Source organism: Azoarcus sp. Soil_N_20 (genome assembly GCF_057656155.1).
Genome location: NZ_JBDGKX010000007.1, coordinates 1 through 115,343, shown reverse-complemented (window position 1 = coordinate 115,343; position 115,343 = coordinate 1). Strand labels below are relative to the sequence as shown.

Sequence of the window (115,343 nt, the reverse complement as noted above, 5' to 3'; positions counted from 1 at the left end):
GAGAATGCGGATGTCGAAACGATCGGCGCTGGCCATCACCGCGCCGGTGTGGACCGCGAAGGATCCGTCCGGCATGCCGGGCCAGTTGTGCATGCCGAACACCGCCTCCATCGGGAAGCGCTCGAACAAGCCATCTTCGATCATCACCCGGCCGCCGCCGTCGCCTTCCTCGGCGGGCTGGAAGATCAGATAGACGATGCCGTCGAAATCCCGCCGCTCGGCGAGCAGTTCGGCCGCACCGAGCAGCATGGTGGTGTGTCCGTCATGGCCGCAGGCGTGCATGCATCCGGCGCGGGTCGAACGGTGTTCGAAGGTATTGCGCTCGGTGATCGGCAAGGCATCCATATCGGCCCGCAAACCGATCGCGCGCAGGCCCCGGCCACCCCGGATCACGCCCACCACACCGGTACCGCCGATCCCGCGGTGAACCTCGACGCCGACCGCTTCGAGCCGGGTTGCCACCAGCTCGGCAGTTCGATATTCCTCGAAGGCCAGTTCCGGATGAGCATGGATGTCGCGCCGAAAGGCCTTCAAACGGTGATGCGCAGGACGGACGATATCGATGACACTCATGGTTCGCCTTGTCATTCTGGTTTCTGCAGGGGAAGCCGCAGTGTATTACAGGACTTCGGACAATGCCCCGCCACCGAAGATCCGTGAGAACGCGGAAGATCGAGCGATTACGGTGCGCCCCAAAACGGGGCGCGCCCCGTTGTAGTGCATTCGGATCGTCCGACCCGCCTCGGTTCAGGCATTTGCCATGGCGCGGGAATTGCTCATGGTGTTTCACTACGCCCGATAGAGGAAGCATTCATGTCGATCCATGTGGCGCTGTCTCACATCACCACCTACCACTACGACCGTCCGATCAATCTCGGCCCCCAGGTCGTCCGTCTGCGTCCGGCACCGCACAGCCGGACCCGGATTCTGTCCTACTCGCTGCGGGTGCTGCCCGAGCCACACTTCATAAACTGGCAGCAGGATCCGCAATCCAATTACCTGGCACGCCTCGTATTTCCGGAGAAGACCACCAGACTGCGGATCGAGGTCGACCTCGTCGCCGAGATGGCGGTGATCAATCCCTTCGACTTCTTTCTCGAACCCTATGCCGAGACCATTCCGTTCGATTACGAGGCGTGGCAGGGCCACGAACTCGCGCCCTACCTGCTGAAGCTGCCGCTGACCCCCAGGTTCAAAGCCTACCTGGACAGCGTGGACCGCAGCGAGAAGCGCGCGGTCGACTTCCTGGTGATGCTCAACAGCGAGCTGTACTCCCACATCAAGTACCTGATCCGGATGGAGCCGGGCGTGCAGACCCCGGAGGAGACGCTCGAGAACCAGTCCGGATCATGCCGCGACTCCGCCTGGCTTCTGGTTCAGTTGCTGCGCCACCTCGGACTTGCCGCCCGGTTCGTCTCCGGCTACCTGATCCAGCTCACCGCCGACGTCAAGTCGCTCGACGGCCCCAGCGGCCCGGAAGCCGATTTCACCGATCTTCACGCCTGGTGCGAAGTCTACCTGCCGGGCGCGGGCTGGATCGGCCTCGATCCTACCTCGGGCCTGTTCGCCGGCGAGGGTCACATCCCGCTGGCCTGCTCGCCCGATCCGATCTCCGCCGCACCGATCACCGGCGCCCTCGACGAATGCGAGGTGAGTTTCGACCACGAGATGAAGGTCAGTCGCGTCTGGGAAGCCCCGCGCGTCACCAAACCCTACAGCGAGGAACAGTGGAGCGAGATCGAGCAGCTCGGACATTCGATTGATGCCGAGCTGGCCGAGCACGACGTCCGCCTGACCCAGGGCGGCGAGCCGACCTTCGTCTCGGTGGACGATCCCGACGGCGAAGAGTGGAACACCGCGGCGATGGGGCCCGACAAGAAGCGCCTGTCCGCCGATCTCTATCACCGCCTGCGCGACAAGTACGGACCCGAGGGTCTGGTCCATTTCGGCCAGGGCAAATGGTATCCGGGCGAGCAGCTTCCCCGATGGTCGCTGAATTGCTACTGGCGCAAGGACGGCCAGCCGATGTGGACGCGGCGCGACCTGGTGGCGGACGACAGCAAGCCGGGCAGCGCAGACGACATCATTGCCGGTCGTTTTCTGCGCGGTGTGGCCGACCGTCTCGGCCTCCAGCCCGAGTTCGTGTTTCCGGGCTACGAGGACGTGTTCTACTACCTGTGGCGCGAACGCCGCCTGCCGTCCAACGTCGATCCGTTCGACGCGCGGCTCGACGATGCGCTCGAGCGCGAACGGCTGATGAAAGTGTTCACGCAGGGCCTGGGCAAGGTGAGCGGCTACGCCTTGCCGATCACCCGCGACGCAACCACTGGCGAGTGGCAATCCGGGAACTGGTTCCTGCGCAGCGAGCGCTGCTACCTGTTTCCGGGCGACTCGCCGATGGGCTATCGCCTGCCGCTGGATTCGCAACCCTGGGCCGCAGCGGTGGACCGTCCGGTCATTCACCAACCCGATCCCTTCGACTACTTCCCGCCGCTGCCTGCCCATGCGGCCCTGCGTCACCAGTTCGGGCCGAGCGCCGGGCGCAGGGCGGCCAGTCTGCCCCATCCCGCAGCCAGCGCCGGTGTCGGGGTCGCCGTCGCGGGAAGCCGAAGCGGCCTAGCGGGCGGCAGGGATGCAGCACCCAACGGCAGCGGACGCCGCCCGCACAACAAGGAATCCGCAGGCTGGATCAAGCGCACGGCGATGTGTGCCGAAGCCCGCAACGGCATCCTGTACATCTTCATGCCCCCGGTCGAAGCGCTGGAGGATTACCTCGAGATCGTCGCTGCGGTCGAGGCCACCGCCGAATGGTTGAACCAGCCGGTGCTGCTCGAAGGCTACGAGCCGCCGGGCGATCCGCGCCTGAAGCATTTCCGCATCACCCCCGACCCCGGCGTGGTAGAGGTCAACGTTCATCCGGCCACCAGCTGGGACGAGCTGGTCGACCAGACCACTCACTTGTACGAAGCGGCGCACCATGCCCGCCTGACCACCGAGAAGTTCATGGTCGACGGTCGCCACACCGGCACCGGCGGCGGCAACCACTTCGTGATGGGCGGTGCCACCCCGGCCGACTCGCCCTTCCTGCGCCGACCCGACCTGCTGCGCAGCGTGATCAGCTTCTGGCACAACCATCCGAGCCTGTCCTACCTGTTCTCGGGCATGTTCATCGGTCCCACCTCGCAGGCGCCGCGTATCGACGAAGCACGCAACGATTCGGTGGCCGAGATCGAGCTCGCGTTCAAGGAACTGACCCGGATCACCGAGTCCACGCCTGGCGGCTGCCCGCCGTGGATCGCGGACCGCCTGCTGCGCAACCTGCTGATCGACGTGTCGGGCAATACCCACCGCGCCGAGTTCTGCATCGACAAGCTCTATTCCCCCGATGGCCCGACCGGTCGCCTCGGTCTGCTCGAGATGCGCGCGTTCGAGATGCCCCCGCATGCGCGCATGAGCCTGACCCAGCAACTGCTGCTGCGGGCGCTCGTCGCGCGCTTCTGGAAGGATCCCTACACGCCGCCCAAACTGGTGCGCTGGGGTACCGAACTGCATGACCGCTTCCTGCTGCCGCATTTCATCTGGCAGGACTTCAGCGACGTGATCGAAGACCTGCAGGCCGACGGCTATCCGATCAAGCGCGAATGGTTCGCCCCCCACCTCGAGTTCCGCTGCCCGAAATACGGCGATTTTGTGGTCAAAGGCATGAAGCTGGAGCTGCGCGCCGCGCTCGAACCGTGGCACGTGATGGGCGAGGAAGGCGCGCCCGGTGGCACCGCGCGCTATGTCGACTCCTCGCTCGAACGCGTTCAGGTCAAGCTCAGCGGTGCGGCACCGGACCGCTACGTCGTGACCTGCAACGGCGTGCCGGTGCCGATGCAGGGAACCGGCACGGTCGGAGAGTTCGTCGCGGGCGTGCGTTATCGCGCCTGGCAACCACCGTCCGCGCTCCATCCGACGATCGGCATCGACAGCCCGCTGACCTTCGATCTGGTAGACACCTGGAATCAGCGGAGCGTGGGTGGGTGCCAGTATCACGTGGTGCATCCGGGCGGACGCAGTTACGACAACTTCCCGGTCAACGCCTTCGAGGCCGAGAGCAGACGTATGGCGCGCTTCTTCCGCATGGGGCACACCCCGGGAAAGATGGCGGTCGAGGAAGTCCGCACACATCCGGAGTTCCCTTTCACGCTAGACTTGCGTCACTTCTAACCTACGCGCCGCACCCGCCAGCCGGGTGCGGCGTGACTGCCCACGATGCCTGCAGGCCTCATACAAGACTATCCGTTCATCGGTAACCGCTACGACGAAATGCTGTCCGCGCGCGGCACGGCACGCCCGCACTGGCAGGCATTCGCCGACCGCATCGAGAACTTCCCCGATGAGGCGATGACGCAGCGCGAGAACTTCGTGCGCGGCGCGATCGAGGCCGACGGCGTCAGCTACAACGTCTATGCCGATCCCAAAGGTACCAAACGCCCGTGGGGTCTCGACATGTTGCCGCTGATCATCAGCACCGAAGAATGGCAGCAGCTGTCGGCAGCGATTGCGCAACGCGCGCGGCTGATGAATGCCATTCTTGCCGATCTTTACGGGCCGCAGACCCTGCTTGCCGAAGGCTATCTGCCACCGGCGCTCGTGTTCGGTCAGCATGGCTACAAATGGCCCGCGCGTGGCACCCAGCCGCCGGGCAACGTGTGGCTGTTCAGTTATGCGGTCGACCTTGCGCGCGCGCCGGACGGCCAGTGGTGGGTGATCGCCGACCGCACCCAGGGGCCCTCGGGGGCCGGATATGCGTTGCAGAACCGGATCATCGTGTCGCGCGCCTTTCCCGACGCCTTCCGCGAACTGCACGTCAACCCGCTTGCAAACTATTTTCGCTCGATGCAGGACAGCCTGACCAAGCTGGCCCCGGCCGATGGCGACGTACCGCTCACCGTCCTGCTGACGCCCGGTCCCTATAACGAAACCTACTTCGAGCATGCCTTCCTCGCCCGTTACCTCGGTTTCCCGCTGGTCGAGGGCAAGGATCTCACGGTCCGCGACAACACCGTCTTCCTCAAGACGCTGCGCGGTCTGCGCCGGGTTCACGCGATCCAGCGCCGGCTCGACGACGATTTCTGCGATCCGCTCGAGCTGCGCTCCGACTCCGCACTCGGTGTCCCTGGCCTGCTCGGAGCGATACGCGCCGGTCGGGTACTGATGGCCAACACGATCGGCAGCGGCGTGCTCGAATCGGGCGCGCTGTTCGGATTCCTGCCCTCGATCTGCGAGCACCTGCTCGGCGAGCCGATGACGATGCCATCGGTGGCGAGTTGGTGGTGCGGCGAACCCCCCGCGCTGAAGTATGTGCTCGCGCATCTCGATGAACTGGTCATCAAGCCGGCCTTTCCCAGCATGCGGATGGAGACCGTGTTCGGCCATGAGCTCAAGGGCGATTCGCGCCGGCGCATGATCGAGCGCATCCTCGCCCAGCCCCACGCCTATGTGGCGCAGGAGTGGGTGCGGCTGTCCCAGGCGCCGGTCTGGAACCGCCGTCTGCTGCCCCGTTCGGTGGGCATTCGGGTGTTCGCCAGCGCCACCGGCGATGGTTACACGGTCATGCCGGGCGCCCTGGGGCGGGTCGCACCACGGGCGGGGATGGAGGTGATCTCGATGCAACGCGGCGGTCTGTCGAAAGACACCTGGGTCCGCGCCGAGGCACCCGTGGTGCGTACCACCATGCTCAAACGCCGGCTCGGCGTCATCGACCTGGTGTGTGGTGGTGCCGACATTCCGTCCCGGGTGGGCGAAAACCTGTTCTGGATGGGGCGCTACGCCGAGCGGGTCGAGGCCAGTGCCCGTCTGCTGCGCGCCGCGCTGACCCGGGTCGCCAGTACCGATGCCGATACCGAGCAAAGTCTTGCCGGGCTGCTCGAAGCGGCCCGCAGGCTGGGTGTGCTGACCGGCACGGACGACGAGGACCGGCCCGCCAACTTTGAGGCCGGGCTCCTCGCCGCCCTCCTCGACCACAAACGCCCCGGTTCGGTCGCCGCCAATCTCCGTTCGCTCAGCTTCTCCGCGAGTCAGGTGCGCGAGCGTCTGTCCACCGACAACTGGCACGCGCTGAACCGGCTCGAACAACTGTTCTCGGAGCCGGTATCGAGTACCGACCAGGCCCTGTCGGCAATCGACCGGGTGATGCAGTCCTGTATCTCGCTGGCCGGTTTCGCGATGGACGACATGACCCGCGACGAAGGCTGGCGATTTCTCATTCTCGGTCGCCGCATCGAGCGCCTGGAAGGGCTTTCCGGGCTGATCTCGGTGCCGATGGCGGCTCGACCGGAGACGCGCGAGCGCATGTTCGAATGGCTGCTCGAAGCGACGAACTCGATCGTCACCTATCGTGCGCGCTATCGTCGCGTGCCCGAACTGTTGCCGGTCCTGCACCTCATCGTGTTCGATCGCACCAATCCGCACTCGGTTGGATTCCAGGTCGACGTGCTGCAGAAATACCTCAGTCGCAGTTCGCGCGAACTGGGCCACCCCTATCCGTCGCCGCTGATCGATCCGCTCGCCCGTCGTCTGGAAGACTTCGATCTGACCCGCTTCGAGGCCGACGACTGCGAACTCGCCCTCGGCACCCTGCGCACGCTGCTGACCGAGTCGATGGGAGTCGCGCTCAACTTGTCTGACGAGGTCCACCGCCGCCACTTCACGCATACCCTGCGGCCGATGCAGCTGCGGAGAGTGGCATGAATCCGGTGCGCTACCATATTCGACACGACACACGGTACCGCTATGACTCGGCGGTCGGCGAGTCACGCCAGATGCTTCGGCTGACGCCGCGCGAACTGCCGGGCCAGCACTGCGTGTCGCACCGCATCGAGGTCAGACCGGAACCCCTGCGCACGGAAGAATTCACCGACGGCTTCGGCAATCTGGTGCGATCGATGCATTTCGATCGCGATCACGACACCCTCTTCGTGCGCGCCGAGAGCTGGGTCGAACTCGAATCGAGGCCTCCCCCGGTGCTCACGGACTCACCACCCTGGAACGCGGTGCGCGAGCAGCTCATCTACCGGGCCGGCCGGACGCTGAGTCCGGCACTGCTCGAAGCCTCCGGCTTCCTGTTCGAATCCTCGCATGTGCGGGTCAAACTCGACTTTGCCGACTACGCGGCCCCCGACTTCGCCCCCGGCGTTCCGCTGCTGGTCGCGGTCGACAAGCTGATGCGACGCATTTTTCGCGAGTTCACCTTCGATCCCGAGGCCACCGACATATCCACCCCGGTGACCGAGGTGCTGGCGAATCGGCGCGGCGTGTGCCAGGACTTCGCCCATCTGATGCTGTCCTGCCTGCGCTCGACAGGGCTGGCCGCGCGTTATGTCAGTGGCTACATCCTCACTCGCCCGCCCGCCGGCAAAGCGCGATTGATCGGCGCCGATGCCACCCACGCCTGGGTGTCGGTCTATTGCCCGGCGCTGGGCTGGGTCGACTTCGACCCCACCAATGCAGTCGTGCCAGCACTCGAGCACGTCACCATCGGCTGGGGACGCGACTTTGCCGACGTATCTCCCGTGCGCGGGGTCATCCTCGGGGGCGGCGGCCACGAGCCCGAAATCGCGGTCACCATGGTCCCGGAAGACGAGTTCGAAACCCTCTATACCGACGCCGACGCGCCGGTGGCGAACCTGCTTCAGTCCATAGGCTGAAACCGCAGATGCCGTATTCGGGTTGATCACCCCACCACGATGCACGCAGGGAAACTCCGGCAGTGAAGCTCTATTACGCCGACCACTTTGTTCTGCCGCTGCCGGACGGACATCGCTTTCCCATGATCAAGTACGCCCGCCTGCGAGAGCTTCTGCTGGCCTCCGGCGTGTTTCGGGCCGATGACTTTCGCGTGCCGGACGCGGCGCCCGACGAGACGCTCCTCCGTGCCCACGACGTCGGCTATGTCGACAAGGTTGCCCGGGGCACGCTGGACAGCGCGGAGATTCGCCGTATCGGCTTCCCGTGGTCGGCGCAGATGGTGGAGCGTTCCCGGCGCTCCGCCGGTGCGACCCTCGCGGCCTGCCGCAGCGCCCTCGAGGAACGCTGCTCGGCCAATCTCGCCGGCGGCACGCATCATGCCCATCGCAATTTCGGCTCCGGGTTCTGCGTGTTCAACGATGCGGCCATCGCGGCGCTGGCGATGCGCGCCGAAGGACGTGCCGAAAGAATCGCAATCATCGACTGCGATGTCCATCAGGGGGACGGCACCGCCGCAATTCTTGCAGGGGAGCCCGACATCTTCACCTGCAGCCTGCACGGCGCCAGAAACTTCCCCTTTCGAAAACAGCTGAGCGATCTCGATATCGAGTTTGCCGACGGCACCGGTGACCAGCTCTATCTGGACGCGTTGGACGGGGCACTGTCCAGGGTATTCGGTGACTTCGTACCCGACCTGGTGATCTATCTCGCCGGCGCCGATCCTTACGCCGGTGACCGTCTCGGCCGTCTCGCCATCAGCATGACCGGGCTGTCGACCCGTGATAGTAAGGTGCTTTCGACCTGTCGCGACCATGGCGTGCCGGTGGCAATCGCGATGGCGGGCGGCTATGCTCACGAGATCGAGGATACGGTCACCATTCACCTGACTACGGTCCTGACCGCGGCGCGGTTGTTCGTGGATCACGATGCCCGCGATGGCTGAGCCGCGGCCGATGGTGCCGACCGTAGCGACGATTCTCTCCCGCTTCCCGGAGTGTCCCGATGTTGGAAACTGACCGCGTCGACTGGACCGAAGGCGTGCTTTTGTTGGGCGTGGACTTCACCTCGACGCCACGTCCCGGCAAGTCGATTGTCGTGGCCTCGGGACATCTGGGTGCTCACGGGGTCAAGCTCGAGGCGCTGGAACGCTGTCCCGATCTGGCTACCTTCGAGGCTGTGCTCTTGCGCAAGGGCCCCTGGCTGGGCGGATTCGATTTTCCGTTCGGACTACCACGCGAGGCGGTGCTCGAACTCGGCTGGCCACTGCGCTGGGATCAGCTGCTCGCCCACTGTAGCGCGCTGGGGCGTTTGCGTTTTCGCGCGGCGCTCGACGGCTACCGCCAGACCAGACCGGTCGGCCGACGCTATGCTCATCGGGCAACCGATTTGCCGGCACGCTCACACAGCCCGCTGAAACTGGTCAACCCGCCGGTCGGTCTGATGTTCCTCGAAGGCGCACCCCGCCTCCTCGCCGCCGGGATCACGATCCCCGGCGTGCACTGCGGCGATCCGGCCCGGATCGCGGTGGAAGCCTATCCCGGCCTGCTGGCGCGCAGCATCGCGGTCCAGTCGTACAAGAGCGACGAGCGCAGCAAGCAGACGCCGGCACGCCTCGCCGCCCGGATCCACATTCTTGCCGCATTGCGCACCGGCGATCATGCCTTGCGGCTCAAATTGCAGGCGAGCAAGGAGCTCCTGGACGAAATCAAGATGGACGGCAGCGGTGACCTGCTGGACGCGACCCTCGCGCTGATGCAGGCTGCCTGGTCACTGCAAGCCGGTCCGCCCCATTTCGGTCTACCGGCGGATTTCGATCCGATCGAAGGCTGGATCGTCGGCGCGCTAACCGACGCTTGAGTCGACGTTACCGTCGTCCCGCACCACCCGGATCGGGACCCTAAGCGCGGATCAACGCCGTTTCCGCTCGGCCCGGATCAGCTCGGCAATATCGGTGTTGCCGTTGGAAGTCGCCCATTCTTCGGCATTGAACCCGGCTTCGTTCCGGCGATCGAGCGGAACCCCGCGCGCGAGCAGGTAGCGTACCACTGCAGTATGACCATTGCGGGCGGCCAGCATCAGCGCATCGGACTGGTTCGGTGCCAGCGCATCGAGCTTGGCACCTGCCGCGATCAAGCGCTCCAGAATCTCAAGGCGGCCTTCGAACGCCGCGTAGTGCAGCGGCGTCCAGCCGTCGTGATTGACCGGTGCGCCCGCGCCGATCAACACGTCGACCACCTCGCCGTGACCGCGCAACACCGCCAGCATCAGGGCCGAGTCGCCCGCCAGGTTGCGGTAGGCAAGTCGGGGACGGTACTTGAGCAGCGCGTCGACGGTCTCGGCGTTGCCTTCCCTGGCCGCCAGGATCAGCAAGGTATTGCCGTTGGCGTCGACGGTATTCGGGTCCAGCCCGCGCGCCAGCAAGCCGACAAGTTGCTTGGTGTCGCCGAGTTGCGCGGAACTCAACGCATCGTCGTAACTGGCAGCGAACACAGGACCGGCAAGCAGGAAACTGCTTGCGGCGGCGAGCACGAACTTGCGAATGGCTTCAGACGTTGGCATGTTTGAACAAGCGGAAGAAGTTCTCGGTGGTCGCCCGTTCGACGGCGTCGAGCGGGATGTCGCGCAGCCGTGCAATCTCTTCCGCCACATGCACCACCCACGCGGGTTCGTTGGTTTTCCCGCGGTGCGGCATGGGCGCCAGGTAAGGCGCATCGGTTTCGATCAGCAAACGATCGAGCGGAACCCATGCTGCCACCTCCTTGAGCTCCTTCGCGTTACGAAAGGTGACGATTCCCGAGAACGAGATGTAGAACCCGTGTTCGAGCGCGGCTTCGGCAACGGCACGGGACTCGGTGAAGCAGTGCATGACCCCACCGCATGTCGCGGCACCCTCTTCCTGCATCAGACGTAGCGTATCCGCCGCCGCGCTGCGGGTATGGACAATCAGCGGCTTGTTGCATGCCCGCGCGGCGCGGATGTGGGTGCGGAAGCGCGTCCGCTGCCACTCGGGGGCATCCTTGTGCCAATGGTAGTCCAGCCCCGTTTCACCAATCGCGATCACCCGCGGGTGGTCGGCCAGTTCGAGCAGGCGGGTCACATCGGGCTCTTCGCAATCGGCATTGTCCGGATGCACGCCGACCGACGCCCACAGGTTGGGGTGGCGCTCGGCCAGACTGCGAACCCGGGGAAAATCCTCCAGCTTCACGCTGATGCACAGCGCCTGCCCCACGCGATTCGCCGCCATCGCGGCCAGGATATCGGCCTCGCGCTCGGCGAGATCTGGAAAATCGAGATGGCAGTGTGAGTCGACAAACATCCGCAAGGCTCAGAGTGTATGGGTGGGTCGATTGGAGCCGAGGTGGCCGGCAAGAATCTGCTCGATCCGGTGCCGCAGGGCGAGGCCGGATTCGTCGGCAGAAAAATGGACTCCAATCCCCGGCGTCTTGCCACCCTGCGCCCCCGACGGGGTCACCCAGACCACCGAACCGGCAACCGGGTGCTTGGTGGGGTCATCCATCAACTGCAACAGCATGAACACCTCGTCGCCGAGGCCGTAGGGCTTGGGTGTGGGGACGAAGATCCCCCCGTTGGCGAGAAACGGCATATAGGCCGCGTACAGCGCCGACTTAGAGTTGATGTTCAGCGACAGCACGCTCGGGCGCGCAACATGGGGGCGTGGAATTTCGCTCAAGTCCGGGTTCCTCTCACAGCACGGGCATAGCGCATCAGCATGTCCTCGAGAAAAAGGCGAAGATTGAGCGGGTGGGCGGCCACTCGTCTAATCTGGGCAAGCTCATTGTAACAGTTGCTCGCCGCCGCCACGCTCGAGCGGCTGGCCAGCGCGGACAACACGGCCTCCTGGGCCGGAAAGAAGCGAATCCTGCCGCCGAGTCGCAACGCTGCCAGATCGGCAACCCAGCGCTGCATCCAGTCCACCAGGGTGGTCAGCCCGAAGCCTGCCGCCAAGGCTTCCTTGGACTTCAACCAGGCCTCCCACTGCCCGGCCAGTTTCAACATGTCGGGATCGGCCGCGGTGAGGTCGCGCAGGAAACGGTCGAGCAGCGCCGCACCGCCCTGTTCGGCGAGCCGCGTCGCAGCAAGCGGAATGCCGCCGGACAGTGCGAGCAAGGCGTCGAGGGTGCGCCCTTCGGCGGCTTGCCAGCGGTCGAGGTTCGCGGCGTCGGGGTGCGGGATGCTCCACAGCTGGCAGCGGCTGCGGATGGTCGGCAACAGCTTGCGCGGCGCCGAAGAAACAAGCAGAAAGGTACAGCCGACCGGCGGCTCCTCCAGCAGCTTGAGCAGGGCGTTGGCAGTAAACGCATTCATCGCTTCGGCCGGCTCGAGGATCACCACGCGCTGCGCACCATGGTGCCCGGTGACCGCCAGCGCCGACTGCAACTCGCGGATCTGGTCGATGACGATCTGGCTGGATTTGGCCTTTCCCGTACCACTCTCGGCGGGCCCCTCGCTCCCCTCGCTGGTCTCGCCTTGATCGGCCACCGCGGCGGGAATGACCCGATACAAGTCAGGGTGATTGCCCGACAGCCGCCACTGACACGCGGCGCACTGGCCGCAGGCGTGCCCATCGTCGGCCGGCGCATCGCACAGCAGGCGGGCACCCAGGGCCTCCACCAGGTCACGTTTGCCGAGACCGGGTGCGCCGACGAACAACAGAGCATGCGGCAAACGCTCCTTCAAGCTGACCAGACGCGCCCAGGCGGGCTCGAGCCAGGGGTGAATCATGAGAACCAGCGCTCGTCGATGAGCGCCTCGATCTCGGCGCGGATTTGCTCGGGAGGGCGGTTGGCGTCGATGACGCGGATACGCTCCGGCGCCTGGCGCGCGCGGTCGAGGTAGGCCGCCCTGACCCGGACGAAAAATCCGCGCTGCTCGCGCTCGAAGCGGTCCGGATCGACGCCGGTCGACGCAATACGGCCCGCCGCGATCTCCGGCGGCAGATCGAAGATCAGCGTGAGGTCGGGCTGAAAGCCGGGGTGAACCCAGGCCTCGAGTGCGCTGAATTTTTCCGCCGCCAGCCCGCGACCGCCAACCTGATAGGCATAGGTGGCATCGGAAAACCGATCGCAGACCACCCAGGCGCCCGCCTCGAGGGCAGGGAGGACCCGCGCCGCCAGGTGCTCGCGACGGGCGGCGAACATCAGCATCGCCTCGGTCTCCAGATGCATCGGTTCGTGCAGCAACAGCTCCCGCAGACGCTCGCCAAGGGGCGTACCGCCCGGTTCGCGTGACTGATCGACCACGACTCCACGTGCGCGCAGCCGCTCGACCACCGCGCTGATCTGGCTGCTCTTGCCAGCACCGTCGATGCCTTCGAATGTGATGAAGCGTCCTTTGTCAGCCGTTGCAGTCAACTCCCCGCTCCTCCGCGCTGGTAGCGATCCACCGCGCGATTGTGTTCATTCAGGTCACGCGAGAAGTGGCTGCTGCCATCACCCCGCGAAACGAAGTAGAGAAAGTCCGACTTGTCCGGGTTGACCGCTGCACGCAGCGAGTCCAGGCCCGGCATCGCGATCGGGCTCGGCGGCAGGCCGGTGCGGGTGTAGGTGTTCCACGGGTGATCGGTGTCGAGGTGATGGCGCCGCAACCTGCCGTCGAACCGCGCATCCAGGCCGTAGATCACGGTGGGGTCGGTCTGCAGGCGCATTCCGATGCGCAGGCGATTGGCGAACACCGACGCCACCAGGCCGCGATCCTCCGGACGCCCGGTCTCCTTCTCGATGATCGACGCCAGAATGAGCGCTTCGTAGGGCGATCCGAGCGGCGAAGACGGATCGCGCGCAGCCCACGCCTCGTCGAGTCGTCCCTGCATCGCCTGATGTGCGCGGGCCAGCAGCGCAAGCGCACTCGAACGTTTGTCGAAGAGATAGGTATCCGGAAAGAACAAGCCCTCCGGGTGAGCGTAGGGGGTACCGATCCGCTTCAGGATCTCCTGCTCGCTCAGCCCGACGGTGTCTGCTTCGAGAAACGGATGGGCCTCGACCGCGGCACGGACCTGACGAAAATTCCAGCCCTCCACCAGCAGCAACTCGCCCTGCGAAACGTCGCCACTGGACAGCTTGAGCAGCAGCAGCCACGGGGTGATCCCCTCGTGCACTTCGTAGCTGCCGGCCTTGATCCGCTCCGCCTTGCCCGAGAGGCGGGCCAGCCAGTAGAGCAGCGTCGGCCGTACCCCGACCCCGGCGGCCGTTATGGTGGCGGCGGCCTGGCGCATGTTCGCGCCGCGCTGAACGGTGAAATCGACAACCGGCTGCCTGAGCGTGAGCGGCTGATGGGCAAACCACCACCCCCCGGCCACGACGGCGGCGGAGGTCAGGACGGCGAGGACAAGCAGGCGAAGGATGACTTTTTTCATCGGTGTTTCGAATCGTGCCGCTGGGCTGGCAGGCAAGCACGGAAAGGCGCTACGCTTGCGGTCAACTGCCGGACTGCGGCGGGGCCCTATAATACTTCATTGCCCCGGCCGACGGCCCTGGCACCCTGCCTTCCGACTACCTGACAGAACGACGACCATGACCGCCTGGACCGACTACCTTGCCCGCGAGGGCGCCACCCTCGACAATGACAGCGTCTCCTTTGCGGCATCGGAGGCCGACGCTGCGACACCGGACACCGGCACGGTAGCCGTGCCCTTGCTTCATCTCGGCCTGCTCCACAGCATCGGCCCCGACTCCGCGCCCTATCTGCACAACCTGTTCTCCAACGACGTGAACAAGCTCGCGCCGGAAGCCGTGCAGTGGAGCAGCTTCAACAGCCCGAAGGGACGCATGCTGGCCAGCTTCCTGTTGTGGCGGGAAGCGGAGGGGCACAGCCTTGCACTTTCGGCCGATATCCTGCCGATGATCCACAAGAAGCTGTCGATGTACATCCTGCGCAGCAAGGTCAAGCTGGTCGATGTCAGCGCGGAGCGCGCACTGATCGGCCTCGCCGGCGCCGATGCCGGTGGCTGCCTGCAACGTGCCGGACTGCCCGCGCCGACCGCCGACATGCAGCAGTGCACTGACGGCGATGTCCGGATCATTCGCCTCGACGCCCAGCTTTTCGTCGTCGTCACCGCGGCCGACGCGGCCGCGGACCTGTTCGCCGGCCTCACTGCCGCCGGTGCCACGAAGGCCGGAACCGACGCCTGGCAACTGGCCACGATCCGCGCCGGGCTGCCGCTGATCACCGCCGCGACACAAGAGGAATTCGTCGCCCAGATGCTCAACTACGAGGTCATCGGCGGGGTGAGCTTCCAGAAGGGATGCTATCCGGGACAGGAGATCGTCGCCCGCACCCAGTATCTGGGCAAACTCAAGAAGCGCATGTATCGCGTCGCCCTCCCGGCGGGAACGACACCGGCCGCCGGCAGCGATCTCTACGCCCCCGCGTTCGGTGAACAGTCGGCAGGAAAACTGGTCAATGTCGCACCACTGGCCGGAGGGGGCTTCGAGGCGCTGGCGGTGATGCAGAGCGGTTGCGCAGAGTCTGGCGATGTCCGTTACGGCGCCCCCGACGGCCCCCTGCTGAGCTTTCTCGACCTGCCCTACAATCTGCCCTGACCCGCTGACGACTGACGGGGGCCCGCCCTGAACGGACCCCGCACGACCAACATCACAACTCGTGGATACATCGGTGCTCAAAAACTACTTCATCTACTACCGGATCAGGGACGGACTGGATCTTGACGACGCCCATACCAGCGTCCGGAGCATGCAGGCCGCACTCGAGCGACGCACGGGGGTGCGCGGGCGTCTCTTCTCCCGATTCCACGAAGACGCGACCTGGATGGAGGTCTACGAGAACGTCGACACCCCCGAGGCGTTCGAACAGATCTTGCGCGAGGAGCTCGAGCACCATCGGGTAGGCGAGCTGGTACAGCCCGGGTCCGCCCGCCATCTCGAGTGCTTCGTTGAATGTGTCTGATCGTGCTGGCGTGGCAGGCGCACCCCGACTATCCGCTGGTCGTGGCCGCCAATCGCGACGAATTCCTCGATCGCCCCGCGTCGCCGGCGCACTGGTGGAACGACAGTCCCGACCTGCTCGCAGGGCGTGATCTCGAGGCCGGCGGCACGTGGTTGGGATTGACCCGGTCGGGGCGGTTTGCCGCACTGACCAATTATCGCGATCCGGAACAACGCCGTCCCGGCCTGCCATCGCGCGGCGCGCTCGTGCGCGCGGCGCTCGAGGCATCGACGGACGCACGGACAAGCCTCGACCATCTCGCGCTCGGCAGCGCCGCCTATGCCGGCTTCAACCTGCTGGTCGGTGACGGCGCCCGGCTCGGGATTCATGAAAGCACCACCGGTGCGGTGCGTCTCCTCGAGCCGGGCGTCTATGGGCTGTCGAACCACCTGCTCGATTCGCCATGGCCCAAACTCAGGCTGGCACGGGAAGCATTTTCCGCGGCGCTGCCCACGCTACCGGCCACGACCGCCTTCGTCGACCTGTTGCGAGACACCAGTGCAGTGCCTGATCACCACCTTCCGCAAACCGGCGTGAGTCTCGAATGGGAGCGCTGGCTGGCGCCAGCCTTCATCCGCGCCCCCGGCTACGGCACCCGTTGCTCCAGCCTGATCACACTCAGCCGGACGGGTGAAGCGCGCTTCACCGAATGGACGTGGGCGGAGAACGGCAGCCTGCGCAGTTCGGTCAGCCACCGCTATACGATCGACGCATGGTCTGGTGGGCAATCCCCGCTTCCATGAAGACATCGCCCTCGGCCGCAAAGCCGTGGCGACGGTAGAAATCGATTGCGCCGACCTGGGCATTCAACGCCAGGGACCCCATTCCGCGCCTGAACCCCTCGGCGACCAGCGCCTCGAGCATCTGGCCTCCTACCCCCCGGCAGCGCCACGCCGCATCGACCGCCATCCGGCCGATATGTCCGTCGGGCAGCAGGCGCCCGGTGCCGATCACGTCCCCGCTCGCGGAGGTGGCAAGGGCATGGCACGACACCGCATCGAACGCATCGAGTTCCATGTCCGCCGGCACCCCCTGCTCGATCACGAACACACGCTCGCGCAATGGCGTCGCCTGCAGGGCGGCGTCGTGCCAGTCCAGCAATTCCACGGTGATGGCATTCATTCGACAATCTCGACCACGGTTCCGACCGCGACCAGGTCGAACAACTCGATCACGTCGCGGTTGCGCATCCGGATGCAGCCGTGCGAACGCGGCACGCCCATCGGCTGATCGTCGCCGGTGCCGTGGATATAGATGTAGCGCCGCATGCTGTCCACCCGGCCGCCGCGATTGACACCCGGCTGTTCACCGCACAACCACAGAATGCGGGAAAGAATCCAGTCGCGTCCCGGGTGCGCCGCCGCGAATCCGGCCGACCAGATCTCGCCGGTCTGGCGGCGGCCACGAAAGACGGCCCCGTCGGGCGCACCGGCGCCGATCCGGGCGCGGATACGATGGCGTCCGCGTGGCGTGCACCCGCTGTCCTGCACCTCGCCGGCACCGTTGGTCGCGGTTGACACCGTATAGCGGCGAAGGCAACAGCCGGCCCGGTCGAAGAGTTCGAGACACTGCCGACCGATGTCGATCCGAATCTTCATGGCGCGCTCAGGCAAGCAAGGTCTTGTTGCGGCGCGCGGCGAAGAAGGCCGACAGCATGCCCCCGCACTCGTCTGCGAGTAGGCCACCGACGATGGTGGCGTGATGGTTCAGACGCGCCTCGGCAAACAGATCGATCACGCTCCCCGCCACGCCGGTCTTGGGGTCGCGCGCACCGAAAACCACCCGCTCTATGCGCGCGTGCATGATGGCGCCGGAGCACATCGCACAGGGCTCGAGCGTCACATAGAGCTGGCAGCCAGGCAGCCGGTAGTTACCCAGGCGCTGCGCCGCATCGCGCAGCGCCATCACCTCGGCATGCGCGGTCGGGTCGCGGCGACCGATCGGCTGATTGAAGCCGCGCCCGACGATCTCGCCGTCGAGCACCACCACCGCACCCACCGGCACCTCTCCGCAAGCACCCGCCTCCCTCGCCTGGTCGAGGGCTGCGCGCATGAAATCTTCGTCGTCCATCATTTTCCGGCCGGTTGTGGAATCGCCAGTTTACCCGACTCGTCCGCTTAGTCACGGCTCGCGAATCGTCAATACCCCGCGCTCCGACACCCACAGAACCGGCAGCAGGATTCACCCGTGCAGCGGCAGGCACCAGAGCGCTTCATGCCGGCCTCGACCGATCAGACTCCGCATCAGACAGAACTCGCGCGCGGACCAGGCGATCGGCTCGATCATTTTGTCGGCCACATAACGATCGTCATATAGCAGTGTCAGGTGCGGGGTGTAGTGGGCGCCCGCGCCACGCCCGATTCCGGCGTTTTCCATCGCGGTCGCGAGGGCGAGCTGGAAGCGCTTCAAGGCAAGCAGCGGGTCGCCTCCCAGCAGAACCAGGGGCATGTTGCGCGGCCGACGGGAAAAGCTCGCCACCCGGTCGAACCCGAGCACGAACGGCGCGATGGCGGTCAAGGCCTGGGCGGCGTCGCGGGCCGCTTCGATCACACCCTGCGGCAGCCCGGAAAAATCGCCGACGTAGTACAGCGTGACGTGGAAACGCTCGACCCCGAGCGGCTTGCCCTTCAGCCCGTGCTTGCCACGCAGACTCCGCGCAAGCCGGTCGATACGCATGGCGGCCTCCATGTCGGGGCGGATCGCGAAGAACAAGCGATCGCTGGACGGCCGGGGGGCCCCGAAGGCCGGGTGCGAAAGCTGCTCGGACATTTCGCCTCCACCACGCGCACATGATCATCTGCGGGGGCTTGCAACCGCATGAAAGGGCATCCTTTCATCACTCGTAACACCGCTCGCAGTCACTGCCGCGTGATGATGCGAGCGCCTATGCCGGCGCGCTACCGCAGCCGAAAAATGGCGCGATTGGTCACTCCCACTCAATTCTTTCCAGGATCTATAAACCCGCATAAAACCTAGCGTTCTGTCCTCGCATAACAACGTCTACCGTCACTTCCACCGTCAAACAATGAGCGCTCTTGCGCGGCGCCTGCACCAGCCCATCAATAGGCATCTATCGATGCGATCTGGACCGAAGGCGCGCAGGTCGGCTGAAGTCACAGAACACATCGAACATCTTGCTACGATTGATCATATAAGAGATTACCGCTTAAGGCGACGGTCGCGCGTTCTGTGTGTGATGTCAGAAACTCATATGATTCTCACAACGCGAGGTATCCATGAAGACGCTCCCCCGAAGCCATCCTGCTCCACGCCCGATCCCTGCCCGAGGGAGGACTGGTGTCGCCCAAGGCGTTCCTGCACATGGGCACACGGGCGCAGTCGATCAGGCGCTCTCAAGGCTGAGCAAGCCGGCCTTGTAGATCTTTTCCGTGGGTTTCAGCGCCTTCAACTTCATGTCGGTGAACATCTCATCGCCCCGAACTGACACCGTCAGCGATGACCAGATGCGTGGCGACGGGGGGTGTTCGGGTTTCCGAACGAAGCCGGCCTACTCCGCGCCCTTGCCCGCCAGCCATTCGGCCAACTGCTTGAAGCGGTAGTGGCGGATGAAGGGCCGGATGTAGCAGACAAAGCCGGCGTATCCGGCCTCGCTCTCCAGCTCTTTCAGCAGCGCTCTCACCCCGAGTACGTTGTGGCGTCTGGTCTGCTCGAGCAGGGCGTTGAGCGTCTCCGCCCGGGGCAGCACGAAAACCTCTTCGACAGGTTTGGCCTCCGCTGCGGGCGGCCTCGCCGCTGCGGGCTCGCTGCCCTTCAGCAGGGGCAGCTCCAGGTCGAACCAGAAGGCGCTGCCTTGGCCGGGCCGGCTTTCGACTTTGAGCTGTGAGCCCATCAGGCGCACCAAGCGTTGGCTGATGGTGAGCCCCAGGCCCGAGCCTTCGGCACGGGTGATGGGATTGTCGAGCTGGTGGAAGGGAATGAAGATCTTGGCGAGGTCGCCGCCGGCGATGCCGATGCCGGTGTCGCGCACGCTGAAGCGCAGGCGTGCGCGGGTGGCGGTGTTTCCCTGGTTCGCGACCGAAAGCCGCACCCCTCCCCGTTCGGTGAACTTGACCGCGTTGCCGAGCAGGTTGAGCAGCACTTGGCGAAGCCGCTTGTCGTCCACCACCACTGCCGCCGGCAGTTCGGCCGGAAAATCGTGCTCGAAGCGCAGACCCTTCACCCGCGCACTCACGTCGGCCATCTCCACCAGAGTGTTGAGAAACCCCGCCAGGCTCACCTCCCGAGGGTGGAGGCTGAGGTTGTCCTCGTCCACCCGCGAGAAGTCCAGGATGTCGTTGATCAGAAGCAACAGGTGCTCGGCGCTGCGGTCTATGGTTTCGATGCCCTGGCCGTTGGTCGCCATGAGGGCCGCGTCCTTCTTGTAGAGCTGGGTATAGCCGAGGATCGCGTTCAAGGGTGTGCGCAGCTCGTGGGTGACATTGGCCATGAAGCGGGTCTTGGCACGGTCGGAGGCCTCGATCGCCTCTTTGGCGGCGTGGAGGCGGTGGAACATCACCAGCATGGTGATCCAGACCGCTGCCAGAAGGCCCAAGGCCATGCTCGATTCGGCGTAGAGCTTGGATTTCATCTCCCGGCTGAGGGCGCGGAAATATCCGTCGCTGATGCCAAATTCGGCGATGCCCAGCAGTTCGCCCTTCTGGTCGATCAGGGGAATGGAAGTGCGGAAGCAGCCGGCGCAAGCGGTGTTGCCTTCCAGCAGGTCCAGGCTGCCGCGTTCGGCGGCCACCGCGTCGTAGTCGATCTGCAGGGCCACGCCCAGCACGATGCGTCCGCCGATGGCCGGATCCTCCACGATCAGCATCTCCTGCACCCGGTCGTAAAGCTCCTGTGCGAGGTGTCTGGGAGTGCTGTGCTCCAGCGTTTGCGCCAGGGCCTCTGCCTGGGACTGGGCCAGGATCTTGGCCTGTGTCTCGGCGGCCAGGTAAAGACGCGGCGCCAGGGTACCCTCCCAGTAGCGCCCCAAGGAGAAGAGGAAGGACGCAAACAGAAGCAGGAAGACCGCGCAGACAACCAGATGGGTGCGCAACGTGCCGGTCGCGTGGAAGAAGCCGGCGAAGCGGCGGGCGAGCGGGGACGGGGGCCTACTTGGATTCATACCGTTTCGCGACCTTGAGGTAGAAGTCCTTTATTGCCACTTGGCTGGCGTTCAAGGTCTGCATGTTGATGAGCGGCCGCACCGTCGCCTCCACCGACAAGCCGGCGAGCACGCCCTTTTCCACGTCGCCCTCAAAGGGGGAGAAGAGGATGATCTGGCGGGCGATGCTGTGGCGGATCAGGCGGTCCAGCTCGGCGTCGTCCAGTTGTTGGGCGATGAACACGGCGGCCGGCCTCGGTGGCCTATCCCGCAGTACGTCGGCGAGCGGCAGCACTCGGACGCTCGCGGGGATGTCGCGCACGGTCGGCAGGCTGGCTTGCAGGTTCTGCTCGTACTCAAGCGCCGCACTGTCGCTGTTCGCATAGACCAGATAGATGGGCAGCGTGCCGTCGCCGGCGACTTTCTTCCTGATCTCCAGGTCGGCCGCCACCAGGGTACGGAACAGCTTCAGCCCAACGTAGGCACGGCGCTCGCTGAAAGCATCGGCCACCAGGGAGGCGCAGGGCAGGGAGAACAGGAGCACCGCCAGGGCGATCTGGAGGGCGACAAGGCGCCGCGTCGGCGTTCGCCGTGTCCCGGCGGCTTGTCCATCGCGACGGTGTTCGACAAACGTCATCGGTACGCGTACTCGAGGCGCAGCCACACGGTGCGCTCGCCGTGGGTCAGTCCCTCGGGATACTGGGCCGGCGTGGGGACGCTCTCGTAGGACCGGTCCGTCAGATTCTTGATTCCGGCGTCGAGCCTCAGGCCGTCCACCGCCAGGACGTCGCGCCAGGAGAAGGTGTAATCGAGGGTGGTGTAGGCGTCGAACCGCGGGGTGTGGGGCGTGCGGGTCCGCAGTTCCCAGCCTTCCTGCTCGTCGACGTAGCGCAGAAGCAGGGAGTGGTTGGTGCCGCCGTCGCGGCGCCAGGTGACCCCCAGGTTGCCCAGCCAGTCCACCGCCCCCAGCAGACGGCCGTCGCTGTCCAGACGGTCCTCGGCGTCCACGTAGGAGACGTTGGCGAACCAGCTCCAGCGCCGGCTGATCTCCTGCTCCCATTCCAGTTCAACGCCGCGCGTCTCGATGTCACCCCGGTTGCGCCAGATCGGCGGATCGCCCGGGTTGATGAAGAACTCGATGAGGTCGTCGATGCGGGTGTGGAACAGAGTCGTGCGCAGCTTGCGGCCGGCCTTGCGATAGATGTAGGCGGCTTCCGTGGAGCGGATGCGCTCTTCCTTCAGATCGCTGGTCGTCGTGCCGCCGGGGAAGGCGTCGGGGCCCGGGTAGCGCTCCTCCAGCGTGGGCGGACGGAAGGCCTCGGCGTACTGGGCCTTGAAGATGTGGTGCTCACCTGCGCGCCACACGGCGGCGAGGCGCGGCGACGTATGGCTGCCCCAGTCATCGTAATTGTCGTGGCGCACGCCCAGGGTCAGCTCCAGCGCGTCGGTCAGCTGCCACTGGTCCTGCACCGTGAAACTCCTCAGCCGGCGTTCCGAGCCGGCCAGCACGCGGTTTTCGGAAGGCGTGCCCCGCCGCACAGGCCGACCCGTCTCGAAGCGCTCCATGAACGCCCCCTCGACCCGGCTGTGGGCGTAGCCAGCGCCCATATAGAGCGTATGGCCGTCCAGGGCCGACCAGCGCAGATTGATCTCGGCGCGGCGGGTGCTGTCGCTGTTGCCGTCGCGGCGAAAATCATCGGCCCTCCGGACCGGCGCCGGACCCGGAGGATTGATTCCGGCGGGAATGGGCAGGTAGGTGGCGTTCGCCAGATCGGTGTCAAGGCTCGACAGCAGCGCGCCCAGGCTGAAATGATCGGTGATTTCCCAGGTCTTGCTCAGGGTGACGTTGGTGACTTTCTCCACCCGCGGGTCGAGATCCCTTGGCATGGCGGCGGTGCGGCCGTACCAGCCGCCGTGCTCGACCACCGCGTGCTGCAACTGCAGGCGGTAGCCCTGGTAGCCGAATTCGGAAAGCAGCAGGCGGCCCCGTTCGTTGTCATAGACCCGGCCAGGGGAGTGGCCATGGCCACTGTTGGCGAAGTTGTCCCGGTTGGTGCGCAGGCCGCTGTCGTCATGGCGCCAGGCGCTGAGGTTGAGCCGCAGGCTGGCGCCGTTGTCGAAGCTGCGCTCCAGCCAGCCGTTCGCCTGACGGGCATTGTGACTGCCGACCTGAACGCCGGCGCCGTTGCCCTTGCGCGAGATGACGTTGACCACGCCGGCGAAGGCGAACTCTCCGTACAGGGCCGAGCCCGGGCCTCGGATCACCTCGATGCGATCCACCTGGCTGATGGGCAGGCGCAGCGCCCAGTCCGCGGATGCGTCCGTCGCTCGATTGACCGCTACGCCGTCAATCAGGATCTTCAGATTGCTGGCATTGAGGGTGGCGCCGGCGCCGCGCACGATGACGCGGGTATCGCCGGCGTTGTTCACGGTAGTGTAGAAGCCGGCCACCAGCCCGAGGGCATCGGCCACCGTGGACAGCCCCCGGGTCCGCAGATCGTCGCCCTGGAGCACGCTGACCATGCCGGGGACGTAGTCGGCATTCATGCGCGTCTGCGTGGCCAGCGTGGTCTCTTCCTCCAGCAGGGTCATCAGGGCAAGCAGTTCGGGGTCGTCCCCGCCCAGGGCATCGGAACTGACAATCAGCACCAGGGCTGGGCAGGCTACCAGTGCGAGCAGCGCGTCGCGGAGCACTCTGGGCATCGCGTTTCTTCCTGTGTGGATGGCGGAGGGAAATCTTCCTGTCATTTCAGCTTTGCTCGTCGGCCGCCGGGGTGTCGACCGAGACGCGGTCACGCCCTGCCCGCTTGGCGACATAGAGCTGAGCGTCGGCGCGGCGCAACAGCTCCTGCGGCGTCATCGACTGCCGTGCAGGGACACAGGCGACGCCAAGGCTGATCGTCACCCGATCCACGACGGCGCTTGCAGCGTGGGGAATCGCCAAGTCGGCCACCGCCCGGCGCAGGCGTTCGGCGATCGCGGCGGCGCTTTCCAGGCAGGTTTCCGGCAGCAAGGTCACGAACTCCTCGCCGCCGTAGCGTGCCACCAAATCGGCCGGCCGCTTGAGAGCGCCACACAGGGCGCGCGCCACCTGCTTCAGGCAGTTGTCGCCCTCGCCGTGGCCATAGCGATCGTTGTAGTCCTTGAAGTGATCCACGTCGATCAGGATCAGCGAAAAGGGCTGGTCGGCGCGCCGGGCCCGGGTGAGCTCGCTCGTATAAATCGTATCGAAATGGCGGCGGTTGGCGACGCCCGTCAGGCCGTCGGTGCAGGCCAGCGCCGCCAGCAGGTCGCTCTTGCGCTTGAGGGCCAGGTGGTTGCGCATGCGCGCCTTGAGGATGGGGATCGAGAAAGGTTTGTGGATGTAGTCCACCGCGCCCAGGGCGAAGCCCCGCTCCACCTCCACTTCCTCGCCCAGGGCGGTGAGGAACACCACCGGGATGTCCCTCAGCGCCGGCTCCTCCTTCAGGCGGCGGCATACCTCGTAGCCGTCCATGCCCGGCATCATCACGTCCAGCAGGATCAGGTCTGGGCGGGCCACCCTGGCGAGATTGAGCCCTTCCTCGCCGGACAAGGCCACCATCAGCTCGATGTGCTCCTGCTGGAGGTGCTCCACCAGTACGTCGAGATTGGCCGGCATATCATCCACGACGAGCACAGTGGGGGTGTGGTCGGTGCTGGCTTCGGGAATCTGCATCGTTTCGTTTGGCTGCGGCATGCCGCGCCGGGATTTGTCCACGGAATGTATCCAGCAACCAGAGCATGAAGCGGGCCAGAAAATAAGCTTCTAAATTTCATATCGTTAGCATTGAGCTTCGCATAGATCGACCTGCTTCCGCTTATAGATCAGCCGAAATCCCTCATATTCGCTTACACTCGCCCCCAATTAACGGAAGAGCGATGGATGGCCGCGAGTCCCCTCGTATTGATCGTCGACGACCAACCCGACAACCTGGACGTCCTGGTGGACTACCTGGCTGACAGCGGCCTGGAACTGGCGGTCGCCACCGGCGGGCAGGAAGCGCTGGAAATCGCCGCCGTGCGCCCCCCCGATCTGGTGTTGCTGGACGTGATGATGCCCGGCATGGACGGATTCACCATGTGCCGGCATCTGAAGGCCCGCCGCAACACCTGCGACGTACCGGTGATCTTCATGAGTGCGCTCACCGACACGGAGAGCAAGATCGACGGATTCGCCGCCGGAGGCATCGATTTCGTCACCAAGCCGTTTCATGGCGGTGAGGTACTGGCCCGTATCAACACCCACCTCACCATCGCCCGCCAGCGGCGCGAACTGCAGAACAAGAACCGCCAGCTCGAAAGCCTCAACCGGGAACTGCAGGAACAGATAGACCGCCGCAAGGAGGTCGAGGAGGCCCTCCACCTGGCTGACGAAAGACTCTCCACACTCACTCGCCAGGAGGCGGAGCATTGGGGCATCGACGCCTTCATCGGCCAGAGCGTCGCCACCGCCCGCCTGCTCGACGAGGTGCGCGGGCTGCAGGAGGCATCCCGCACCAACGTTGTGGTGCTGGGGGAGAGCGGCACCGGCAAGGAATTGATCTCCCGTGCCATCCACTATGGCAGCGCCCGGCGCGGCCAGCCCTTCGTCGCCGTCAACTGTTCGGCCATCCCTGCAGAGCTGGCTGACGCGGAGTTTTTCGGCCACGTGAAGGGGGCCTACACCGGCGCCAGCGGAGACCGCTACGGCTACTTCGTGAAGGCCGACGGCGGCACGCTCTTCCTTGACGAGATCGGCGACATGCCCCTCGCCCTCCAGGCAAAGCTGCTGCGCGTGCTGGAAGACGGGATGGTGACGCCTATCGGAGGCAGCGAAAGCCGGCGCGTGGACGTGCGCGTGGTGGCCGCCACCAATGCGGACATCCGTGCAAAGGTGCATGACAGGCAGTTGCGCCAGGATCTGTACTACCGTCTGGGGGGCTACCTGATCACGCTGCCGCCCCTGCGCGAGCGGGCGGGGGACATCCCCCTGCTGGCCGAGCACTACCTCCACGTGCTGGGTGCGCAGATGGGACGCGAGCGGCCGAGCATCACCCGCGAGGCAATGGCGGCGCTGTGTCGCTACGACTACCCGGGCAACGTGCGCGAGCTCAGGAACCTGATCGAATTTGCGCTCATCGCGAGCCGCGGCGGGCCCATCGGCGTCGGTCATCTGCATTTCCTCAGCGGGTCACCCGTAGCGATCCCCGAGGCCACGCCGACGCCGCATACCACCGACGAGGATGCCCTGGTGGACTACGCCCGTGACCATGGCCGCATCGACAACGCCGCCGCCCAGGCCCTGCTCCGGATTGATCATGGCAGGGCGTCCTATTTGTTGAAGAAGCTGCACAACGACCGACGGCTGACCAAGCAGGGCGAGCGCCGGTGGACCTACTACACGGCTTCTTAGGTCCGACGGAACGAAGAACGGGCCATGTCGCGGCCTCAGGGTGCCGCGGTCCTCACCAGCGCGATCGCGTAGCGCGTTCAGCCTGCTCGAAGCTGAAAAACGCTGGATCTTGGTGCTGCAATGAACCGGAATGAGCGGTCGGCCGAGGCAGATCAGCCAGAGCCTCCAGTTCACCGCATGCGGAAGGCCTGGTTTCTCGCGCCGGGCCGAGCCCGGCCTGCAGACTGAAGCCGGCCATCTTGCCGACCGTGTCGCCGAATGGATCCCCCGGTTCGCAAGCGGGAAGGGTTTGCTCGGGACGATGGCGCCGGTAACGACCACCATCCCCCTCCGCGCGGCTGTCCTGGCCGCACCCGTGCGAGGGATGATCCGCGTTCCTTGCGATACTGAAGTTTTGCAGCCTATCGCTCAACCGCGGGATCTTGAAGCCTCAGCTGTGATGCCGGTCGGTATAGCCCCGGACATTACCAACCAGTCCCGGTCACTCCCACTCGATCGTCGCCGGCGGCTTGCCCGAGATGTCGTACACCACACGGTTGATCCCCCGCACCTCGTTGATGATGCGGTTGCTGACCTTGCCGAGCAGGCTGTGTGGCAGTTCGGCCCAGTGCGCGGTCATGAAGTCCTGGGTCTGCACCGCTCGCAGCGCGACCACGTACTCGTAGGTCCGGCCGTCGCCCATCACCCCGACGCTCTTGACCGGCAGGAACACGGCGAACGCCTGGCTGGTCTTGTCGTACCAGTCGGCGGCACGCAGTTCGTCGATGAAGATGGCGTCGGCTCGGCGCAGCAGATCGGCGAACTCGGTCTTGACCTCACCGAGGATGCGCACGCCCAGGCCCGGCCCCGGGAAGGGATGGCGATACACCATGTCGTGCGGCAGGCCCAGCGCGACACCGAGTTCGCGTACTTCGTCCTTGAACAGCTCGCGCAACGGCTCGAGCAGCATCAGGCCCAGGGTTTCGGGCAGGCCGCCGACGTTGTGGTGACTCTTGATGGTATGCGCCTTCTTGTTCTTGGCGCCTCCGGATTCGATCACGTCGGGATAGATCGTGCCCTGCGCGAGCCATTTGGCATTGGGGAGCTTCCCGGCTTCAGCCTGGAACACCTCGACGAACTCGCGGCCGATGATCTTGCGTTTCTGCTCGGGGTCGGTGACGCCAGCGAGATGGCCCATGAACTGCGCCGTCGCGTCGACATGGATCACGCGGGCATGAAGGCGACCGGCGAACATCTCCATCACCATCTTGCCTTCGTTCAGGCGCAGCAGACCGTGATCGACGAACACGCAGGTGAGCTGGTCGCCGATGGCGCGGTGGATCAGCGCCGCAGCCACCGAAGAGTCGACGCCGCCGGAAAGACCGAGAATGACCTCGTCGTCACCGACCTGGGCGCGGATCCGCTCCACCGCCTCGGCGATGTAGTCGGGCATGTTCCAGTCGTGGCCGCAACCGCAGATGTCGTGCACGAAGCGGCCGATGATCTCCTTGCCCTTGATCGTGTGGGTGACTTCGGGGTGGAACTGTACGCCATAGAAACCACGGTCCTCATCGGCGATCGCCGCGATCGGGGTGGAGTCGTTGCTGCCGATCACCTTGAAGCCCGGTGGGACGCCGGTGACCTTGTCACCGTGACTCATCCATACGTCGAGCAGGCCGTGCCCTTCGTCATTGACGCGGTCCTGGATGTCGCGGAACAGTTTCGAGTGACCGCGTGCGCGCATCTCGGCGTAGCCGAACTCGCGCGTGGCCGAACTCTCGACCTTGCCGCCGAGCTGCGAGGCCATGGTCTGCATGCCGTAGCAGATCCCGAGCACCGGCACCCCAAGTTCGAATACGGCCTGCGGAGCCCGCCAGTCTTCCGCCTCGTAGACCGAGTTCGGCCCGCCCGAAAGAATGATGCCCTGCGGCGCGAAGTCGCGGATGAACGCGTCGCTGACGTCGTAGGGATGCAGTTCGCAGTAGACCTGCTGCTCGCGCACCCGGCGGGCAATCAATTGGGAAACCTGCGAGCCGAAGTCGAGGATGAGGATTTTCTGGTGGGACATGTCCGCCTCAGGATGAAAAAAAGCGGCTTGATGGTCTTCTGGTTGCGAAGCAGACCACCAGCCGCCTGTTACGGTTCGGAAAACGCCTAGTTGACGTGGTAGTTCGGCGCTTCCTGGGTGATCTGGACATCGTGCACATGGGATTCACGCACGCCGGCCGAGGTGATCTCGACGAACTGGGCACGATCGTGCAAGGCCGGAATGCTCTCGCAGCCCAGGTAGCCCATCGACGCACGAAGACCACCGACCAGCTGATGGATCACGGCGCCGACCGAACCCTTGTACGGCACACGCCCTTCGATCCCCTCGGGCACCAGCTTGTCGATGTTCGACGAACTGTCCTGGAAGTAGCGATCCGCCGCCCCCTTTTCCATGGCACCGAGCGAGCCCATGCCGCGATACGACTTGTAGGAGCGGCCCTGGAACAGCACCGTTTCACCCGGCGCCTCCTCGGTGCCGGCAAACAGACCGCCGAGCATGACCACGTTGGCACCGGCCGCGATCGCCTTGGCGATATCGCCGGAGTAGCGGATGCCACCGTCGGCGATCATCGGCACCCCGGAACCGGCCAGCGCGCGGGAGACATTGTCGATCGCGGTGATCTGCGGCACTCCGACACCCGCCACGATACGGGTGGTGCAGATCGAGCCCGGCCCGATTCCGACCTTGACGCCGTCGGCGCCGCAATCGACCAGGGCCATTGCCGCATCGCCGGTGGCGATATTGCCGCCGACCACTTCGACCTGCGGGAAGTTCTTCTTGACCCAGCGCACGCGGTCGAGCACGCCCTGCGCATGGCCGTGGGCGGTATCGACCACGATCATGTCCACCCCGGCCTCGGCCAGCAACTCGGCACGTTCCTCGGTACCGGCACCGACGCCGATCGCCGCGGCGACGCGCAGTCGCCCCAGCTCGTCCTTGGCCGCCAGCGGGTGCTCGGTGGACTTCATCATGTCCTTGACCGTGATCAGGCCGCGCAGCTCGCCCGCATCGTTGAGCACCAGCACGCGTTCGAGCCGGTGTTTGCGCAGCAGCACACGGGCCTCTTCCAGACTGGCGCCTTCCTTGACCGTTACCAGCCGCTCCTGCGGCGTCATGATGGCGGAGACGGGTAGTTCGAGATTGGTCTCGAAGCGCAGGTCGCGATTGGTGACGATGCCGACCACCTTGTTGCCGTCGACCACCGGCAACCCGGAGAACTTGTGCAACCGGGTCAGCGCGAGCACCTCGCCCACCCGCATGGTCGGCGGCACCGTGATCGGATCCTTGAGCACGCCCGATTCGTAGCGCTTGACCTTGTGCACCTCTGCCGCCTGCTGCTTCGGGGTGAGGTTCTTGTGCACCACACCAATGCCGCCATCCTGCGCCAGCGCAATCGCAAGGCGGGACTCGGTAACGGTATCCATCGCGGCCGATACCAGAGGAATATTCAGGCGGATCTTGCGGGTAACCTGACTCTGCAAGCCGACATCGCGCGGAAGAACCGTCGAGTGGGCGGGAACGAGAAGGACGTCATCGAACGTCAGCGCCTTCTGGATCACTCGCATGGCTTTTATCCTTTCAACCAAATCCGTATTATACAGACGCGTCCCGAGTCATGTAAGCGGCGCAACAACCCGGAGATCCAATCTGATGCTGCGTCCTGCCCTTCTGCTCCTCGCCCTCCTGACAGCGCTCCCGGCTGCCGCCGAGATCTACAGCTGGAAGGACAAGGACGGCAAGATGCATTACGCCGACGTCCCGCCCGCCACGGGGGAGGTCAAAACCCTGCGCGGCGGCGCCCCGCGGCCCGCTCCGCCCGCTGCGCCGGTAACCGGTGACGGTGGTGCCGATGCGGCGAAGCCTGCCCCTGCCGACGGCAAGGCGGCGGAAGCCAACGCCAAGCCCAAGACGCTGGCCGAACGGGAACTCGAATTCCGCCAGCGGCGTGCAGCCGAAGCGGAAGCCGAGGCCAAGGCCGAAAAAGAGCGCGCCGATAGCGCCGAGCGTCAGCGCGCCTGCGAGCAGGCCCGCAATCAACTGACCGCACTGACCTCGGGGCAACGGGTGTCGCGCTTTGATGCCGCCGGCGGACGGGAGGTGCTCGACGATGCCGGAAGGGCCGAAGAGATCGCCCGTACGCAAAAACAGGTCGATCAGCTGTGCAACTGATCAGGCCTCTTCCGCCGTACCCCCGCCTTTCTTCATGACCTTGCCTTCGTCGGCGCGCTTCTTGCGCACGGCCTTGGGATCCGCGATCAGGGGCCGGTAGATCTCGACCCGGTCGCGATCGCGCAACACCGTATCCGCCTTGGCGAGCTTGGCGTAGATGCCGAGCTTGTTGCGACCGTCGATTTCGATATCGGGGTATTTCCGCAGCAGGCCCGAGGCTTCCACCGCATCGCGTACCGTGGCCCCTTCCGGCAGCCGAAGAGGAACGAGCTCCTGACGCTGGGGCATCGCGTAGGTGACTTCGACATTGATGAGTTCCGCCATGCTCAGTGCTTCCCGTAGACCTGTGCTGCACGTTTGACGAAAGAATCGACGAAAGTGTTGGCAATGTGATTGAACACCGGGCCGAGCGCCTTTTCCAGCAGCTTGCTGGAAAACTGGTAGTGCAGGCTGAACTCGACCTTGCACGCGGTCTCGCCAAGCGCGGTGAAGCGCCAGTTGCCGTCGAGATGATTGAAGGGGCCGTCGGTCAGCCGGATCAACATCTCGGTCGGCGCGTGCTTCTCGTTCTCTGTGCTGAAGTGCGCCTTGATGCCGTGGTAGTTGATATGAATCGTCGCCGAGGTGATGTGCTCGGTGCGTTCATGGACCTCCGTCCCGCCACACCAGGGCAGGAATTGCGGGTAATCCTCGCATCGATCCACCAGATCGAACATCTGCGCAGGGGTGAATTCGATCAGAACCAGTTTCTTGACGTCGGCCATCGGGTATCGGGCGAGTATGTCGCCGAACTGCTAAAATACGCGATTCTACCGTAAAGCCTCGGTCCGACAGTCCGGACGAACATACCCATCCATGAGCATCATCGACAATCGCAAGGCCTTTCACGACTACTTCATCGAAGAGAAGTACGAGGCCGGGCTCGTCCTCGAAGGCTGGGAGGTGAAGGCGATCCGTGCCGGACGTTCGAACATCAAGGAAGCCTACATCATCATCCGCGGCGAGGAACTCTTCATCCTCGGCATGCACATCACCCCGCTGGTCAGCGCATCGACCCACATCAAGACCGAGCCGACCCGCACCCGCAAGCTGCTGTTGCACAGCAAGGAAATTGCACGCCTGATCGGCAAGGTGGAGCGCGCCGGGTTCACGCTGGTGCCCCTCGACCTGCATTACGTCAAGGGTCGGGTCAAGGCCGAAATCGGCCTGGCCAAGGGCAAGAAGCTGCACGACAAGCGCGAGGACGAGAAGAAGAAGGACTGGGACCGCGAGAAACAACGCCTGATGCGGGTCAAGGTCTGAACCAGCAGGTTCGCCCCCGCCGCCTCACCCCTTTCATCCCGCTGCCCCGCTGATCGCCGTTGCTCGACACCGACCGCGATGCGCGTCCCGCTCAGGAGCTGCACGACAGCATCGAGCACCCCGCCCGTTGGCGCGCCCAGTCGGGCCGCTTTGCCGCATACGCCTCGTGTCCCGGCTGATCGTCGCAGGGGCGGCGCATGACATCGAGCAAGGTCGACAGCGGCGCCATGTCACCCGCCTCGGCCGCGTCGATTGCCTAGTGCCCGTTCTGTCGACAGCACGGGCGAATGACGGGTGCCATACGTCTGACATGGCGCAGTCCGCTCTCGGGATCTGCCGGCAACTCGCGCCCCAAGCGGTCATCGAAGGCCGGTGATTCCATCGGTCGAGATCCGGATCCAGTGGTTGTCGTTGTCGGGTTCGTCACAGCCGGGAATCGCCGGATCGCCCATGATCGGGCATGAGCGCTGCGAACTGAGCAAAGAGCACGCCAGGCGCTTGGCCCGTCCATGATCTCAGCCGCGGCGCGGGTCGAAGGCGTCGCGTACCACGTCGGCAAAAAGGTTCGCCGCCAGCACCAGCACGAACATGAAGGCGAAGGCCGCGCTCAGTGACCACCAGACCATCGGTTCGCGCGCGAGTTCGGCACGTGCCATGTTGATCATGGTGCCGAAGCTGATCGTGGTCGGATCCACGCCGATACCCACGTAGGACAACACCGCTTCGGCCAGTACCAGCCCGGAGAAATCCATCACCAGCGCGATCAGCACGATGTGCATCACGTTGGGCAGGATATGGCGGCGCAGGATGGTCGGCGTGCTCGCACCGAAAGCGCGCGCCGCCTGTACGTACTCCAGTTCGCGCAGCTTCAGCGTCTCCCCGCGCAGCAGGCGGCACAGCCCGGTCCAGCTGGTGATGCCGAGGATGAAGCAGAGCGCCAGCAGGCGGGCATCCGAGCGCTCGGCCGCGGTTTCGAACCAGTGCGGATTGGTGTCGATCACCACCTGCATCATCAGCACCGCGGCCGCGATCAGCAGCACGCCGGGAATCGCGTTGAGCACCGTGTACAGATACTGGATAGCGTCATCGACCCAGCCACCGAGGTAGCCGGCCGCGATCCCGAGCGCGACTGCAAACGGCAGCATCACCATCGTGGTGATGGTGCCGATGACGAGCGCGGTGCGAACGCTCTTCAGCGACAGGTAAAGTACATCCTGACCCACCTTGTCGGTACCCAGCACGTGATAGAGCGGGGCCAGCGCGATCCCCGCCGAGACCAGCAACGCGACCAGCGCCGCACTCAGGAGGGCGGAGCGCCAGGCCAGCGTGGCCCGGCCACCAAGGATAACCGCGGCGGCATGGCGCAGCCCTTTGCCCTGCGCCCGCGCCACCCCGACGCTCGTCGCCGCAAACAGCAGCACCAGCACCAGGCCTGAGTAGCCGGCTGCCGCGGACAGCTGCCCGAAGACATCCACTGCCACCGGCTCGCCGGGCTCCAGGTGAATGCCGCCGTACTGGAGCGCCGGATAGATGCGCGCCTGGCCGCCTTCAGGCAATTCCACCGTTTCACGCTGGTACAGCGTGCTGGCAAAGGGCGCGGAATAGGTCTTCTCGGTGCGCAGACGCAAGGGCGCAAGCACCGCATCGAGCGCACTGAGCACTTCGGACGAATACACCGGAGCGTCGTCGACCCGCCCCTCGACCGCCGGCAGCAGCGGTCGGTAGTGCACGCTGTCGAGCACACCGACCACGACAAAGGCCAGCAATACGGTCGCCGCGGCCATGCCGACCGGACGCTGTCCGACCTTGCGCCAGGCCGCGCGTAGTGGCTCGTGGCGGCGGACATGCAGCACCATCAGCAGCGCGCACGCAACGAGCACGAAGAGCAGCAGATCGGTCCACAGCAGCACGGGTTGAAAATCCATCGGCTTACTCCAGCCTCACGCGCGGGTCGACCAGGGTATAGGACAGGTCGGTCAGGATCAGGCCGACGATGTACAGCACCGAACCGATGAACACCATGGCCCGCACCACCGCGAAGTCCTGCGCGTTGATCGCATCGATGGTGTAGCTGCCGAGCCCCGGAACGGCGAAGAACGACTCCACCAGCAGACTGCCCATGAACAGCAGCGGAATCACCACGACCACCCCGGTCAGGACCGGGATCAGCGCATTGCGCAGCACGTGGCGGAACAGGACCGAGAGCTCCGACAAGCCCTTGGCGCGGGCGGTGCGGACGTAGTCCTTCGAGATTTCCTCGAGAAAGATGGTCCGATACCAGCGTGCGCTCGACCCCAACCCGGCGACCACACTGATCAGCACCGGCAGGACCAGGAAGCGGAAGGCATCCAGCCCGCTGGCATAGCCCGAGATCGGTACCAGCGCCCACAGCTTGGAGACCAGCCACTGGCCACCGATGATGTAGAACAGGCTTGATACCGACATCATCGCCACGCACAGCACGACCCCCCAGAAATCGAGATAGGTGGCACGGAAGAACACCAGCAGCAAGGCAAAAGAGATCGACAGAAAGAGGCTCAGGATGAAGGTCGGCAGCGCGATCGCCAGCGACGGCCCCATGCGGTCGAGGATCTCGCGGGCAATGTCGCGGCCGTCGTCGGCGCGACCGAAGTCGAGCGCGAACATGCGCAGCGACTTGTCGAAGAACAGCGTCTCGGTCAGGCGGGCGGTTCCGGTCTGCGCATTGTTGACGAACATCGGCTTGTCGTAGCCCCGGTCGACCTTCCAGCGCTCGATCGCCTCCGGCGTCGCACGTTTGACCCCGATCTGCATCCGCGCCATGTCGTCGGGCGAATTGACCACGAAGAACAGCAGAAAGGTGATCAGGTTCACCCCGATCAGGATCGGCACCGCATAGAGCAGGCGGCGCAGGACGTAGCCCAGCATCAGCGCGCCCTCCCCTGATCCGACGGCGCCACGGCGGTTGCCTGCTCGTGCCGGCGCCAGTGCAGCAGCGCCGGCACGATGATCAGCGCCAGCAACAGCCCGGCCAGCAACAGCGGCCACAACACCGGACGATTCCACTCGGCGCGCGCGGCATCGCGTCGTTCCAGATCGAGACGCTGATACTTGATGGTGTTGCGCACCATGTTGCCGGGCTTGCGGTTGTACACCCAGCCGTGCTGCAGGGAGTAGGACTTGGGATGGAAGCCGAACAGCCAGGGTGCATCGTGCTGCAGGATGGCAACCATGCGGTCGATCACGGCCTGGCGGGCCGCACCATCGGGCATCGTCTTCATACGCTCGAACAGGCGGTCGAATTCGGGGTTGACGTAGTTCGACGCATTCTGCCCGCTGTGCTTGACCTTGCCTTGCGGGCCGTGAAGCAGGAACAGCAGATTTTCCGGGTCCGGATAGTCGGCATTCCAGCCAAAGAAGAAGAGCTGGGCGTTGCCCTGTCGGACCTTGTCCTGGAAACGGTTGAAATCGGTGGGACGCACCACGAACTGCACCCCGAGCTCGCGAAACTGCTTGGCCAGCCAGTCCGAGCGCGCCTTGTCGCCCAGGCCGCCGGGCGTCGTGTCGAGGTGGATGATCAGGGGCTCGCCGGTTTTGGCGTTGCGCCCGTCGGGCCAGCCCGCTTCCGCCAGCAGGCGGCGTGCTTCATCCCGGCTGCGACGTACCGGCTTGCCGTCACGCCAGACGTAGACCACTGGATTGATCCCGGCCTCACCGTCGCGCGCGCCAAAAATGCCGGGCGGGATTGGGTGCATCGCCGGCACGCCTCGACCGTTGAGGAAGATCGACACGAACTCCTCCATGTCGAGGGCGATCGAGATCGCCTGACGCAGCTTGCGTGTCCGCTCGCGCTCGGCCGCGCTCGCCTCCGCACCACCGCCGACCAGCGGATCGAGCAGATTGAAGCCGAGATAGAAGATCGACGGCGACACCGAGGTCAGCAAGCGGATGCCTTGCCGCTCCATGTCCTCGGACAGCGACACCTCGCCCTGACTGGTCAAGGTCACCGCCTGGTCGAAATTGTCCGACGACACCCCGGACGCGTCGTAATAGCCCTGCAGGAACTTGTTCCAATACGGGATGCCTTCGCGCTCGCGCGAGAACACCACTTTGTCGATGAGCGGCAGCGGTTTTCCGCAATCGGCCAGCAGGCCGGCCTCGGCGTCGCCCGGGGCACCGTCGCAGGGATAGGTGTCATGGCGGTAATTGGGATTGCGGGCGAGCACCATGCGCGCGTTCGGATTGTTCTCGACCAGCATGTAGGGGCCGGTACCCACCGGCCACCAGTCGAGCGTGAGATTGCGCTCGGCCATGCCGGGCTGGCCGAAGAAACGGTCGACCTCCGGCGGTACCGGTCCGAAAAAGGGCATCGACAGCCAGTACAGGAACTGCGGATAGAGCCCCTTGAGCGTGATCCGGTAGGTATGGCGGTCGACGACCTCCACCCCCGGCAGATCGAAGCGACCGAGATCGATCCATCCCGGGTTCCGCGACGCCTCCTCGGCAAGAGCGGCCTGCAGGGTCTTGAGTCCGGGCAGGTACTCGGCCATCAGTTCGAAGATCGGGGAATGCAGTCTCGGGTGAGCCAGCCGTTTGATCTGGTGCACGAAATCACCGGCTTCGAGTTCGCGGCTGCCGGCCTCGGGGAAGTCGACCGGGCTGCGGAGGTCCTGCAGGTCCTGCGCGTCGAGCGCAAGGTAGCGCGGCGCGCCGTGGTCGTCACGGGCGAAGGCCGGATGAGGCTGATAGCGTACGCCCGGACGGATCCGAACCTCGATCACGCTCCGGTCGACCCGGGCGGGGTCCGGCGTCCCCTTCAATTCGCGCCCGGCCGAGTCGAAAAACCTGACTTTCGGCAAAGTTTCGGCGACCCCCGGCTCAAGCTCGTAGGGTCGCTTCAGGTAGTGGTACTGCAATGGCGGCTCGACGATCTGGTACAGAAAACTCGCCTCGTCCTCGCTGTAGGACTGCACCGGATCGAGATGCTTGGGACGCTCGGTGAATGCCGAGTACAGAATGTTCTGCCCGCGCTCGGCCGCAGGATAGGGGTCATTCAGTACCGGCCCGCAGCCGGTCAGCGCCGTTACGCCGAGCAGCAACAGCCCGCAGCTCGCGCGGAGTTGCAGCAGGACACGGCGCGGCAAGGTGGGGCGACTGGGCGCCGGGGGGCGCAGAGGCATGGCGTCGTGGGCAATGTTCGGTCAGGCTCAATTCTGGCAGGTTTCGGTCATCCGGCGCCATCTAACGCACATTCGGGATCGACGCCATTCGGGCATCACCCTTCGGGGCCAGCGGTTTTCGCTATAATCATCTGTTCTGTCATTCGGAGCTTTCATTCCATGGGCTTTCTCGCCGGTAAACGGATCCTCATCACCGGGCTGCTGAGCAATCGCTCGATCGCGTACGGCATCGCCAAGGCCATGCACCGCGAAGGCGCGCAGCTTGCGTTCACCTATGTGAATGACCGGTTTCAGGAACGTGTCGCCAAGCTCGCCGCGGACTTCGACAGTGCCATGCTGTTTCCCTGTGACGTCCAGGACGACGATCAGATCAACGATTTGTTCGTGCAACTCGGGCAGCAGTGGGATGGGCTCGACGGCCTGGTGCACTCCATCGCCTTCGCGCCCACCGATGCGCTCGAGGGCGACTTCCTCGACGGATTCTCGCGTGAAGCCTTCCGTGTTTCCCAGGACGTGAGCGCCTACAGCTTCCCTGCCCTGGCCAAGGCCGCACGGCCGATGATGAAGGGCCGCAACGGCGCCCTGCTCACGCTGTCCTATCTGGGCGCAGTGCGCACCATGCCCAACTACAACATCATGGGTCTCGCCAAGGCAAGTCTCGAGGCTTCGGTTCGCTATCTCGCCGTCTGCCTCGGACCCGAGGGCACCCGGGTCAATGCCATCTCGGCCGGCCCGATCAAGACCCTGGCCGCTTCGGGCATCGGCAGCTTCGGCAAGCTGCTGTCCTTCAACGAGCACAATGCCCCGCTACGCCGTAACGTCACCATCGAGGAAGTCGGCAACGCGGCCGCCTTCCTGTGCTCGGATCTCGCCAGCGGCATGACGGGAGAGATCATGTATGTGGATGCGGGGTTCAACACCACCGCGCTGGGCAACCCCGAACCGATGTAGGCCGGCACCACCGGCATTCGGAGCGATGCATACAAAAAAGCCCGGCCGCATCAGCGCCGGGCTTTTTGCATGTCGTTCGGCATCGGGCGCCGTACCGAAACTCAGTCAGGCTTCACCGGCGCCAGACTGGTCTCCACTTCGTAACGCTGACGCAGCTCCGCAATGAACGCCGCAAAATCGCGCTCCGCGAACAGACGCGCGTACTGGCTCATGACTGCGGCAATCCGCGGATCGTCATCGGCCAGCGTCGGGCGCTTGACCGCGTCGATGCGATAGACCACGTAGCCCTCGCCGGGCTGGCTGACGCCCACATGCACCGGCAACTTGGAAGCCGGCGCGGAAAATACCGCCCGCATTGCATTGACCGGCAGTGCGGGCGCGCCACGCTGCACGGTACGCGAAGCGCCCCACTCGCCGGCCACCGTCTCACCCTTCTGCAGCGCGGCCACCGCCGCGGCGCCGCGTTCGGCGGCGAGTCGCGACGCCTCCTCGCTGCGCAGTTGTTGCTCGATGGCGGGCCTGATCTCGTCCAGCGCCGGGCGCTGCGCGGCCTGATACTCGACCACGCGTGCGGCAACGAGGGTGTTGCCGCCGACCTCGATCGCCTGCGTGTTGCGATGATTCTTTACCGCGTCGGCGGAAAACAGCGCGTCGACGAGCTTCGCATTGCGATACTCGCCCAGCCCTTCCGCGTCGCGCGCAATCCAGTCGCTCTGACGAATCTCGAGCTTCAAGGCTTCGGCAGCCGGTTTCAGGCTGTCGGGCTGCTCGTAGACCGTATTCGAGAACTGCTCGGCCAGTTCGGCAAATCGCCGTCCGGCGGCCTGTTTGCGCAGCTCCGCGGTCACCTCGCCACGGACGGCTTCGAGCGGACGGACGGTTGACGGCTTTATGTCCGTCACCTGAATGATGTGAAAGCCGAAATCGGAGCGCACCGGTGCACCGATCTCGCCCTTGCCCTGAGCAAAAGCGGCATCCTCGAACGCCTTCACCATCAACCCGCGCCCGAAGACCCCCAGATCACCGCCCCGCGCGGCCGAGCCCGGATCCTGCGAAAACTCCTTGGCGAGCGCTTCGAACTGCTTCGGATCCTTCTCGAGGCGAGCATGAAGCTCTTCCGCACGGGTCCGCGCCGCCGCAACTGCGGCCTCGTCGGCGTCGGCTGCGAGCTGGAGCAGGATGTGCCGCGCCTGGCGCTCTTCAGGCTGTCCGAAGCGCGCGGCATTGCTCTCGTAGAAGGCCTTCACCTCCTCCTCGGTGACCGTGACTTGCTGTTCGAGTGCCGCGGTGTCGAACACCACGTACTCGGCCTTGACCCGCGCCGGGCGCTCAAAGGCGGCGGCATTGGCATCGTAGTATTTCTGTACTGCGTCGTCCGCCAGCTTCACTTCCGCGACAAAGCGGCTCGCCGGGAAGCTCATCTCGCGAACCTCGCGCTCCTCGAGCTGGGCTACGAGGAAGCGACGTGCGGAGTCGCGCGCGGCAAAAGCCCCCTCGCCCACCGGCAGCGCAAGCTGCTGCACCCGCACATCCTGCGCCAGGCGGGCTTCGAACATCGCCGGCGTCATGCCCTGTGCACGCAGCAGGGCCTCATAACGCTGCAACGAGAACCGGCCGTCCTCCTGAAATGTCGGCACCTCGGCGATCGTCTGCTGCAACTGCTGCGGTGTCACCGTCAGGCGGCTTTCCGCCGCGTACAACGCGAGCACGCGCCGGTTGACGAGGTTCTCGAGCACCGCCTGGCGCAACTCTTCGGATTGCAGCAGGTTGCGGTCGACCTGGCCGTCGGCCTCGTTACGCAGACGGTCCTGCTGGTCCCTGAGCGCCTGCTCGAACTCGGCGGCCGAGATCGACGTACCGCCGACCTTGGCAACTTCGCCGCCCCCCGGGGCGTCACTGAAATATGCGTCCATGCCGAAGAAGGCAAAGGGCACGATGAGGAGTGCCAGAATGATCTGGGCAAAACGCTTGCTTTTGCGGACAGCCTCGAACATCTCGATTTCCGTGGAAACTTGTAAAAGGAGTGGGTGCGGGCCTGGATCACCTGCACCGAGGCCGGAGTGTAGCGCATCCTGGCGACCGGCAGGCCGCCGCCGAAACGGCTGATCGAATGCAAACCGTCTTCGCGGTCGCAGCCAATCCGGTTGCGATTCGCCCCCAGGAAATGCTATCGTCCGCTCCGTCGCGCGGGAGAGCACTCTCCCTCAAGAGAGTCGCCGAAGGCGTAACCCCCCGGAATCGCTCAGGCAAAAGGACCGCGCACGGCAAGGAAATTCTGGAGAGCGATACGGGCGTTCGGCTGCGGCCGAAACCACGGATCCACCGAAGGGGCACCCGGTCGCACAGGCGCGTTGCGCACGACTGGAATCTCTCAGGTACAAGGGACAGATGGGGCGAAGCCGGCACGTGCCGCTTTCGCCCTTTTTCGTTCACCCGCCCGGAGCCGCCATGAACGCCCCTGCCCGCCAGACCCCTCTCCACGCCACCCACGTTGCCGCCGGCGCCCGCATGGTCGATTTCGCCGGCTGGGACATGCCGGTGAACTACGGCTCGCAGATCGAGGAGCACCACGCAGTGCGCCGCGACGCCGGCATGTTCGACGTGTCCCACATGCTGTCGCTCGACCTCGAAGGAGCCGACGCCACCGCCTGGCTGCGTCGCCTGCTCGCCAACGACGTGGCCAAGCTCCAGACCCCGGGCAAGGCGCTGTATTCGTGCATGCTCGACGACAACGGCGGCGTCATCGACGACCTGATCGTCTATCGCCTGTCCGACACCCGCTACCGGATCGTGGTCAATGCCGGCACCGCCGACAAGGACGTGGCCTGGATGCGCAAGCACATCGCCGCAACCGGCACCAACGTCAGCCTCACCGCCCGCCGCGACCTGGCGATGATCGCGGTGCAGGGCCCCAATGCACGCGCGAAGACCTGGCAGGCGCTGCCCGAACTGCGCGCCGGCAGCGAAGCCCTGAAACCCTTCTCCGGCGCGCAGCTCGGCGAGGTCTTCGTCGGCCGCACCGGCTATACCGGGGAGGACGGGTTCGAGATCGCGCTGCCCGCCGAGCGTGCCGCGACCGCCTGGGCCGCACTGACCGCGGCCGGCGTCGCCCCGTGCGGCCTCGGCGCACGCGACACGCTGCGCCTGGAAGCCGGCATGAATCTGTACGGCCAGGACATGGACGAGACTGTGTCCCCGCTCGACGCCGGGCTGGCATGGACAGTCGATTTCAAGGACGAAGCGCGCAACTTCGTCGGCAAGTCCGCACTGCTGACAGACCCCGCCAGCCGCCGCGTGCTCGGCCTGATCCTCGAGGACAAGGGCGTGCTGCGCGCACACATGAAGGTGTTTGCTTCCTCCGGCGAGGGCGAGACCACCAGCGGCAGCTTCTCGCCGACGCTGGAAAAATCGATCGCCTTCGCCCGTTTGCCACTCGACGTCGAACCCGGCGAACTCGTCGAGGTCGACATTCGCGGCAGACGACTGAAGGCGCGCACGGTGAAACTGCCGTTCGCGCGCAACGGCAAAGCCGTCGCCTGAGCGCTCCCGATCCCCGGAAGGGCGGCCGCGCCGGCCCTTCACCGCTTCACCCGTATCCCACCAGCTGCATCCTCATCATTCACCGGAGATTCGCATGAGCAAGGTTCCCGCCGAACTGAAATACACCTCGTCCCACGAATGGGTCCGTGTCGAAGCCGACGGCACCCTCACCGTCGGGGTCACCGACCACGCCCAGGAAGCGCTCGGCGACGTCGTCTTCCTCGAACTGCCCGAAGCCGGCCGTGTGCTCGCCGCCGGTGAGTCGTGCGCGGTGATCGAATCGGTCAAGGCCGCGTCCGACATCTACGCCCCGGTCGCCGGTGAAATTCTCGCTGCCAACCAGGAACTCGCCGACGCCCCCGAGGGCGTCAACGCCGACGCCTATGCGGCCTGGCTGTTCAAACTCAAGCCAGCCGACGCCGGCGCTGTCGCCGGCCTGCTCGACGCCGCCGGCTACGAAGCCGAAATCGCCCAGTAATCCCCTCGACGGGGGCCGCAATACCCCCGCCATCCGGTCCGCCCCTCCCCATGCCGCCCCGATCATGACCGACGCCCTCCTCTCCGCTCCGCTTGCGCAACTCGAACAGCGCGACGCTTTCATTCACCGCCACATCGGCCCCAATCCCGCCGAGATCGCGCAGATGTGTGCGTCGATCGGGGTCGCCGACGTCGAAGCGCTGATCGACCAGACCGTACCCGGTGCGATCCGTCTCGGGTCGCCACTGCCGATCGCCGGCCCCCAGCCCGAGCACGAGGCGCTCGAACGCCTGCGCGGCATTGCGGCAAAGAACGTGCTGAAGAAGTCGCTGATCGGTGCCGGCTACTACGGTACCTTCACCCCGGCGGTGATCCTGCGCAACGTAATGGAGAACCCGGGCTGGTACACCGCGTACACGCCCTACCAGGCCGAGATCGCCCAGGGCCGGCTGGAAGCGCTGCTCAACTATCAGCAGATGGTGATCGACCTCACCGGTCTCGAACTCGCCAACGCCTCGCTGCTCGATGAAGCCACCGCGGCGGCCGAGGCGATGACCATGGCACGCCGGATTTCGAAGTCGAAATCGAATGCCTTTTTCATCGATTCCGCCTGCTTCCCGCAGACCGTCGACGTGGTGAAGACGCGGGCGCACTACTTCGGCTTCGAACTGGTGTTCGGCACCGCGAGCGAGGCCGGCCGGCACGAGGTGTTCGGCGCGCTGCTGCAGTATCCCGACGCCCATGGCGAAGTCGCCGACCTGAGCGCACCGATCGCGGCACTGAAGGCGAAAGGCGCGGTCATCGCCGTGGCCTCCGACCTGATGGCGCTGGTGCTGTTGAAGAGCCCCGGCGCACTCGGTGCCGACATCGCGCTCGGCTCGGCCCAGCGCTTCGGCGTGCCGATGGGCTTCGGCGGCCCGCACGCTGCCTTCTTTGCCACCCGCGAAGCGCATGTGCGCTCGATGCCGGGGCGCATCATCGGGGTATCGAAGGATGCCCGCGGCAAGACGGCGCTGCGCATGGCGCTGCAAACCCGCGAGCAGCACATCCGGCGCGAAAAGGCCAATTCCAATATCTGCACCTCGCAGGTGCTGCTCGCCAACATGGCCGGTTTCTACGCCGTCTATCACGGCCCGCAGGGGCTGAAGACGATCGCGGCGCGCATCCACCGTCTTGCGGCGACGCTGGCCGAAGGGCTGAGCGCCGGCGGCTTCGCGGTGCCCACGAAGGCCTACTTCGACACCATCGAGATCGATACCGGCGCCCGTACCGCGCAGCTCCTCGGCGCGGCGGACGCGGCAGGCTACAACCTGCGCCGCGTGTCCGAAGGCCGCCTCGCCATTTCGGTCGATGAAACCACCTCGCGCGACGATGTCGCCGCGGTGCTCGGCTGCTTCGGCATCAAGACCGACCTCGCCGCGCTCGACGCCCGCGTGGCCGCGACCGGCGGTGCGATCCCGGCCGCGCTGCTGCGCGACGACGCCATCCTGTCGCACCCGGTGTTCAACACCCATCACACCGAACACGAACTGCTGCGCTACCTGAGGAAGCTCCAGAACCGCGATCTGGCACTCGACCATTCGATGATCTCGCTCGGCTCGTGCACGATGAAGCTCAATGCGACCAGCGAGATGATCCCGGTCACCTGGCCCGAGTTCGCCAACATGCATCCGTTCGCCCCGCGCGAGCAGGCCGCCGGCTACCTCGAGATGATCGAGGGCCTGACCGACTATCTGCGCGCGGTGACCGGTTTCCCGGCCATCTGCATGCAGCCCAACTCCGGCGCCCAGGGCGAGTACGCCGGCCTGGTGGCGATCGCGCGCTACCATGCCAGCCGCGGCGAGGCCCAGCGCAAGGTGTGCCTGATCCCGAAATCGGCGCACGGCACCAACCCGGCCACCGCGCAGATGTGCGGCATGAAGGTGGTGGTGGTCGATTGCGACGACCGCGGCAACGTCGATCTCGCCGACCTCAAGGTGAAGGCTGCGGCGCATGCCGACGAGCTCGCCGCGCTGATGATCACCTACCCCTCGACCCACGGCGTGTTCGAGGAGGCGATCCGCGAGATCTGCGCGGTGGTCCATGCTCATGGCGGCCAGGTGTATATGGATGGCGCCAACCTCAACGCCCAGGTCGGCCTGACCTCGCCGGCCACGATCGGCGCCGACGTGTCGCACATGAACCTGCACAAGACCTTCTGCATCCCGCACGGCGGCGGCGGGCCGGGCATGGGGCCGATCGGGCTGGCCGCCCACCTCGCCCCGTTCATGGCCGACCACGTGGTATCGCCCACCGGTGGCAGTCATCGTGCGCACAAGGGCCAGGGTGCGGTGTCCGCCGCGCCCTTCGGCTCGGCCAGCATCCTGCCGATCTCGTGGATGTACATCGCGATGATGGGCGGCAGCGGGCTCAGGCGTGCGACCGAGATCGCCATCCTCAACGCCAACTACCTCGTCGGCCGCCTCGGCAGCCACTATCCGGTGCTCTACACCGGCAGCAAGGGTCGGGTCGCGCACGAGTGCATCTTCGACATCCGCCCGCTCAAGGCGACGACCGGCGTTTCCGAAGTCGATATCGCCAAGCGTCTGATGGATTACGGCTTCCATGCGCCGACGATGTCGTTCCCGGTGCCGGGCACGATCATGGTGGAGCCGACCGAATCCGAGGACCTCGCCGAGCTCGACCGCTTCATCGACGCGATGATCGCGATTCGTGCGGAGATCCGCGCGATCGAAAGCGGCACGTGGACGGTGGACGACAACCCGCTCAAGCATGCACCGCACACCCAGGCCGATGTGATCGGCGCCGAGTGGAGCCGCCCCTACAGCCGCGAACAGGCCGTGTTCCCGCTTCCCTGGGTGGCGGACAACAAGTTCTGGCCGAGCGTCAACCGCATCGACGACGTGCATGGCGACCGCAACCTGTTCTGCGCCTGCGTGCCGATGAGCGAATACAGCGCTTGAGCCCCCTTCCGGGTTAGAATCCACTCGCTTCACAAGGAAGCCACGCCCGCGGGCGTGGCTTTTTTGCGCCTTCGTCCATACCTGCTCCCTTGCCTCAGCCCCAGCCCCGCATCTCATGACCACTGCCGCCACGCCTCGTCGATCGCTCTGGATCACCCTGCTGATCGCGCACCTGCTCGGGCTCGTCGCCCTGTCCGCCTGGGTGCTGTGGCAGGCACGGCCGGTCGCGATGCACGATCTGCAACTGGCCAGCGGCGAGAAGCTGAAATGTGTCTCCTATGCGCCCTACCACCGCTCGGGCCAGACCCCGTTCGACGAACTGGGCCTCATTTCCCGCGCGCAGATCGCCGAGGACCTCGCGGCACTGGCCAGGATCACCGACTGCGTGCGCCTCTACTCCGTCGACCAGGGCCTGGACCAGGTACCGGAAGTCGCGCGCACGGTCGGCCTCAAGGTGCTGGTCGGCGCATGGATCGGATTCGACCGCCACAAAAACGCTGCCGAACTGGAACGGGCGATCGCCGTCGCCAACGACAACGCCGACGTGGTGAAGGCCCTGATCGTCGGCAACGAAGTGCTGCTGCGCCGCGAACGCACGCTCGCCGAAATGCGGACGCTGATCGAATATGCGCAGTCGAAGACCGAGGTTCCGGTCACGTATGCCGATGTCTGGGAGTTCTGGGTACGCAACGACAGCCTGGCGAAATCGGTCGATTTCGTCACCGTACATATCCTGCCGTTCTGGGAGGATGACCCGGTCGACATCGAAGACGCGCTGAAACACGTCGCCGCGATTCATGAAGAAGTGAGCACACATTTCGCGGGCAGGGACATTCTCATCGGCGAAACCGGCTGGCCCAGTGCTGGCCGTCAGCGCGAGGCGTCGAAGCCATCGCGGGTCAATCAGGCTCGCTACATCCGCGAGTTCATCCACCAGGCGCACGACCTTGGCTGGAAGTACAACCTGATCGAAGCCATCGACCAGCCCTGGAAGCGTCGTCTCGAAGGCACCGTCGGCGGCTACTGGGGCATGCTCGACGCCGATACGCTGCGCACGAAGTTTCCGCTCGCGGGCCCGGTCGCCGAACGCGACGACCTCGTCACCCCGGCGCTGGGCGCGCTCCTGGCCGCCGCGATTGCGCTGGCGCTGGCAATGGCCAGCGGCGGAGGAAACCACAGCGTGTTGCGGACGGCGGCGCTGACGATGACCGGCGCAACCAGCGGCCTGGTCGCGGTCCTGCACTTCGAGCACGCCTGCCTCGCCTATCGCGACCTGGGCGAGTGGACGGTGCTCGGCGGGATGGCGTCTGCAGCCGTTGCCGTCGCTGTGGCCCTTGCCTGCTGGCAGGGCGGCCGGCTGCCGAGCGCGGCACAGGCCTGGCGCACGCTCCGACTGCGGCCCGGACACCCCGCGGCCTCCGACGTGCTCGGCGCCCTGCGCGGCCTGGTGATGTTCGGCGCCGCAGTAGCGGCACTGCTGTTACTGGTCGACTCGCGCTATCGTGATTTCCCGATTCTGCTCTACCTCACCCCCGCCGCCATCTTCGGCGTTGTCGGTTGGTGGCAGCGCAGCGCAGGACGCGCCGAACGCATCTGCGCCGCGGTCATCGCGGTGTCGGTAATCGGACGCTGGCTACCCGAGCCGGCCAACCCGCAAGCCATCGGCTGGCTTCTGGTCGGCCTTGTCCTCGCCACCCCGGTGCTGCTGGCGAGGACGGACGAGCACGAACAGGCCTAGCAGAACGCCCACCGCAGCGGGGTCGTAGCTATATAGCACCAGGCCGGCAATGCCGCTCATCCAGGCCGCCCAAGCCAGCCTGCGGCACGACAGCGCGAACGCGAGCACCCCGCTGCCGAGACTGAACCACCCCACCCGCTGGTCATGGAAGGTCTGCACCAGCAACCATTTCAGGCCGCACGGCCAGGCCCCCGCGGCCTCGGTGCCAGCGGAACAGTCGCGCGGCAACAGGTCCGCCTCGACGACCCCATGGCGCAGCCCGAGCGCGACGACAAGCAAGACGAGGCCGGCCAGCACCCATGCTGCCTTGCCATATTTCAACAAAATATTTCGACTCAAGCTTCTTTTTCCTTACAAATCAGGACTCCCGCAAACGCAACACCTCCTGTTGCAAATCGGGCGGGGGACTTTCTCCTAACAGACTGAAATCGCGCATAAAATGCCGCGCGTTGAGGTCTCGTGAAGCGGCATCGATTCTGGCACAGAAGTCCGCTGCCACGAAGTTCCGCATTGCACAACGCTCCAACCTTGGTCGATCGCCGCCCACAAGGCCGGCATGCTGGATTTTCGGGCCGACAAGCCCTTGACTGGATATCTTTCAGATGAAGAACGCCGCCTCGCTCACCTACCGCCTGGCCCTCGCGTTTGCCATTGCGGCGCTGGTTGCCCTCTCCCAGTACTGGCTCTGGCAACAATTCAACCGTGGCGCCGAATTCATCGGTGCGACCCAGAGCATCAAGGGGTTTGCGTATAACGGCTTCCAGCGCGACCAGAGTCCGCTGACCGGCAAATTCCCGACCGATGCGCAGCTCGCCAGTGACCTCGATCTCCTGGCCCGTTCGGCAGACAATCTGCGGACCTACGGCATTACCGATCTTCCCAACCTGTTGGCCATCGCCGGTGAACGCGATCTCCAGGTCACCGCCGGCGCCTGGCTCGATCGCGACGCCGACACCAATGACAAGGAAATCGCAGCGCTGCTCCTCGCTGCCAAGAAAATGCGCCATGTCGAGCGCCTGATGGTCGGCAACGAGGCGATTCTGCGCGGCGACCTGACCGCGGAGCAGCTCATCGTCTATCTGGACCGTGTGCGCAAATTGGCCCGCAAACCGGTGTCTTCCGCCGAGCCTTGGCACGTGTGGCTCAAGTATCCCGAGCTGGCGAAGCATGTCGACTACATCACCGTCCATCTGCTGCCCTACCATGAAGGGGTGCCGGCCGAAGCTGCAGTCGACTACGCCATCGAGCGCTACGACGAGCTGGTCAAGGCGTTTCCGAAGAAGAAGATCGTGATCGGGGAGATCGGCTGGCCGAGCAAGGGACCGGTGATCGGTGCGGCGGTGCCTTCGCTCGACAACGAGGCCCGTTTTATCCGCGAATTTCTTTCGCATCCGCGTACGCCCCGGCTCGACTACTTCCTGATGGAAGCCATCGATCAACCATGGAAAGTCGAGATCGAAGGCTGGGCAGGTGCCTACTGGGGCATGTTCAACGCCGATCGCGAACCGAAGTTCGCCCTTGAAGGGCTGGTCCAGCGCGATCCCCACTGGAGCAAGAAGGCAAGCAACGCCGGCGTCCTCGCGCTGTTGCCGATGTTCCTGATCGCCTTCTTCCTGACCGACTGGAGTATCGCCGGCAGGTTCTTCCTTGCCGCGATGATCCAGGCCTGCGTGTCGACCCTGATCGTCGGCCTCAACGTGCCCGTCGACTACTACCTGACCCAGCGCGACCTGATCGGGCTGGGCATGCTGATCGCGGCCACCGGCATGACGGCCGCGGTATTGCTGTCGCACGGTTTCGAGTTCGGCGAGATCCTGTTCAAGAACAAGTGGAAACGCCGCTTCATGCCGCTGCCGCCGCATATTGCGGAAGAGCAGCCCTTTGTGTCGATCCACCTCGCCTGCCACAACGAACCGCCGGAGATGGTGATCGCCACCATCGACAGCCTGGCCGCGCTCAACTACGCCAATTTCGAAGTCCTGATCCTCGACAACAACACGAAGGACGAGGCGCTGTGGAAGCCGCTCGAAAAACGCTGCGCCGAGCTCGGCCCGCGCTTCCGCTTCTTCCACCTGATGAACTGGCCCGGGTTCAAGGCCGGGGCCCTGAACTACGGTCTCAAGGTCACCAATCCCCGTGCCGAGGTGGTCGGCGTGGTCGACGCCGACTACGTCGTCGATGCGGAATGGCTGTCCTGCCTGATCCCCCATTTCGACAAACCCGATGTCGCCGTGGTCCAGGCACCGCAGGCGCACCGCGACTGGGAAACCCACCCCTTCCGGCGCATGTGCAACTGGGAGTTCGAGGGCTTCTTCCGCATCGGCATGCACCACCGCAACGAGCGCAATGCACTCATCCAGCACGGCACCATGACCCTGGTCCGTCGGCTCGCGCTCGATGAGGTCGGCGGCTGGTCGGAATGGTGCATCTGCGAGGACACCGAACTCGGCCTGCGCCTGATCGAGAAAGGCTACGACACCCGCTATGTCGACCACATCCTCGGTCGCGGCCTGACCCCGTCCGACTTCGCGGCGATCAAGAGCCAGCGTTTCCGTTGGGCCTTCGGGGCGATGCAGATCCTCAAGAATCACCTGCCGCAGATGGTTGGCAACAGCACCCTCAACCTCGCCCAGCGCTACCACTTCCTGACCGGCTGGTTTGCCTGGCTGGGCGATGCGCTGCAGCTGGTATTCGCTTTCGGCAGTCTGGGATGGACACTGGGCATCCTGGCCTTCCCGAAGGCCTTCGGTCTGCCGGTCACCGCGCTCGCACTGCCGATCCTGGGCTTCATGGCCTTCAAGGCGGCCCTCGGCCCCATCCTCTACCGCCGTACGATGGACTGTCCGTGGAAGGACATCCTCGGCGCTTCGATCCTGTCGGTGGGCCTGGCACATTCGATTGCGCGCGGGGTATTTGCCGGGCTGGCGAAGAAGAAGGGCGAATTCGTGGTCACGCCCAAGGGCTGGAAAGCCAAGGGTGCGCTGGCCTTCTTCGGCCCGATCCGCGAGGAGCTGGGAATGCTCATCGCGCTGATGCTCGCCGCCGGCTCGCTGGTGATGTTGCGGGGTGCAAACGATCTCGAAACCCAGTTGTGGGTCGGCATCCTCGCGCTGCAGTGCATCCCCTACGTCGCATCGATCGCATGTCAGGTCGCGGCCTACATGCCAGAGCGTCAGGCCATCGTGCCGGCCAGCGCCCTGCAGCCGGCACACTGATGCGGCACGCGCCCGAACCCTGAGCCATGGCTCGGGCGGGCTGCGGCCTGCCGCACAGATGGCGGCAGGAACCGGACTTCAGGGGCCGGCGGCGCCCACAAGGCGCTGCCACCAGCCGACCTCGGCCCGCCCTCCGCAACCCGCACCAGACGGCGTTTTGCTCAGGCGACCGCCAGCCGCCACAGGGAAGTGACTTCCGCCGCCCGAGCGGCATGCAGGGGATCTTCCTTATCCCCGACTTTGGGATGTCGGGGACGGATATCCATGCGATCGACCACCTTCAGCCCGCCTTTCCCGATCTCGGACAACAAGAATTCACGCGTACGCAGGCCGAGATGCTCGGCGAGATCCGACAGGATCAGCCAGCCCTCACCGCCTGCTTCCAGGTGCGCGGCCAATCCGCCCAGAAAGCCCGTCAACATCCTGCTCTCGGTATCGTAGACGGTCTGTTCCAGCGGCGAAGCGGCGCGCGCCGGCAACCACGGCGGGTTGCACACCACCAGCGGGGCCCGACCGGGCGGAAACAGGTCGGCCTCGAGCACCTCCACCCGTTTTCCCAGGCCGAGGCGAGCCAGGTTGTCGTGCGCGCAGGCCAGTGCACGCGGCGACTGGTCGGTGGCCACCACACGGGCGACGCCACGTTTGGCGAGTAACGCGGCAAGTACGCCGGTGCCAGTACCGATATCGAAGGCCAGCGTTTTGGCCGGTAGCGGCGCCTTTGCCACCAACTCCACATACTCGCCGCGAATCGGCGAATACACCCCGTAATGGGGATGAATCCGCGCGCCCAGTTCGAGTACCTCGACGCCTTTCCGACGCCACTCGTGCGCCCCGATCAGCCCGAGGAGTTCGCGCAGCGAGGCCACGAATGGACCCCGCGCCGCGCCATAGGCCTCGCCGCAGGCCTCGCGTACGTCCGGCGCACGGCGCAACGGAATGGTGAAGTCGTCGCCAAACGGAATCAACAGCATGCCCAGCGTTCGCGCGCGCTGGGACTGGAATTGACGGTGGAGATGGAAAGCCTGGGCCGGACTCACCTCCTCGACCGGCGCGCCCTTCCTGGGTGCCTTCTTCGGCTTGGGCGCGGCGCGGCGCGCCATCGCCTGAAGCAGCATGCGGGCATTCTGGAAGTCGCCCCGCCACAACAGGGCGGTGCCCTCGCACGCCAACCGATAGGCGGCGTCGGCATTCATCGTGTCATCGGCCACCTGCACCCGGCGCGGTGGCGGCGTGCCGCTTTCCGAGTGCCAGCGCACGCTGTGTTGTTCGTCTTGTTCGACCCAGTCAAGCTGTGGATCAGTCATTGCAGGAAACTCCGGAATGGTTGAATGTCCCCGCGCAGACGGCATCTGGGCAGAGACCAGGGGAAATCGTCAGTGCCGGTCAAAGCGCCAATGCAAGCGCGCCTGCCAGCACCAGCACGGCAAAGGCGAACGCGGACACGTACAGCCCACCGCGGATCATCACCCGCTGCGGAACATGGCCGCAGCCAAAAACGATCGCGTTGGGCGGGGTTGCCACCGGCAGCAGGAAGGCGCACGAGGCGCCGGCAGCCACTAGCACCGCAACCGCGACGCTGTCGATATGCGGTACCAGTTCGATGAACAGGGGCACCAGCAGCGCAGCGCTCGCGGTGTTGCTGGTCACCTCGGTGATCAGCATCGCAAACAGCACCATGAGTGCAAGACACGCCAGCGCCGGAAGCAGCGCGGTTGCCCCGCCGAGCTGGGCCGACAGCCATGCCGCCGCGCCACTATCGGTCAGCACCCGGCTCAGGGTCAAGCCTCCGCCGAACAGCATCAGCACGCCCCAGTCGGCACCTTTCTCCACGTCCTTCCAGCTGACGAGCCTGAGTCCATGAAGGAGGAACAGGGCAAACAGGGCGACTGCCGCATCGAAGCCCCGGTCGAGATTGAGCAAGCCGCCCAGCGGGGCACCGACGGTCCACAGCGCAACCGTCACCGCGAACACGCCCAGCATCAGCGACTGGCCACGCGTCCATGGCATTGTCGCCGCGTCCGGGACGGCCAATTCCATCTCCAGTGCGGGCTTGAGGGTCAGGCGCAGGCCCAGCTCCATCAGCGGCATCAGGATGAGCACCAATGGAATCCCCCAGATCAACCAGCCAAGGAAATCGAGCCCGACATTGGCCGCGGCGATTGCGTTGGGAGGGCTGCCGACCAGGGTCCCGATGCCGCCGATGTTGGCCGAGAAGGCGATCCCGAGCAATACGTAGGAATAGGTCCTGCGGTGCTGATCGGGGGGCAGCGGCGCCAACAGCCCGAGCGCAAGCGGAAGCATCATTGCCGCCGTGGCCGTGTTACTGACCCACATCGAGAGCAGCGCGGTCAGCCAGAACAGCGAACGGGCGCATCGCCCCAGATGCCTGCCGGCGCGGGCGACGACCCATCCGGCCATGCGCCGGTCCAGGCCCTGACGATGCAGTCCGGCGGCGAGTGCAAAGCCGCCGAGGAAAAGAAAAATCACCGGGTCGGCAAACTGGCGTAGGGCTTCGTCGAACGGCAGGATGCCGCTGACGGCCGCGAGCACCGGCACCAGCAGTGCAGTGACACTGACATGCAGCGCCTCGCTCACCCACAACCACGCAATCGCCGCCAACAGGGCCAGACCGGCAGCCACCGCGCCGAGCGCCGCCCCGAGCGACAGGTTCAGGCCGAAGAACAGGCCCGCGGCAATGGCGAGATTCAGAACACGCAAGGACATCTCCGATCAAGCTGGACGCTGCCGCTCACGCGACCGGCGGCAGGGCAATTTCGTGGCTCCGGCCGACGCCGGCAGTCAGGGCACGACAGTCCGCCAGAAACGTACGGATCGCCGCCGTATGGTATTTGCCCCGCCGCCAGACGAACTGAAAGCGTCGACGCAGATCGAGCTCCGGGGTCTCCACCGGAACCAGGCTTCCGCGCCGGAACGCGTCGCGCAGTGCGAGGCGCGAGATGCAGCCGATGCCGAGTCCGCTCTCCACCGCGCGCTTGATCGCCTCGGTGTGCTCAAGCTCGAGCCGGACCTGCAGGTCGCCGCTGAAGTGGCGCAGCGCCTGCTCCAGCGTTTCCCGGGTGCCCGAACCACGCTCGCGCAAGATCAGGGGTTCCGCGGCGATCTCGGCCACGGCGGCGATCCCGGCGCCGGCGAGACGATGCGCCGGCGGACAGAAGAAAACCAGTTCGTCATCCACCCAGGGCTCGACCTCGATCTCTCCGTCGAATACCTGACCTTCGATCAATCCGAAATCGATCTCGTGATGCAGCACCTGCGCAACCACGGTCGCCGTGTTGTGCACCTGCAGTTGCACGCGGCTCTCGGGATGGCGTTGCAGAAACTCGGCCACGATCAGCGGCAGCAGGTAGTTGCCGATGGTCAGCGTCGCCCCCACGCGCAGGCTGCCCAGGCCACGCTCGCCACGCAACAGCGCTTCGACCTCCTCGGCCCGGTCGAGCAACTCCACCGCCCGGGGCAGCAGCAAGCGCCCCTGTTCATTCAGGTGCAGACGTCGGCCATGGCGATCGAACAGCTGCTGATCGAACTGGTGCTCGAATTCAGCCAGCGCCGCACTGGTCGCAGACTGCGACAGGTTCAGCGCCTCGGCGGCACGCGACACGTTCTCGCTACGGGCGATCGCGACGAAGACCTCGATCTGGCGCAGGGTGTACTTCATATTCACTTAACAGGTAAGGCTTAACCAAATTATCCATCATTTAGCTAAGCCTGCCTCGTTAAACTGCACCCATCAAGAAACCAATCGGGCACATCCACCATGAGCAACCTGCTTCAGGAACGCATCCTCAGCGTCCGCCACTGGAACGAGTCGCTGTTCAGCTTCCGTACCACCCGCGATCCCGGTCTGCGCTTCGAGAACGGTCAGTTCGTGATGATCGGACTCGAAGTCAATGGCAAGCCGCTGACCCGCGCCTATAGCATCGCCAGTCCGAACTACGAGGAACACCTCGAGTTCTTCAGCATCAAGGTGCCCGACGGCCCGCTGACGTCGCGCTTGCAGCACCTGCGCGCAGGCGATCCGATCGTGATCAGCAAGAAGCCCACCGGCACGCTGGTGCAGCACGACCTGAAGCCTGGCAAGAACCTCTATCTGCTATCCACCGGCACCGGTCTGGCACCCTTCATCAGCGTGATCCAGGACCCGGATACCTATGAGCGCTTCGAGCGGGTGGTGCTGATTCATGGTGTCCGCCACGTGTCGGAACTGGCCTACGCCCAGTTCATCGAGGAAGAACTCCCGGCCAATCCGTATTTCGGCGAGGCGGTGCGCGAGAAGCTGATCTACTACCCTACGGTTACCCGCGAGCCCTTCCGCAACAACGGCCGTCTGACCGACCTCATCGAGTCGGGCAAGCTGTCCGCCGATATCGGCCTCCCCCCGCTCGATCCGGAACACGACCGCGCGATGATCTGCGGCAGCCCGGCCATGCTCGACGATTGTTGCAGGATGCTGGATCAGCGGGGCTTCCAGATCTCGAAGCGGATCGGCGAACCCGGCGACTACGTCATCGAACGGGCGTTCGTGGAGAAGTAAGTCACGACCGGCGTCTCGTTCTGGCGAGATGCCGACCGCTTACACCCTTCGCATAAGCAGCCTTCCATACAGCGGGCGGCGGCTGGTTTCGTTGACCAGGATCAAATTCCACCCGAAAAGCATCGATAGAATGCCGGCGTGAATCGCAGCCTCCCCCATCTCGCCATTGCCGGCCTGCTGTCGGCCTTTGCTGCCACCCTGGTGTTCCTGACCTGGCGCGATCCTCCGCCCGGCCCGGCCGTACCAGGCGCCGTCGTGTCCATCGCCGATGCCGTCCGCCGCCAGGAGCCCCTCTCACCCATCCCGCACGGTGCGGACGACGTCGATCCCGCGCGCGCGGCGCTGGGCGCGCAGCTCTTTGGCGAACGGCTGCTGTCGCGCGACAGCTCGATGTCATGCGCAAGTTGTCATCCGCTCAACCGGGCGGGCGTCGACGGGCTCCCGCGTTCGCCAGGGGTCGGCGCCGCGCCGGGAATCATCAATACCCCGACCGTCTTCAACAGCCGCTACAACTTCGTCCAGTTCTGGGACGGTCGGGTCGCCAGCCTCGAACAGCAGGTCGCCGGTCCGCTGCACAGTCCGATCGAGATGGCGTCGAGCTGGGACGAGGCGATTGCCCGCCTGTCCGCCCACGAAGGCTATCGAGCGGCATTTGCCGAGCTCTATCGGGAAGGCATCACGCCCGCCACGATCGCAGACGCAATTGCGAGTTTCGAGCGCACCCTGGTGACGCCCGACTCGCGTTTCGATCGCTATCTGCGCGGCGACCCGAGCGCCATCACCGCCGAAGAACTCGAAGGCTATGCCCGCTTCAAGAACCTCGGCTGTGCGAGCTGCCATCAGGGAATCAATGTGGGGGGCAACCTGTTCCAGCGTTTTGGCGTGGTCGGCGACTACTTTGCCGACCGCGGCGGCACTGTCGCGACCGACCTCGGGCGCTTCAACGTCACCGGCCGCGAAGCAGACCGCCACGTATTCAAGGTGCCGGGGCTGCGCAATGTAGCCCTCACCGCGCCCTACTTCCACGACGGCAGCGTGGACACGCTCGACGAGGCGGTGGCCGTAATGGGACGCTATCAACTGGGTCGCGCGCTCAACGATGAAGACCGCCGGCTGATCGTCGCCTTTCTCCACACCCTGACCGGCACCTATCGGGGCGAAATACTACAATGAGGGCACCAACCCCGCGCGCCCCCGGGTCCCCTCCGGTCTTCCCTGCGGAACCTGCCGCCCGCCGTTCCGCTCCCGCCGCGCTCGGTCGGACGCTGGTTGCCATGGTGCTGGCGGCCAGTCTGCTGAGCTGGCTGTTCCTGCGGGCCGACGCGATCGACCCCGCGGAGCATCAACGCTATGCCCGCGACCTGCGCGCGCTGCGCCAGTCGGAAGCGGAACTGAACGCGGCCGTACTCGCCAGCCGGCTTGGCGTGCAGACCGACTTCGACTCCGTCGTGGCCTCGATTGCCGCGCTGCAGACCCAGAGCGAACAGTTGAAGCAGACACCGACCTTTCTGTCGGACGAAGAGCGCTCGCACGTCCTGTCTGCTGTGGAGGAATTTCGCACCACGCTGGCGCGACAGGTCGACCGGATCGACTTGTTCAAACGTGAACTGTCGGTATTGCGCAACTCCCTTGCCTTCCTTCCGCTCGCCACCGACCTGCTGGTCGAAGACCCCGATCTGGCGGTGGCCCAGGCCCGTCCGATGGGCACCTTCGCGCGCGGAGTGATGACGTTTGCTCACAGCGGCGATCCCGACCTCGCCGACAGCCTGGCCCGGCACCTGCAGGCACTCGAAGCCGGGAGCGGCCAATGGCGGGGCACGCGCCGTGAGCGATTGCAGAACGTCCTCATGCACGGACGTATCGTGCTCCAGCGCAAACCTGCACTGGAATCCATCACCCGCGAGATTCTCGCCACCCCCACCGCGGCCCTGGGCGAAACGATCACGCAGCACTACGCGCGGGGCTACGAGCAGGCGGCACGCAGCGCTCACCATTATCGGGTGGTGCTCTACCTGCTGGCACTTGCACTTTCCGGCTATCTCGCACTGGCCATGCTGCGGATCGGTCGTACGTCGCACGAACTGGAGCAGGTCAACCGCGATCTCGAGGACCGAATCGACGTCCTGCATCGCACCCAGGACGAACTCAAGCTCTACGCCACTGTATTTGCCAATGCCGCCGAGGGCATGCTGATCACCGATGGACGTGCGCGCGTGATCGCGGTGAATCCGGCGTTCAGCCTCATTACCGGTTACAGCCTGGGAGAGATGCTCCACCGCAGCCCGGCCATGCTCAGTTCGGGACGGCAGTCGCCAGCCTTCTATCGTGACATGTGGCGTGCACTCGAGCGCCGGGGCCAGTGGCAGGGCGAGATCTGGAACCGCCGCAAGAGCGGCGACGTGTACCCGGAGTGGCTCTCGATCACCGCTGTGCGGGATAGCGGGAACGCACCGAGTCACTACATCGCCGTATTCTCGGACATCACCGAGCGCAAGAACGCCGAAGCGACCATTCATCGCCTGGCTCACCATGACCCCCTGACCGGCCTGCCCAACCGTCTGCTGGTGCAGGACCGTCTGAACCAGGCCATCCTGCAGTCGCGCCGTGCCGGCAAGCACACCGCAGTCCTGGTGCTGAACCTCGACCGCTTCAAGACCATCAACGACACCCTCGGCCACGAGCTCGGCGACGAGCTGTTGCAGCAGGTCGCCAGGCGCTGCCAGCAGCAACTCCACGACACCGATACCGTGGCAAGGACCAGCAGCGACGAGTTCGTGCTGGTGCTGCCCGACATCGATCACCCGCAGGACGCAGCGGCGGTGGCGCGCCGACTGCTGGCCAATCTTGGCCTGCCCTATCAGCTCGGCGCGCACGACATCACCGTCACCGCCAGCATCGGAATCGCCCTTTTCGAAGGCGACGGGAGCACGGGTCCCGAGTTGCTGCGCAATGCCGATGCCGCGATGCACCGGGCGAAGACCGAGGGCCGCAACAACTTTCAGTTCTATGCGGCCGACATGAACACCATGTCGCTCGGCGATCTGTTGCTCGAGAATCAGCTTCGAGGCGCGCTCGAGCGGGGTGAGCTGGAACTGCATTACCAACCCAAGGTATGTGCCGCCACCGGTCAGCTACAGGGTGCCGAGGCCTTGCTGCGATGGCGCCATCCGGAGCTGGGCCTCATCGCACCGGGACGATTCGTGCCGGTGGCCGAAGACTCGGGCCTGATCGTGGCGATCGGCGAATGGGTGCTGCACGAGGCCTGTGGCCAGTTGCAGCGCTGGCGCGATGCCGGGCTGTCGCCGGTGCCGGTGGCAGTGAATCTGTCGGCTCAGCAATTCAGCCAGGGTAACCTGCCGGCGCTGGTCGGCGAAGTGCTGGAGGAAACCCGGATTCCGGCCGCGCTGCTCGAACTGGAACTCACCGAGACCATGCTGATGCGCGATGTCGACCGGACGATCGACATCCTCGCCAAACTGCGCGGGATGGGAGTCGCGCTGTCGATCGACGACTTCGGCACCGGCTATTCCTCGCTCGCCTATCTCAGGCAGTTCCGCGTGAACGTGCTGAAGATCGACCGCAGTTTCGTGCATGACATCCATCGCGAGAATACCGACGGCAAGATCGCCACGGCGGTGATCGCCCTCGCCCACGGCCTGGGTCTGAAAGTGGTTGCGGAAGGCGTGGAAACCGAGGATCAGCGCGATTTTCTGCTCGAGCACGGATGCGACCAGTTTCAGGGCTATCTGTTCGGCCGTCCGGTTCCCGCCGCCGAATTCGAACAGCAACTCGGCCGCTCCCGCCGGCTCCTTGGCGCGGTACCGGAATCGGTCTGAGTCGGCATTCCGGATCCACATTTGACGGCCTGCCCGCCGCGCGACACACTCGGCGTCCCGACTGCGGAGCACACGACATGTCCTCACCGATTCATGACATCCCGTTGATCACCCTCGATGGTCGCGAAACGACGCTGGCGGAGCACGCCGGCAAGGTGCTGCTGATCGTCAATACCGCGAGCAAATGCGGGTTCACCCCGCAGTATGCCGGGCTGGAACAGCTCTTCCGTCAATACCAGTCGCGCGGACTGGTCGTGCTGGGTTTCCCCTGCAACCAGTTCGGAGCACAGGAGCCGGGTGACGAAGCAGAAATCGCCGCCTTCTGCGAAACCGGCTTTGGCGTGAGCTTTCCGATGTTTGCCCGGATCGAGGTCAACGGCGAGCACACCCATCCCTTGTTCGCCTGGCTCAAGGAAAACGCCAAAGGTGTCCTCGGCACTGAAGCGATCAAGTGGAACTTCACCAAGTTCCTGGTGGACCGCAGCGCGACGCGCGTCGAGCGCTATGCCCCCACGACAACCCCCGAGTCGCTCGCCCCCCACATCGAAAGCCTGCTCGGGTGAAGGCTGCCCCGGTGACGTCCGGGATCGGATCGAGGCGATAATCCGGCCTTCATTCACTTTGCAGCGTACCCGACCATGCCCCGTTACCAGCATGTGATCTTCGACCTCGACGGCACCCTGATCGACTCGGCGCCGGCCATACTGGCCAGTTTTCGCGCCGCGTTTGCAGCCCTTGGCATCAAGCCTGCGGTCGAAATCGAGGATGGCATCATTGGCCCGCCCCTTACGGAAACGCTCGAACTGCTCAGCGGCAGCACCGATCTCGCGCTCATCGCCAGCCTTGCCGAACAGTTCAAGGCCAGCTACGACACCACCGGACTATTGCAGACGGCGGCCTACGAAGGCGTCGGCGAGCTGCTCACCCGGCTCAGCGGTGCCGGTCTTTCGCTCTCCATCGCCACCAACAAGCGCATCCATCCGACCCGCCTGATTGTCGACCATCTGGGCTGGAGCCGGCATTTCGACGCCATCTATGCACTGGATATGTTCCAGCCCCGCCTCGCCGACAAGGCCGCAATGATCGGGCGCCTGCTGGCCGACCGCGCCATACCGGCAAGCGAAGCGGTGTATGTTGGCGATCGGTCGGAAGACGGTGTATCGGCCGACGCCAACCACCTTCCCTTCATCGCCACCACCTGGGGCTATGGCAGTCTGGAGCCGGAGGCGATGGCGAAACACTGGCGCGCGGCAGCCACCCCGTCGGCGCTGGCGGAAACGCTGCTCGCCTGACCTCAATCCGAACTCGCGCTCCGCGCCAGCAGTACGACCACCTGCGCCGCAATCCCCTCGCCGCGTCCGGTGAAACCCAGCTTCTCGGTGGTCTTGCCCTTGATGTTGACCGCTGCCGGATCCATGTCGAGGTCGGCCGCGATATTGCTCGCCATTGCCGGCGCATGGGGCAGGATCTTCGGCGCCTTGCAGATCACGGTCGCGTCGACGTTGACCACTGCCCAGCCTGCCGCCCTGACCCGGTCGAACGCGATCCGCAGCAGCACCCGGCTGTCGGCGCCGGCATGTTGCGGATCGGTATCGGGAAACAGACGGCCGATGTCCCCCTGCCCTGCCGCGCCGAGCACGGCATCGGTCAGCGCGTGAAGCAGCACGTCGGCATCGGAGTGGCCGAGCAAACCGCGTTCGTGCGGAATCCTCACCCCGCCGACGATCAGCGGCCGGCCCGCCACCAGCGCATGCACATCGAAGCCCTGGCCAATCCGGAACGGGATCGTCATCGGTTCACTCCCTCGCGGTTGTTCAGGATCCACTCGGCAAGGTGCAGATCCAGGGGATAGGTTACCTTCAGATTGGTGGCGTCACCCTCGACCAGGCGGGGCCGCAATCCGGCCGCTTCGACTGCACTCGCTTCGTCGGTGACGTCGTGCGCGCTTTCCAGCGCCCGGCGCAGCATCACATAGCGGAACATCTGCGGCGTCTGCGCCTGCCACAGGCTGTCGCGCGGCACCGTGGCCAGCACATGGCGCTGCTGGTCGGCACGCTTGAGGGTGTCGGCCACCGGCACCGCGAGCAGGCCGCCGACCTCGTCATGGGCGAGTTCGCGGATGAGTCTGTCGATATGCCAGGGCGCCAGACAGGGGCGTGCGGCATCGTGCACCAGCACCCAGTCGGATTGCGCCGCCTCACCCGCGATTGCGCGCAAGCCGGCGAGCACCGAGTCGGCCCGCGTTGCCCCACCGCAGAACAGGGGCACCAGTTTTGAGCCCAGCGCGCTCCAGTCATGTCGCGCCCATTGCGTATCCCCCACCGACAGCACGACGAATACCTTGTCGATCTCGGGCGCGGCGCACAGCGTGGCCAGCGCGTGACGGATCAGCGGTTGGCCGAGCAGCGGCAGGTACTGCTTGGGCAGTTCGGACGCCATGCGGGTACCCGCTCCGGCAGCGGGCACGATGGCGAAATGGCGGGGATGAAAAGTCTGCATGGCGCGGATTCTAACTGCAGTGCGGGATTACGCCACCGCCAGGAATCGACTACAGTAGTACCGCACCCGGCGCCGCTTGCGGCCGCGCCCGCCCGGCCTCGTGAAAACAGCCCACAGAAGGACGACACGCGTGCCCCACACGGTTCCTTTCGATCCGGAACAGATCGAAGCCTTCCTGATTGCAATCGGCATCGGTTTGCTGATCGGGCTGGAGCGTGAGCGTGTGCCCTCGGCCCGCGCCGGTCTGCGCACCTTCGGCCTGGTGGCCATGCTGGGCGCCCTGACCGGGCTGCTTGGCCAGCACCTGCAGAGCGTCGCCCCCTTCGCCGTGGGCATGGCCATCATCGGCGTCATGATCGTCGCCGCCTACCTGCGCCACCCCGACCCGAGCGACCCCGGCACCACCTCGGTCGCCGCGCTGGTGGTGTGCTACTGCCTGGGCGCCGCGGTGTGGCTGGGTTACGCCAGGATCGCGGTGATGCTCGCCGTCGGCACGACCGTGCTGCTGTATTTCAAGGCCGAACTGCGTGGCATCGCAACCCGCCTCGGCCCCCGCGACTGGACTTCGATCCTGCAATTCAGCGTGCTGTCGCTGGTGATCCTGCCCATTCTGCCGAACGAGGAGTTCGGCCCCTACGACGCGCTCAACCCGTACCAGATATGGTGGATGGTGGTGTTGATCTCGGGGGTGAGCCTCGCCGGCTATGCCGCCCTGCAGCTGGTCGGCGCAAAGCCCGGCGCCGCCTTTGTCGGCGTGTTCGGCGGACTCGCGTCGAGCACTGCGACCACCATGGTCTATGCACGCAATGCACGCGAATCGAAGGGATTTGCACCGATGGCCGCGCTCGTCATCCTGCTCGCCAACCTGGTCATGGTGGTCCGCGTTACCGTGATTGCCGCGGTGGTCGCGCCGGGCGCGCTGCGCGCCCTGGCCATCATCGTGACCCCGGCATTGGTATTCGGCGCGCTCGCGCTGGTGTGGAACTGGCGGCGCCTGAGCGACGGGGGTGACGCGATGCTGCCGCAAACCACCAACCCGACCGAGCTGCGCACCGCCCTGGGCTTCGGTGCCCTCTACGCCTTCGTCCTGTTCTGCGCCGCATGGCTGTCCGACTATGCCGGTACCGGTGGCCTGTATGTGCTGGCGGTCGTGTCCGGTTTCACCGATGTCGACGCGATCTCCCTGTCCAGCCTGCGCCTGTTCTCGCTCGGACGCCTCGAAGCCACCCCCGCGGTGATCGCGATCGGTCTGGGCATGGTTGCCAACCTGAGCTTCAAGACCGTCATGGCGGTCGTGATCGGCGGTCGCGCCCTGGGAACCAAGGTGCTCGCAGGCATGGGCGCGGTGGCGTTGGGACTGGTACTCGGAATCGGATGGCACGCACTCGGCCTATAATCAAAGTTGAACGACACTCACCGAGGATCTGTCGATGGCCATTGCCTCTGTACGTCCGGCTGCGGTGGCCGGTCAGTTCTATCCTTCCGATGAACGGGTGCTGCGCACCCAGATCGGTGAGATGCTTGCGGCCGCGGTTCCGCTCGAGGCGGTTCCCGCACCCAAGGCGATCATCGTTCCGCACGCCGGCTACATCTACTCCGGACCGGTTGCCGCAAGCGCTTACACCGCGCTCGCGGGCTTGCGCAGCCAGATTCGCAAGGTCGTGCTGCTCGGCCCCGCGCACCGGGTCGCGGTTGACGGATTCGTACTTCCGGCCGCCCAGGCGTTCGCAACCCCGCTCGGCAAGGTCGCGCTCGACCGTGACCTATGGTTCGCCCTGCAAGGGCGCGCCGATGTCACCGTAGACGATCGTCCCCATGCCTACGAGCACTGTCTCGAGGTGCAGCTGCCCTTCCTGCAGTCCCTGCTCGACAGCTTTACCGTGCTGCCAATCCTGGTCGGCGATGCACCGGCCGCGGCGGTGGCCGAGCTCATCGAGTCGTGCTGGGGCGGGCCGGAGACCCTGATCCTCATCAGTTCGGATCTGTCGCATTACCATCCCTACCATCAGGCGCAATGGCAGGACCGGGCGACCGTGGACCAGATCCTCTCCATGCGTGCCGGCATCGATCACGCCCAGGCCTGCGGCGCCACCCCGGTCAATGGCCTGCTGCAGGCCGCGAGCCGCCACGGTCTGGTGCCACACCTGCTCGACCTGCGCAATTCGGGCGACACCGCCGGTGATCGCACCCGTGTGGTTGGCTACGCCAGCATCGCTTTTTGTGACCCGGTACCCCATGTCAGCCAACAGCACTGAAGACACCGACCTCGGCCCGGTCCTGCTCGCCCGCGCCCGTCAGGCCATTGCCCACCATCTCGGGCTGGCCGAGGCGCCCGCGGACGATTCCCGACTGACGCAACGCGGCGCGACCTTCGTGACGCTTACCCTCGACGGCGACTTGCGCGGCTGTATCGGCAGCGTCCGCCCGCAGCGCGCCCTGGGCGAGGATGTCGCGATCAACGCGGTCGGCGCCGCGAGCCGCGACCCTCGTTTCGCACCGCTCGAGGCCGACGAGTTCGGCAAGGTACGGCTCGAGGTGTCGCTGCTGTCCGCCCCCGAGTTCATCGATTTCAAAACCGAGGACGATCTCCTGCGCCAACTCCGCCCGGGTGAAGACGGGCTGATCCTGTTCGCCGGCTGTCGGACTGCGACCTTCTTGCCGCAGGTATGGGAGAAATTGGCCGACCCGGCCAGCTTCCTCGCCGCGCTCAAGCACAAAGCCGGACTTTCTCCCGAGCGGACAGCCGACGGCCTGATGGCGGCGCGCTATAGCGTACGCAAGTGGCAGGAGCATCCACAGGAGGCGTGATGAACCATCCGGCACGATACTGGCACCGCCTGGACGACGGGCGCATTCAATGCGACCTTTGCCCGCGCTACTGCAAGCTCCATGACGACCAGCGCGGAGCGTGCTTCGTGCGCATGCGCGAAGGTGACGGCATGGTGCTCACCACCTACGGGCGCAGTTCGGGCTTCTGCATCGATCCGATCGAGAAGAAGCCGCTCAATCACTTCTATCCCGGCAGCAGCGTGTTCTCCTTCGGTACCGCCGGCTGCAACCTCGCCTGCAAGTTCTGTCAGAACTGGGACATCTCCAAGTCGCGCGACATGGACCGGCTGATGGACGCCGCGTCACCCGACGAGATCGCCGCCACGGCCGAGGCTCACGGCTGCACCAGCGTGGCCTTCACCTACAACGACCCGGTGATCTTCACCGAGTACGCGATCGATGTCGCCGCCGCCTGCCATGCACGCGGACTCAAGACCGTGGCGGTCACCGCCGGCTACATCACCGAGCTGGCGCGCGGGGATCTGTTCTCCTGCATGGATGCGGCCAATGTCGACCTGAAGGGTTTCACCGATGATTTCTATGTGCGCCTGTGCGGTGCGCATCTGCAGCCGGTGCTCGACACCCTGGTATGGCTGTGCGCTGAAACCGACGTGTGGACCGAACTCACCACCCTGCTGATTCCCGGCCGCAACGACAGCGATGCCGAAGTCATCGCCCTGGCGCGCTGGGTGCGCGACGAACTCGGCGCCGAGGTGCCGCTGCATTTCACCGCTTTCCATCCGGACTTCAAGCTCGACGACGTGCCCGCCACCCCCCTGGCGACCGTGCAGCGCGCACGCCAGCTCGCTCTCGATGCCGGTTTGAAGCATGTCTATACCGGCAACGTGCACGATCCCAAAGGCGGTACCACGTCGTGCGCGGCCTGCGGCGAGCCCCTCATCGTGCGGGACTGGTACGAGATCGGCGAATACCACTTGAACGCGGACGGCACCTGCCCGCACTGCGGCTCCACCCTCGCCGGACGCTTCCGGGCCTTCTCCCCCCCTTTCGGCTCACACCGGGTACCGGTCGCCATTCATCGTCGCTGACCCGCCGGGTCGGGTTGCGGGCAGGTCACCCGCTGTGAGATGCTCGAAGCACTCTTCCAGGTCGATACAACGTGAAGCTTCGCCACTCCCTGATCAGCATCCCTGCCGACGGCATCTGGCTCGACGGCAGTCTGGCACACGCGCCGGACGTTCGCGGGCTTGCCCTCGTCGTCCAGCCGGGAGCAAGCCAGGCGACCCATCAGCGCGAAGCAGAGATCGCGGGGGTGCTCCAGCAGGCCGGATTTGCCACCCTGACCCTGGATCTGCTCACCCGCCACGAGGAGCAGCGCGACCCGGACGCCCGCTTCAATGTCTCCCGACTTACCGACCGGATCCTCGCCGCCGTGGACTGGGTCGATCATCAGCCGCCGTTGGCTGCGCTCCCGATCGGACTCCTCGGATCCGGCACCGCCAGTGCGGCAGTGATCCGGGCGGCGGTGAAGAACCCGGAGCGTTTCGATGCATTGGCCTGCCTTGCCGGACGTCCGGACCTCGCCGGCGCCAGCCCGCTGCGCAGCCTGAAGGTGCCGACCCTGTTCGTCGTGGGTCGCGATGACCCCGGTACGGCGATCATGCGTCAGGCCTTCGAGATGATTTCCGCGCTCCGGGAGTGGCATGCGGCCGGCGGCGCCGAGCCGGAACGTGTCAGCCGTCAGGAACTCGAGGCGAGTACCGCACTCGCTGCGCAGTGGTTCGTGCAGCAGCTGCCGCCGGCGCCGCGGGAAGCGGCCGATGATGCGCTCGCCGACGACCCATCGGCATCCGAATCGCCGCTCCCCGCCGACGACTGACTTTCGCGCCCGCATCCGGGAGCGCCCCCGCGCGCGTCCGATCCCGCCGTCGGCGAGCGTCCCTTCGCCTATAATCAAGCGCTTTACTGCCGTCCGAACGCTTCCGGCGTCACGCCATGTCACGCTCCCTCGACCCGCTGCTTCCTGCCCTTTCCGCGCTCGCCCTGCCCAGGCCCGGTGCCCGCTTCGACCTGCCGGCGCTGAGCGGATCGGCCGATGCGCTTGCGATCGCACAGCTGGCCGGACGCGGCCAGATGCTGACAGTGATCACCGCCAATCCGATCGACGCCCAGCGCCTGCTCGACGAAATCGCCTGGATCGCGCCCGGCCTGCGCCTGCACCTGCTGCCCGACTGGGAAACCCTGCCCTACGACAGTTTCTCGCCCCACCAGGACCTGATCTCCGAACGCCTGTCCACGCTCTACGCCATCACCCGCGGCGAGGCCGACGTGGTGCTGGTGCCGGCGACCACCGCGCTCTACCGCATGGCCCCGCCCGCCTTTCTCGCCGCCTACACCTTCTTCCTCAAGCAGGGCGAGACGCTCGACGTCGAGCAGCTGCGCATGCAGATGGCCGTGGCCGGCTACGCCCACGTCACCCAGGTGGTGAGTCCGGGCGAGTTCTCGGTGCGCGGCGGCCTGGTCGATCTGTTCCCGATGGGCTCGCCCCTGCCCTACCGCATCGATCTGTTCGACGACGAAATCGAGAGCATCAAGACCTTCGACCCCGACACCCAGCGCACCGTCTACCCGACCAAGGAAATCCGTCTGCTGCCGGCGCGCGAGTTTCCGATCGACGACAAGGGCCGCAGCAGCTTCCGCGGCCGTTTCCGCGAAACCTTCGAGGGCGACCCGACCCGCGCCACGATCTACAAGGACGTCTCGAACGGCATCGCGCCGGCCGGCATCGAGTACTACCTGCCGCTGTTCTTCGACGAAACCGCCACGCTGTTCGACTACCTGCCCGCCGCCACCCCGGTGCTGCTGCATCGCGACGTGCCCACCGCGATCGCCGAATTCTGGCGCGACACGCGCTCGCGCTACGACCTGATCAAGGGTGACCGTACCCGGCCGGTGCTGCCGCCGGAACAGCTCTTTCTCGTCGACGAAGCCTTCTTCCTCGCGCTCAAGGACCGCCCGCGGCTGGCCATCGGTGCCGGCGCGCAAGGCGAGCCGATCGCGCTGCCGCTTCCCGATCTCGCCGTCGAGCGCAAGGCCACCGACCCGCTGCACAAGCTCAAGCTCTTCCGCGACAGCTTCGATGGCCGCGTGCTGCTGCTGGCCGACTCGCCCGGCCGGCGCGAAACGATGGCCGAGTATCTGGCCGAGTACGGACTGTCGCCCGAAGCCAGCGCGGATTTCGCCGCCTTCCTCGACACCGGCGAGCGCTTTGCCCTCGGCACCTCGCCGCTCGCCAACGGCTTCATCCTGCCGGCGGCCAAGCTCGCGATCGTCACCGAGGCCGAACTCTACGCCGCCACTGCCCGCACCCGTGCCCGCCGCGACAATCGCAAGGCGGCCACGATGGAGGGCTGGCTGCGAGATCTCTCCGAGCTGAAGGTGGGCGATCCGGTGGTGCACGTGTCGCACGGCATCGGCCGCTACCTCGGCCTGCTCCACATGAACCTCGGCGAGGGCGACACCGAGTTCCTGCATCTCGAGTACAGCAACGGCGACAAGCTCTACGTCCCGGTGTCGCAGCTCCACGTCATCACCCGCTATGCTGGCGCCGACCCGGAAGCGGTGGAACTGCACCGCCTCGGCTCCGGGCAGTGGGAGAAGGCGAAGAAGAAGGCGGCGATGCAGGTGCGCGACACCGCCGCCGAACTGCTCGCCCTGTACGCCCAGCGCGCCGCCCGCCCCGGCCACCGCTTCGAGTTCACCCAGCACGACCTCGATGCCTTTGCCGAGGGCTTCGGCTTCGAGACGACGCCCGACCAGCAGGCCGCGATCGACGCGGTGGTATCCGACATGCGCTCCGGCCGGCCGATGGACCGCCTGGTGTGCGGCGACGTCGGCTTCGGCAAGACCGAGGTCGCGCTGCGCGCGGCCTTCGTCGCGGTGGCCGACGGCAAGCAGGTGGTGGTGCTGTGCCCGACCACGCTGCTCGCCGAACAGCACTACCAGACCTTCGCCGACCGATTTGCCGATTTCCCGATCAAGCTCGCCGAACTGTCGCGCTTCAAGTCGGCCAAGGAGCAGACCGAGGCGCTCAAGCAACTGGGCGAAGGCAAGGTCGACATCATCATCGGCACCCACCGTCTGCTGCAGAAGGATGTGCTGTTCAAGCGCCTCGGGCTGGTGATCATCGACGAGGAACACCGGTTCGGCGTGCGCCAGAAGGAGGCGCTCAAGCAGTTGCGCAGCGAGGTCGACATCCTCACCCTCACCGCGACCCCGATTCCGCGCACCCTGGGGCTGGCGATGGAGGGCCTGCGCGAGTTCTCGGTGATCGCCACCGCGCCGCAGAAGCGCCTCGCGATCAAGACCTTCGTCCAGCGCGCCAGCCGCGGCATCGTCCGCGAGGCGGTGCTGCGCGAGTTCAAGCGTGGCGGCCAGGTGTACTTCCTGCACAACGAGGTCGACACCATCGAGAACATGAAGAACGACCTCACCGAGCTGCTGCCCGAGGCACGCATCGTGGTCGGCCACGGCCAGTTGCCGGAACGCGAACTCGAACGCGTGATGCGCGACTTCACCCAGCAGCGCGCCAACCTGCTGTTGTGCACGACGATCATCGAGACCGGCATCGACATCCCGACCGCCAACACCATCCTGATCAACCGTGCCGACCGCTTCGGCCTCGCCCAGCTGCACCAGCTGCGCGGCCGGGTCGGACGCAGCCATCACCAGGCCTACGCCTACCTGCTGACCCACCCCGACGCCAAGCCCACGCCGCAGGCACAGAAGCGCCTCGAAGCCATCACCATGATGGAAGACCTCGGCTCCGGCTTCTATCTCGCGATGCACGACCTCGAGATCCGCGGCGCGGGCGAGGTACTGGGCGAGAACCAGTCGGGCGAGATCCAGCAGGTCGGCTTCAGCCTGTACACCGAAATGCTCAAGCGTGCGGTCAAGGACCTGCAGGCGGGCAAGGAGCCCGACCTCAGCCAGCCACTGGACGTGATGTCCGAGATCAACCTCCACACCCCGGCGCTGCTCCCGACCGACTACTGCCCCGACGTGCAGGAGCGGCTCACGCTGTACAAACGCCTGGCCAACTGCGAGTCGGACGAGGAACTGCGCGACCTGCAGGAAGAGCTGATCGATCGATTCGGCGAGCTGCCGCCGCAGACCCAGGCCCTGATCGAGACCCACCGTCTGCGCGTGCTGCTCAAGCCCTGGGGGGTGCAGAAGCTCGACGCCTCGGACGCGCAGATCAGCGTCCAGTTCGGCAAGGACGCGCCGATCGACCCGGTCAAGGTGATCTTCCTGATCCAGAAGGATCGCAGCACGAAAATGGCCGGCCCCGACAAGCTCGTCCGGCGTGTGAACCTGCCCGATCTGAAACAGCGGGTGAAGGCGGTGCGCGAACTGCTGGATGCGGTCAAGGCCTGACCCGACAACACTGAAAGCCCGCACGGAGGCGCGACATCATGCTGATCAACTGCATCGCCTACGAGAACGGACACAAGCTGACCGACCTGCCGGTCGAGCAGATCAGCGACTACCTCGCCCGCCCGGACTGCTTCGTCTGGGTGGCACTCAAGGACGCCACGTCGGAAGAATTGGCGCAGATGCAGGACGAGTTTGCGTTGCACGAACTCGCCGTCGAGGACGCCAACCACGGCCACCAGCGCCCCAAGGTCGAGGAGTACGACGACGAGGTGTTCGTGGTGATGCATCTGGTCGAGGAGCAGGACGGCAAGCTCGAAGTCGGCGAAGTGCATGCCTTTGTCGGGCACAACTACATCCTGTCGGTGCGCAATCGCAGCACGCAGGACTTTCTCGGGGTACGCGCGCGTTGCGAGCGCGAGCCGAAGATGCTGGCCAAGGGCTCCGGCTACGTGTTGTATGCGCTGATGGATGCGGTGGTGGATCGGTACTTCCCGCTCATCGACAAGATCGAAACCGACCTCGAAGCCATGGAGGAGCGGATCTTCACCAAAGGCGCCGCGCGCACCAACATCCGCCGCCTGTACCGACTCAAGCGCAAGGTGACGGTGCTCAAGCACGCCGTGATGCCGCTGATGGAAGCGACCGGCAAGCTGCACGGCGAGCGGGTGCCGCTCCTGTTCGCCAACAGCCGGCATTACTTCCGCGATGTCTACGATCACCTGACCCGCCTCAACGCCTCGCTCGACAGCGTGCGCGACACCATCGGCACCGCGATCCAGGTCAACCTGTCGATGGTCACCATCGACCAGACCGAGGTCAGCAAGCGGCTGGCCGCCTGGGCAGGCATCTTCGCCGTCGCCACCGCCTTGGCCGGGATCTGGGGGATGAACTTCACCCACATGCCCGAACTGGAGTGGAAGTACGGCTATCTGTTCGGCCTCGGTGTCATCGCCGCGGCGAGCGGGCTGCTCTACTGGCAGTTCAAGAAGGCGCGCTGGCTGTAGCGGCGATGGGCAGACCCCGCCCGCGGTTTCCGGCGCCCGCGCCCGGTGGCAGGTAGAATGAGCGCCCGTTCCGCACGACGCACCGCTCATGTCCGCTCCCGAAATCCGTCCCGAACAATCCGTCGAGCTGCTCAAGGCGCTGCACATCCTGACCCGCGACGGCAAGCTCAACCAGGACAGCCGGCGCAAGCTCAAGCAGGTCTACCACCTGTACAACTTCATCGAGCCGCTGCTCGCGGAGCGCTTCGCGGCTTCGTCCGACCCGGTGCTGGTCGACCACGGGGCGGGCAAGTCCTATCTCGGCTTCATCCTCTACGACCTGTTCCTGAAGTCGCGCGCGGCGGGCAAGGTGTTCGGCATCGAGACCCGCGCCGAGCTGGTGAAATCCTCGCGTTCGCTGGCGGACAAGCTCGGTTTCGGGCGGATGCGCTTCCACGACCTGTCGGTCGAGGCCTCGATCACCTCGGACGTCCTGCCCGAGCGGGTCGATATCGTCACCGCACTGCACGCCTGCGACACCGCCACCGATGACGCGATCCGCTTCGCCCTGCACAAGCATGCCCAGTTCATCGTGCTGGTCCCATGCTGCCAGGCGGAAGTCGCCACGGTGCTGCGCCAGCACAAGGCGGAGTCGCTGTCGCGCACCCCGCTGGCGGAGATCTGGCGCCATCCGATCCACACCCGCGAATTCGGCAGCCAGCTCACCAATGTGCTGCGCTGCCTGCTGCTGGAGTCGCACGGCTACAGCCTGACCGTGACCGAACTGGTGGGCTGGGAGCACTCGATGAAGAACGAACTGATCATCGCCCGGCGCACGGATGCGCCGCGCGGCAATGCGCAGGCGCGACTCGAGGCAATCCTGGAACAGCTCAACCTCGGCGCGCTCGCCCACCGCTTCGTCTACTGACCGCATCCTCGCGTTGCACCGGGTCGGCGCGGGCGAGAACGGTCGGTAAGGTCCCACGGCAAGCGGGCCGGGCGCTCAGGCGCCGAGGCCCAGATTCATCACTTTCAAATCGTCGACGACCGCGAAGCGGGCCTGCGTTCTGGTGCGGATGTCGCCCAGCGAAACCCCCGGCGCATGTTCGACGAGCACACACTCGCCCTGGGTGATGCGGAACACCGCGAGCTCGGTGACGACCATCGCGACCCGCCCCTTCGCGGTCAGCGGCAGCGTGCAGCGATCGAGGATGCGCGGCTCGCCTTCCCGGGTGCAGTGCTCCATCGCGACGATCACCTTGCGTGCGCCGGTAACGAGATCCATCGCGCCGCCCATGCCCGGCACCATCCTCCCGGGGACCATCCAGTTCGCCAGATTGCCCGCCTCGTCGACCTGCAGCCCGCCCAGCACGGTGACATCCACATGGCCGCCCCGTATCAGCGCGAACGAGGTCGCGCTGTCGAACATCGCCGCGCCGGGCATCAGGCCGCAGGGCTGGCCCCCGGCATCGACGACCCCGTGCAGGGGCTCGCCGTCGAGCGGCGCGAGGCCGAGAAAGCCGTTCTCGGATTGCAGCGTGATGTACATCCCCGCCGGCAGGTAGCGCGGCACGAGGGTGGGCAGGCCGATCCCCAGATTGACGACGTAGCCTTCGTGAAACTCCTGGGCGACGCGCCGTGCGATCACTTCCTTTGCCTGCATCTCACTGCCTCCTTGCCAGCACGACCTTGTCCACCAGCGCCGCCGGGGTCATCACCTGGTCGGGGTCGATTGCGCCGACGTCCACGACCTCGTCGACCTCGGCGATCACCAGGTCGGCGGCAAAGGCCATGATCGGGTTGAAGTTCCGCGCCGCCCGCTCGTAGACCAGATTGCCCGCGCGGTCGGCGCACTTCGCTTTCAGGATCGCGACCTCGGCGCGCAGCGGCAGCTCGAGGAGGTAGGCCTTGCCGTCGACGACCATCCGGGTCTTGCCCTCCTCGACCACGGTGCCGACGCCGGTCGGCGTCAGCACGCCGCCGAGCCCTGCCCCACCGCAGCGGATGCGCTCCGCGAGCGTGCCCTGCGGGACGAGTTCGACCTCCAGCTCGCCGGCGATCATCTGCCTGCCGGTGACCGGGTTGGTGCCGATGTGCGACACCACGACCCGCTTCACCTGTCCGCCGGAGATCAGCGGTCCGATGCCCGTCTCCGGCGCCGCGGTGTCGTTGCCGATCAGGGTCAGGTCCTTCGTACCCTGCGCGCGCAACAGCGCCACAATGCCGTCGGGTGTTCCGACGCCCAGGAAGCCCCCGAACATCACGCTGACGCCGTCATGAAAGTGCTGCCCCAGGTCGGACCACTCCACCTGCTTGTCCACAGCCATCTGCCTGTTCCTCTCGAGTGCCGACGGCCGTGTCCCTTCCGGCTCGCTTCGCGGCCGCGGAACCGTCGCCGTCGGCGTGGTTGTGTGTCTGGCGTCGCGTCGCGCGACCCCGCTCAGCGCAACAGCAGCAGACCGCCCATGATCAGCACGGCGAGAAACACGGTGTTCGCCGCGAGCATCGCCACCGGCCGCCAGCCCAGCGCGGCCAGCTGCTGGAACGAGGTCTTCACCCCCAGCGCCGCGATCGCCACCACCAGGCACCAGCGCGACAGGCCGGAAGCGGCCTGGGTCACCGGCTGCGGGATCAGGCCGAGGCTGTTGATGACGACCAGCACCGCGAAGCCGACCAGGAAGCCCGGCAGCACCGGCGGTTTTTTGCCCGCCGGCGCGCCATTGCGGAACAGCACCGCCACCACCGCCACCACCGGCAGCAGCATCGCCACGCGGAAGAGCTTCACGAAGATCGCGCCATCCCCGACCTCGGGCGAAATGATGTAGCCCGCCGCAACGACCTGGGCGACGTCGTGGATCGTGCCACCCAGGAACACCGCCGCTGCGTTGGGGTCAAGCCCGAAGGCCTTCACCAGGGTCGGATACACGACCATCGCCACGGTCGACAGCGCCGTCACCCCGACCACCGTGAACAGGGTGAAGCGCTGATTCTCTTCGTTGCGCGGCAGCACCGCCGAGATCGCCAGCGCGGCGGAGGCGCCGCAGATCGCCACCGCCCCGCCGGTGAGCACCCCTTCGGTGCCCGGCCGGCCCAGCAGCCGCCCCAGCAGCGCGCCGAACAGGATGGTCGCGACCACCCCGCCCGCGACCATCGCGAGCGACTCGGCGCCCAGGCCCACGAGCTGCTCCGCGGTGATCCGCGCCCCGAGCAGGGCCACACCGAAGCGCAGCACCTGGCGTGACGCGAACTCGATGCCGGCGTGGATCTTCTCGCCGTTGGCGGCAAAGTTGAACGCCATGCCGAAGAACAGCGCATAGAGGAGCTGCGGCCCACCCTGATGCTCGGCGACGAAGCTCGCCGCCAGCGCGATCGTGATCGCGGTCAATACCCCGGGCCACAGCCGCGACCAGGCTGCCAGATCCAGCAGCGCCAGGGCACGCATTTGAACGTTCATCGATTTGTCCCCCGTCGTCAGCGTGCCGCCAGACCGAGCACCGGCGCCGCGCCGACGCGCCGCGCACGCGCCGGGCCCTGCAACAGGAAGTGCGACAGCGCCGGGATCAGGATCAACGCGCCGACCATGTTCCACACGAACATGAAGGTCAGCAGGATGCCCATGTCGGCCTGGAACTTGATCGGTGACCAGATCCAGGTGACCACCCCCGCAGCGAGCGTCACCCCCACCAGCGCGACCACCTTGCCGGTGAATTGCACCGAGCGGCGGTGCGCTTCGGCGAGCGGCGCCCCGGCGCGCTGCAGCGCGAGCTGGATGCTCAACAGATAGAGCGCGTAATCGACGCCGATGCCCACGCCCAGCGCGATCACCGGCAGAGTGCCGACCTTCACCCCGATCCCCAGCACCACCATCAGCGCCTCGCACAGGATCGAAGTCACCACCAGCGGCACCACCGCCACGATCACCGCGCGCCAGCTGCGGAAGGTGATGAAGCACAGCATGATCACCGCGCCATAGACGTAGAACAGCATCGTCCGGTTGGCTTCGCGCACGACGATGTTGGTCGCCGCCTCGATGCCGGCGCTGCCGGCCGCGAGCAGGAATTCGCGTTCGGGCGTGCTGTGCGTCGCGGCAAAATTCGCCGCGGTCGCGACCACGCGGTCCAGGGTCTCGGCCCGGTGATCGGAGAGGTAGGCGATCACCGGCATCACCGAGCAGTCGCTGTTGAACAGGTCCGGGTTGTTCACCGAGGCCTGCTGCGCGCCGTAGTTGAGCACGTCCTGGTTGCGCGCGAGTGTCACCCATTTGGGGTTGCCCTCGTAGGAACCGGTAGTGATCTGGCGTACCGCATCGCCGAGGAAGACCGTTGTCTGCACCCCGGGCAGCTGGCGCAGCTGCCAGGCGAGGCGGTCGGCCTCGACCAGGGTGTCGTATTTCAGGCAGCCCTCGGCGGCCGTCTTCACGATGACGGCGAACTGATCGGACGACAGCGAGTAGTGGGCGGTGATGTAGGCGTTGTCGCGGTTGTAGCGCGAATCCGCACGCAGCTCCGGCGCGCCGGGCTCGAGGTCGCCGATCTTGAGCTGCAGGCTGACGACGAAGCCCGCCACGGTCAGCACCGCGGCGACCGCGATCGCGCCGATCGCCCAGCGCCGCTCGGTGAAGCGCTCGAGCCAGCGCCACAGCCCCGCCCCGCCTTGCGTCCCGGTTTCCGCGACCAGGCTGCGCCGTGCCGCGGCGTCGCTGACGCCGGTATAGGACAGCAGCACCGGCAGCAGGATCAGGTTGGTGAAGATCAGCACGGCGACGCCGATGCTCGCCGCCAGCGCGAGCGCCTGGATCACCGGGATGTCGATCACCATCAGCACCGCGAAGCCCACCGCGTCGGCGACCAGTGCGGTCATGCCGGCGAGGAAAAGGCGACGGAAGGTGAAGCGCGCCGCCACCAGCCGGTGCGTGCCACGGCCGATGTCCTGCACGATGCCGTTCATCTTCTGCGCGCCGTGCGAGACGCCGATCGCGAAGATCAGGAAGGGCACGAGGATCGAGAACGGATCGAGCTCGAAACCGAGCGCCGCGATCAGCCCCATCTGCCACACCACCGCGATCACCGAGCACGCCACCACCAGCGCGGTGCTCCGCAGGCAACGGGTGTAGAAGAAGATCACCACGATCGCGATCAGCGCGGCGATCGCGAAGTAGGTCATCACCTGGCTCACGCCGTCGATCAGGTCGCCGACGAGCTTGGCGAAGCCGATGATGTGGATGCGAATCGCGGGGCCGCCCTCGCCGGCCGCGCGCTCGAACTTCGCGCGGATGTCCTCCTCCAGCGTGCGCGACAGCGCCCGGTAGTCGATCGGCGCGCCGGTGGCCGGATCCTTGTCGAGCAGCGGCACGAAGACCATGCTCGACTTGAAGTCGTTGCCGACGAAGCGCCCGACGCTCCCCGAGCGCGCGATGTTCACGCGCAGTTGTTCGGTCGCCGCCGGCGAACCGTCGTAGGAATCCGGCATCACCGGACCGCCCTTGAAGCCTTCCTCGGTGACTTCGGTCCACCGTACCGAGGGCGTCCACAAGGATTTCACCCACGCACGGTCGACCCCGGGGGTCAGGATCAGCTCGTCGTTGATCTTCTTCAGCGTCTCCTGGTAGGCGGGGTCGAAGATGTCGCCGTCGGACGTCGACACCACCACACGCAGCGCGTTGCCCAGGCCGCGCAGTTCCTGCCGGTTCTCCAGGTAGTTCTGGATGTAGGGCTGGCTTTGCGGCAGCATGCTCTCGAAGCTGGCATTGAGTTGCAGCTTCATCACCGCCACCACGGCCAGCATCACCGTGACCACGGCGCAGATCGCCACCACCGCAAAGCGGTGATTGAAGATCAGGCGTTCGAGGCGGTTGCCCGAGTGCTGATCGAAGTCGGAGAGCGAGCTCACCACCGGGGTCTGGTCTTGCGTATCGAATGCGACGGCCATTGCGTCGGTCTCCTGTTAACGCAGCGGCTGGACGCGCACGCCGCGCGCCCCCGCCACCACCACCGCATCGGCGCCCAGCGCCTGCACTGCCGAAGCCGGCGTCGCCTGCTCGAGGGCGAGCGGAGAAAAGCGTGCGCCACCGTCCGTGCTCACGAGCACGCGCCCGGACTGGCTGGCAAGAATCACCGTCTGTTCGCCGACCACCACCCCGGCGGTCAGCCCGTCCTGCAGGCCGGTGTCGATCCGCTCCCAGTTCGCACCGCGGTCGGTGCTGCGAAAGGCATTGCCGCGCAGGCCGAAGACGATCACCGCGTTGCCGCCGCCGGTGAGCCCGAAGTAGCTGCCCTTGTACGGCGTGGGCACCATCACGAAGCGCCCCGCCGCCGCATCGAGGCGCAGTACCAGGCCCTGCTCGCCGGTCACATACACCTCGCCGCCCGCCGGGCGGATCGCGTACAGGTGCAGGCCCTGCGGATTCTCGGTGCGATCGAGCCACGGCTCCCAGCTCTTGCCGCCGTCGGTGGTACGCAGGATCAGGTTGAAGGCGCCGACGACGAAGCCCGTCGTTTCGTCCGCGAACCACACGTCGAGGAAGGGGTTCTCGGCGCCCTGCGCGGCAAAGCGCTCGGCTTCCGCGACCCATTTCGCCGCTTCCTCGCCGCCACCGGCCGTGGCCACCTGCGCCGCGTAGTACGCGAGCATCAGCTCGCCCACGGCGTGGCCATCGAGCTGCCGCGTCCACGTCGCGCCGCCGTCGGCACTGTGCAGCACCACGCCGTCGTGGCCCACCGCCCAGCCCTTGTGCCGCGTCGCAAAGCTCACCGCGACCAGGTCCGAGCTCACCGGCACCCTGGCCTGGCGCCAGCTCCCGCCCTGGTCGTCGGAGTACACGACATGGCCGCGTTGTCCCACGCCGACCACGCGCGCGCCCGCCAGCGCCAGCCCGTTGATGAGGCCCTTCGCGGCCAGCTCGCTGGCCACTGCGGGGGTCTCGAGTACATCCTGGAAGCCCCCGGCGGGGGCTGCTGCGGGCGCCAGCAGCGCGAGCGCCGCCAGTGCTGCCGCAATTCGGTGCACGTTCATTGCAATTCCTCTGTTGGGGCCGGGTGGCCCGGTGCGGCACTGCTGCCCCGCCACACCGGGGCCCGGGGGAGGAGATCCGGTGTGTTCTCAGCGGATGCCGGCGCCGGCCAGCGCGTCGGGCGACCACTCGCGCTCGCCGAGCGGCGTGGTCTGGCGCATGCCGCCGGTCTCGGCGGCGAAGCCGGTCAGCGAGTAGATGCCGGCAACGAGGTCGTAGTGGCCGAACATGTCGGTGTAGGGTGCCGGCAGGTCGTAGCTCGGGGCCATGTAGGCGAAGCCGGCACGGTAGAGCTGGCCGCGGGCGTCGTACTGGTCGGAGGCGAGCGCCGCCCACGAATCCTCGTCGAGGTAGAACACGCGCTTGCTATACACATGGCGCTTGCCCTCGCGCAGCGTCGCCTCCACCACCCACACCCGGTGAAGCTCCCAGCGCACCAGGTCCGGGTTCAGGTGATTGGGCTTCAGAAGCTCGTCCTGCTTGGCCTGATACACCGCGGTGTAGGCGTTATAGGGCACGTACATCTCCTTCTTGCCGACCAGCTTGAAGTCGAAGCGGTCCATCGAGCCGATGAAGATGAAGATGTCGTCGAAGGTGTTGCCGCCGGCGGTGCCCGGGTTGGGCGTGTCGTGCGACAGGTCGGGCGCGACCTTCACCCGGCGCTGTCCCGGCAGGTAGGTCCAGGCGCGGCGGTCCTTGGTGCCGATGTCGAGCGGATCGACGATCAGCAGCGCCTCGCCCGCACGGCGCGCCGGGCCGGTGTAGGTGTTCTTGATCCGCCAGTAGGTCTCGGCCGAGGTCTTGCTCGCGTCCCAGAACGGAAACTCCTGCACGTTCTTGCCTTCGGTGGCGAGCGTGGTGCGACCGCTGGCATCGACGTTGAGGTTGCGGTACTTCACCTCGTAGGCCTGGCCGTTGTAGCGCACCAGGTGGTTCCACATCGCCTCGTAGCCGGTCTTCGGGATCGGGAACGGGAAGCCGGCGTGCGCGCCTTCGATCGAGCGCCCGTCATTGTTGGTCTTGGCCAGCGTCGCGGTCTTCAGGGTGTTGTCGGCGACGAACTGCGGAAAGGCGACGCTGCGATGGGTCGGATACACGTCGACGCGGAAGCTCGGATACTTCTGCAGCAGCGCCCTGGTTCCCTCGGTCAGCTTGTCGGCATGCTGGGCGAGGTTCTTGCCGTCGATCACGAGGCGCGGCTTCTCCTCCGCGTAGGGGTTGGGACGGATGCCGTCGCCCGCCTTGAACCCGGCCGGCGGCGTGGTCAGCCCGCCCTTGTACTCGGGAATGGTGCCATCCTTGTTGGCGGCCTTCTCCGCGCCGATCGCGGTCAGGGTGGTGCCGAGCGCCTTTGCCTCGTCGGCCGTGACGGCGGCACCGGCGGTGCCGCTCAGGGCGAGCGCGAGCGCCGCCGGGAGCAATGATGTGGTGATTTTCATGGGGTCCTCCTCCTTAGAAGGTTGTCTTCAGTGTCAGGCTCACGAAGCCGCGATCCTTCAGCAGCGTGGTGAAGCCGTTTTGTGTCGTCACGGCAGTGCCGTTGTCGCGGTAGCGGCCGAAGTAGTCGATGTACTTCAGGTCGATCCGGTATTTCTGGAACACGTCGGCGGACAGCCCGACGCTGTAGTTGCCGTTGCCCTCGTTGCCGCCGAACACCGTCGGCGCATTGCCCGACAGGCCCACCGCCACCGCCACCGGCGCCGACAGATCGACCCCCGGCAGCACCTGGTACCAGGTCGGCGTGAACGCGAGCGCCAGGCCCCAGAAGTCCTTCGTCGTGCACCCATCCCACTTGTCACGGCCGGTGCACGGTGCGTAGCCCTCGGCGTAGAACAGGTTCTCGCCACTGCGCACCTTGTTCCAGCGCGCCCAGGTCAGCTCCGCCGCCCAGGTCGCCGAGTCGAACACCGGGGTGTCAGAGACGAGGCCCAGCACGTTCACCAGCGCGTGGTAGGTGTCGCCACGCGGGCCGCTGGTCTCGCCGTCGTCGGGCAGGCCGGTCGGCGACACGCCCATCACCTGCGAGTTGAGCGGCGTGTTGCGGCGGTACGAGACCTCGGCACCGACGCTCACCCCGCCGATGTTCTTCGCCAGGCTGATGCCGAACAGATCGATCTCGTCGGCGTAGATCAGGTTGTAGCGGCTCACCCCCGGGCCGACACGGGTGAACAGCGTCTGCGGCAGCTTGTCGGCGTAGCGCCGGTAGTAGAAGCCCAGCGTGCCGTCGAGGGCTTCGGGCGACCAGCGCAGCGACACGCCGTATTCGCCCGCCTGCTTCGGCTCGACCGGGTCGCCGTTGAGCGCGAAGCCCAGCCCGGGGATGAACTGGCGGTCCGGCCCGTTGAAGGCGAAATCGACCGGCCCGAGATAGGTGCCGCCTTCGGGATAGCGATAGGCCTCCCACTCGAGGAAGTACTGCGCCGCCACCGACAGCGTGTCGGTCAGCTGCGCCTGGCCCGAAAGCTGGCTGAGCGGCCGGAACAGCTCCTTGGCTTCCGCCCCCGGCGTCGCGAAGCCCTTTTGCAGGTCGAGCGGCATCTGCGCGTAGGACACGCTGTGCAGCGCCCCGCCGAGGAACAGCGACTCGCCCCAGAACACGGTGTGGCGACCGGCCTTGAGCCGCACCGGCACCTCGCCCGCTTCGAAGTTCGCGAACACGAAGGCGTCGAGCAGCTCGCCCGAGGGCCCCTTGTAGAAGCGCTTGGTGTAGGCGCTGTACTCGCGATTGGCGTAGCTCGGAATGGCCGTGAACGGCGCGTTGGGGTTGGTCTCGCTGTGGTCGCCGTAGGCGGCGTCGTACCAGCCGGCCGCACTCACGCGAAAACCGGTCTTGCCCTTGTACACCACGTCCAGCTCGGTCAGCAGGTCGAGGCGGTTGGCGACCAGATCGCCCTCGTCGAAGCTGTAGGTGCCTTCGTCGGAGAGCGCCGAGTTGCCGATCTTGCTGTCGCGCTGCTCGACGCGGGTGGCGATGTTGTAGCGCAGAGTGTTGTCCCAGCGCACCTGCAGGTCCGGGTTGCCGGTGTCGAACTCGAATGCGAAGGCGCTGCTGCCCATCGCCAGTGTCGCCGCCGCGACTGCAATCACCGACTGCCTGTGCTTCGGCGCGGAGTCTTGCTTCCTCGTAGTCATCGTCTCATGTCTCCGTATTGTTGTCGTTGGCTTCTGCCATTCGGCCTGTCCGCCGCATACGCACCGGATGTGAAAGATTCTCTTCGCCCCCCTGCCCGCTCTTCCCCCCTACGGTGGGGGGGAGGAGCGGGGGTAGAATCGAACGGCGCCCTCCGGCGTCGGGGGGAAAGGAGGCGAGCATGAAGCACCAGGGAAAACCGCCGCGCGAGCGCCATGCACATCCGCGCACCGCACCTTGCTCCGAAGGCCCCCTCGCAGCCGAGGTACAGCGCACGCTGCGCGCGCTGCGCACCCTGAGCGCCGGCAATCGCACCCTGCTGCGCGCCACCGACGAAGATGAGCTGCTCCACGAAATGTGCCGGGTGATCGTGGAGGAAGGCGGTTACCGCATCGCCACCGTCGGCTACGCCGAGCATGGCGAAGACAAGCACATCAGGGTGATGGCCAGCGTCGGCATCGACCGCGCCGTGCTCGAAGGACTGGCCCTTACCTGGGGCGAAGCGGGCACCGGCCAGTGGGCGGTGGCCACCGCCATCCGCAGCGGCGAACCCTCGGTCGGGCGCCACCTCCTGACCGACCCCGCCTACGCCCCGATCCGCGACTACGCGCAAGAGGCCGGCTATGCCGCCTGCAGCGCCTTTCCGCTGCGCATCGATGGCGAGGTGATCGGCGGGTTGAGCATGCTGGCCGCGGACGCGGACGCCTTCGACGAGGCCGAGGTGAAGCTGCTCGGCGAGCTCGCCGACGACCTCGGCTACGGCATCGCCAACCTGCGCACGCGCATCAAGCACCGCGAGGCGGAGAAGACGATCGAGCGCATGGCCTTCTACGATGCGCTGACCGCGCTGCCCAACCGCACCTCGCTGTGCGACCGCCTGAGCCAGACGCTGGCGAGCGCCCGGCACGACTTCCGCCCGCTCGCCCTGCTGGTGATCAAGATGGGGCAGTTCCAGGAGATCAACGAGACGCTCGGCTACACGGAGGGCGACCTTTTCCTGCGCGCCGTGTCCGCGCGCCTCGCGCCCTTCGCCGACGACACCCGCGTCGTCGCGCGCGTCGGCGAAGACGAGTTCGCCGCCCTGCTCCCCGGTGCCGGCGCCGAGGATGCGACCCAGGTCGCGCAACAACTGCTGAAGGTCCTGCGCGAGCCGGTCGAGCTCACCGATTTCGCGGTCGATGCTCACGCCAGCGTCGGCATCGCGCTCTTCCCCGGCCACGGCACCGACGCCTCGGCGCTGCTGCGCCGCGCGACCGTCGCCGCGGGCCAGGCGACGCACAGCGCCGCGGGCTACGCGCTGTGCGCCGGCATTCCCGACCGCGAGTTCTCGCAGCGCCTGGCGCTGATGGGCGAGTTGCGCCGCGCCATCGCCAACGAGGAATTGCGCCTCTATTGCCAGCCCAAGGTGGATTTCGGCTCCCGACAAACCTGCGGCGCCGAGGCGCTGGTGCGCTGGCAGCACCCGCGGCACGGCATGCTCGCCACCGGCGACTTCATCAAGCTCGCCGAGCACGCCGGGCTCATCACGCCGCTCACCCACTGGGTGCTGGAAGCCGCCTTCCGGCAAAGCTACGCGTGGGCCGAAGCGGGGATGGATATGCCACTGTCTGTGAATCTATCGGCGCACGACCTGCGCGATCCACAGCTGCTCGACCGCATCAAGGGCCTCTTCGCCACCTGGGGAACCCGCCCGGAGATGATGCAGTTCGAGCTGACCGAAAGCGTCCTGATGGAAGAGCCGGCCACCGCCGTGGACATGCTCACCCGCCTGAAGGCATTGGGCGTCAAGCTCTTCGTCGACGACTACGGCACGGGCTTCTCCAGCCTGAGCTACCTGCAGCGCCTGCCGGTCGATTCGCTCAAGATCGACCAGTCCTTCGTCGGGAACATGCTGGACAGCAAGGACTCGGCGATCATCGTCCAGTCGACCATCGAACTGGGGCACAACCTCGGCCTCGAGATCGTCGCCGAAGGCGTCGAAAGCGAAGGCGTATGGCAGCGCCTGGCCACCCTGGGCTGCGACACCGCCCAGGGCTACTTCATCTCCATGCCCCTCCCGGCGGCGCAGTTTCCGGAATGGGAGGCGCAGTCGCGCTGGCACGCGCCGGCATGAACCGGGCGCCCCGCGCTTCGGACTTCAGACGGTGCGTTCCCGCAGCAGCTTCTTGTTGATCTTGCCCACGCTGGTCTTGGGAATCTCGGCCACGAAGGCGATGTGCTCCGTATCCGGCACCGCGTACTTGCTGATCCGCTGCGATGCCACGTGGCGTAGCAGGCCGCTGCGGATCGACTCCGCATCCACCGTCGCGTCGGGCTTGCGCACCACGTAGGCCATCGGCCGCTCGCCCCATTTGTCGTCGCGCACGCCGATCACGGCGGATTCCTGCACGCCCGGCACTTCGCCGATCAGGCCCTCGACCTCGATCGACGACACCCACTCCCCGCCCGTCTTGATCACATCCTTGATCCGGTCGACGATCTGCACGAAACCGTCCGGCCGCACCACGGCCACGTCCTGGGTATGCAGGTAGCCGCCCGCCCACAACTCCTCCGAGGCTTCCGGCTTGTTGAAGTAGCCCTGGGTCAGGAAGGGCGCGCGCAGCACGATCTCGCCCTGGGTCCGACCGTCGCGCGGCACGTCGTTCATGTCGGCATCGACCACGCGGAAATCCACCATCGGCACCGGCCTGCCGGTCATGCAGCGCAGGCGCACCTCTTCGTCGAGATCGCCACTCAGGTCCCCGGCCGCAAGCTGCGCGAGCGCGACCACCGGTCCGGTCTCCGACATCCCGTAGCCGGCGAACACGTCGATGCCCCGCTCCACCGCCGCACGGCACAGCGCCGGCGCCAGCGCCGAGCCACCGATGATCACCTTCCACCCGGAAAGATCCTGCTCCGCCCCCGACGGCGCCTGCAGCAGCATCTGCAGGATGGTCGGCACGCAGTGCGAGAAGCTCACCTTCTCCTCGCGCTGCAGCTTCAGCAACACGTCCGGCAGGTAACGCCCCGGCAGCACCGTCTTCAACCCCAGCAGCACCGCGATGTAGGGAATGCCCCAGGCCAGCACGTGGAACATCGGCGTGATCGGCATGTACACGTCGCCGCGATGCAGCCGCTGCCCCTCGGGCTGCGCCGCCAGGCTCAGCGCGGTACTCAGCGTGTGCATCACGATCTGGCGGTGGCTGTAGCACACACCCTTGGGATCGCCGGTGGTGCCGGTCGTATAGAAGGTCGCCGCCTTCGTGTTCTCGTCGAAATCGCGAAACTCGAAATCCGCCGACCCCTGCGCCACCAGCGCCTCGTACTCCCCGGCGAAGGCCAGCGTGGTCGCCGGCACCGCCTGCCCGTCCTCGATCACCACGATCTTCCGCACCGTCTTCACCTCCGGCATCAACTGCTCGAGGATGGGCACGAAATCGGCATGCACCAGTACCACCTCGGCCCCGGCGTCGTTGAGCGTGTAGGCGATCTGCTGCGGCGACAGGCGCACGTTCACCGTGAACATGGTCGCCCCCATCATCGGAATGCCAAAGTAGCTCTCCAGGTAACGATGGCTGTCCCAGTCCATCACCGCCACCGTCGTGCCGTGACGCACGCCCAGCCCGGCCAGCGCCGACGCGAGCCTGCCGATGCGCTCGCGGAACTGCCGGAAGCTGTAGCGCAGCTCGCCGCGATAGGTGATCTCCTGGTCGCCATGCAGGCTGACCGAATTCAACAGCAGCTGCTTGACCAGCAGCGGGTAGGCATAAGCCGAGGGTGTCGCGACGATCGTGTTTTCCGCCATGGCTGTCTCCGTCTCCTTGTTCGATATGAACCCGTGCGGGGCAGCGAATCCGGATGGAACGGAATGGAAGCTGCGAAAGGCCGCACGGAGTGGAGAGAGCGTAGTGGCGGGATGGGGTCGGCTCCCCCCCAGTGTCGAGGGGGAGCCGATCGGGGCATGGGCGAAGGACGGGGATGGGAGACGGGCTGCAGACGCTCGCCTGGCTGGGATGTCGGAGCGCCGGTCAGCGGGAGTTGCCCGTCAAACGTGATCGGACATAAGCGGCTTGCGTAGGCCGGCGTTTCACCCGTCACTGGCAGGTGATCGGCCTGACCTGTCGGTGACCGGGTGGTCGGTATCGGGCGGCAAGGCGCCGGTTACCTGCCGTTCAACCTTGCGAGGCCACGAACGGCAGCTTGACTATCAGCCGAACACGAACTTTCGACCCATACTTGCCGGTCGAGCTTTTTCTAAGCGGCCATTCGCCCCCGCAACTGACGCGACGGAAGCGGCTGTTCGATACGCTGAAGCGTCTTTGGCTGCCTGAGCGGCAGATTTGTGGTCGGACCGGTCAGTGAGGGTAGGATGGCGCCGGTCGGCCGCCGGCCATCCTCGGTCGGTCGTCGCTCCGAAGAACCGGCCATTCGGATGCCCGCTCCACTCAGAGACTTGCCATTCAGCCTTCCCGTGCTCGACAGGCAGGTCTGGTCGGTTCGGCGGCCGCTCGACCCATACCGGACTACTCTTCGGGAGAAGCTCTACGTCCCACACTGGAACTTCCTTCAACCGCGAAGAGGACTTCATCATGAACACGACGACGAACACACCGGCTACGACGCATGGCCCCTAGAACAGGGGCAAGCTCGTTGGCCAGAAGGCGCCCTTGAAGCTCAAGGAGATCTGGGCTGTTCTTCCAGTACATCTTTGCGCCCTGGGTCGACCCGCAATCGGCCAGCGAATACATTGCCGGCATGATCCTGCTCGGCGTCGCACCCTGCACCGCGATGGTGTTCGTGTGGAGTCAGCTGGTGAAGGGGGACGCCAACTACACCCTGGTGCAGGTGTCGGTGAACGATCTGATCATGGTCGTGGCCTTCGCGCCGATCGCCGCCTTCCTGCTCGGCGTCACCAACATCACCGTGCCATGGGAAACCCTGGTGCTGCCCACCGTGCTGTACGTGGTGCTGCCGCTGCTCGCCGGCATGGCCACGCGGCACACGCTCGAGCGCCGATCGGCACGCGCGGTGGCGGACTTCGTCGCCCGGCTCAAGCCCTGGTCCATCGTCGGCCTGATCGCCACCGTGGTGCTGCTGTTCGGCTTCCAGGCCGGCACCATCGTCGCCCAGCCGCTGGTCATCGCCATGATCGCGGTGCCGCTGATCGTGCAGAGCTACGGCATCTTCGGCATCGGCCTGATCGGCGCGCGCATGCTGAAGCTGCCGCACAACGTCGCCGGCCCGGCCTGCCTGATCGGCACCTCGAACTTCTTCGAGCTGGCGGTGGCGGTGGCGATCTCGCTGTTCGGCCTGAACTCGGGTGCGGCGCTGGCCACGGTGGTCGGCGTGCTGGTCGAGGCGCCGGTGATGGTGGCGCTGGTGGCGCTGGTGGCGCTGGTGAACCGGACCGAGCACTGGTACTGCCAGGCCCCTGCCGAGGCCGGCCGCGCGGCGGCCGTCGACATGGAGAGCCGTCGTGTCTGAGCTTTTGCGCGATCTGCCCAACCTGCGCGCCGACCTGTTCCGGGTTCCCGATCCGGCGCAGTTGCGTCCGGCCCAGCCTTCGAGCCATCCGCCACGCATCCTGCTGCTCTACGGTTCGCTGCGCAAACGCTCCTTCAGCCGCTTGCTTGCCGAGGAAGCGGCAAGGTCGCTCACGGCGATGGGCGCGGAAGTGCGCATCTTCAACCCGAGCGGACTGCCACTGCCGGACGACGCGCCGGATACGCACCCGAAAGTCGTCGAACTCCGCGAGCTGACGCAGTGGGCGGAAGGCATGGTGTGGTGCTCGCCGGAACGCCACGGCGCGATGACCGGCATCATGAAGACCCAGATCGACTGGATTCCGCTTTCGGTCGGTGCGGTACGACTGACGCAGGGCAAGACACTGGCAGTGATGCAGGTCTGCGGCGGTTCGCAGTCTTTCAACGCGGTGAACCAGATGAGGGTGCTGGGCCGCTGGATGCGGATGCTGACCGTCCCCAACCAGTCGTCGGTCGCCAAGGCCTTCCTCGAGTTCGACGATAACGATCGCATGAAGCCTTCGGCCTATTACGACCGCGTCGTCGACGTGATGGAAGAGCTCGTCAAGTTCACCCTGCTGACGCGCGATATCGCGCCTTACCTGGTCGATCGCTACAGCGAGCGCAACGAAAGCGCGGAGGAACTGTCGAAGCGGGTAAATCAACAGTCCATCTGATCCACGCCGGCCGAGCGCCCTGCAAAAAAATGATCGAGGGGGATCCTGCAAAGTGACGGCGCCATGTCTGCTCGATGCCTGGTCGGTGCACGAAGCCGAACTGCGGCGTTACCTCCGCCGTCACGTCCGCCCGGCAGCGGACGCGGAGGACGTCTTGCACGATGTCTTTCTCAAGGCCTTGCGACAGGGCGAGCGATTCTGCAACGTGACCAATACGCGCGCCTGGTTGTTTGAAGTGGCGCGCAACGCGATGGTCGATCATGCGCGGCGAATCCGCCCACGCGAGCCCTTGCCGGACAATCTGGCCGCCCCGGAGTCCGAGCTTGCGGCGGTCGACAGACTGTCGGCGGCCTGCCTGCCGCGGGTGCTGACCGAGCTCGCCGACGAGGATCGCGATGCCATAGAGATCTGCGATATCGGGGGGATGACGCAGGGGCATTTTGCAGAACTGAAGGGACTGTCGCTGCCTGGGGCGAAATCGCGCATTCAACGTGCCCGACAGCGCTTGCGAGAGCGGTTGCTGCGGGCCTGCCAAGTGCAGCTCGACGAAACGGGAAAGGTGTGCTGCTTCGTGCCGAGGCCGCCGCCAGGATGAAATCCGGGCTGTTCGTGCATCCGTTCCGACCGGGCTGCGTCATCATTGTCGGGGCCGCTTGATGCCGCAGGGAAGCTACGCCGGACGCGCTCGGCAATGGCGAGCCGGCTCCCGTTGACGCTGGATTTCCAACTCGATCATGGCCAGGGAATGCACATGTAGCGATGCCAGCCGGCTCGGCATCGCCGAGATTGCGGAAGCCTTGCACTCGGATAGTGAGCGAGGTCTGGGTGCGGCCGAGGCGGAACGGCGTCTTGCCCGCGGGGGGCGCAACGCCCTGCGCAGCGTGCCGCCGAGGCCCGCATGGAAGCGCTTGCTGGCGCAGTTCCACGACCCACTGATCTATCTGCTGCTCGGTGCGATCTGCGTCACGCTCGTCGTGTGGGAGATCGAGGGGCAGGCGGGCTGGCCGTTCGACGCGATCGTCATCGCGGTGATCGTCGTGCTCAACGCGATCCTGGGCTTCGTGCAGGAGGCGCGGGCACAGAATGCCGCTGCCGCACTGGCGAAGATGACCGAGGTGACGTCCACCGTCATCCGCGATGGCCAGCTGTTGCGCATCCCGAGCACCGAGCTGGTGTGCGGCGATCTGCTGGTGCTGGCCGAAGGCGATGCCGTCGGTGCCGATGCCCGCCTCGTTCGCGCCGCGACCCTGTTCGTGCAGGAGGCGTCGCTGACTGGTGAGAGTGAGCCGGTGCTCAAGGACGCGGCACCCTTGGCCAACGCGGTGTCCGTGGCGGATCAGCGGAACATGGTTTTCAAGGGAACGGCGGTCGTACGGGGCAACGGCCTCGTGCTGGTGACGGCGACTGGCATGGACACGCAGATGGGCGCCGTCGCCGCGTTGCTCGAGCGCACCGAGGAAGATCCCACCCCGTTACAACGCGAGGTGGCGCGGATCGGCCGCATGCTCGGCGTGGCAGTGCTCATCATTGCGGCGATCGTGGTGGCGTCGGTCCTGCTGGAGTCCGAGATTCGCACCGCGCGGGATCTGCTCGACGTGCTCCTGCTGGGCGTGTCGCTCGCTGTCGCGGCGGTGCCGGAGGGGCTGCCTGCGATCCTGTCGGTCGTGCTCGCGATTGGCGTGCAACGCATGGCGGCGCGCAACGCGATCGTCAAGCGGCTGTCCTCGGTCGAGACGCTCGGGTCGGCCTCGGTGATCTGCTCGGACAAGACTGGCACGCTGACACGCTCCGAAATGACCATCGTGCGCGTGGCGAGCCTTTCAGGCACCACCGAGGTCAGCGGCGTCGGCTATGCGCCGGAGGGCGAGATCTATCAGGGGGGCAAGGCACTGTCGCAAGGTGCACTGCATGCCGAGCATGTGGTCGTTCTGTCCGGTGGCAGCTTGGCCGGCAATGCCGATCTGAGCCAGACTGCCGACGGCGCCTGGCAGATCCAGGGCGACCCGACCGAGGCAGCCTTCCTCGTCGCTGAACGCAAGCTCGGGGCGCACGAGCGCCGGTACCGCCGCTTCGAGCGCATCGCCGAGATACCGTTCACGTCCGAGCGCAAGATGATGTCGGTGATCGCCATCGATCATGAGCGCGACGACACGCCGGTGGTGATCGCCAAGGGCGCGCCGGACGTACTGCTTGAGCGCTGCACGCGGGCCCGCGTCGGACTCGAGGTCGTGGCGCTCGACGACGAGATGCGCGGCCGCCTTGTGGCCGACGTAGACGCAATGTCCGATGCTGCGCTGCGCACGCTGGCGGTGGCCTACCGGCCACTGGCCGCCGGCGAGGACGCGCAGGCCGGCGAGGCGCTGGAGCAGGATCTGATCTTCGTTGGCACCGTTGGCATGATCGATCCCCCACGGGAAGAGGTGAAGCAGGCGATCGGCGATGCGCACCGCGCCGGCATCCGCGTGATCATGATCACCGGCGATCATCCGCGCACTGCGGCGCGCATTGCGGCCGATCTCGGCATCGTCCCGCCGGGTGCGAACACGATCACCGGTGTGGAGATCGACGCCATGGACGACGTGGCATTTGCCGATGCGGTAAGGACGACGTCCGTCTTCGCCCGCGTCGCACCAGCGCACAAGTTGCGCATCGTCGATGCGCTGCAGGCCGACAGGCAGGTCGTCGCGATGACCGGAGACGGCGTCAATGACGCCCCGGCGTTGAAGTCCGCCGACATCGGCGTGGCAATGGGGCGCACCGGCACCGAGGTGACGAAGGAAGCGGCAAAGATGATCCTCGCCGACGACAACTTCGCCACCATCGTCGCGGCGGTGCGCGAGGGGCGCGGCATTTTCGACAACATCGAGAAGTTCCTGCGCTACCTGCTGTCGTCCAACATGGGCGAGGTGCTGACCATCTCCCTGGGCGTGATCGGCGCCAGCGTGATCGGCCTCGCGGGCGGCGGCGAGACACTCGTGCTGCCGCTGCTGGCGACGCAGATCCTGTGGATCAACCTGTTGACCGATTCCTGGCCGGCGATGGCGATGGGTGTGGATCCGCACGCCGACGACGTGATGGCCCGCCGTCCGCGGCGCACCGATGAACGCGTCATCGACGCGCGCATGTGGAGGGACGTCGTGCAACTCGGCCTGGTGATGGCTGTCGTCACTCTGCTGACGATCGACCTGTTCCTGCCCGGTGGGCTCATCGAGGGCACGCACGATATCGGGACCGCACGCACCGCCGGCTTTACGGTCCTGGTGTTCGCCCAATTGTTCAACTGTTTCAATGCCCGCTCCGCCGTCACCAGCGCCTTCCATCGACCATTCGCGAATGTGTGGTTGTGGGGGGCGGTGGCGCTATCGGTGCTGTTGCAGGTGGCGGTCGTCCATACCGCCTTCCTCAACCGGGCGTTCGGAACGGTCCCGCTTAGTGGCGAGCAGTGGCTGATCTGCGTGGCGATGGGCAGTGCGGTGCTCTGGTTCGGGGAGTTGCGCAAGCTCGCGCTGCGGCTCGTGCGAAGTTCGGCGACTGCATCCTTTTCAGCGCGCGTGCGTCATCGTTGATAAGGCTGCTTGTCGTCAAACATCCGATCGGCTAGCGTGAGGTTTCGGACGTCGAGTCGGTCGCAGCCCGGGTAGCAAGATTTTCTCGCCGGAGTTCGTGTCATGGACAACATGCTTTCCTGGGTTCTCCCCGTTTTCTACGGCGGGCTGGGCAATCTTGCCGCCTATCTCGCGGCACACGTGCTACTGTGCCTGCTGCCGGCCTTCTTCATTGCCGGGGCAATGGCGGCGCTGATCCCGAAGGAGACCATCACCCGCTTTCTCGGGCGCAACTCGTCGAAGGCCGTGTCCTATCCGGCTGCAGCGGCGGCCGGCTCGCTGCTGGCGGTGTGCTCCTGCACCATCGTTCCGCTGTTCGCGGGCATCTACAAGAAGGGCGCGGGACTCGGGCCGGCGATCACTTTCCTGTTCTTCGCCCCGGCGGCCAACATCCTGGCGCTGGTCTACACGGGCGGCATCATCGGACCGGACCTGGCGATTGCGCGCTTCGTGCTGTCGCTGATCTTCGGCATTGGCATCGGGCTGATCATGGCGCTGATCTTTCGCGTCGATGATGCCGCGCACGATCTGGCCACGGACAGTCCATTCGCCGCCCAGGGCGAGGGCATGGGGCGCATGGCGCTGGTGTTCCTCTTCGTCTGGGTTGCGCTGCTGCTGGCTGGCACGTTAAAGCTCGGCGTGCTGACCGGCACCTACGTCCATATCGACCTGCCGCTGGGTGATGCGCAGGTCTGGCAGGGGGTGCTCGATCGCCTCGTCCCCTATGACGCGGCGAAGGGCGAGGAGGGCGTATCGGTGCAGGGCGTGGTACTGATCGCGCTGCTGGCCTCGATCGGCTTCAGCGCCTGGCGTGGGCTGGAGAACATCCAGGACGGACCCAACGCCTGGACGTGGGCCAGCCTCATGCTGATTGCGGTAACGCTGCTGGTGGCCGCGCTGTCGGTGCAGGCAGTGCCTGAGGGGTTGCGCGTGGGCATGACTGGCAAGTTCTTTGCGGTCGCCATCAGTCTGGCGGCGCTGTATGCGATCGCACGGCACCGCCTGTCTGAACAGCAACTGGGCGACTGGTTGTGGGAGTCGTGGCGCTTCGTGAAGCAGATCTTCCCGCTGCTGGTGATTGGCGTGTTCATCGTCGGCATGATCCGCATGCTGATTCGCCCGGAATGGATCGAGATGGTGGCGGGCACCAACTCCGTGGCCGGCAACTTTGCCGGCGTCGCGTTCGGGGTGTTCATGTACTTTCCCACGCTGGTGGAAGTGCCGATTGCGAAGATGTTCCTCGACCTCGGCATGCACCGCGGGCCGCTGCTGGCCTACCTGATGTCCGACCCCGAGTTGTCGCTGCAGAGCATGCTGATCATCTCGGCCATCATCGGGCGCAAGAAGACGGCCACCTATGTCGGACTGGTCGCGCTGTTCAGTGCGACGGCCGGGCTCACCTACGGCGCCTGGATCGACGGCACGTCGCTGCTTTCGCTCGCCCTGTATCTGGCGGGCTTCATCGCCGTGCTGGCAGTGCTGCTGTCACTGGCCAGCCATCACTCAACGCCGCCGCCCTCACTGAAAGGAGTCTGATCATGCTCAGCATCAAGGTTCTCGGCCCCGGTTGCGCCAACTGCCGCAAACTCGAGGAAGTCGCGCGCGAGGCGGTCGCCGCCACCGGCGTGGAGGCGGAGATCGCCAAGGTCACCGACATGCAGCAGATCATCGCCTACGACGTGCTGAAGACGCCGGGGCTGGTGATCAACGAGAAGCTGGTATCGTCCGGCCGCATCCCAACGCCAGCGAGCGTTGCCGAGTGGATCCGGGCGGCCGTGTAAGTTCTGAGGAAGACGAAAATGGAACTGTTCAAGCAGATTCTGGCGTCCTTCGAAGGCAGCATTCCCGACGACAGCAAGACCTTTGCTGCGATCGCCCGCGGGGCCGGCCCCGAGGAGGTGTCCTCGTGCGCAACATCCGAAGGGCTGCATGCGCTGGCGGCCGCGTTATTCGAAGCGTGTGAGGAAGGTCTTGCCGAGGATGATGCGCCGCGCCCACTCAGCGATGTGGTCGCGTCACGCCTGCAGGAGTTTCGGCAGCAATTGCCGCCTGACTGCAGGACCGCCCAACTGATCGATGCTAAAGCATCCCTCGAGGAAATCTCGGAGGCGGCAGGGTCGGAAGGCCTGCATTCGCTCGCCGCGATGCTGGCGGAGGTGGAACAGGAAAGGGGCGCTGACTGATTTCAGAGCTCTTCGCGCGCCTGCACCCCAAGGCGGCGCAGCTTTTCCCACAACGTCTTGCGCGTGATGCGTCTCAGATGGCGATCTACGACGGCAGCAGAAACACCGGAGCAAAGCCGCCGCCGGGGGTGCGGAAGTTGGTCATCTGTCCGCGATAGAGGTGGGCCGTGGTCAACTGGATACGATCGGCGTAAGTGTAGGCACGGATATCGAGCTTAAGGTCACTTTCGGCGCCGTCGATGCTGACGCGACGTTCGGAGGGCAGGCCAAGCGCTTGAGCCACATATCCCCCGCCGACGATGCTGTCCCACACCCAGCTTGAGAGCTTGTCGCCGCGATAGGCGGCACGGCTGCCAAACCCGGCAGCCGGCTTAAAGAACAGCGTTCGCCGTTCGCCCCCCAGGGTAGCCGCGTTGGTCGGCTTCACTTCGACCGTGCGCGGCGCTCCGCTTGCGAGCGTCGCAACATGCTCAGGCGGTACGCCCAGGCGGGTGAGCACCTCGCCACCACTGAACAGGACGAGGTTGCACTTGTCGGCATACAGCGCATGGGCACGGGGATGAGGCGTCAGTACCACCGCATCGGTCTCGAATGCGCTGCGAAGCACGGCGGATTCAGCGAAGTCGGTCAGGCGGTTGTAGACGAGGTCGATCACGTCGCCTCGACAGCACGGCAAGCCGTGACAAGTAGCGTGGAGATATATTTGAGAATGCACCCGTGGACGGCGGCTCCACTCGGTTACCTGCCGTTCGAACCACGAAGAGCCCCACGGCGGGTGTGGGTCGGCTGCCGTCCGCCGCCGGTGACAACTCAATGGCCCTTTGCAAACTGGAGCGGCCAGCCAGGCCAAGAAGCACCGAAATTCCACCATCAATGTCGAGATCGGTCTGAAAGCTGTCGTCCAGCCTTTTCAGGCCAGCGACAGTGGCCGACCCGTTGCGGTCTTTCGCTCGACGCGGGCCAACGACAGGGTGGCAGCGATTTGCCGCCGGCCGTGGCAGCGCTGCGACTTCACCGTTTCGGGCTCGCAGCGGTCATTGCAGAGCGGCGAGGATACGCCGAAGCCCACACTACGCTGGCGGACGACCATCACTTCAGCGGGTGGGGCCACCAGATTGCCCCATCAAGCGATGCATGAATCGACTCGCCAGTCCGCCTCTGCCGCGCGCACGACGTCGCTAACCCAGTCCACGAATGCACGCACCGTAGGTGACAGGTGGCGGTTCTGCGGGTACAGCACGGACAGCGGAGCAGCCGGCGCGGTGCAGTCGGCCAGGACCTGGCGCAGGCGCCCGCTGCGCAGATGCTGGCGCACCATGTAGCTGCCTGCGCGGATGAGGCCCAGGCCTTCGAGGCCGCAGGCCACATACGCATCGGTGTCGTTGACGATGAGGTGCTCGCGCATCGTGATGGAGCGGTCCTCGCCATCCACCACGAAATTCCACTCCAGGGAACGTGCTGTGCGGCTCGACAGGTAGCCCACCGCGTGGTGCCCGGCCAAGTCGTCCAGCGACTTCGGCGTGCCGTGCGCCGCCAAGTATTCCGGCGAGGCGCAGGTCACCCATTCGAAGGCACCGATGCGCCTGGCCACCAGCGTCGACGAGTCTTCGGGCGTTCCCGCGCGAATGACGCAGTCGATCCCTTCCTGCACCAGCTCGACCGTGCGGTCCGACACCGTCAAGGTGAGTTCGACGTCCGGGAAACGCGCCTGGAAATCCTTGATGCAGGGCAGCACCACCAGGCGCGCGAGCGAGAGCGTCATGTCCACCCGCAGGCGCCCGCGCGGCTTGCCGGCGCTTCCCGGGAAGCTGGACTCGACGGCTTCGATGTCGGCCAGCAGCCGCCTGCAATGGTCGAAGTAGAGCGTGCCATCCGGGGTCAGGCTGATGTGGCGCGTGGTCCGCTGCAGCAGCCGCACACCAAGGAATGTCTCCAGGTCCTTCACCGCGCGCGTGACGCGTGAAGGAGGCAGGGAGAGGCTGTCGGCGGCCCGCGTGAAGCTGTGCATCTCGACCACGCGCGCAAAGATCTGCATCGACTGGAGACGGTCCACGCGTCTGTTCCTCCCGAGGAATTTATTGCCTGAAAAGCAATGAGTATAGAAATTCCCAGACTCCAGTCGCCCATTTTTTTGTATCCCTACGGACGAAGTGGCGAGATTATTCTAAATGAGGCAATAACTTTACCCAGCTTTCGGGCTATATCTCCATGCGTGGCGCGCTCAGACTGCGGGTCATTGAACTTCGTCAGGCACGTCGCATGAACCCCCTCAAAAAACATCCGTTCGCGGCCGCCATGGCTGCCATCGCGGTGGCCGGCGCCGGCATTACGTTGTGGAGCGATGGCTCCCCCGCACACGCCGAAGCCGTCGCCGCACCGCCACCCACCGTCAAATACCGGCCGGCCCTGCAACGCCCGGTGTCCGATGCGCAGGACTACACCGGGCGGCTCGAAGCCGTGGACCTGGTCGACATCCGGCCGAAGGTGCCGGGCACGCTGCAGGCGGTGCACTTCAAGCCCGGCCAGCATGTGCGCCAGGGCGAGTTGCTGTTCACCATCGACCCTGCCCCGCTGGAGGCCCAGGTGCGCCAGGCACAGGCCAATCTGGCAGGTCTGGCGGAACGGCAGCGGCTCGCGGACATGGAGCTGGCCCGCGGGCAGAGGCTGCTGGAATCGAACGCCATCGCGCGCAGGGAGTTCGAGGCGCTCGACAACAAGGCACGCGAGGCGGCCGCAGGTTTGAAGGGAGCGCAGGCTGCCTTGGCACAGGTGCAACTCCAGCTCGGCTACACGCAAGTCCGCTCGCCGATCGCAGGGCGCATCTCCCGGGCGGAAATCACGGCCGGCAATGTGGTGAGCGCTGGCGGTGACGCGGCGCCGCTGACCCGCGTCGTGTCCGACGGCAAGCTCTACGCATCCTTCAGCGTGGACGAGCAGAGCTATCTGCGGATCATCGCGCCCTCGCTGCGGGCCGGCGCGCAACCGGTGGTGAAGGTCGGCCTGGCCAACGACGACGCCTTCCCCCACGCGGCTTCCATCGAGGCCATCGACAACCAGATGGATACCCGCTCTGGCACGGTGCGCGTGCGTGCGCGCATCGACAAAGTGAGTCCAGACATGCTGCCGGGCCTGCAGGCGCGCGTGCGTCTGCAAGGGGGCATACCCTATGACGCCGTGGTGGTCGACGAGACCGTGATCGGGACCGACCAGGACCGCAAGTACGTCCTCATCGTCAACGCGCAGAACAAGGTCGAACGCCGCGTCGTCGAACTCGGCGTGCTCCAGGGCAAGGAACGCGTTCTGCGCAGCGGCGTCGAGCCGGGTGCCAGGGTCATCGTGGACGGGGCCTTCCGCGCGCCCCCCGGCACAGCGGTGTCCGCAGTCGCAGAGGAGACGCCAGCGGCGAGCGCCAGCACTACCGCGGGAGCCCGCTCGTGAACATCTCCAAGTTCTTCATCGACCGGCCGATCTTCGCGGGCGTGCTGTCCGCGCTGATCCTGCTCGGGGGCATCGTCGCGGCGTTCAACATGCCGGTGTCGGAATACCCGCAGGTCATCCCACCCTCGGTCGTCGTGCATGCGCAGTACCCGGGCGCCAACGCCAAGACCATCGCGGAAACCGTCGCGGCACCGCTGGAGCAGTCCGTCAACGGCGTGGAGGACATGCTCTATATGGACTCGAAGGCCAGCGGCGACGGCCACCTGTACCTGACGGTGACCTTCAAGCTAGGCGTCGACCCAGACCGTGCGCAACAGCTGGTGCAGACCCGCGTGTCGCAAGCCGTGGCGCGGCTGCCCGAGGACGTGCAGCGCCTCGGGGTGACGGCGGTCAAGAACCTGCCGATGATCACTATCGCCGTGCACATGGTGTCGCCCAAGGGCACCTACGACAACAACTACATCAGCAACTACGCCATCCTGCACGTGAAGGACCGGCTGGCGCGGATCAAGGGCGTCGGGGACGTGGCGATTTGGGGTCCTGGCGAATATGCCATGCGCATCTGGCTGGACCCGGCCGCGCTGGCCGAGCGGGGACTGGATGCAAGCGATGTCGCCAGCGCCATCCGTCGCCAGAACGTGCAGGCCTCGGTGGGCACCATCGGCAGTGCGCCGACCAGTCCCGACACGGCTTTCCAGCTCACCGTCAACGCAGACGGTCGCCTCAGAACGCCGGAGGAGTTCACGCGCATCGTCATCAAGTCGGACGCCGGTGGCGCCATCACGCGCCTGGGCGACGTGGCGCGCGTGGAGCTCGGTGCCGAGGACTACGGCATCCGGGCCACGCTGGACAACGCACCGGCCGTCGCGGTAACTGTGCAGGAAGCGCCGGGTGCGAATTCGCTGCAGATCTCGCGCGACGTGCACAAGGCCATGCAGGAACTTGAGAAGGAATTCCCGGAGGATGTGATCTATCGGGTGGTGTACGAGCCGAGCCGCGCGGTCCAGTCTGGCATCGATGCGGTCGTCAAGACGCTGCTGGAATCTGTGGCCCTGGTCGTGCTGGTGGTGTTCCTCTTCCTGCAGACCTGGCGCGCATCCATCATCCCGCTGATCGCGGTGCCGATCTCGATCGTCGGCACCTTCACCTTCCTGCTGCTGGCGGGCTATTCCATCAACACACTATCGCTGTTCGGACTGGTGGTGGCGATCGGCATCGTGGTCGATGACGCCATCGTGGTGGTCGAGAACGTGGAGCGGAACATCGCGCGCGGCATGGCGCCCCGCGAAGCGACCTACCAGGCCATGCGGGAGGTAAGCGGGCCCATCATCGCCATCGCGTTGACGCTGTCGGCCGTGTTCCTGCCGCTGGCCTTCCTGAGCGGCCTGACCGGCGAGTTCTACAAGCAGTTCGCGGTCACCATCGCCATCTCCACACTCATCTCGGCGGTGAACTCGCTGACGCTGTCGCCGGCGCTGTCGGCCCTGCTGCTGAAAGGCCACGGCGACGCGCCAGACCGGTTCACGCGTGTCACGCAGAAGTTGTTCGGCGGCTTCTTCGGGCGCTTCAACCGCATGTTCGACCGCGCCTCCGAAAGCTACGGCGGCGGCGTCGGCCGCATCCTGAAGCACAAGGGCGCCATGCTCGTCGTGTACGCCGGCCTGCTCGGCGCCACCTGGTGGCTCACCGGCCATGTCCCAGGCGGCTTCGTTCCTGCGCAGGACAAGGAGTACCTCGTGAGCCTGGCCCAGATGCCGGAAGGCTCCACGCTGGACCGCACCGAAGCGACCATGACGAAGATGAACGAGATCGCGCTCAAGCATCCCGCGGTCATGGGCACCTCGAGCTACAGCGGCCTGTCGATCAACGGTGTGACGAAGAGCTCGAGCACCGCGCTCACATTCGTGCTACTCAAGCCGTTCAAGGACCGTGCGGGCATCAGCGCCGACCAGGTCGCGGCCGACTTGGGCAAGGAGTACAGCGCCATCGGCCACGCTTTCACGGGCATCTTCCCGCCGCCGCCTGTCTATGGCTTGGGCACCCTGGGCGGCTTCAAGCTGCAGATCGAGGACCGGGCCGACCTGGGCTACGAGGCGCTCTACAAGGCGACCCAGGCCTTCATCCAGGCGGCGTCCAAGGCGCCCGAGCTCGGCCCGCTCTTCTCGACCTATACGGTGAACGTTCCCCAGCTGAAGGTCGACATCGACCGCGAGAAGGCGCAACAGCTCGGCGTTGATACGCCAGCGGTGTTCAGTGCGCTGCAGGCCTACCTCGGGTCGTACTACGTCAACGACTTCAACTTTCTGGGTCGCGTGTACCAGGTGCGCATGCAGGCCGACAGCCGCTTCCGCTCCAAGGCGGACGACATCGGGCAACTGCACGTGCGCAGCGCGTCGGGCCAGATGATTCCGCTGGCCTCGATCGCGAAGGTCGGCCAGACCTACGGCCCCGACCAGGTGCTGCGCTACAACGGCTACACGTCGGCCGACGTGGGCGGCAGCCCGGCGCCCGGCTACTCGTCGGACCAGGCGATGGCGGCCATCCAGCGGATCGCGGCCGAGACTCTGCCGCCAGGCATGACCTACGAATGGACCGACCTGACCTACCAGCAGATCATCGCGGGCAACAGCGCGGTCTGGATTCTTCCGCTGTGCGTGCTGCTGGTGTTCTTCGTGCTGGCCGCCCAATACGAGAGCCTCACGCTGCCGCTGGCGATCATCCTGATCATCCCGATGAGCATCTTCTCGGCGCTGCTCGGGGTGTGGCTCACGAAGGGGGACAACAACATCTTTACGCAGATCGGGCTCATCGTGCTCGTGGGCCTGGCGTCGAAGAACGCCATCCTGATCGTGGAGTTCGCCCGCGAGCTGGAGATGGCAGGCATGGCCACCCTGAAGGCCGTGATCGAGGCCTGCCGCCTGCGGCTGCGGCCCATCCTAATGACATCGCTGGCCTTCATCATGGGTGTGATCCCGCTGGTGCTGTCGACCGGCGCCGGTTCGGAGATGCGCCGTGCCATGGGCATCTCAGTGTTCTTCGGAATGATCGGCGTCACACTGTTCGGCCTGTTCCTGACGCCACTGTTCTACGTGGTCATGCGGGCACTCGGCGGCAGCAAGCCGCTGCGCTCTGCGGTGCGTCACGACGCCCCGGCCATCGTCCCGCATCACCCCGCACTCGAGCAGCCGGAGGTAAAAGCATGACCGACACCCATCAAACGAGCCGGCGCACGGCTCGAACGACCCGCAGTGCCATCGTTGTCGCAGTGAGCTTGTTCCTGCTGTCGGCATGTGCCGTCTCGCCGGTCGAGAGCCGGCCCGAGATGAGCATTCCCTTGAAGTTCAGGCAAGCCGACGAGCGCCCGCTGGCGCCGACGGAGGTTCCGGGTCACTGGAAGCCGGCGGAACCCGCCGACCAGCAGCCGCCCTCGCCCTGGTGGGAGGTCTTCGGGGACCCAGTCCTCGTGCGGCTCGAGCAAGAGGCACTGCAGGCCAACCCCGACGTCACCATCGCGATGGCACGGCTCAAGCAGTCGCGTGCGCTGACCTCGCTCAGCGAAGCGGCGCGCTTGCCGGAGGTCGACGCAGGCTTCGGCCCGACCCGCCAGCGCACCAGTGGTGTCGCGGCCGGGCGCGGAGACGGCGCACCGGGGTCGACGCAGACGCTGTGGCGCGCGCAGGCCTCGGTCGCGTACGAAGTCGACCTCTTCGGTCGCGTGTCGTCCGGCGTCGACGCCGCGCGGGCCAATGCGGCCCAGCAGCAGGCCCTGGCGCACCAGATGCTGCTGCTGGTCCAGGCCGACGTCGCCAGGACGTACTTCAGCCTTCGGCAGCTAGAGGGCGAGCAGCGCCTGCTGCGGGACAACGTGACACTGCGGGAAGGCGCCGTGACCCTGCTGGAGCGCAAGCTCGATGTCGGCTCCGTCGCCAGTTTCGTCGTCGAGCAGGCCAGGACGGAACTGTTCTCGGCCCGTGCCGAGTTGGGTGCCGTGGCGCAGCAGCAGGCGTTGGGCTCACATGCGCTGGCCATCTTGCTCGGCAAGGCACCGGCGGAGTTCTCGCTCGAAGCCAAGCCCCTGGAAAGCGTCACCGTCCAGCTGCCGCCGGGCATGCCTTCGGCCTTGCTCGAGCGTCGGCCCGACATCGCGGCTGCGGAGCGGGCCATGGCGGCGGAGAACGCCCGCATCGGCGTGGCGAAGGCGGCGTTCTTCCCGTCGCTCTCGTTGACCGGCGCCCTGGGCTACGAGTCGTCCAGCCTCGGCAATCTGACGAACTGGTCCCACCGGACATTCCTGCTGGGCCCGCTGGTGGGAGCGGCGCTGAACCTGCCGCTGTTCGACGGCGGACGGCGCAAGGCCGACGTCGAGCGCGTACGCGCGGTCTACGACGAGCGGGTCGGCGAGTACCGCAGGACGGTGCTCCAGGCCTTCCGCGAAGTCGAGGACTCCCTGGCTTCCTTGCGGACCCTCGACGAACGGATCGGCCATCAGCGCGGTGCCCAGGAGGCATCGTCGAGCGTCGCGCGTTCCGCCCAGACCCGGTTCGATGAAGGCCACATCGACTATCTGGCGGTGGTCGATGCAGAGCGGACGCACCTGCGCAGCCGCCAGTCCCTGATCCAGGCCGAAGGCGAACGCGCCCGCGCGACCGTCGATCTGGTGCGCGCCCTTGGCGGAGGCTGGAACGTCTCGGGCGTCGCGACCTCCGGCGTCGGGAAGCCTAGCACCAACGATTGATCCGACAGCGCCGGCCGCAGGTCCTGCAGGCAGGCCGGCTTGTCCCGCATACGACAAAGGGTCACTGCCGGGTCGCGCCTCCAGGGGCGGCTTGCCGACCCTCTCCGGCCCCCACTTCATTGGAGATTCTTCATGTCCGTTTCAGATCTCTTCAAGCCGCTCACCCTGCTGCACGGCCCTGCCATGCGGAACCGTTTCATGCTGGCACCGCTCACCAACCAGCAAAGCGAAATCGACGGTACCGCGTCCGAGTTCGACCATCACTGGATGGAGCAGATCGCGGAAGGTGGCTACGGCCTGGCCCAAACCTGCGCCACAACCGTGGAAGCGGGTGGCATTGCCTTCGCGCGCCAGCTGGGCATCCACTGCGACGCCCATCTGCCGGGCCTGACTAAGCTGGCCACGTCGCTGCGCATGGGCAACACCCTGTCGGCGGTGCAACTGCACCATGCCGGACATCGAGCCAATCCGCTGCTGGGGGGCATCCCCGCGCCAGCCTCCAGCAACACGCTGCCAGGCGTCAAGGCGCTGACGACGCAAGAAGTCGAGCGCATCCGAGACAGCTTCATCACCGCCGCACTGCGCGCGGAGGAGGCGGGCTTCAATGGCGTGGCTGCCCGCGGCGCGTTCGGTTGGATCCTGTCAGAGTTCATGTCCCCCTGTCTCAACGACCGCACCGACAAGTACGGCGGCAGCGTCGAGAACAGGGCTCGTCTCACGCTGGAGGTCCTCGAAGGTATTCGGCGTGCCTGCGGGCCCGATTTCCAGATCGGCTGGCGCCTGTCGATCGAGCGCTATGGGCTGCAACTGGAGGAGCTGCGCGAGATCACCGCCCACATCCTCGACCGGGAGCTAATCGACTATCTGGACCTCGCGCTGTGGGACTCTGCCCAGATCGTCCAGGATGGACGGTTCCAGGGCAAATTGATGCTCAGCGTCTTCACCGACCTTCCCCGCAAGGGCGTGCGCGTGGGGACAGCAGGCAAGATCATGAGCGCCCAGCGCTGCGGGCAACTACTGGACGAAGGCTGCGACTTCGTGCTGATCGGCCGCGCCAGCATCCTTCAGCGGGACTTCCCGTTGCAAGTCCAAGCCAACCCGCAATTCGACTGCCCGCGCATGCCGGTGCCGGCGGGATACCTGCGCTCGGGCGGATTAAGCGAGCGCTTCATCAATCACATGCGCGGATGGCAGACCTTTGTTTCACCTGGATCTTTATAGGAGAAAACCAATGACCGAGCCCTCTTTCGACAATCAACCCGCAGGCTACGTGCCGCCCAAAATCTGGCATCCCAAGACCGCCTATGCCGGTGCGTTCGCCAGCATCAACCGCCCCGAGTCGGGTGCCCGGTTCGAGTGCGAATTGCCGGTTGGCAAACACCCGATCCAGCTCTATTCGCAGGGGACACCCAATGGTCAGAAGGTGACGATCATGCTGGAGGAGTTGCTGGCGGCAGGGCATGCCGGTGCTGAGTACGACGCCTGGCTGATCGACATCTTCAAGGGGGACCAGTTCGGCAACGGCTTCGTCGGCCTCAATCCCAACGCCAAGATCCCGGCGCTAATGGACCAGTCGACCGACCCGGCCACGCGCGTGTTCGAGAGTGGCTCGATCCTGGTGTACCTAGCGGAGCGCTTCGGCGCGTTCCTGCCGACGGAGCGCCGGGCGCGGACCGAGACGTTCAACTGGCTAATGTGGCAGATGGGGTCGGCGCCCTTCGTCGGCGGCGGCCTGGGCCACTTCTACGCCTATGCGCCATTCAAGATCGAATATGCGATCGACCGCTATGCGATGGAAACCAAGCGCCAGCTCCACGTGTTGGACACGCACCTGGCCTCGCATGAGTTCCTCGCCGGCGACCAGTACACGATTGCCGACATGGCGGTCTGGCCGTGGTACCCCGGCAGCCTGTACGGGGTCTACAACACACACGAATTTCTGGCCGTCGAGCACTACACGCACCTGCTCCGTTGGTACCAGTCGATCGCCGCGCGGCCTGCCGTAGCACGGGGCCGGGTTGTCAACCGTATCTCCGGAGTGCCCGGTGAATTCCTGCGCGAGCGCCATGACGCGAGCGATTTCGATGCATTGCGGCCGGCGAACTCTCGATAAGCCATCCAACCACGTAACGACGGATCTATGACGATGAAACTCTATTATTCGCCCGGCTCTTGCGGGCTCGCATCCCAGATCGCCTTGTACGAGGCCGGGCAGACATTCGATCTGGTGAAGGTCGACTTCAAGACGAAGACCACGGTCGAAGGCGACTACTTTCAGGTGACGCCCAAGGGCTTCGTACCCGCGCTCAAGCTGGACGACGGCGACCTCCTCACCGAAGGTGCCGTCATCCTGCAATGGATCGCAGACAAGCATCCGGACGCCAGGCTCCTTCCATTGTTCGGAACCCGGGAGCGCTACACCGCGCTGGAGTGGCTCAACTTCGTGGCCAGCGACCTGCACAAGAGCATGGCGGTGATGTTCTCGCCCTTCCTCGACGAAGCGACGAAGAAGCGGTTCGCGGATGGCAACCTGACCAGCAAGTTCGAATACATCGAAGAGCACCTGTCCAGGAACGACTACGTTCTGGGCGCGCAGTTCTCGGTCGCTGATGCGTACCTGTACAACGTCCTTTCATGGCCGCTGCGGATAAAGATCGACATCACGGGTTACGCATGCATCCAGAAATTCATGGCACGCATGGAACGGCGGGCGAGTGTGCGCGCGGCATTGGAAGCCGAAGGCCTCCAGGTCAATGAATGAACTCCCAATACCTTACGAGAACTTCCATGCCGACACTTTTTGATCCCATCGCGCTGGGTGCCCTCAAGGCCTCCAACCGCACCTTCATGGCGCCACTGACCCGGGCGCGCGCCACCCGAGACCATGTGCCGACGCCCATCATGGCCGACTACTATGCGCAGCGTGCCTCGGCCGGTCTGATCATCGGGGAGGCCACTGGCATTTCGCGCCAGGCTGTTGGCTGGCCCTATGTGCCGGGACTGTGGTCCGCAGAGCAAGTCACAGCGTGGAAGCCTGTCACGCACGCGGTGCATGCCAAGGGCGGGCTGATCTTCGCGCAGCTGTGGCACATGGGCCGCATGGCCCATTCGGCTGTGACGGGCCACCAGCCTGTGTCGGCCAGTGCCACGGCCATGCTGGGAGATGCGCACACCTATGAAGGCAAGAAGCCATTCGAAATCGCCAGACCACTGACGGCAGAGGAGATCCCCGGTCTGATCTCCGACTACGTGACCGCGGCAAACAACGCGATGGCCGCAGGCTTCGATGGCGTTCAGATCCACGCCGCCAACGGCCAACTGATCGATCAATTCTTGCGGGACGGAACCAATGCCCGGGCGGACGAATACGGCGGTAGCATCGAGAACCGCGTGCGCTTGCTAGGCCTGGTCACACAGGCCGTTGCCAACGCAGTGGGCGCTGATCGCACGGCGGTTCGCCTGTCTCCCAATGGCGAGAGCTACGGCGTGGACGACAGCCATCCGGCGCCACTGTTCACGGCGGCAGCGGACATCCTGAACGCCATTGGTATCGCCTTCTTGGAACTGCGAGAACCTGGCCCGGACGGGACTTTCGGCGCCACCGATGTGCCTCGCCTGTCTCCACAGATTCGCAGGCATTTCAAAGGAGCGCTGGTACTCAACAGCGACTACACAATAGCGCGCGCCAGGGCCGACCTCGACAGCGGGCTGGCCGATGCGATCAGCTTTGGGCGCCCCTTTCTGGCGAACCCCGATCTGGTTCAGCGCCTGCGCGAAGGCGCGCCCCTGAACCAGGACGTGATGGCGACGTACTACAGCCAGGGGGCCGAGGGTTATACCGACTACCCCACGCAGGCGAGCCGCACACAAGCCCTTGCTTGAGCGGCTGGCCGCTGCGTTGGAGGCAGAGGGGCGTCCCGCGCGCCCGTCACGCCCCTGCCGCGCGCGAGCCATCCAAGCGCTCGCGCAGTGGTCCACATAGGTGTTCCACCAACGTGGACAAGCGCACCGAGCCATGCCGGTTGCGCGGGTAGACCAGGGACAGAGGGCGCGCCTGTGGCGCGTGGCTCTGCAGAACGGGCACCAAGTCCCCGCGCTCGCAGGCCTCCAGCACCTGGTAGTGCAGGAAGCGGCGGAAGCCCTGGCCGGCGATGCAGGCGGCCAGGTTCGCGCCGACGGTGTTGCAGGCCAGGCGTCCGCCGACCTTGACGCGCTCGCGTCGGCCGTTGCTCAGAAACTCCCACATGCCGGGGTCGCCCACGCCGCCGAACGAGGTTGACCACCCGGTCCAGCAGCAGCAACTGCACCTCCACGCGCGGGTAGCGCTGCAGGTAGCTGGCCACCAGAGGGGCCACGTGCAGCTCGCCGAACTTGACCGAGGCCGTCATCGTGATGCTGCCCGCAGGCTCGGCCTGGTTCTGGCGCATCGCCTGCTCGGACTCGGCCACCGCGGCGCGGATGGCCAGCGCATGCTCGCGGTAGGCCCGCCCCTCGTCGGTGATGGCCACGCGCCGCGTGTTGCGGTTGAACAGGCGCACGCCCAGGTGGCTCTCCAGCGCTGCCAGCGTGCGCACGACGCTGGGCAGCGACAGCGACATGGCATCGGCCGCCCGGGTCAGGCTGCCGCGCTCGGCGATTTCGAGAAAGACCTCGATGGCATGCAGACGGTCCATGGCATCCCTTTGACTACTGCGAATTTTGCAGCAATAAAGTCAGTTTTTCGGAATTTATCTCTGTTCGGTGGATGGATAGATTCCTGTCAGGGCGGCACACCCCAAGCTTCTTTCACCCATCGCCGCCCCTTAAAAGGATTGCTCCATGAAAACAGTCATCGTCGTCTTCTCCGATCCCAAGGCCGGCAGCGAAGAGGCCTTGGGCCGCGTCTTCAACGCGCTCTTCCTCGCCTACGCGCTGAAGGAGAAAAAGCAGGATTTCGACCTCGTCTTCCAGGGTGCTGGTGTCCGCCGGCCCGCCGAACTGGCGCTGCCCGAGCACTCCGCCCACGCGTTGTACGTGGCCGTGCTGGACCGCATCGTGGCGTGCGGCGGCTGCGCCGATGTGTTCGGTGCCGGCGCAGGCCTGGCACCGACGGGCGTCACCCTCGTGCTTGACAAGTCCATCCCGGGCACGTCGGGCGTGCTCGACCTGTCGCGCCACCTGGACGCCGGCCACCGGCTCGTGACCTTCTGACCCTGCAGCCTGGGATCACATATGGACGATACCCACTTCCACCGCGGCGAACGCTTGGTCCAAGAGCGGACCGGTGAGCGTGCCACCGCGCTGATCAACAGCCGCAACATCAGCCCGCGCGTGCCCGCGGCGGCCCGTGCGTTCGTGGGCCAGCAGCAGTGGTGTGTCATCGGCGCGGCCGACAACTCGGGGGCCGTCCATGCCAGCCTGCTGGCGGGCGAGGCCGGTTTCGTGCAGGCCAGCGAGGAGCTCGATCGCCTGTGCATGGCGCTCGACGACCCGCACGACCACCTGGCAACCATGGCGCCGCTCTGTGATCTGCATACCGGCCAGTCCGTGGCCGTGCTGCTCATCGAATTGCAGAAGCGGCGGCGTCTGCGCGTCAATGGCCATGTGGGCTTGGTGTCAGCCAATCGCCTTGAGGTAATCGTGGGGCAGGCGTTTCCGGTGTGCCCCCGGTACATCCAGAAGCGCCAGCCCGAGGCCGTGGCGACTGACGAGGAGGCCTCACCTGCCGTGCCAGCCGCAGGGGCCGTGCTAGACGACACCGTGGCGGCCTGGATCGATGCCGCCGACACGCTGTTCATCGCCAGCCAGCCTGGGCCCCGCCGGCGAGGCCGACGTGTCGCACCGCGGCGGGCGGCCCGGATTCGTACGACGGTGCGGCCAGGTGCTGCGCATCCCCGACTACCACGGCAACAGCATGTTCAACACGTTGGGCAACCTGGAAGTCGAGCCGCGCTGCGGCCTGGTGCTGCCCGATGTCGACGGGGCCCGCCAATTGCAGCTGACGGGCCTCGCACGGGTCTGCTTCGATGTGGCCGACGGCATTGAGCACACCGGGGGCACCGGCCGGTGGATCGAGTTCACGGTCGAGCGCTGGCGCGCCACGCCGCTGAACCAGCCGCTGCGTTGGAGCTTCCTGGAACCCTCGCCCTTCAACCCTTGAGGAACAACGTGCAACCGCCGCTGGGCCTAGTCATCATCGACAAGCAGACCGTGGCCGACGCCACCATAAACGGATACGCTGTCAAGATATGAACGGCCAGTTTTGCCCTTAGCGGTCGTTCAACCTGCGAATTCTGAGCGTCAGCAACATTCCGGAGCGGTCGGACGCTGGTTTGCGACGACCGGCCGCTACTGGCCGGGTCGAGCCAATCCGGGGGTCAAGTTGGCCGCCGCAAACCGATCACCCAAGACGATCCAGCGAGGGAAATCCTGGCCGGATCTCCAACGGCAGGTCATGGCCGGGCTGAGAACTCGGCAAGGCGATGGCTAAGGTCTGGAGCGCTCAGAAAGCTGTCTGTCGTAAGCGGAAAGTCGCTCACCCAAGCCAACGACAGCTTACGGGCGTGCAGCCCCTCCCAACGTCAGCTTTGCGGAAAAACGGCGACCGGCCGGTTGTGGCCGATACATCCCTCTCGACGATGCAGCCGAAAGCGGCCGCTTGCCGCCTTGAGGCGGTTTGACGAGCGGCCGCAGTTGGGTCAGATCTCTATCTGCTCAGAGATCTCCAATGCATCATCGACCTCGATGCCGAGGTAGCGGACCGTCGACTCAAGTCTATTGCCAGCTGGCAATAGGCTGGACTATCTCCCGCGCCGGACTATGTCCCGCTGCGCCGCCTGCCCCCTGGTGACGAAGGGGCGTGTGACTCCTGCGGGACATAATCGGCACGGCTACAGACTCTTCAGGAAGGCCAACAGGCGATCGTCGGGTCGATACCTGCCGGGTTTGCCCTCGGGAGGTGTGGCCATGTCCAGAACCCGCTGCTTCAACTCAAGGTTGGCATCCAGGTAGATCTGCGTCGTCTCGATCGACTCATGACCGAGCCACAACGCGATCACGCACTGCTCGGCACCTTCGCGGAGGAGGTCCATTGCCGTCGTGTGCCGAAGCACATGAGGACTCACCCGTTTATGCTTCAGCGATGGGCAGGCGTCGGTAGCGACGGCAACGTGTTTGGCCAACAGGTAGTGCACGCCATGGGCGCTCAATTGCCCGCCTCTCGCGTTCGGGAACAACGGCTGAGCGGGTGCCCTGACTGGCTCTCTCACCCAGGCAGCCAGGACGGCTCGGGTGTTCTTGCTCAGCGGCGTACACCGCTCCTTACGCCCCTTTCCGACTACGCGCACGTGCGCGCCGCACCCCAGATGCAGATCCTCCTGCCGAAGGCTGGTTAGCTCCGACAGGCGCAACCCTGTCTGCACCGCCAGCAGAATAAGCGCGTGATCGCGGCGCCCTGACCATGTGCGCTGATCCGGCGCAGCGAGTAACGCATCGACCTCTTGTCGATTCAGGAACGGGACCAAGGTACGCGTGAAACGCTTGGCTGGAATGGCCAGCACGCGCTGGATCTGCGCGGCATGGACGGGTGCCTCGAACGCCGCGTAGCGGAAGAACGAGTGGATTGCCGTCAGGCGTAGGTTGCGTGTTCTGGCGGTCACGGCGCGGACCTTCTCCATCTCGTCGAGGAAGGCAACGACCAGTGGAGCATCTATGTCCTCCATCTCCAGCGTCGAAGGTGCCTTGTGAAGTCGTTTCTGCACGAACTGCAGTAGTAGCCGGAACGTGTCGCGGTAGGAGGCGATCGTGTGGGCACTGGCTTGACGCTGCTGCATTAGCCGCTGTGTGAAGAAGCCTTCCAGCAGCGGGGCAAAGCTCGCCTGGCTCCTCATGATGACTCTCCCCAGCGCCGCTCCAGTCGCGCCATCGCCTGCGCCATCAGCTCGGGGCAGCTACTCAGATACCAGTAAGTGTCTGCCACGCACACGTGCCCGAGGTAGGTCGACAGAACCGGCAGTCGCCGCGCCGGATCCTCTCCAGCCTCGTACCAACGCGTGAGCACCTGGACGGCAAGACGATGCCTCAAGTCATGCAGCCTGGGGCCTTTGCTTGCGCCGGGCGCGCGCAGGCCGGTTTGCCGCGACAGCGCGTAGAAGGCTCGATGAACTCGGCCAAGGTCCAGCCGGGTGCCACGGTTGGAGACAAACACGTAGGCAGAACCGCGCGGTCCCAGGAACTGTTCGCGACGCTCAAGGTAGTCGGCGAGCACCGTGCGTGTGCTCGGATGGGTGGGTACCAGCCGAGATCGGCCAAGCTTGGCAGCCCGAATCGTCAGCAAGTCTTGATTGAGATCGACGTCGTCAAGTTTCAGATCGAGTGCCTCGGAGATCCTTAACCCCGTGATGCAGAGCAATCCCAGAAGGCAGTAAAACACCCATGGCCGCAAGGGCGTCGACGGCCATTTCGTCGGCAGCTTCAGTGCCGCATCCAGCAAGCGTTGCACTTCCAACTCGGTGTACAGGTAGGGCCTGGCGCGGGTCGATCGGTGCGGCAACAGCTCCGGCGGAGGAACCTCGGTGAGGGCGTCTGTGATGCTGCAGTAGCGAGCGAAGCCGCGCACGAAGCCTAGACGTCGCGCCCACTCCGCAGGTTGAACGTTCTTGGACTGTTGCGCCCACTCCAGAGCCAGTTGGACGGTGATGTGGTGTGCCTGACGCTCATCCATAAAGGCGACGAACCGTGGCAGCAGAAGGCGGGCGTCGTGCATCTTGAAGCCCAGACCACGGCGCAGTGCAAGGTAGCCCTGCAAGGTCTCACGAAGCGTGTTCATCGTGCACCTCCTGGCCAGGGCAAGGCCAAGGACCGTAGTGACTTGATGTCCACCCTGGCATAAATGGACGTACTCTGTGGGCTGCGATGGCGCAAGACCTCGCCGATCTCGGAGAGCGAGGCACCACCTTGCAGCATGCGCACGGCCAAGGCGTGCCGGAACTGGTGCGACCCGCGGTGGGGTGCATTGACCTCGCCGCGCCGGAGCGCGTAGCGCACGATGGAGCCGATCCCGTCGGAGCCTTCCAGCAGGCCACGGATCGGCGCCATAGAGCGCAGGAACAGGTGCCGGTCTGTGCTGGTGGGCCGCCCACGTTCGAGATACACAGCGATGGCCTCGCCGACATCGGCGGGCATTGGCAAAAGGCACTCTCGCCCACCCTTGCCTCGCACTCGCAGGTGCCCTGTGTCCCAGTCGCAATCTTCGAGCGTCAGCGCGATGATCTCGTGAGCGCGCAACCCCAAACGGGCCAAGAGCAGCAACACCGCGCGGTCGCGCCGGCCGATTGCAGTGCTGATGTCGCAGCTGTCGATTGCACGTTGCGCATGAGCGGGCGATATGGCCTTGGGCAGCCGTGGCGTGGTGGTCCAGGTGGCCACGGATGGCACGGATGCAACGAGTCCGGGGCCCACCTCGCCACGATACTGCGCGTAGCGAAGGAGCGAACGCATTCCGTTCACGACACGCTTCAGGGACGGCGGCTGCATGCGTTTGGTTCGGCATTGCACGAACTCGATTACATCGGCGGCGCGCAGCACGCGCAGATCGACCCTGTCGCGTCCGAAGAGCTCAGAGAGGAACTCCCGTGCGACAGTTGTGTAGCACTCGATCGTCGCGGCGGCCAAGCCTTGGTGATTCCGAAGGTGCTGTCCAAAACGGGCAGCAAGTTCGTCCGCCGGTGTGGCGACGATGCGGGCAACTTCGCATACACCGTGACCGCGCAAGAATCGCAGCAGGTCAGTTACTTCATAGCACTCGCGGCGCCGGGTCTCGGCGCGGATGCGCCGGTGACAACGTCGCCGGCGGCGCTGGTACTGCTCGATGTGAGTTTCGCAGAGCTCAGCCAACGCCACGCCATGCTTTGCAAGCCAACGGTCGAACGACACTGCGTGCCGCGCCTTGATGTGGACGACGCTCGCTGCGTACTGTTGGTCGATCAACGATGCGACAAACGCGCCAAGATGTCCGGCAAGCGGGCCAGTGGCCCGGCAGACAAGCACCACAGCGCTCTCATACGACGGTTCCATGACTTTCTCCTTGCTGCAGGCAGTAGTGCCTACAAGGAGTGTCGCTATGTACCGTGCGCTGAGCACCGACCCATGATGTTCCAACCCGTATCACGATCACGGGACATAGTCCGGCGCGGGAGATAGTCCAGCTTAGAATGCCCAAGTAGGAGTTGAACGGCCCGAAGGTTCTTCGTGCGCTTGTAGATCAACGCCGCCTTCGTACGCCGCATTGAGTGCGTGCCGTAGGCAGAAGGGTCCAGCCCGGCGGCGATGACCCAGTGCTCGACGATCCTCGCATACTGGCGGGTGGAAACATGCGGTGAACCGTGCAGCCGGCTTGGGAAGAGGAAGTCATCTGGCCTCAAGCCGGCCTTTGCGATCCAGGCTGACACCGCCGTGCGCGTCGGCTCGGTCAGTTCGAACTGAACAGGTCGCTGCGTCTTCCTCTGGACGACCATCGCGCGCGAGAGCACCTGACTTCCGTGCGTCACGTCGCGAACGCGCAGGCTGACCAGGTCACAGCCTCGGAGCTTGCTGTCTATCGCAAGGTTGAACATAGCGAGGTCGCGCACCTCGTGGGCGTTCTGCAGATGGATGCGTATGGCCCAGATGTCTTTGGGCTTGAGCGGCGCCTTCTGGCCAACCAGCTTTCCCTTGTTCCAGGCTTCCCGATGTTCGCGGGCTTCCATGACAGACTCCTTGCTATTGATCGGAGCCTGATTCTTTAACTCGTGACGACTGGCTGCTATGGGGGAAGATGCCGACCCGAACTATCGGCCACGAGTGGTCATTCAGGACGATCGGCGCTGCTGCATTCCTTCACGATAACCGCTGCGGCACCCATTTATTTCGGCAGCCCTGCTCTTCGCAGACCTTCCATCAAGGTGGCGAGATTCTCCGGCCGGTGGATCGGTAGCCAGTCCGCGAGATTGGAGAGGCGCAACCCGGGGTCGAGTTCGCGCAGATGGCCCACGGCGCGCTGCGCTTCGGCAGTCCGTCCGGCGAGCGCAAGGCTTGCCGCGAGGGTGGCAGCGACGAGCAGCAGGCTGGGCAATTCCCGCAATGCCTTCTCCGCCCATGATGAAGCCGTATCGAAGTGCCCCATGAAGAGATGCGCGGCCGCCATGCCGGCCTGCATCTTATAGAGCTCCGGGTCGAGAGGGCTCAAACGCATGGCATGCGCAAAGTGCTCGACGGCTTCTTCCGTTTCGCCGTGCCAGAGTCTGAGGAATGCGCCGAGGAACCACGCCGCCGCAAGGTTGGGATTGAGCACGAGCGCCTTGTCCAGCAAGGCGATGCCGCCGGAAAGGTCGCGGTCAAGATGGCCAAGCGCGTGCCCGCATCGGGTTAGCGCGACCGCATCGTCCTTGCCCAATTCGACGGCCCGGCGAGCCAGTCGGACGCCCTCGGCCATTTCCCGCGGACGATCGGTCATCCAGCCGTTGATCTTCCGCCAGCAGTGGCACCACGCTGCCATCGCGTAGGCCGACGCGAATTCGGGATCGCACTCGATGGCCCTGTGGAAGAGCGGCAGCGCCTGGTTGATCGCCTCCCGGGTTCCGTGATGCAGCCAAGCCATTCCGCGCAGGTAGTAATCGTAGGCGTCGAGGCTTTCGGTCGGCTTGTGCCGCGCACGCTCGATTTCCGCGCGCTCGAGCTGGGGAGCGATCGCGCCGACCACGGTCTCGGTGATCTGATCCTGCAGCGCAAAGATGTCTCCGAGTACCCCTTGGAAGCGGCCGGCCCACTGGTGCGAACCGGTGGTGGCATCGATCAGCTGGCCGGTGATGCGCACACGATTGTCGGCTTTGCGCCAGCTACCTTCCAGCACGTAGCGGACGCCCAGCTCGCGGCCGACCTGTTTCACGTCCACGGCGCGACCCTTGTAGGTGAAGCTCGAATTGCGCGCGACGACGAAAAGCCAGCGATACTGCGACAAAGCCGCGATGATGTCTTCGACCACGCCGTCGGCCAGATAGTCCTGCTCCGGATCCCCGCTCAGATTCACGAAGGGCAGGACCGCGATGGACGGTTTGGCAGGCATGGCCGGCGTTAGCGCCGGCATTTCGCCGGATCCGGCGCCGGGCGCGCCAGCGCCCTCTGCTGACCCGGCTTCTCTCAGGTCGGCGACGAAGCGGAATCCCTTGCGGGCGATCGTCCGAATCACGCGTTGTTGCTGGCCGTCGTCGCCGACGGCCTTGCGCACGGCGTTGATGTGACTCGCCAGGGTCGATTCCGAGATGATTCGGCCGCCCCATACGGCGGCGATCAGATCGTCCCTGCTGACGACGCGCTCGCGGTGCTCCGCCAGGTAGACCAGCAGGTCGAAGACCTTGGGCGCAGTCGCAACAATCCCGAACACTCGGGAGAGCTCCCGCCGGTCCAGGTCGAGCACGCAGTCGTCAAACACTAGAGGCATTCAGGGCTCCATCTCGGTCCTGGACAAGCATCCAAGCCAAATCCAAGAAAAACCCAAGGCGTCGACAAAGTCTTCGGTCGGGCTGCCGAGCACACTGCATCCATCGATCGCGGTCATCACGTGATCGACACTCAACCGAGGAGCAGAGCATGAAAATCGTTGTTATCGGCGGTACCGGCCTTATCGGATCGAACATTGTAGACAGGCTGCGTCTCGATGGGCATGAGACGGTGGCGGCATCGCCCCGCACCGGCGTCAATGCGATCACGGGGGAAGGACTGGCCGAAGCGCTTGCAGGCGTGCAGGTCGTGGTCGACGTGAGCAATTCGCCCTCGTTCGAAGACCGGGCTGTACTGGAATTCTTCGAGACGTCCAGCCGGAATCTGCTGGCCGCGGAAGCCGTCGCGGGCGTCGAGCATCACGTCGCACTCTCGATCGTCGGCACCGATCGCCTGCCCGACAACGGTTACTTCCGTGCAAAAGTCGCCCAGGAGAACCTGATCAAGGCGTCGACGATTCCCTACACGATCCTGCGCGCGACCCAGTTCTTCGAGTTCATCGGGGGCATCATCGATTCGAGCGCCAACGGCGGCACGATTCGTCTGTCGCCAGCCCTGATCCAGCCCATCGCCGCGGACGACGTCGCGGCCGTGCTGGCGGATCTCGCAGTCGGGACGCCGCTGAATGGCACCGTCGAGGTCGCCGGACCGGACCGCTACCCGCTCGACGAACTGGCGCGCAAGTTCCTCGCCGCCCGCCAAGACCGACGCGAGGTCATCGCCGACGTCCATGCGCGCTATTTCGGCAGCGAGCTGGACGACCGATCGCTGGTCGCCGGCGATAACCCGTACATCGGACCGACACGTTTCCACAACTGGCTCAGCCGCTCGCCGGCGCGCGCATAAGAGGAGTATCCATCATGACCCAGCGCATCGACTACCAGAAGCAATCCCCCGAGCTGTTCAAGAAATTGCTTGCATTCAGCATGGCCCTCAACGAGTCCGCGTTCGAGCAGTCGATCCGTCATCTCGTGGATATCAGGGCGTCGCAGATCAACGGCTGCGCGTTCTGCGTCGATATGCACGTCAAGGAAGCGACGCTGCACGGCGAGCGTCCGCTCAGGCTGCATCATATCGCCATCTGGCGCGAGTCAACGCTGTTCAGCGCCCGCGAGCGGGCTGCACTGGAATGGACCGAAGCCCTGACCCGGAATCTCGCCGAAGGTGTGTCCGACGACGTCTATGAGCGCGTCCGCGCGCAGCTGTCCGAGAAGGAATTGTCCGATCTGACCTTCCTCGTGATGTCGATCAATGCCTGGAACCGCGTCAATGTCGGCGTCCGCGTCGTACCCGGTTCGTACGACAAGGCCTTCGGCCTGGAAAAGTCCGGCCTGTCCTGATCAGCCATCCGCACCGACCCACGACAAGGAGCAAACCATGCTGAAATTCAGAACCCTCGCTGTCGCGCTGCTGTTGGCAGCCGGCGCCGCCGACGCACAAAAAACGCCGCCCGAAGCACATGTGACGCCGCTGATGACCAAAGCACTCGCCGACTATCCGGGCAAGGAAGCGACCGTAATCACGGTCGACTACCCACCCGGCGGAGAAAGCGCCGTGCATCGTCACAACGCGCATGCATTCGTCTATGTGCTGGAGGGCTCGATCGTGATGGGGGTGCGTGGCGGCAAGACCGTCACGCTGACTCCGGGCCAGACCTTCTACGAGGCCCCGGACGATATACACACAGTCTCGCGCAACGCCAGCCGAACCGAAGCCGCGAAGTTCATGGTCGTCCTGGTGAAGAACAGTGGGGCCCCCATCGTGACGCCGGCGCGATGACTTTGGCATGGCCTCCGCCTGACCCGCTGGTTGCCCGTTATAGAGGCGGCGACCGGGCCACACCCGACGACACGCGCCTCGGCCACGGGCCGGCTGGGTAGCGTCGTGTGTATCGACGGGCATACTTGCCCTAAAGGAACAACATGCATGTACTGAACGATAAGGTCATCATCGTGACGGGCGGAAGCTCTGGCATCGACCGAGCAGCGGCCTTGGGCTTTGCCAGACTGGGTGCCAAGGTGCCGATCGGAAGAAGCGGCGGCAGTTGCAGTGCGGAAGCGCGAAAGGACACCCCTCTAGCGGCGCGGAAACCCGGATGATATCGCCCGTTGAATCGTGCAGATCGCTGATCCTACATCGGAATGGGTCACCGGACAGGTGATCACCGTCGACGGTGGTCTGGGGCTCGCATAGGTACGCGGCCTCGATTATCGAGTGGAAAATGCAAGGCGAGGCCCGCCCGTCCAGGGATCGATTTGGCTCGCTAAGACCCGTTCGATACAGCGGAGACCCGCGTTCGACGGCGCTGAACGCCATGCGGCTGCTTTCCGAAACACTGCCGTCGCTCAATCGGAGCAGGATGGCCGTCAGCAATGGCCGAGGACTGAACGTCGGCCACTGCCGCTATCCGACGTCCTTCGCGGCACGCTTCGGCAGGACCCAGCCGGCGCGCGGATAGTGGCAGGTGTAGCCGCCAGGATAGCGTTCGAGATAGTCCTGGTGCTCCGGCTCGGCTTCCCAGAAATCACCGACCGGGCTGAGCTCGGTCACGACCCGGCCCGGCCAGAGCCCGGACGCCTCGACGTCGGCGATCGTGTCGAGCGCGACTTTCCGCTGCCGCTCATCGGCAAAGTAGATCGCCGAACGATAGGACGCACCGATATCGTTGCCCTGGCGGTCGCGCGTGGTCGGATCGTGAATCTGGAAGAAATA

The 115,343-nt window shown here is 65.7% G+C and carries 96 protein-coding genes, 2 pseudogenes and 1 riboswitch (1 of these 99 running past the window's edge); of the genes and pseudogenes, 50 read left to right on the top strand and 48 right to left on the bottom strand.

Going from position 1 to position 115,343, the window contains the following annotated elements; translation table 11 throughout:
• Positions 1–573, bottom strand: partial view of a M20 aminoacylase family protein gene (locus tag AC3A35_RS15300; protein WP_487437020.1) — the 5' portion only. It extends 600 nt beyond the left edge of the window; only the first 573 of its 1,173 coding nucleotides appear in the window; the start codon lies at positions 571–573; its stop codon lies beyond the left edge, outside the window.
• 240 nt (positions 574–813) lie between these two features.
• Between AC3A35_RS15300 and AC3A35_RS15295 the strand changes: the two genes are divergently transcribed.
• The 5 genes from AC3A35_RS15295 to AC3A35_RS15275 all read left to right on the top strand — a co-directional run bounded on the left by AC3A35_RS15295 (position 814) and on the right by AC3A35_RS15275 (position 9,588).
• Complete coding sequence (locus AC3A35_RS15295; protein WP_487437019.1) at positions 814–4,209, top strand: transglutaminase family protein; 3,396 nt, start codon at positions 814–816, stop codon at positions 4,207–4,209.
• A 45-nt stretch (positions 4,210–4,254) separates the two neighbouring features.
• On the top strand, positions 4,255–6,735 hold the full coding sequence (locus tag AC3A35_RS15290; protein ID WP_487437018.1) for a circularly permuted type 2 ATP-grasp protein: 2,481 nt from the start codon (positions 4,255–4,257) through the stop codon (positions 6,733–6,735).
• Positions 6,732–7,691, top strand: coding sequence for a transglutaminase family protein (locus AC3A35_RS15285; RefSeq protein ID WP_487437017.1), 960 nt, complete (start codon positions 6,732–6,734; stop codon positions 7,689–7,691). The genes AC3A35_RS15290 and AC3A35_RS15285 overlap by 4 nt, the downstream gene beginning before the upstream one ends.
• Positions 7,692–7,753: 62 nt before the next feature.
• Complete coding sequence (locus tag AC3A35_RS15280) at positions 7,754–8,674, top strand: histone deacetylase family protein (protein ID WP_487437016.1); 921 nt, start codon at positions 7,754–7,756, stop codon at positions 8,672–8,674.
• Positions 8,675–8,733: 59 nt separating this feature from the next.
• Positions 8,734–9,588 (top strand): DUF429 domain-containing protein, encoded by an 855-nt coding sequence (locus tag AC3A35_RS15275; RefSeq protein WP_487437015.1) that lies wholly within the window; start codon positions 8,734–8,736, stop codon positions 9,586–9,588.
• 51 nt (positions 9,589–9,639) lie between these two features.
• Here AC3A35_RS15275 and AC3A35_RS15270 read toward each other — a convergent pair whose 3' ends face one another.
• From AC3A35_RS15270 to mltG, 6 genes are read right to left on the bottom strand one after another with little or no spacing between them, the layout of a single operon-like run.
• A complete protein-coding gene (locus tag AC3A35_RS15270) occupies positions 9,640–10,290 on the bottom strand; it encodes an ankyrin repeat domain-containing protein (RefSeq protein WP_487437014.1) in 651 nt (216 codons plus the stop codon).
• Positions 10,277–11,047, bottom strand: coding sequence for a TatD family hydrolase (locus AC3A35_RS15265; protein ID WP_487437013.1), 771 nt, complete (start codon positions 11,045–11,047; stop codon positions 10,277–10,279). The genes AC3A35_RS15270 and AC3A35_RS15265 overlap by 14 nt, the downstream gene beginning before the upstream one ends.
• Positions 11,048–11,056: 9 nt before the next feature.
• A complete protein-coding gene (locus tag AC3A35_RS15260) occupies positions 11,057–11,422 on the bottom strand; it encodes a PilZ domain-containing protein (protein WP_487437012.1) in 366 nt (121 codons plus the stop codon).
• The gene (gene holB, locus AC3A35_RS15255; protein WP_487437011.1) at positions 11,419–12,474 is read right to left on the bottom strand and encodes a DNA polymerase III subunit delta'; all 1,056 of its coding nucleotides are present in this window, start codon (positions 12,472–12,474) and stop codon (positions 11,419–11,421) included. The genes AC3A35_RS15260 and holB overlap by 4 nt, the downstream gene beginning before the upstream one ends.
• Entirely contained in the window at positions 12,471–13,103 is a 633-nt protein-coding gene (gene tmk, locus AC3A35_RS15250) for a dTMP kinase (protein WP_487437010.1), read from the bottom strand. The genes holB and tmk overlap by 4 nt, the downstream gene beginning before the upstream one ends.
• Positions 13,100–14,104 (bottom strand): endolytic transglycosylase MltG, encoded by a 1,005-nt coding sequence (gene mltG, locus AC3A35_RS15245; RefSeq protein ID WP_487437009.1) that lies wholly within the window; start codon positions 14,102–14,104, stop codon positions 13,100–13,102. Before mltG ends, tmk begins: the two co-directional genes overlap by 4 nt.
• A 157-nt stretch (positions 14,105–14,261) precedes the next feature.
• On the opposite strand from mltG, the gene ygfZ reads away from it, so the two are divergent.
• The 3 genes from ygfZ (at position 14,262) to AC3A35_RS15230 (ending at position 16,436) form a co-directional block, all read left to right on the top strand.
• Entirely contained in the window at positions 14,262–15,290 is a 1,029-nt protein-coding gene (gene ygfZ / locus AC3A35_RS15240; protein ID WP_487437008.1) for a CAF17-like 4Fe-4S cluster assembly/insertion protein YgfZ, read from the top strand.
• 73 nt (positions 15,291–15,363) lie between these two features.
• Positions 15,364–15,654, top strand: coding sequence for a DUF4936 family protein (locus AC3A35_RS15235; protein ID WP_487437007.1), 291 nt, complete (start codon positions 15,364–15,366; stop codon positions 15,652–15,654).
• A complete protein-coding gene (locus AC3A35_RS15230; protein WP_487437006.1) occupies positions 15,645–16,436 on the top strand; it encodes an NRDE family protein in 792 nt (263 codons plus the stop codon). Before AC3A35_RS15235 ends, AC3A35_RS15230 begins: the two co-directional genes overlap by 10 nt.
• On the opposite strand, the gene AC3A35_RS15225 is transcribed toward AC3A35_RS15230, so the two are convergent.
• From AC3A35_RS15225 to AC3A35_RS15190, 8 genes are all read right to left on the bottom strand, one after another.
• Positions 16,381–16,815, bottom strand: coding sequence for a GNAT family N-acetyltransferase (locus AC3A35_RS15225; protein ID WP_487437004.1), 435 nt, complete (start codon positions 16,813–16,815; stop codon positions 16,381–16,383). The genes AC3A35_RS15230 and AC3A35_RS15225 overlap by 56 nt on opposite strands.
• A complete protein-coding gene (locus AC3A35_RS15220; protein ID WP_487437003.1) occupies positions 16,812–17,291 on the bottom strand; it encodes a L,D-transpeptidase family protein in 480 nt (159 codons plus the stop codon). The genes AC3A35_RS15225 and AC3A35_RS15220 overlap by 4 nt, the downstream gene beginning before the upstream one ends.
• 7 nt (positions 17,292–17,298) lie before the next feature.
• Positions 17,299–17,763, bottom strand: a complete 465-nt coding sequence (gene tadA, locus AC3A35_RS15215) for a tRNA adenosine(34) deaminase TadA (RefSeq protein ID WP_487437266.1) — start codon at positions 17,761–17,763, stop codon at positions 17,299–17,301.
• 111 nt (positions 17,764–17,874) lie between these two features.
• On the bottom strand, positions 17,875–18,462 hold the full coding sequence (locus AC3A35_RS15210) for a 2'-5' RNA ligase family protein (protein ID WP_487437002.1): 588 nt from the start codon (positions 18,460–18,462) through the stop codon (positions 17,875–17,877).
• 739 nt (positions 18,463–19,201) lie between these two features.
• Entirely contained in the window at positions 19,202–20,809 is a 1,608-nt protein-coding gene (locus tag AC3A35_RS15205; protein ID WP_487437001.1) for a sensor histidine kinase, read from the bottom strand.
• The gene (locus AC3A35_RS15200; protein WP_487437000.1) at positions 20,796–21,425 is read right to left on the bottom strand and encodes a hypothetical protein; all 630 of its coding nucleotides are present in this window, start codon (positions 21,423–21,425) and stop codon (positions 20,796–20,798) included. The genes AC3A35_RS15205 and AC3A35_RS15200 overlap by 14 nt, the downstream gene beginning before the upstream one ends.
• Positions 21,422–23,491, bottom strand: coding sequence for a TonB-dependent receptor plug domain-containing protein (locus tag AC3A35_RS15195; RefSeq protein WP_487436999.1), 2,070 nt, complete (start codon positions 23,489–23,491; stop codon positions 21,422–21,424). The genes AC3A35_RS15200 and AC3A35_RS15195 overlap by 4 nt, the downstream gene beginning before the upstream one ends.
• A 46-nt stretch (positions 23,492–23,537) precedes the next feature.
• Complete coding sequence (locus tag AC3A35_RS15190; RefSeq protein ID WP_487436998.1) at positions 23,538–24,527, bottom strand: diguanylate cyclase; 990 nt, start codon at positions 24,525–24,527, stop codon at positions 23,538–23,540.
• 165 nt (positions 24,528–24,692) lie between these two features.
• Between AC3A35_RS15190 and AC3A35_RS15185 the strand changes: the two genes are divergently transcribed.
• Complete coding sequence (locus AC3A35_RS15185) at positions 24,693–26,201, top strand: sigma 54-interacting transcriptional regulator (protein ID WP_487436996.1); 1,509 nt, start codon at positions 24,693–24,695, stop codon at positions 26,199–26,201.
• 481 nt (positions 26,202–26,682) lie between these two features.
• Here the strand turns inward: AC3A35_RS15185 and guaA are convergent, their stop codons facing one another.
• A complete protein-coding gene (gene guaA / locus AC3A35_RS15180; protein ID WP_487436995.1) occupies positions 26,683–28,248 on the bottom strand; it encodes a glutamine-hydrolyzing GMP synthase in 1,566 nt (521 codons plus the stop codon).
• Between the two features lie 86 nt (positions 28,249–28,334).
• The gene (gene guaB / locus AC3A35_RS15175) at positions 28,335–29,795 is read right to left on the bottom strand and encodes an IMP dehydrogenase (protein ID WP_487436994.1); all 1,461 of its coding nucleotides are present in this window, start codon (positions 29,793–29,795) and stop codon (positions 28,335–28,337) included.
• On the opposite strand from guaB, the gene AC3A35_RS15170 reads away from it, so the two are divergent.
• A complete protein-coding gene (locus AC3A35_RS15170) occupies positions 29,794–30,399 on the top strand; it encodes a DUF4124 domain-containing protein (protein ID WP_487436992.1) in 606 nt (201 codons plus the stop codon). The two genes, guaB and AC3A35_RS15170, sit on opposite strands and share 2 nt — an antisense overlap.
• Here AC3A35_RS15170 and AC3A35_RS15165 read toward each other — a convergent pair whose 3' ends face one another.
• A complete protein-coding gene (locus AC3A35_RS15165; RefSeq protein WP_487436991.1) occupies positions 30,400–30,723 on the bottom strand; it encodes an RnfH family protein in 324 nt (107 codons plus the stop codon).
• 2 nt (positions 30,724–30,725) lie between these two features.
• Positions 30,726–31,163: a type II toxin-antitoxin system RatA family toxin gene (locus AC3A35_RS15160; RefSeq protein ID WP_487436990.1), complete on the bottom strand. Its 438-nt coding sequence runs from the start codon at positions 31,161–31,163 to the stop codon at positions 30,726–30,728.
• 91 nt (positions 31,164–31,254) lie between these two features.
• On the opposite strand from AC3A35_RS15160, the gene smpB reads away from it, so the two are divergent.
• Entirely contained in the window at positions 31,255–31,701 is a 447-nt protein-coding gene (gene smpB, locus AC3A35_RS15155; protein WP_487436989.1) for an SsrA-binding protein SmpB, read from the top strand.
• A gap of 515 nt (positions 31,702–32,216) precedes the next feature.
• On the opposite strand, the gene AC3A35_RS15150 is transcribed toward smpB, so the two are convergent.
• From AC3A35_RS15150 to AC3A35_RS15140, 3 genes are read right to left on the bottom strand one after another with little or no spacing between them, the layout of a single operon-like run.
• A complete protein-coding gene (locus AC3A35_RS15150) occupies positions 32,217–33,626 on the bottom strand; it encodes an ABC transporter permease (RefSeq protein WP_487436988.1) in 1,410 nt (469 codons plus the stop codon).
• 4 nt (positions 33,627–33,630) lie between these two features.
• Positions 33,631–34,608 (bottom strand): ABC transporter permease, encoded by a 978-nt coding sequence (locus AC3A35_RS15145; RefSeq protein ID WP_487436987.1) that lies wholly within the window; start codon positions 34,606–34,608, stop codon positions 33,631–33,633.
• The gene (locus AC3A35_RS15140) at positions 34,608–36,860 is read right to left on the bottom strand and encodes an ABC transporter substrate-binding protein (protein WP_487436985.1); all 2,253 of its coding nucleotides are present in this window, start codon (positions 36,858–36,860) and stop codon (positions 34,608–34,610) included. Before AC3A35_RS15140 ends, AC3A35_RS15145 begins: the two co-directional genes overlap by 1 nt.
• A gap of 159 nt (positions 36,861–37,019) precedes the next feature.
• Here AC3A35_RS15140 and fabI point away from each other — a divergent pair, with 159 nt between their 5' ends.
• A complete protein-coding gene (gene fabI / locus AC3A35_RS15135; RefSeq protein ID WP_487436984.1) occupies positions 37,020–37,811 on the top strand; it encodes an enoyl-ACP reductase FabI in 792 nt (263 codons plus the stop codon).
• A gap of 101 nt (positions 37,812–37,912) precedes the next feature.
• Here the strand turns inward: fabI and AC3A35_RS15130 are convergent, their stop codons facing one another.
• Entirely contained in the window at positions 37,913–39,805 is a 1,893-nt protein-coding gene (locus AC3A35_RS15130) for a SurA N-terminal domain-containing protein (protein ID WP_487436983.1), read from the bottom strand.
• Positions 39,806–39,988: 183 nt separating this feature from the next.
• Positions 39,989–40,079, top strand: a riboswitch (glycine riboswitch).
• A gap of 180 nt (positions 40,080–40,259) precedes the next feature.
• Here AC3A35_RS15130 and gcvT point away from each other — a divergent pair.
• The 4 genes from gcvT to AC3A35_RS15110 all read left to right on the top strand — a co-directional run bounded on the left by gcvT (position 40,260) and on the right by AC3A35_RS15110 (position 46,529).
• Positions 40,260–41,351, top strand: coding sequence for a glycine cleavage system aminomethyltransferase GcvT (gene gcvT / locus AC3A35_RS15125; RefSeq protein ID WP_487436982.1), 1,092 nt, complete (start codon positions 40,260–40,262; stop codon positions 41,349–41,351).
• A gap of 94 nt (positions 41,352–41,445) precedes the next feature.
• Positions 41,446–41,829 carry a glycine cleavage system protein GcvH gene (gene gcvH / locus AC3A35_RS15120; protein WP_487436981.1) on the top strand — a complete coding sequence of 128 codons (384 nt, stop codon included), beginning with the start codon at positions 41,446–41,448 and terminating at the stop codon, positions 41,827–41,829.
• Positions 41,830–41,893: 64 nt separating this feature from the next.
• The gene (gene gcvP / locus AC3A35_RS15115; protein ID WP_487436980.1) at positions 41,894–44,791 is read left to right on the top strand and encodes an aminomethyl-transferring glycine dehydrogenase; all 2,898 of its coding nucleotides are present in this window, start codon (positions 41,894–41,896) and stop codon (positions 44,789–44,791) included.
• A gap of 115 nt (positions 44,792–44,906) precedes the next feature.
• The gene (locus AC3A35_RS15110; RefSeq protein WP_487436979.1) at positions 44,907–46,529 is read left to right on the top strand and encodes a glycoside hydrolase family 17 protein; all 1,623 of its coding nucleotides are present in this window, start codon (positions 44,907–44,909) and stop codon (positions 46,527–46,529) included.
• Here the strand turns inward: AC3A35_RS15110 and AC3A35_RS15105 are convergent.
• Positions 46,425–46,868 (bottom strand): hypothetical protein, encoded by a 444-nt coding sequence (locus tag AC3A35_RS15105; RefSeq protein ID WP_487436978.1) that lies wholly within the window; start codon positions 46,866–46,868, stop codon positions 46,425–46,427. The two genes, AC3A35_RS15110 and AC3A35_RS15105, sit on opposite strands and share 105 nt — an antisense overlap.
• 263 nt (positions 46,869–47,131) lie before the next feature.
• Here AC3A35_RS15105 and AC3A35_RS15100 point away from each other — a divergent pair, with 263 nt between their 5' ends.
• The gene (locus tag AC3A35_RS15100; protein ID WP_487436977.1) at positions 47,132–49,744 is read left to right on the top strand and encodes a glycosyltransferase family 2 protein; all 2,613 of its coding nucleotides are present in this window, start codon (positions 47,132–47,134) and stop codon (positions 49,742–49,744) included.
• 161 nt (positions 49,745–49,905) lie between these two features.
• Here AC3A35_RS15100 and AC3A35_RS15095 read toward each other — a convergent pair whose 3' ends face one another.
• The 3 genes from AC3A35_RS15095 to AC3A35_RS15085 form a co-directional block, all read right to left on the bottom strand.
• On the bottom strand, positions 49,906–51,048 hold the full coding sequence (locus tag AC3A35_RS15095) for a methyltransferase (protein WP_487436976.1): 1,143 nt from the start codon (positions 51,046–51,048) through the stop codon (positions 49,906–49,908).
• A gap of 79 nt (positions 51,049–51,127) precedes the next feature.
• Positions 51,128–52,462 (bottom strand): SLC13 family permease, encoded by a 1,335-nt coding sequence (locus AC3A35_RS15090; protein ID WP_487436974.1) that lies wholly within the window; start codon positions 52,460–52,462, stop codon positions 51,128–51,130.
• Between the two features lie 31 nt (positions 52,463–52,493).
• On the bottom strand, positions 52,494–53,420 hold the full coding sequence (locus AC3A35_RS15085) for a LysR family transcriptional regulator (protein WP_487436973.1): 927 nt from the start codon (positions 53,418–53,420) through the stop codon (positions 52,494–52,496).
• 99 nt (positions 53,421–53,519) lie between these two features.
• Here AC3A35_RS15085 and AC3A35_RS15080 point away from each other — a divergent pair, with 99 nt between their 5' ends.
• From AC3A35_RS15080 to AC3A35_RS15060, 5 genes are all read left to right on the top strand, one after another.
• Complete coding sequence (locus AC3A35_RS15080) at positions 53,520–54,296, top strand: ferredoxin--NADP reductase (protein WP_487436972.1); 777 nt, start codon at positions 53,520–53,522, stop codon at positions 54,294–54,296.
• A gap of 138 nt (positions 54,297–54,434) precedes the next feature.
• The gene (locus AC3A35_RS15075; protein WP_487436971.1) at positions 54,435–55,469 is read left to right on the top strand and encodes a cytochrome-c peroxidase; all 1,035 of its coding nucleotides are present in this window, start codon (positions 54,435–54,437) and stop codon (positions 55,467–55,469) included.
• Positions 55,466–58,132: an EAL domain-containing protein gene (locus AC3A35_RS15070; RefSeq protein WP_487436970.1), complete on the top strand. Its 2,667-nt coding sequence runs from the start codon at positions 55,466–55,468 to the stop codon at positions 58,130–58,132. The genes AC3A35_RS15075 and AC3A35_RS15070 overlap by 4 nt, the downstream gene beginning before the upstream one ends.
• A gap of 77 nt (positions 58,133–58,209) precedes the next feature.
• Positions 58,210–58,695, top strand: coding sequence for a glutathione peroxidase (locus AC3A35_RS15065; protein ID WP_487436969.1), 486 nt, complete (start codon positions 58,210–58,212; stop codon positions 58,693–58,695).
• A gap of 75 nt (positions 58,696–58,770) precedes the next feature.
• Positions 58,771–59,424: an HAD family hydrolase gene (locus AC3A35_RS15060; protein ID WP_487436967.1), complete on the top strand. Its 654-nt coding sequence runs from the start codon at positions 58,771–58,773 to the stop codon at positions 59,422–59,424.
• 2 nt (positions 59,425–59,426) lie between these two features.
• On the opposite strand, the gene ispF is transcribed toward AC3A35_RS15060, so the two are convergent.
• A complete protein-coding gene (gene ispF / locus AC3A35_RS15055) occupies positions 59,427–59,924 on the bottom strand; it encodes a 2-C-methyl-D-erythritol 2,4-cyclodiphosphate synthase (protein ID WP_487436966.1) in 498 nt (165 codons plus the stop codon).
• Positions 59,921–60,631 (bottom strand): 2-C-methyl-D-erythritol 4-phosphate cytidylyltransferase, encoded by a 711-nt coding sequence (ispD, locus tag AC3A35_RS15050; protein ID WP_487436965.1) that lies wholly within the window; start codon positions 60,629–60,631, stop codon positions 59,921–59,923. Before ispD ends, ispF begins: the two co-directional genes overlap by 4 nt.
• Positions 60,632–60,761: 130 nt before the next feature.
• Between ispD and AC3A35_RS15045 the strand changes: the two genes are divergently transcribed.
• From AC3A35_RS15045 to AC3A35_RS15010, 8 genes are all read left to right on the top strand, one after another.
• Positions 60,762–62,027 (top strand): MgtC/SapB family protein, encoded by a 1,266-nt coding sequence (locus AC3A35_RS15045; protein WP_487436964.1) that lies wholly within the window; start codon positions 60,762–60,764, stop codon positions 62,025–62,027.
• Positions 62,028–62,061: 34 nt separating this feature from the next.
• Positions 62,062–62,886 carry an AmmeMemoRadiSam system protein B gene (amrB, locus tag AC3A35_RS15040; protein ID WP_487436963.1) on the top strand — a complete coding sequence of 275 codons (825 nt, stop codon included), beginning with the start codon at positions 62,062–62,064 and terminating at the stop codon, positions 62,884–62,886.
• Positions 62,867–63,439 carry an AmmeMemoRadiSam system protein A gene (amrA, locus tag AC3A35_RS15035; protein WP_487436962.1) on the top strand — a complete coding sequence of 191 codons (573 nt, stop codon included), beginning with the start codon at positions 62,867–62,869 and terminating at the stop codon, positions 63,437–63,439. Before amrB ends, amrA begins: the two co-directional genes overlap by 20 nt.
• Positions 63,439–64,509: an AmmeMemoRadiSam system radical SAM enzyme gene (gene amrS / locus AC3A35_RS15030; RefSeq protein ID WP_487436961.1), complete on the top strand. Its 1,071-nt coding sequence runs from the start codon at positions 63,439–63,441 to the stop codon at positions 64,507–64,509. Before amrA ends, amrS begins: the two co-directional genes overlap by 1 nt.
• 71 nt (positions 64,510–64,580) lie before the next feature.
• Positions 64,581–65,300: a dienelactone hydrolase family protein gene (locus AC3A35_RS15025; RefSeq protein ID WP_487436960.1), complete on the top strand. Its 720-nt coding sequence runs from the start codon at positions 64,581–64,583 to the stop codon at positions 65,298–65,300.
• A gap of 116 nt (positions 65,301–65,416) precedes the next feature.
• On the top strand, positions 65,417–68,857 hold the full coding sequence (gene mfd / locus AC3A35_RS15020; protein WP_487436959.1) for a transcription-repair coupling factor: 3,441 nt from the start codon (positions 65,417–65,419) through the stop codon (positions 68,855–68,857).
• Between the two features lie 38 nt (positions 68,858–68,895).
• Complete coding sequence (corA, locus tag AC3A35_RS15015) at positions 68,896–69,861, top strand: magnesium/cobalt transporter CorA (RefSeq protein ID WP_487436958.1); 966 nt, start codon at positions 68,896–68,898, stop codon at positions 69,859–69,861.
• An 88-nt stretch (positions 69,862–69,949) separates the two neighbouring features.
• Positions 69,950–70,768, top strand: coding sequence for a class I SAM-dependent methyltransferase (locus tag AC3A35_RS15010; RefSeq protein ID WP_487436957.1), 819 nt, complete (start codon positions 69,950–69,952; stop codon positions 70,766–70,768).
• 75 nt (positions 70,769–70,843) lie between these two features.
• Here AC3A35_RS15010 and AC3A35_RS15005 read toward each other — a convergent pair whose 3' ends face one another.
• The 7 genes from AC3A35_RS15005 to AC3A35_RS14975 form a co-directional block, all read right to left on the bottom strand.
• On the bottom strand, positions 70,844–71,503 hold the full coding sequence (locus AC3A35_RS15005) for a 3-oxoacid CoA-transferase subunit B (protein WP_487436956.1): 660 nt from the start codon (positions 71,501–71,503) through the stop codon (positions 70,844–70,846).
• A gap of 1 nt (position 71,504) precedes the next feature.
• Positions 71,505–72,167 (bottom strand): acetate CoA-transferase subunit alpha, encoded by a 663-nt coding sequence (atoD, locus tag AC3A35_RS15000; protein ID WP_487436955.1) that lies wholly within the window; start codon positions 72,165–72,167, stop codon positions 71,505–71,507.
• Positions 72,168–72,280: 113 nt separating this feature from the next.
• A complete protein-coding gene (locus AC3A35_RS14995) occupies positions 72,281–73,294 on the bottom strand; it encodes a YeiH family protein (protein ID WP_487436953.1) in 1,014 nt (337 codons plus the stop codon).
• Positions 73,295–73,311: 17 nt separating this feature from the next.
• Complete coding sequence (locus AC3A35_RS14990; RefSeq protein ID WP_487436952.1) at positions 73,312–75,768, bottom strand: efflux RND transporter permease subunit; 2,457 nt, start codon at positions 75,766–75,768, stop codon at positions 73,312–73,314.
• Between the two features lie 15 nt (positions 75,769–75,783).
• Positions 75,784–76,851: a WD40/YVTN/BNR-like repeat-containing protein gene (locus AC3A35_RS14985; protein WP_487436951.1), complete on the bottom strand. Its 1,068-nt coding sequence runs from the start codon at positions 76,849–76,851 to the stop codon at positions 75,784–75,786.
• An 87-nt stretch (positions 76,852–76,938) separates the two neighbouring features.
• Entirely contained in the window at positions 76,939–78,288 is a 1,350-nt protein-coding gene (locus tag AC3A35_RS14980; protein WP_487436950.1) for a DUF1329 domain-containing protein, read from the bottom strand.
• Positions 78,289–78,301: 13 nt separating this feature from the next.
• Entirely contained in the window at positions 78,302–79,981 is a 1,680-nt protein-coding gene (locus AC3A35_RS14975) for a DUF1302 domain-containing protein (RefSeq protein WP_487436948.1), read from the bottom strand.
• Positions 79,982–80,160: 179 nt separating this feature from the next.
• Between AC3A35_RS14975 and AC3A35_RS14970 the strand changes: the two genes are divergently transcribed.
• Entirely contained in the window at positions 80,161–82,092 is a 1,932-nt protein-coding gene (locus AC3A35_RS14970) for a putative bifunctional diguanylate cyclase/phosphodiesterase (RefSeq protein ID WP_487436947.1), read from the top strand.
• A gap of 24 nt (positions 82,093–82,116) precedes the next feature.
• Here the strand turns inward: AC3A35_RS14970 and AC3A35_RS14965 are convergent, their stop codons facing one another.
• Positions 82,117–83,763: a fatty acid--CoA ligase gene (locus AC3A35_RS14965; RefSeq protein ID WP_487436945.1), complete on the bottom strand. Its 1,647-nt coding sequence runs from the start codon at positions 83,761–83,763 to the stop codon at positions 82,117–82,119.
• Between the two features lie 884 nt (positions 83,764–84,647).
• Here AC3A35_RS14965 and AC3A35_RS14960 point away from each other — a divergent pair.
• The 7 genes and pseudogenes from AC3A35_RS14960 to AC3A35_RS14930 all read left to right on the top strand — a co-directional run.
• Positions 84,648–85,442: pseudogene (locus AC3A35_RS14960) on the top strand (arsenic resistance protein); the annotation flags it as partial.
• Complete coding sequence (gene arsH, locus AC3A35_RS14955) at positions 85,435–86,157, top strand: arsenical resistance protein ArsH (RefSeq protein WP_487436943.1); 723 nt, start codon at positions 85,435–85,437, stop codon at positions 86,155–86,157. The pseudogene AC3A35_RS14960 and the gene arsH, both read left to right, overlap by 8 nt.
• Positions 86,158–86,209: 52 nt before the next feature.
• Positions 86,210–86,752 carry a sigma-70 family RNA polymerase sigma factor gene (locus AC3A35_RS14950; RefSeq protein WP_487436942.1) on the top strand — a complete coding sequence of 181 codons (543 nt, stop codon included), beginning with the start codon at positions 86,210–86,212 and terminating at the stop codon, positions 86,750–86,752.
• Positions 86,753–86,891: 139 nt separating this feature from the next.
• Positions 86,892–89,723 carry a cation-translocating P-type ATPase gene (locus AC3A35_RS14945; protein ID WP_487436941.1) on the top strand — a complete coding sequence of 944 codons (2,832 nt, stop codon included), beginning with the start codon at positions 86,892–86,894 and terminating at the stop codon, positions 89,721–89,723.
• A gap of 102 nt (positions 89,724–89,825) precedes the next feature.
• Positions 89,826–91,298 (top strand): permease, encoded by a 1,473-nt coding sequence (locus AC3A35_RS14940; protein WP_487436940.1) that lies wholly within the window; start codon positions 89,826–89,828, stop codon positions 91,296–91,298.
• Positions 91,299–91,300: 2 nt separating this feature from the next.
• Positions 91,301–91,543, top strand: coding sequence for a thioredoxin family protein (locus tag AC3A35_RS14935; RefSeq protein WP_487436939.1), 243 nt, complete (start codon positions 91,301–91,303; stop codon positions 91,541–91,543).
• A gap of 18 nt (positions 91,544–91,561) precedes the next feature.
• Positions 91,562–91,945, top strand: a complete 384-nt coding sequence (locus AC3A35_RS14930) for a hypothetical protein (RefSeq protein ID WP_487436938.1) — start codon at positions 91,562–91,564, stop codon at positions 91,943–91,945.
• An 85-nt stretch (positions 91,946–92,030) separates the two neighbouring features.
• On the opposite strand, the gene AC3A35_RS14925 is transcribed toward AC3A35_RS14930, so the two are convergent.
• Entirely contained in the window at positions 92,031–92,600 is a 570-nt protein-coding gene (locus AC3A35_RS14925; RefSeq protein ID WP_487436937.1) for a hypothetical protein, read from the bottom strand.
• A 468-nt stretch (positions 92,601–93,068) separates the two neighbouring features.
• A complete protein-coding gene (locus AC3A35_RS14920) occupies positions 93,069–93,980 on the bottom strand; it encodes a LysR family transcriptional regulator (RefSeq protein ID WP_487436936.1) in 912 nt (303 codons plus the stop codon).
• 224 nt (positions 93,981–94,204) lie between these two features.
• On the opposite strand from AC3A35_RS14920, the gene AC3A35_RS14915 reads away from it, so the two are divergent.
• The 7 genes from AC3A35_RS14915 (at position 94,205) to AC3A35_RS14885 (ending at position 104,000) form a co-directional block, all read left to right on the top strand.
• Positions 94,205–95,383: an efflux RND transporter periplasmic adaptor subunit gene (locus AC3A35_RS14915; protein ID WP_487436935.1), complete on the top strand. Its 1,179-nt coding sequence runs from the start codon at positions 94,205–94,207 to the stop codon at positions 95,381–95,383.
• Positions 95,380–98,586 (top strand): efflux RND transporter permease subunit, encoded by a 3,207-nt coding sequence (locus tag AC3A35_RS14910; RefSeq protein WP_487436934.1) that lies wholly within the window; start codon positions 95,380–95,382, stop codon positions 98,584–98,586. The genes AC3A35_RS14915 and AC3A35_RS14910 overlap by 4 nt, the downstream gene beginning before the upstream one ends.
• A complete protein-coding gene (locus AC3A35_RS14905) occupies positions 98,583–100,118 on the top strand; it encodes an efflux transporter outer membrane subunit (RefSeq protein ID WP_487436933.1) in 1,536 nt (511 codons plus the stop codon). The genes AC3A35_RS14910 and AC3A35_RS14905 overlap by 4 nt, the downstream gene beginning before the upstream one ends.
• Positions 100,119–100,250: 132 nt before the next feature.
• Positions 100,251–101,339 (top strand): NADH:flavin oxidoreductase, encoded by a 1,089-nt coding sequence (locus AC3A35_RS14900; protein WP_487436932.1) that lies wholly within the window; start codon positions 100,251–100,253, stop codon positions 101,337–101,339.
• Positions 101,340–101,349: 10 nt separating this feature from the next.
• Complete coding sequence (gene yghU, locus AC3A35_RS14895; protein WP_487436931.1) at positions 101,350–102,231, top strand: glutathione-dependent disulfide-bond oxidoreductase; 882 nt, start codon at positions 101,350–101,352, stop codon at positions 102,229–102,231.
• Positions 102,232–102,264: 33 nt separating this feature from the next.
• Positions 102,265–102,879, top strand: a complete 615-nt coding sequence (gstA, locus tag AC3A35_RS14890) for a glutathione transferase GstA (RefSeq protein WP_487436930.1) — start codon at positions 102,265–102,267, stop codon at positions 102,877–102,879.
• Between the two features lie 26 nt (positions 102,880–102,905).
• Positions 102,906–104,000: an alkene reductase gene (locus AC3A35_RS14885; protein ID WP_487436929.1), complete on the top strand. Its 1,095-nt coding sequence runs from the start codon at positions 102,906–102,908 to the stop codon at positions 103,998–104,000.
• 46 nt (positions 104,001–104,046) lie between these two features.
• On the opposite strand, the gene AC3A35_RS14880 is transcribed toward AC3A35_RS14885, so the two are convergent.
• Positions 104,047–104,364, bottom strand: coding sequence for a LysR substrate-binding domain-containing protein (locus AC3A35_RS14880; RefSeq protein ID WP_487436928.1), 318 nt, complete (start codon positions 104,362–104,364; stop codon positions 104,047–104,049).
• 250 nt (positions 104,365–104,614) lie between these two features.
• Positions 104,615–104,791: pseudogene (locus tag AC3A35_RS14875) on the bottom strand (helix-turn-helix domain-containing protein); the annotation flags it as partial.
• A gap of 145 nt (positions 104,792–104,936) precedes the next feature.
• On the opposite strand from AC3A35_RS14875, the gene AC3A35_RS14870 reads away from it, so the two are divergent.
• Complete coding sequence (locus AC3A35_RS14870) at positions 104,937–105,308, top strand: DsrE family protein (protein ID WP_487436927.1); 372 nt, start codon at positions 104,937–104,939, stop codon at positions 105,306–105,308.
• A 15-nt stretch (positions 105,309–105,323) separates the two neighbouring features.
• Here the strand turns inward: AC3A35_RS14870 and AC3A35_RS14865 are convergent, their stop codons facing one another.
• Complete coding sequence (locus AC3A35_RS14865) at positions 105,324–105,701, bottom strand: hypothetical protein (RefSeq protein WP_487436926.1); 378 nt, start codon at positions 105,699–105,701, stop codon at positions 105,324–105,326.
• Between the two features lie 277 nt (positions 105,702–105,978).
• Between AC3A35_RS14865 and AC3A35_RS14860 the strand changes: the two genes are divergently transcribed.
• On the top strand, positions 105,979–106,257 hold the full coding sequence (locus tag AC3A35_RS14860; RefSeq protein WP_487436925.1) for a hypothetical protein: 279 nt from the start codon (positions 105,979–105,981) through the stop codon (positions 106,255–106,257).
• A 730-nt stretch (positions 106,258–106,987) separates the two neighbouring features.
• Here the strand turns inward: AC3A35_RS14860 and AC3A35_RS14855 are convergent.
• The 5 genes from AC3A35_RS14855 to AC3A35_RS14835 form a co-directional block, all read right to left on the bottom strand.
• Complete coding sequence (locus tag AC3A35_RS14855) at positions 106,988–107,986, bottom strand: site-specific integrase (RefSeq protein ID WP_487436924.1); 999 nt, start codon at positions 107,984–107,986, stop codon at positions 106,988–106,990.
• Positions 107,983–108,924, bottom strand: a complete 942-nt coding sequence (locus tag AC3A35_RS14850; RefSeq protein ID WP_487436923.1) for a tyrosine-type recombinase/integrase — start codon at positions 108,922–108,924, stop codon at positions 107,983–107,985. Before AC3A35_RS14850 ends, AC3A35_RS14855 begins: the two co-directional genes overlap by 4 nt.
• Positions 108,921–110,171, bottom strand: coding sequence for a tyrosine-type recombinase/integrase (locus AC3A35_RS14845; RefSeq protein ID WP_487436922.1), 1,251 nt, complete (start codon positions 110,169–110,171; stop codon positions 108,921–108,923). The genes AC3A35_RS14850 and AC3A35_RS14845 overlap by 4 nt, the downstream gene beginning before the upstream one ends.
• A gap of 44 nt (positions 110,172–110,215) precedes the next feature.
• Entirely contained in the window at positions 110,216–110,842 is a 627-nt protein-coding gene (locus AC3A35_RS14840) for a tyrosine-type recombinase/integrase (RefSeq protein ID WP_487436921.1), read from the bottom strand.
• 155 nt (positions 110,843–110,997) lie between these two features.
• Positions 110,998–112,548, bottom strand: coding sequence for a winged helix-turn-helix domain-containing tetratricopeptide repeat protein (locus tag AC3A35_RS14835; protein WP_487436920.1), 1,551 nt, complete (start codon positions 112,546–112,548; stop codon positions 110,998–111,000).
• 173 nt (positions 112,549–112,721) lie between these two features.
• Between AC3A35_RS14835 and AC3A35_RS14830 the strand changes: the two genes are divergently transcribed.
• Genes AC3A35_RS14830 through AC3A35_RS14820 form a run of 3 tightly spaced genes read left to right on the top strand, consistent with a single transcriptional unit; the run spans position 112,722 to position 114,410 of the window.
• Entirely contained in the window at positions 112,722–113,477 is a 756-nt protein-coding gene (locus AC3A35_RS14830) for an SDR family oxidoreductase (RefSeq protein WP_487436919.1), read from the top strand.
• A 14-nt stretch (positions 113,478–113,491) separates the two neighbouring features.
• A complete protein-coding gene (locus AC3A35_RS14825) occupies positions 113,492–113,971 on the top strand; it encodes a carboxymuconolactone decarboxylase family protein (RefSeq protein ID WP_487436918.1) in 480 nt (159 codons plus the stop codon).
• A 37-nt stretch (positions 113,972–114,008) separates the two neighbouring features.
• The gene (locus AC3A35_RS14820; protein ID WP_487436917.1) at positions 114,009–114,410 is read left to right on the top strand and encodes a cupin domain-containing protein; all 402 of its coding nucleotides are present in this window, start codon (positions 114,009–114,011) and stop codon (positions 114,408–114,410) included.
• A gap of 624 nt (positions 114,411–115,034) precedes the next feature.
• Here the strand turns inward: AC3A35_RS14820 and AC3A35_RS14815 are convergent.
• A partial coding sequence (locus AC3A35_RS14815) for a peptide-methionine (S)-S-oxide reductase (RefSeq protein ID WP_487436916.1) occupies positions 115,035–115,343 on the bottom strand: 309 nt, incomplete at its 5' end.

Bases quoted from the DNA above. Each gene is read 5' to 3' on its own strand.
- AC3A35_RS15295 (WP_487437019.1), top strand. From the start codon at position 814: ATGTCGATCCATGTGGCGCTGTCTCACATCACCACCTACCACTACGAC.
- guaB (WP_487436994.1), bottom strand. From the start codon at position 29,795: ATGCGAGTGATCCAGAAGGCGCTGACGTTCGATGACGTCCTTCTCGTT.
- ygfZ (WP_487437008.1), top strand. From the start codon at position 14,262: ATGACCGCCTGGACCGACTACCTTGCCCGCGAGGGCGCCACCCTCGAC.
- AC3A35_RS15070 (WP_487436970.1), top strand. From the start codon at position 55,466: ATGAGGGCACCAACCCCGCGCGCCCCCGGGTCCCCTCCGGTCTTCCCT.
- AC3A35_RS15140 (WP_487436985.1), bottom strand. From the start codon at position 36,860: ATGCCTCTGCGCCCCCCGGCGCCCAGTCGCCCCACCTTGCCGCGCCGT.
- AC3A35_RS14865 (WP_487436926.1), bottom strand. From the start codon at position 105,701: ATGGCCATTGACGCGCAGACGCCGCCGCTTCTGCAATTCGATGAGCAG.
- AC3A35_RS15085 (WP_487436973.1), bottom strand. From the start codon at position 53,420: ATGAAGTACACCCTGCGCCAGATCGAGGTCTTCGTCGCGATCGCCCGT.
- AC3A35_RS14900 (WP_487436932.1), top strand. From the start codon at position 100,251: ATGTCCGTTTCAGATCTCTTCAAGCCGCTCACCCTGCTGCACGGCCCT.
- AC3A35_RS14920 (WP_487436936.1), bottom strand. From the start codon at position 93,980: ATGCAGATCTTTGCGCGCGTGGTCGAGATGCACAGCTTCACGCGGGCC.
- AC3A35_RS15265 (WP_487437013.1), bottom strand. From the start codon at position 11,047: ATGTTTGTCGACTCACACTGCCATCTCGATTTTCCAGATCTCGCCGAG.
- guaA (WP_487436995.1), bottom strand. From the start codon at position 28,248: ATGTCCCACCAGAAAATCCTCATCCTCGACTTCGGCTCGCAGGTTTCC.
- AC3A35_RS14980 (WP_487436950.1), bottom strand. From the start codon at position 78,288: ATGAAAATCACCACATCATTGCTCCCGGCGGCGCTCGCGCTCGCCCTG.
- AC3A35_RS14995 (WP_487436953.1), bottom strand. From the start codon at position 73,294: ATGAACGTTCAAATGCGTGCCCTGGCGCTGCTGGATCTGGCAGCCTGG.
- amrA (WP_487436962.1), top strand. From the start codon at position 62,867: ATGTCAGCCAACAGCACTGAAGACACCGACCTCGGCCCGGTCCTGCTC.
- AC3A35_RS15150 (WP_487436988.1), bottom strand. From the start codon at position 33,626: ATGGATTTTCAACCCGTGCTGCTGTGGACCGATCTGCTGCTCTTCGTG.
- AC3A35_RS15110 (WP_487436979.1), top strand. From the start codon at position 44,907: ATGACCACTGCCGCCACGCCTCGTCGATCGCTCTGGATCACCCTGCTG.
- mltG (WP_487437009.1), bottom strand. From the start codon at position 14,104: ATGAAAAAAGTCATCCTTCGCCTGCTTGTCCTCGCCGTCCTGACCTCC.
- AC3A35_RS14945 (WP_487436941.1), top strand. From the start codon at position 86,892: ATGGCCAGGGAATGCACATGTAGCGATGCCAGCCGGCTCGGCATCGCC.
- AC3A35_RS15065 (WP_487436969.1), top strand. From the start codon at position 58,210: ATGTCCTCACCGATTCATGACATCCCGTTGATCACCCTCGATGGTCGC.
- tadA (WP_487437266.1), bottom strand. From the start codon at position 17,763: ATGGACGACGAAGATTTCATGCGCGCAGCCCTCGACCAGGCGAGGGAG.
- gcvP (WP_487436980.1), top strand. From the start codon at position 41,894: ATGACCGACGCCCTCCTCTCCGCTCCGCTTGCGCAACTCGAACAGCGC.
- AC3A35_RS14870 (WP_487436927.1), top strand. From the start codon at position 104,937: ATGAAAACAGTCATCGTCGTCTTCTCCGATCCCAAGGCCGGCAGCGAA.
- AC3A35_RS14905 (WP_487436933.1), top strand. From the start codon at position 98,583: ATGACCGACACCCATCAAACGAGCCGGCGCACGGCTCGAACGACCCGC.
- AC3A35_RS15195 (WP_487436999.1), bottom strand. From the start codon at position 23,491: ATGCCCAGAGTGCTCCGCGACGCGCTGCTCGCACTGGTAGCCTGCCCA.
- AC3A35_RS14965 (WP_487436945.1), bottom strand. From the start codon at position 83,763: ATGGCGGAAAACACGATCGTCGCGACACCCTCGGCTTATGCCTACCCG.
- AC3A35_RS14850 (WP_487436923.1), bottom strand. From the start codon at position 108,924: ATGAACACGCTTCGTGAGACCTTGCAGGGCTACCTTGCACTGCGCCGT.
- AC3A35_RS14820 (WP_487436917.1), top strand. From the start codon at position 114,009: ATGCTGAAATTCAGAACCCTCGCTGTCGCGCTGCTGTTGGCAGCCGGC.
- AC3A35_RS15205 (WP_487437001.1), bottom strand. From the start codon at position 20,809: ATGAATCCAAGTAGGCCCCCGTCCCCGCTCGCCCGCCGCTTCGCCGGC.
- fabI (WP_487436984.1), top strand. From the start codon at position 37,020: ATGGGCTTTCTCGCCGGTAAACGGATCCTCATCACCGGGCTGCTGAGC.
- AC3A35_RS15100 (WP_487436977.1), top strand. From the start codon at position 47,132: ATGAAGAACGCCGCCTCGCTCACCTACCGCCTGGCCCTCGCGTTTGCC.
- AC3A35_RS14845 (WP_487436922.1), bottom strand. From the start codon at position 110,171: ATGGAACCGTCGTATGAGAGCGCTGTGGTGCTTGTCTGCCGGGCCACT.
- AC3A35_RS15005 (WP_487436956.1), bottom strand. From the start codon at position 71,503: ATGCAGGCAAAGGAAGTGATCGCACGGCGCGTCGCCCAGGAGTTTCAC.
- AC3A35_RS15010 (WP_487436957.1), top strand. From the start codon at position 69,950: ATGTCCGCTCCCGAAATCCGTCCCGAACAATCCGTCGAGCTGCTCAAG.
- AC3A35_RS15290 (WP_487437018.1), top strand. From the start codon at position 4,255: ATGCCTGCAGGCCTCATACAAGACTATCCGTTCATCGGTAACCGCTAC.
- AC3A35_RS14990 (WP_487436952.1), bottom strand. From the start codon at position 75,768: ATGGCCGTCGCATTCGATACGCAAGACCAGACCCCGGTGGTGAGCTCG.
- AC3A35_RS15230 (WP_487437006.1), top strand. From the start codon at position 15,645: ATGTGTCTGATCGTGCTGGCGTGGCAGGCGCACCCCGACTATCCGCTG.
- AC3A35_RS15200 (WP_487437000.1), bottom strand. From the start codon at position 21,425: ATGACGTTTGTCGAACACCGTCGCGATGGACAAGCCGCCGGGACACGG.
- AC3A35_RS15285 (WP_487437017.1), top strand. From the start codon at position 6,732: ATGAATCCGGTGCGCTACCATATTCGACACGACACACGGTACCGCTAT.
- AC3A35_RS14970 (WP_487436947.1), top strand. From the start codon at position 80,161: ATGAAGCACCAGGGAAAACCGCCGCGCGAGCGCCATGCACATCCGCGC.
- smpB (WP_487436989.1), top strand. From the start codon at position 31,255: ATGAGCATCATCGACAATCGCAAGGCCTTTCACGACTACTTCATCGAA.
- mfd (WP_487436959.1), top strand. From the start codon at position 65,417: ATGTCACGCTCCCTCGACCCGCTGCTTCCTGCCCTTTCCGCGCTCGCC.
- AC3A35_RS15170 (WP_487436992.1), top strand. From the start codon at position 29,794: ATGGCTTTTATCCTTTCAACCAAATCCGTATTATACAGACGCGTCCCG.
- AC3A35_RS14885 (WP_487436929.1), top strand. From the start codon at position 102,906: ATGCCGACACTTTTTGATCCCATCGCGCTGGGTGCCCTCAAGGCCTCC.
- AC3A35_RS15220 (WP_487437003.1), bottom strand. From the start codon at position 17,291: ATGAAGATTCGGATCGACATCGGTCGGCAGTGTCTCGAACTCTTCGAC.
- AC3A35_RS14825 (WP_487436918.1), top strand. From the start codon at position 113,492: ATGACCCAGCGCATCGACTACCAGAAGCAATCCCCCGAGCTGTTCAAG.
- AC3A35_RS15060 (WP_487436967.1), top strand. From the start codon at position 58,771: ATGCCCCGTTACCAGCATGTGATCTTCGACCTCGACGGCACCCTGATC.
- holB (WP_487437011.1), bottom strand. From the start codon at position 12,474: ATGATTCACCCCTGGCTCGAGCCCGCCTGGGCGCGTCTGGTCAGCTTG.
- AC3A35_RS15210 (WP_487437002.1), bottom strand. From the start codon at position 18,462: ATGTCCGAGCAGCTTTCGCACCCGGCCTTCGGGGCCCCCCGGCCGTCC.
- AC3A35_RS14940 (WP_487436940.1), top strand. From the start codon at position 89,826: ATGGACAACATGCTTTCCTGGGTTCTCCCCGTTTTCTACGGCGGGCTG.
- AC3A35_RS15225 (WP_487437004.1), bottom strand. From the start codon at position 16,815: ATGAATGCCATCACCGTGGAATTGCTGGACTGGCACGACGCCGCCCTG.
- AC3A35_RS14930 (WP_487436938.1), top strand. From the start codon at position 91,562: ATGGAACTGTTCAAGCAGATTCTGGCGTCCTTCGAAGGCAGCATTCCC.
- amrS (WP_487436961.1), top strand. From the start codon at position 63,439: ATGAACCATCCGGCACGATACTGGCACCGCCTGGACGACGGGCGCATT.
- AC3A35_RS15160 (WP_487436990.1), bottom strand. From the start codon at position 31,163: ATGGCCGACGTCAAGAAACTGGTTCTGATCGAATTCACCCCTGCGCAG.
- AC3A35_RS15185 (WP_487436996.1), top strand. From the start codon at position 24,693: ATGGCCGCGAGTCCCCTCGTATTGATCGTCGACGACCAACCCGACAAC.
- AC3A35_RS15080 (WP_487436972.1), top strand. From the start codon at position 53,520: ATGAGCAACCTGCTTCAGGAACGCATCCTCAGCGTCCGCCACTGGAAC.
- AC3A35_RS15095 (WP_487436976.1), bottom strand. From the start codon at position 51,048: ATGACTGATCCACAGCTTGACTGGGTCGAACAAGACGAACAACACAGC.
- AC3A35_RS15130 (WP_487436983.1), bottom strand. From the start codon at position 39,805: ATGTTCGAGGCTGTCCGCAAAAGCAAGCGTTTTGCCCAGATCATTCTG.
- AC3A35_RS15165 (WP_487436991.1), bottom strand. From the start codon at position 30,723: ATGGCGGAACTCATCAATGTCGAAGTCACCTACGCGATGCCCCAGCGT.
- AC3A35_RS14935 (WP_487436939.1), top strand. From the start codon at position 91,301: ATGCTCAGCATCAAGGTTCTCGGCCCCGGTTGCGCCAACTGCCGCAAA.
- AC3A35_RS14880 (WP_487436928.1), bottom strand. From the start codon at position 104,364: ATGTGGGAGTTTCTGAGCAACGGCCGACGCGAGCGCGTCAAGGTCGGC.
- AC3A35_RS14855 (WP_487436924.1), bottom strand. From the start codon at position 107,986: ATGAGGAGCCAGGCGAGCTTTGCCCCGCTGCTGGAAGGCTTCTTCACA.
- atoD (WP_487436955.1), bottom strand. From the start codon at position 72,167: ATGGCTGTGGACAAGCAGGTGGAGTGGTCCGACCTGGGGCAGCACTTT.
- AC3A35_RS15270 (WP_487437014.1), bottom strand. From the start codon at position 10,290: ATGCCAACGTCTGAAGCCATTCGCAAGTTCGTGCTCGCCGCCGCAAGC.
- AC3A35_RS14830 (WP_487436919.1), top strand. From the start codon at position 112,722: ATGAAAATCGTTGTTATCGGCGGTACCGGCCTTATCGGATCGAACATT.
- gstA (WP_487436930.1), top strand. From the start codon at position 102,265: ATGAAACTCTATTATTCGCCCGGCTCTTGCGGGCTCGCATCCCAGATC.
- gcvH (WP_487436981.1), top strand. From the start codon at position 41,446: ATGAGCAAGGTTCCCGCCGAACTGAAATACACCTCGTCCCACGAATGG.
- AC3A35_RS14975 (WP_487436948.1), bottom strand. From the start codon at position 79,981: ATGACTACGAGGAAGCAAGACTCCGCGCCGAAGCACAGGCAGTCGGTG.
- AC3A35_RS15145 (WP_487436987.1), bottom strand. From the start codon at position 34,608: ATGCTGGGCTACGTCCTGCGCCGCCTGCTCTATGCGGTGCCGATCCTG.
- AC3A35_RS14840 (WP_487436921.1), bottom strand. From the start codon at position 110,842: ATGGAAGCCCGCGAACATCGGGAAGCCTGGAACAAGGGAAAGCTGGTT.
- ispF (WP_487436966.1), bottom strand. From the start codon at position 59,924: ATGACGATCCCGTTCCGGATTGGCCAGGGCTTCGATGTGCATGCGCTG.
- yghU (WP_487436931.1), top strand. From the start codon at position 101,350: ATGACCGAGCCCTCTTTCGACAATCAACCCGCAGGCTACGTGCCGCCC.
- AC3A35_RS15275 (WP_487437015.1), top strand. From the start codon at position 8,734: ATGTTGGAAACTGACCGCGTCGACTGGACCGAAGGCGTGCTTTTGTTG.
- corA (WP_487436958.1), top strand. From the start codon at position 68,896: ATGCTGATCAACTGCATCGCCTACGAGAACGGACACAAGCTGACCGAC.
- AC3A35_RS14915 (WP_487436935.1), top strand. From the start codon at position 94,205: ATGAACCCCCTCAAAAAACATCCGTTCGCGGCCGCCATGGCTGCCATC.
- AC3A35_RS14985 (WP_487436951.1), bottom strand. From the start codon at position 76,851: ATGAACGTGCACCGAATTGCGGCAGCACTGGCGGCGCTCGCGCTGCTG.
- ispD (WP_487436965.1), bottom strand. From the start codon at position 60,631: ATGCAGACTTTTCATCCCCGCCATTTCGCCATCGTGCCCGCTGCCGGA.
- amrB (WP_487436963.1), top strand. From the start codon at position 62,062: ATGGCCATTGCCTCTGTACGTCCGGCTGCGGTGGCCGGTCAGTTCTAT.
- gcvT (WP_487436982.1), top strand. From the start codon at position 40,260: ATGAACGCCCCTGCCCGCCAGACCCCTCTCCACGCCACCCACGTTGCC.